This window comes from Sodalis sp. RH21 (assembly GCF_047324175.1).
GTDB lineage: Bacteria > Pseudomonadota > Gammaproteobacteria > Enterobacterales > Enterobacteriaceae > Acerihabitans.
The window spans coordinates 2,936,131-3,050,147 of the sequence record NZ_CP178732.1; the positions used below are offsets into that span (position 1 = coordinate 2,936,131).

111 protein-coding genes and 1 pseudogene (1 of these 112 running past the window's edge) are annotated in these 114,017 nt (G+C 58.6%); 40 read left to right on the plus strand and 72 right to left on the minus strand.

Translation table 11 applies throughout. The annotated features are described in order from the left end of the window. Positions 1-338, plus strand: the 3' portion of a protein-coding gene (pfkB, locus tag ACL2XP_RS13450; RefSeq protein ID WP_413738987.1) for a 6-phosphofructokinase II. Its footprint begins 604 nt before the window's first position; the window shows 338 of its 942 coding nt (coding positions 605-942); the start codon falls outside the window, past its left edge; its stop codon occupies positions 336-338. A gap of 54 nt (positions 339-392) precedes the next feature. On the opposite strand, the pseudogene ACL2XP_RS13455 reads toward pfkB, so the two are convergent. Then, a pseudogene (locus ACL2XP_RS13455) lies at positions 393-1,173 on the minus strand (ABC transporter substrate-binding protein). 400 nt (positions 1,174-1,573) lie between these two features. Between ACL2XP_RS13455 and ACL2XP_RS13460 the strand changes: the two are divergent. Further along, the gene (locus tag ACL2XP_RS13460) at positions 1,574-2,437 is read left to right on the plus strand and encodes a fructosamine kinase family protein (RefSeq protein ID WP_413738988.1); all 864 of its coding nucleotides are present in this window, start codon (positions 1,574-1,576) and stop codon (positions 2,435-2,437) included. Positions 2,438-2,495: 58 nt separating this feature from the next. Here the strand turns inward: ACL2XP_RS13460 and ACL2XP_RS13465 are convergent, their stop codons facing one another. Beyond that, entirely contained in the window at positions 2,496-3,041 is a 546-nt protein-coding gene (locus ACL2XP_RS13465; RefSeq protein ID WP_413738989.1) for a YniB family protein, read from the minus strand. 170 nt (positions 3,042-3,211) lie between these two features. On the opposite strand from ACL2XP_RS13465, the gene hxpB reads away from it, so the two are divergent. Beyond that, positions 3,212-3,877, plus strand: coding sequence for a hexitol phosphatase HxpB (gene hxpB / locus ACL2XP_RS13470; protein WP_413738990.1), 666 nt, complete (start codon positions 3,212-3,214; stop codon positions 3,875-3,877). 23 nt (positions 3,878-3,900) lie between these two features. Here the strand turns inward: hxpB and ACL2XP_RS13475 are convergent, their stop codons facing one another. After that, the gene (locus ACL2XP_RS13475) at positions 3,901-4,233 is read right to left on the minus strand and encodes a cupin domain-containing protein (protein ID WP_413738991.1); all 333 of its coding nucleotides are present in this window, start codon (positions 4,231-4,233) and stop codon (positions 3,901-3,903) included. 313 nt (positions 4,234-4,546) lie between these two features. On the opposite strand from ACL2XP_RS13475, the gene kduI reads away from it, so the two are divergent. The 4 genes from kduI (at position 4,547) to katE (ending at position 9,437) form a co-directional block, all read left to right on the plus strand. Further along, positions 4,547-5,383, plus strand: coding sequence for a 5-dehydro-4-deoxy-D-glucuronate isomerase (kduI, locus tag ACL2XP_RS13480; RefSeq protein WP_413738992.1), 837 nt, complete (start codon positions 4,547-4,549; stop codon positions 5,381-5,383). 84 nt (positions 5,384-5,467) lie between these two features. Beyond that, positions 5,468-6,229: a 2-dehydro-3-deoxy-D-gluconate 5-dehydrogenase KduD gene (kduD, locus tag ACL2XP_RS13485; RefSeq protein ID WP_413738993.1), complete on the plus strand. Its 762-nt coding sequence runs from the start codon at positions 5,468-5,470 to the stop codon at positions 6,227-6,229. Between the two features lie 167 nt (positions 6,230-6,396). Beyond that, on the plus strand, positions 6,397-6,981 hold the full coding sequence (locus ACL2XP_RS13490) for a metal-dependent hydrolase (RefSeq protein ID WP_413738994.1): 585 nt from the start codon (positions 6,397-6,399) through the stop codon (positions 6,979-6,981). A 182-nt stretch (positions 6,982-7,163) separates the two neighbouring features. Beyond that, a complete protein-coding gene (katE, locus tag ACL2XP_RS13495; protein ID WP_413738995.1) occupies positions 7,164-9,437 on the plus strand; it encodes a catalase HPII in 2,274 nt (757 codons plus the stop codon). Positions 9,438-9,587: 150 nt separating this feature from the next. Here the strand turns inward: katE and osmE are convergent, their stop codons facing one another. Next, on the minus strand, positions 9,588-9,920 hold the full coding sequence (osmE, locus tag ACL2XP_RS13500) for an osmotically-inducible lipoprotein OsmE (RefSeq protein WP_413738996.1): 333 nt from the start codon (positions 9,918-9,920) through the stop codon (positions 9,588-9,590). A 230-nt stretch (positions 9,921-10,150) separates the two neighbouring features. Here osmE and nadE point away from each other — a divergent pair, with 230 nt between their 5' ends. After that, positions 10,151-10,978, plus strand: coding sequence for an ammonia-dependent NAD(+) synthetase (nadE, locus tag ACL2XP_RS13505; protein WP_413738997.1), 828 nt, complete (start codon positions 10,151-10,153; stop codon positions 10,976-10,978). A gap of 117 nt (positions 10,979-11,095) precedes the next feature. Here nadE and spy read toward each other — a convergent pair whose 3' ends face one another. The 4 genes from spy to ACL2XP_RS13525 form a co-directional block, all read right to left on the minus strand. Further along, positions 11,096-11,569 (minus strand): ATP-independent periplasmic protein-refolding chaperone Spy, encoded by a 474-nt coding sequence (gene spy, locus ACL2XP_RS13510; protein ID WP_413738998.1) that lies wholly within the window; start codon positions 11,567-11,569, stop codon positions 11,096-11,098. A gap of 348 nt (positions 11,570-11,917) precedes the next feature. After that, complete coding sequence (gene astB, locus ACL2XP_RS13515; RefSeq protein WP_413738999.1) at positions 11,918-13,258, minus strand: N-succinylarginine dihydrolase; 1,341 nt, start codon at positions 13,256-13,258, stop codon at positions 11,918-11,920. After that, entirely contained in the window at positions 13,242-14,348 is a 1,107-nt protein-coding gene (gene astA / locus ACL2XP_RS13520; protein WP_413739000.1) for an arginine N-succinyltransferase, read from the minus strand. Before astA ends, astB begins: the two co-directional genes overlap by 17 nt. Positions 14,349-14,682: 334 nt before the next feature. Next, positions 14,683-16,044: a YchO/YchP family invasin gene (locus ACL2XP_RS13525; RefSeq protein WP_413739001.1), complete on the minus strand. Its 1,362-nt coding sequence runs from the start codon at positions 16,042-16,044 to the stop codon at positions 14,683-14,685. A 319-nt stretch (positions 16,045-16,363) separates the two neighbouring features. Here ACL2XP_RS13525 and ACL2XP_RS13530 point away from each other — a divergent pair, with 319 nt between their 5' ends. Further along, positions 16,364-17,659, plus strand: a complete 1,296-nt coding sequence (locus ACL2XP_RS13530; RefSeq protein WP_413739002.1) for an acyltransferase family protein — start codon at positions 16,364-16,366, stop codon at positions 17,657-17,659. A gap of 43 nt (positions 17,660-17,702) precedes the next feature. On the opposite strand, the gene ACL2XP_RS13535 is transcribed toward ACL2XP_RS13530, so the two are convergent. Then, positions 17,703-18,416 (minus strand): gamma-glutamylcyclotransferase, encoded by a 714-nt coding sequence (locus ACL2XP_RS13535; RefSeq protein WP_413739003.1) that lies wholly within the window; start codon positions 18,414-18,416, stop codon positions 17,703-17,705. A gap of 303 nt (positions 18,417-18,719) precedes the next feature. After that, complete coding sequence (gene chaB / locus ACL2XP_RS13540) at positions 18,720-18,950, minus strand: putative cation transport regulator ChaB (RefSeq protein ID WP_413739004.1); 231 nt, start codon at positions 18,948-18,950, stop codon at positions 18,720-18,722. Positions 18,951-19,400: 450 nt separating this feature from the next. On the opposite strand from chaB, the gene chaA reads away from it, so the two are divergent. Continuing rightward, on the plus strand, positions 19,401-20,501 hold the full coding sequence (chaA, locus tag ACL2XP_RS13545) for a sodium-potassium/proton antiporter ChaA (protein WP_413739005.1): 1,101 nt from the start codon (positions 19,401-19,403) through the stop codon (positions 20,499-20,501). Positions 20,502-20,730: 229 nt separating this feature from the next. After that, positions 20,731-22,452: a C4-dicarboxylic acid transporter DauA gene (gene dauA, locus ACL2XP_RS13550; RefSeq protein ID WP_413739006.1), complete on the plus strand. Its 1,722-nt coding sequence runs from the start codon at positions 20,731-20,733 to the stop codon at positions 22,450-22,452. A gap of 120 nt (positions 22,453-22,572) precedes the next feature. Here the strand turns inward: dauA and kdsA are convergent, their stop codons facing one another. The 6 genes from kdsA to hemA form a co-directional block, all read right to left on the minus strand. Continuing rightward, positions 22,573-23,427, minus strand: coding sequence for a 3-deoxy-8-phosphooctulonate synthase (gene kdsA, locus ACL2XP_RS13555; protein ID WP_413739007.1), 855 nt, complete (start codon positions 23,425-23,427; stop codon positions 22,573-22,575). 61 nt (positions 23,428-23,488) lie between these two features. Then, on the minus strand, positions 23,489-24,298 hold the full coding sequence (sirB1, locus tag ACL2XP_RS13560; protein WP_413739008.1) for an invasion regulator SirB1: 810 nt from the start codon (positions 24,296-24,298) through the stop codon (positions 23,489-23,491). Continuing rightward, positions 24,295-24,693 carry a SirB2 family protein gene (locus ACL2XP_RS13565; protein WP_413739009.1) on the minus strand — a complete coding sequence of 133 codons (399 nt, stop codon included), beginning with the start codon at positions 24,691-24,693 and terminating at the stop codon, positions 24,295-24,297. The genes sirB1 and ACL2XP_RS13565 overlap by 4 nt, the downstream gene beginning before the upstream one ends. A gap of 33 nt (positions 24,694-24,726) precedes the next feature. After that, on the minus strand, positions 24,727-25,563 hold the full coding sequence (gene prmC, locus ACL2XP_RS13570) for a peptide chain release factor N(5)-glutamine methyltransferase (RefSeq protein WP_413739010.1): 837 nt from the start codon (positions 25,561-25,563) through the stop codon (positions 24,727-24,729). Continuing rightward, positions 25,563-26,645: a peptide chain release factor 1 gene (gene prfA / locus ACL2XP_RS13575; protein WP_413739011.1), complete on the minus strand. Its 1,083-nt coding sequence runs from the start codon at positions 26,643-26,645 to the stop codon at positions 25,563-25,565. Before prfA ends, prmC begins: the two co-directional genes overlap by 1 nt. Before the next feature lie 32 nt (positions 26,646-26,677). Next, on the minus strand, positions 26,678-27,934 hold the full coding sequence (gene hemA / locus ACL2XP_RS13580) for a glutamyl-tRNA reductase (RefSeq protein ID WP_413739012.1): 1,257 nt from the start codon (positions 27,932-27,934) through the stop codon (positions 26,678-26,680). A gap of 234 nt (positions 27,935-28,168) precedes the next feature. Between hemA and lolB the strand changes: the two genes are divergently transcribed. The 3 genes from lolB (at position 28,169) to prs (ending at position 30,754) form a co-directional block, all read left to right on the plus strand. After that, the gene (lolB, locus tag ACL2XP_RS13585) at positions 28,169-28,792 is read left to right on the plus strand and encodes a lipoprotein insertase outer membrane protein LolB (RefSeq protein WP_413739013.1); all 624 of its coding nucleotides are present in this window, start codon (positions 28,169-28,171) and stop codon (positions 28,790-28,792) included. Beyond that, positions 28,789-29,649, plus strand: coding sequence for a 4-(cytidine 5'-diphospho)-2-C-methyl-D-erythritol kinase (ispE, locus tag ACL2XP_RS13590; RefSeq protein WP_413739014.1), 861 nt, complete (start codon positions 28,789-28,791; stop codon positions 29,647-29,649). The genes lolB and ispE overlap by 4 nt, the downstream gene beginning before the upstream one ends. 157 nt (positions 29,650-29,806) lie before the next feature. Further along, a complete protein-coding gene (gene prs / locus ACL2XP_RS13595) occupies positions 29,807-30,754 on the plus strand; it encodes a ribose-phosphate diphosphokinase (RefSeq protein ID WP_413739015.1) in 948 nt (315 codons plus the stop codon). 226 nt (positions 30,755-30,980) lie between these two features. On the opposite strand, the gene ychH is transcribed toward prs, so the two are convergent. Continuing rightward, positions 30,981-31,250 (minus strand): stress-induced protein YchH, encoded by a 270-nt coding sequence (gene ychH / locus ACL2XP_RS13600; protein WP_413739016.1) that lies wholly within the window; start codon positions 31,248-31,250, stop codon positions 30,981-30,983. 695 nt (positions 31,251-31,945) lie between these two features. On the opposite strand from ychH, the gene ACL2XP_RS13605 reads away from it, so the two are divergent. Beyond that, complete coding sequence (locus ACL2XP_RS13605; protein ID WP_413739017.1) at positions 31,946-32,668, plus strand: 3-keto-5-aminohexanoate cleavage protein; 723 nt, start codon at positions 31,946-31,948, stop codon at positions 32,666-32,668. A 215-nt stretch (positions 32,669-32,883) separates the two neighbouring features. Then, the gene (pth, locus tag ACL2XP_RS13610) at positions 32,884-33,468 is read left to right on the plus strand and encodes an aminoacyl-tRNA hydrolase (protein ID WP_413739018.1); all 585 of its coding nucleotides are present in this window, start codon (positions 32,884-32,886) and stop codon (positions 33,466-33,468) included. Positions 33,469-33,475: 7 nt separating this feature from the next. On the opposite strand, the gene ACL2XP_RS13615 is transcribed toward pth, so the two are convergent. Next, positions 33,476-34,939 carry a SulP family inorganic anion transporter gene (locus tag ACL2XP_RS13615; RefSeq protein WP_413739019.1) on the minus strand — a complete coding sequence of 488 codons (1,464 nt, stop codon included), beginning with the start codon at positions 34,937-34,939 and terminating at the stop codon, positions 33,476-33,478. Between the two features lie 393 nt (positions 34,940-35,332). Between ACL2XP_RS13615 and ychF the strand changes: the two genes are divergently transcribed. Then, entirely contained in the window at positions 35,333-36,424 is a 1,092-nt protein-coding gene (ychF, locus tag ACL2XP_RS13620; protein ID WP_413739020.1) for a redox-regulated ATPase YchF, read from the plus strand. Positions 36,425-36,592: 168 nt separating this feature from the next. On the opposite strand, the gene ACL2XP_RS13625 is transcribed toward ychF, so the two are convergent. After that, positions 36,593-37,192: a LysE family translocator gene (locus ACL2XP_RS13625; protein WP_413739021.1), complete on the minus strand. Its 600-nt coding sequence runs from the start codon at positions 37,190-37,192 to the stop codon at positions 36,593-36,595. Between the two features lie 98 nt (positions 37,193-37,290). Between ACL2XP_RS13625 and ACL2XP_RS13630 the strand changes: the two genes are divergently transcribed. Continuing rightward, the gene (locus ACL2XP_RS13630; protein ID WP_413739022.1) at positions 37,291-38,139 is read left to right on the plus strand and encodes a LysR substrate-binding domain-containing protein; all 849 of its coding nucleotides are present in this window, start codon (positions 37,291-37,293) and stop codon (positions 38,137-38,139) included. A 172-nt stretch (positions 38,140-38,311) separates the two neighbouring features. On the opposite strand, the gene ACL2XP_RS13635 is transcribed toward ACL2XP_RS13630, so the two are convergent. Together ACL2XP_RS13635 and ACL2XP_RS13640 are read right to left on the minus strand one after the other, a co-directional pair. Continuing rightward, positions 38,312-39,484, minus strand: coding sequence for an MFS transporter (locus tag ACL2XP_RS13635; RefSeq protein ID WP_413739023.1), 1,173 nt, complete (start codon positions 39,482-39,484; stop codon positions 38,312-38,314). Between the two features lie 203 nt (positions 39,485-39,687). Next, a complete protein-coding gene (locus ACL2XP_RS13640; protein WP_413739024.1) occupies positions 39,688-40,878 on the minus strand; it encodes a serine hydrolase domain-containing protein in 1,191 nt (396 codons plus the stop codon). A gap of 131 nt (positions 40,879-41,009) precedes the next feature. On the opposite strand from ACL2XP_RS13640, the gene ACL2XP_RS13645 reads away from it, so the two are divergent. Beyond that, positions 41,010-41,942: a LysR family transcriptional regulator gene (locus ACL2XP_RS13645; RefSeq protein WP_413739025.1), complete on the plus strand. Its 933-nt coding sequence runs from the start codon at positions 41,010-41,012 to the stop codon at positions 41,940-41,942. Between the two features lie 425 nt (positions 41,943-42,367). Here ACL2XP_RS13645 and ACL2XP_RS13650 read toward each other — a convergent pair whose 3' ends face one another. The 3 genes from ACL2XP_RS13650 to ACL2XP_RS13660 all read right to left on the minus strand — a co-directional run bounded on the left by ACL2XP_RS13650 (position 42,368) and on the right by ACL2XP_RS13660 (position 44,632). Next, positions 42,368-42,982: a TetR/AcrR family transcriptional regulator gene (locus ACL2XP_RS13650; protein WP_413739026.1), complete on the minus strand. Its 615-nt coding sequence runs from the start codon at positions 42,980-42,982 to the stop codon at positions 42,368-42,370. Positions 42,983-43,334: 352 nt separating this feature from the next. After that, positions 43,335-43,604: a hypothetical protein gene (locus tag ACL2XP_RS13655; RefSeq protein ID WP_413739027.1), complete on the minus strand. Its 270-nt coding sequence runs from the start codon at positions 43,602-43,604 to the stop codon at positions 43,335-43,337. A 137-nt stretch (positions 43,605-43,741) separates the two neighbouring features. Further along, positions 43,742-44,632, minus strand: coding sequence for an AraC family transcriptional regulator N-terminal domain-containing protein (locus ACL2XP_RS13660; protein ID WP_413739028.1), 891 nt, complete (start codon positions 44,630-44,632; stop codon positions 43,742-43,744). Positions 44,633-44,781: 149 nt separating this feature from the next. Here ACL2XP_RS13660 and ACL2XP_RS13665 point away from each other — a divergent pair, with 149 nt between their 5' ends. Continuing rightward, positions 44,782-45,558, plus strand: a complete 777-nt coding sequence (locus ACL2XP_RS13665; RefSeq protein WP_413739029.1) for an SDR family NAD(P)-dependent oxidoreductase — start codon at positions 44,782-44,784, stop codon at positions 45,556-45,558. 110 nt (positions 45,559-45,668) lie between these two features. Here the strand turns inward: ACL2XP_RS13665 and hxlB are convergent, their stop codons facing one another. The 14 genes from hxlB to ACL2XP_RS13735 form a co-directional block, all read right to left on the minus strand. Continuing rightward, positions 45,669-46,232, minus strand: a complete 564-nt coding sequence (gene hxlB, locus ACL2XP_RS13670; protein WP_413739030.1) for a 6-phospho-3-hexuloisomerase — start codon at positions 46,230-46,232, stop codon at positions 45,669-45,671. An 11-nt stretch (positions 46,233-46,243) separates the two neighbouring features. Next, entirely contained in the window at positions 46,244-46,879 is a 636-nt protein-coding gene (gene hxlA, locus ACL2XP_RS13675; protein WP_413739031.1) for a 3-hexulose-6-phosphate synthase, read from the minus strand. Positions 46,880-46,893: 14 nt separating this feature from the next. Beyond that, on the minus strand, positions 46,894-47,901 hold the full coding sequence (locus ACL2XP_RS13680) for a dihydroxyacetone kinase subunit DhaK (RefSeq protein WP_413739032.1): 1,008 nt from the start codon (positions 47,899-47,901) through the stop codon (positions 46,894-46,896). 2 nt (positions 47,902-47,903) lie between these two features. Continuing rightward, the gene (dhaL, locus tag ACL2XP_RS13685) at positions 47,904-48,554 is read right to left on the minus strand and encodes a dihydroxyacetone kinase subunit DhaL (RefSeq protein ID WP_413739033.1); all 651 of its coding nucleotides are present in this window, start codon (positions 48,552-48,554) and stop codon (positions 47,904-47,906) included. 29 nt (positions 48,555-48,583) lie between these two features. Further along, on the minus strand, positions 48,584-49,756 hold the full coding sequence (locus tag ACL2XP_RS13690; RefSeq protein WP_413733337.1) for a hypothetical protein: 1,173 nt from the start codon (positions 49,754-49,756) through the stop codon (positions 48,584-48,586). 30 nt (positions 49,757-49,786) lie between these two features. Continuing rightward, positions 49,787-50,602: a PTS system mannose/fructose/sorbose family transporter subunit IID gene (locus ACL2XP_RS13695; protein ID WP_413733338.1), complete on the minus strand. Its 816-nt coding sequence runs from the start codon at positions 50,600-50,602 to the stop codon at positions 49,787-49,789. A 10-nt stretch (positions 50,603-50,612) separates the two neighbouring features. Next, positions 50,613-51,350: a PTS mannose/fructose/sorbose/N-acetylgalactosamine transporter subunit IIC gene (locus ACL2XP_RS13700; RefSeq protein ID WP_413733339.1), complete on the minus strand. Its 738-nt coding sequence runs from the start codon at positions 51,348-51,350 to the stop codon at positions 50,613-50,615. 2 nt (positions 51,351-51,352) lie between these two features. After that, positions 51,353-51,850, minus strand: coding sequence for a PTS sugar transporter subunit IIB (locus tag ACL2XP_RS13705; protein WP_413733340.1), 498 nt, complete (start codon positions 51,848-51,850; stop codon positions 51,353-51,355). A gap of 4 nt (positions 51,851-51,854) precedes the next feature. Further along, positions 51,855-52,268, minus strand: a complete 414-nt coding sequence (locus tag ACL2XP_RS13710) for a PTS sugar transporter subunit IIA (RefSeq protein ID WP_413733341.1) — start codon at positions 52,266-52,268, stop codon at positions 51,855-51,857. Between the two features lie 54 nt (positions 52,269-52,322). Further along, the gene (locus ACL2XP_RS13715) at positions 52,323-53,129 is read right to left on the minus strand and encodes a sorbitol-6-phosphate dehydrogenase subunit (protein ID WP_413733342.1); all 807 of its coding nucleotides are present in this window, start codon (positions 53,127-53,129) and stop codon (positions 52,323-52,325) included. A 156-nt stretch (positions 53,130-53,285) separates the two neighbouring features. After that, entirely contained in the window at positions 53,286-55,907 is a 2,622-nt protein-coding gene (locus ACL2XP_RS13720) for a sigma 54-interacting transcriptional regulator (protein ID WP_413733343.1), read from the minus strand. A gap of 139 nt (positions 55,908-56,046) precedes the next feature. Then, positions 56,047-56,772 carry a two-component system response regulator BtsR gene (btsR, locus tag ACL2XP_RS13725; RefSeq protein ID WP_413733344.1) on the minus strand — a complete coding sequence of 242 codons (726 nt, stop codon included), beginning with the start codon at positions 56,770-56,772 and terminating at the stop codon, positions 56,047-56,049. Further along, positions 56,766-58,457: a LytS/YhcK type 5TM receptor domain-containing protein gene (locus ACL2XP_RS13730; protein WP_413733345.1), complete on the minus strand. Its 1,692-nt coding sequence runs from the start codon at positions 58,455-58,457 to the stop codon at positions 56,766-56,768. Before ACL2XP_RS13730 ends, btsR begins: the two co-directional genes overlap by 7 nt. A 117-nt stretch (positions 58,458-58,574) precedes the next feature. Further along, entirely contained in the window at positions 58,575-59,591 is a 1,017-nt protein-coding gene (locus tag ACL2XP_RS13735; protein WP_413733346.1) for a zinc-binding alcohol dehydrogenase family protein, read from the minus strand. Between the two features lie 210 nt (positions 59,592-59,801). Between ACL2XP_RS13735 and ACL2XP_RS13740 the strand changes: the two genes are divergently transcribed. After that, positions 59,802-60,476 carry a GntR family transcriptional regulator gene (locus tag ACL2XP_RS13740; protein ID WP_413733347.1) on the plus strand — a complete coding sequence of 225 codons (675 nt, stop codon included), beginning with the start codon at positions 59,802-59,804 and terminating at the stop codon, positions 60,474-60,476. A gap of 6 nt (positions 60,477-60,482) precedes the next feature. Here the strand turns inward: ACL2XP_RS13740 and ACL2XP_RS13745 are convergent, their stop codons facing one another. The 6 genes from ACL2XP_RS13745 to ACL2XP_RS13770 all read right to left on the minus strand — a co-directional run bounded on the left by ACL2XP_RS13745 (position 60,483) and on the right by ACL2XP_RS13770 (position 67,626). After that, entirely contained in the window at positions 60,483-61,214 is a 732-nt protein-coding gene (locus ACL2XP_RS13745; protein ID WP_413733348.1) for an SDR family NAD(P)-dependent oxidoreductase, read from the minus strand. Between the two features lie 116 nt (positions 61,215-61,330). After that, a complete protein-coding gene (locus ACL2XP_RS13750; RefSeq protein WP_413739152.1) occupies positions 61,331-62,149 on the minus strand; it encodes an ABC transporter permease in 819 nt (272 codons plus the stop codon). A gap of 43 nt (positions 62,150-62,192) precedes the next feature. Then, a complete protein-coding gene (locus ACL2XP_RS13755) occupies positions 62,193-63,470 on the minus strand; it encodes an ABC transporter permease (RefSeq protein ID WP_413733349.1) in 1,278 nt (425 codons plus the stop codon). A gap of 33 nt (positions 63,471-63,503) precedes the next feature. Further along, the gene (locus tag ACL2XP_RS13760; RefSeq protein WP_413733350.1) at positions 63,504-64,532 is read right to left on the minus strand and encodes an ABC transporter substrate-binding protein; all 1,029 of its coding nucleotides are present in this window, start codon (positions 64,530-64,532) and stop codon (positions 63,504-63,506) included. Positions 64,533-64,875: 343 nt separating this feature from the next. Beyond that, positions 64,876-66,336: an NAD-dependent succinate-semialdehyde dehydrogenase gene (locus ACL2XP_RS13765; protein WP_413733351.1), complete on the minus strand. Its 1,461-nt coding sequence runs from the start codon at positions 66,334-66,336 to the stop codon at positions 64,876-64,878. Positions 66,337-66,357: 21 nt separating this feature from the next. Beyond that, on the minus strand, positions 66,358-67,626 hold the full coding sequence (locus ACL2XP_RS13770; RefSeq protein ID WP_413733352.1) for a 4-aminobutyrate--2-oxoglutarate transaminase: 1,269 nt from the start codon (positions 67,624-67,626) through the stop codon (positions 66,358-66,360). Positions 67,627-67,753: 127 nt separating this feature from the next. Between ACL2XP_RS13770 and ACL2XP_RS13775 the strand changes: the two genes are divergently transcribed. Beyond that, positions 67,754-69,238: a PLP-dependent aminotransferase family protein gene (locus ACL2XP_RS13775; protein ID WP_413733353.1), complete on the plus strand. Its 1,485-nt coding sequence runs from the start codon at positions 67,754-67,756 to the stop codon at positions 69,236-69,238. 420 nt (positions 69,239-69,658) lie between these two features. Beyond that, complete coding sequence (locus ACL2XP_RS13780) at positions 69,659-70,783, plus strand: ABC transporter ATP-binding protein (protein ID WP_413733354.1); 1,125 nt, start codon at positions 69,659-69,661, stop codon at positions 70,781-70,783. Between the two features lie 38 nt (positions 70,784-70,821). Here the strand turns inward: ACL2XP_RS13780 and ACL2XP_RS13785 are convergent, their stop codons facing one another. The 4 genes from ACL2XP_RS13785 to ACL2XP_RS13800 form a co-directional block, all read right to left on the minus strand. Beyond that, positions 70,822-73,401, minus strand: coding sequence for an inverse autotransporter beta domain-containing protein (locus ACL2XP_RS13785; RefSeq protein ID WP_413733355.1), 2,580 nt, complete (start codon positions 73,399-73,401; stop codon positions 70,822-70,824). A 908-nt stretch (positions 73,402-74,309) separates the two neighbouring features. Further along, positions 74,310-74,558, minus strand: coding sequence for a GlsB/YeaQ/YmgE family stress response membrane protein (locus tag ACL2XP_RS13790; RefSeq protein ID WP_413733356.1), 249 nt, complete (start codon positions 74,556-74,558; stop codon positions 74,310-74,312). A 2-nt stretch (positions 74,559-74,560) separates the two neighbouring features. Further along, positions 74,561-74,815 carry a DUF883 family protein gene (locus ACL2XP_RS13795; RefSeq protein WP_413733357.1) on the minus strand — a complete coding sequence of 85 codons (255 nt, stop codon included), beginning with the start codon at positions 74,813-74,815 and terminating at the stop codon, positions 74,561-74,563. Positions 74,816-74,924: 109 nt separating this feature from the next. Then, a complete protein-coding gene (locus ACL2XP_RS13800; RefSeq protein WP_413733358.1) occupies positions 74,925-75,605 on the minus strand; it encodes a metallophosphoesterase in 681 nt (226 codons plus the stop codon). Positions 75,606-75,768: 163 nt separating this feature from the next. On the opposite strand from ACL2XP_RS13800, the gene ACL2XP_RS13805 reads away from it, so the two are divergent. Next, positions 75,769-76,626 (plus strand): DMT family transporter, encoded by an 858-nt coding sequence (locus ACL2XP_RS13805; RefSeq protein ID WP_413733359.1) that lies wholly within the window; start codon positions 75,769-75,771, stop codon positions 76,624-76,626. Between the two features lie 4 nt (positions 76,627-76,630). Here ACL2XP_RS13805 and hutU read toward each other — a convergent pair whose 3' ends face one another. From hutU to ACL2XP_RS13840, 7 genes are all read right to left on the minus strand, one after another. Further along, positions 76,631-78,316 carry a urocanate hydratase gene (hutU, locus tag ACL2XP_RS13810; protein WP_413733360.1) on the minus strand — a complete coding sequence of 562 codons (1,686 nt, stop codon included), beginning with the start codon at positions 78,314-78,316 and terminating at the stop codon, positions 76,631-76,633. A gap of 17 nt (positions 78,317-78,333) precedes the next feature. Further along, on the minus strand, positions 78,334-79,893 hold the full coding sequence (gene hutH / locus ACL2XP_RS13815; protein ID WP_413733361.1) for a histidine ammonia-lyase: 1,560 nt from the start codon (positions 79,891-79,893) through the stop codon (positions 78,334-78,336). A gap of 70 nt (positions 79,894-79,963) precedes the next feature. Continuing rightward, complete coding sequence (locus tag ACL2XP_RS13820; protein ID WP_413733362.1) at positions 79,964-80,749, minus strand: ABC transporter ATP-binding protein; 786 nt, start codon at positions 80,747-80,749, stop codon at positions 79,964-79,966. Beyond that, positions 80,746-81,522, minus strand: coding sequence for an ABC transporter permease (locus tag ACL2XP_RS13825; RefSeq protein ID WP_413739153.1), 777 nt, complete (start codon positions 81,520-81,522; stop codon positions 80,746-80,748). Before ACL2XP_RS13825 ends, ACL2XP_RS13820 begins: the two co-directional genes overlap by 4 nt. Positions 81,523-81,619: 97 nt before the next feature. Further along, on the minus strand, positions 81,620-82,597 hold the full coding sequence (locus tag ACL2XP_RS13830) for an ABC transporter substrate-binding protein (RefSeq protein WP_413733363.1): 978 nt from the start codon (positions 82,595-82,597) through the stop codon (positions 81,620-81,622). Positions 82,598-82,894: 297 nt separating this feature from the next. After that, on the minus strand, positions 82,895-83,488 hold the full coding sequence (locus ACL2XP_RS13835) for a HutD family protein (protein WP_413733364.1): 594 nt from the start codon (positions 83,486-83,488) through the stop codon (positions 82,895-82,897). Beyond that, positions 83,485-84,858, minus strand: coding sequence for a formimidoylglutamate deiminase (locus ACL2XP_RS13840; protein WP_413733365.1), 1,374 nt, complete (start codon positions 84,856-84,858; stop codon positions 83,485-83,487). Before ACL2XP_RS13840 ends, ACL2XP_RS13835 begins: the two co-directional genes overlap by 4 nt. Before the next feature lie 154 nt (positions 84,859-85,012). On the opposite strand from ACL2XP_RS13840, the gene hutC reads away from it, so the two are divergent. Genes hutC through hutG form a run of 3 tightly spaced genes read left to right on the plus strand, consistent with a single transcriptional unit; the run spans position 85,013 to position 87,831 of the window. Next, positions 85,013-85,753, plus strand: a complete 741-nt coding sequence (gene hutC, locus ACL2XP_RS13845; protein WP_413739154.1) for a histidine utilization repressor — start codon at positions 85,013-85,015, stop codon at positions 85,751-85,753. Positions 85,754-85,782: 29 nt separating this feature from the next. After that, positions 85,783-86,997 carry an imidazolonepropionase gene (hutI, locus tag ACL2XP_RS13850; protein WP_413733366.1) on the plus strand — a complete coding sequence of 405 codons (1,215 nt, stop codon included), beginning with the start codon at positions 85,783-85,785 and terminating at the stop codon, positions 86,995-86,997. A 33-nt stretch (positions 86,998-87,030) separates the two neighbouring features. Further along, positions 87,031-87,831, plus strand: coding sequence for an N-formylglutamate deformylase (gene hutG, locus ACL2XP_RS13855; RefSeq protein ID WP_413733367.1), 801 nt, complete (start codon positions 87,031-87,033; stop codon positions 87,829-87,831). Here hutG and ACL2XP_RS13860 read toward each other — a convergent pair. Both ACL2XP_RS13860 and nifB read right to left on the minus strand, forming a co-directional pair. Next, positions 87,828-88,373 carry a nitrogen fixation protein NifQ gene (locus ACL2XP_RS13860; protein ID WP_413733368.1) on the minus strand — a complete coding sequence of 182 codons (546 nt, stop codon included), beginning with the start codon at positions 88,371-88,373 and terminating at the stop codon, positions 87,828-87,830. The two genes, hutG and ACL2XP_RS13860, sit on opposite strands and share 4 nt — an antisense overlap. Further along, complete coding sequence (gene nifB / locus ACL2XP_RS13865) at positions 88,373-89,803, minus strand: nitrogenase cofactor biosynthesis protein NifB (RefSeq protein WP_413733369.1); 1,431 nt, start codon at positions 89,801-89,803, stop codon at positions 88,373-88,375. Before nifB ends, ACL2XP_RS13860 begins: the two co-directional genes overlap by 1 nt. A gap of 316 nt (positions 89,804-90,119) precedes the next feature. On the opposite strand from nifB, the gene rlmF reads away from it, so the two are divergent. Further along, positions 90,120-91,085, plus strand: a complete 966-nt coding sequence (gene rlmF / locus ACL2XP_RS13870; RefSeq protein WP_413739155.1) for a 23S rRNA (adenine(1618)-N(6))-methyltransferase RlmF — start codon at positions 90,120-90,122, stop codon at positions 91,083-91,085. 69 nt (positions 91,086-91,154) lie between these two features. Here the strand turns inward: rlmF and nifA are convergent, their stop codons facing one another. Then, on the minus strand, positions 91,155-92,729 hold the full coding sequence (gene nifA, locus ACL2XP_RS13875; protein WP_413733370.1) for a nif-specific transcriptional activator NifA: 1,575 nt from the start codon (positions 92,727-92,729) through the stop codon (positions 91,155-91,157). Then, complete coding sequence (gene nifL / locus ACL2XP_RS13880; protein ID WP_413733371.1) at positions 92,726-94,237, minus strand: nitrogen fixation negative regulator NifL; 1,512 nt, start codon at positions 94,235-94,237, stop codon at positions 92,726-92,728. The genes nifA and nifL overlap by 4 nt, the downstream gene beginning before the upstream one ends. 341 nt (positions 94,238-94,578) lie before the next feature. Between nifL and rsxA the strand changes: the two genes are divergently transcribed. The 12 genes from rsxA to ACL2XP_RS13940 all read left to right on the plus strand — a co-directional run bounded on the left by rsxA (position 94,579) and on the right by ACL2XP_RS13940 (position 103,609). Next, positions 94,579-95,157 (plus strand): electron transport complex subunit RsxA, encoded by a 579-nt coding sequence (gene rsxA / locus ACL2XP_RS13885; RefSeq protein ID WP_413733372.1) that lies wholly within the window; start codon positions 94,579-94,581, stop codon positions 95,155-95,157. A gap of 10 nt (positions 95,158-95,167) precedes the next feature. Then, positions 95,168-95,710, plus strand: coding sequence for an RnfABCDGE type electron transport complex subunit B (locus tag ACL2XP_RS13890; RefSeq protein WP_413733373.1), 543 nt, complete (start codon positions 95,168-95,170; stop codon positions 95,708-95,710). Next, a complete protein-coding gene (rsxC, locus tag ACL2XP_RS13895) occupies positions 95,703-97,157 on the plus strand; it encodes an electron transport complex subunit RsxC (protein WP_413733374.1) in 1,455 nt (484 codons plus the stop codon). The genes ACL2XP_RS13890 and rsxC overlap by 8 nt, the downstream gene beginning before the upstream one ends. After that, positions 97,151-98,128 carry an RnfABCDGE type electron transport complex subunit D gene (locus ACL2XP_RS13900; protein WP_413733375.1) on the plus strand — a complete coding sequence of 326 codons (978 nt, stop codon included), beginning with the start codon at positions 97,151-97,153 and terminating at the stop codon, positions 98,126-98,128. The genes rsxC and ACL2XP_RS13900 overlap by 7 nt, the downstream gene beginning before the upstream one ends. Positions 98,129-98,176: 48 nt before the next feature. Continuing rightward, positions 98,177-98,809, plus strand: a complete 633-nt coding sequence (rsxG, locus tag ACL2XP_RS13905; protein WP_413733376.1) for an electron transport complex subunit RsxG — start codon at positions 98,177-98,179, stop codon at positions 98,807-98,809. Positions 98,810-98,851: 42 nt separating this feature from the next. Continuing rightward, entirely contained in the window at positions 98,852-99,550 is a 699-nt protein-coding gene (locus tag ACL2XP_RS13910; RefSeq protein WP_413733377.1) for an electron transport complex subunit E, read from the plus strand. Next, positions 99,550-99,807: an RnfH family protein gene (locus ACL2XP_RS13915; RefSeq protein ID WP_413733378.1), complete on the plus strand. Its 258-nt coding sequence runs from the start codon at positions 99,550-99,552 to the stop codon at positions 99,805-99,807. The genes ACL2XP_RS13910 and ACL2XP_RS13915 overlap by 1 nt, the downstream gene beginning before the upstream one ends. Before the next feature lie 92 nt (positions 99,808-99,899). Next, positions 99,900-100,427 carry a flavodoxin gene (locus tag ACL2XP_RS13920; protein ID WP_413733379.1) on the plus strand — a complete coding sequence of 176 codons (528 nt, stop codon included), beginning with the start codon at positions 99,900-99,902 and terminating at the stop codon, positions 100,425-100,427. A gap of 335 nt (positions 100,428-100,762) precedes the next feature. After that, positions 100,763-101,572 carry a class I SAM-dependent methyltransferase gene (locus ACL2XP_RS13925; protein ID WP_413733380.1) on the plus strand — a complete coding sequence of 270 codons (810 nt, stop codon included), beginning with the start codon at positions 100,763-100,765 and terminating at the stop codon, positions 101,570-101,572. Next, a complete protein-coding gene (locus ACL2XP_RS13930) occupies positions 101,572-102,723 on the plus strand; it encodes a hypothetical protein (RefSeq protein WP_413733381.1) in 1,152 nt (383 codons plus the stop codon). Before ACL2XP_RS13925 ends, ACL2XP_RS13930 begins: the two co-directional genes overlap by 1 nt. Before the next feature lie 11 nt (positions 102,724-102,734). Next, positions 102,735-103,070 (plus strand): hypothetical protein, encoded by a 336-nt coding sequence (locus tag ACL2XP_RS13935; RefSeq protein ID WP_413733382.1) that lies wholly within the window; start codon positions 102,735-102,737, stop codon positions 103,068-103,070. Positions 103,071-103,072: 2 nt separating this feature from the next. Beyond that, positions 103,073-103,609: a pyridoxamine 5'-phosphate oxidase family protein gene (locus tag ACL2XP_RS13940; RefSeq protein ID WP_413733383.1), complete on the plus strand. Its 537-nt coding sequence runs from the start codon at positions 103,073-103,075 to the stop codon at positions 103,607-103,609. On the opposite strand, the gene ACL2XP_RS13945 is transcribed toward ACL2XP_RS13940, so the two are convergent. The 13 genes from ACL2XP_RS13945 to nifT form a co-directional block, all read right to left on the minus strand. Further along, positions 103,604-104,506, minus strand: coding sequence for a peptidylprolyl isomerase (locus ACL2XP_RS13945; RefSeq protein ID WP_413733384.1), 903 nt, complete (start codon positions 104,504-104,506; stop codon positions 103,604-103,606). The genes ACL2XP_RS13940 and ACL2XP_RS13945 overlap by 6 nt on opposite strands. Before the next feature lie 9 nt (positions 104,507-104,515). Continuing rightward, positions 104,516-104,959: a nitrogen fixation protein NifZ gene (locus ACL2XP_RS13950; RefSeq protein ID WP_413733385.1), complete on the minus strand. Its 444-nt coding sequence runs from the start codon at positions 104,957-104,959 to the stop codon at positions 104,516-104,518. After that, entirely contained in the window at positions 104,956-105,315 is a 360-nt protein-coding gene (locus ACL2XP_RS13955) for a nitrogenase-stabilizing/protective protein NifW (protein WP_413733386.1), read from the minus strand. The genes ACL2XP_RS13950 and ACL2XP_RS13955 overlap by 4 nt, the downstream gene beginning before the upstream one ends. 1 nt (position 105,316) lies before the next feature. Further along, the gene (gene nifV, locus ACL2XP_RS13960) at positions 105,317-106,477 is read right to left on the minus strand and encodes a homocitrate synthase (protein WP_413733387.1); all 1,161 of its coding nucleotides are present in this window, start codon (positions 106,475-106,477) and stop codon (positions 105,317-105,319) included. A gap of 18 nt (positions 106,478-106,495) precedes the next feature. Then, the gene (nifS, locus tag ACL2XP_RS13965) at positions 106,496-107,704 is read right to left on the minus strand and encodes a cysteine desulfurase NifS (RefSeq protein ID WP_413733388.1); all 1,209 of its coding nucleotides are present in this window, start codon (positions 107,702-107,704) and stop codon (positions 106,496-106,498) included. A 16-nt stretch (positions 107,705-107,720) separates the two neighbouring features. Next, positions 107,721-108,578, minus strand: a complete 858-nt coding sequence (gene nifU / locus ACL2XP_RS13970) for a Fe-S cluster assembly protein NifU (RefSeq protein ID WP_413733389.1) — start codon at positions 108,576-108,578, stop codon at positions 107,721-107,723. A gap of 15 nt (positions 108,579-108,593) precedes the next feature. Next, positions 108,594-108,932, minus strand: coding sequence for a hypothetical protein (locus ACL2XP_RS13975; RefSeq protein WP_413733390.1), 339 nt, complete (start codon positions 108,930-108,932; stop codon positions 108,594-108,596). Positions 108,933-109,084: 152 nt separating this feature from the next. Next, positions 109,085-109,546, minus strand: coding sequence for a NifB/NifX family molybdenum-iron cluster-binding protein (locus ACL2XP_RS13980; RefSeq protein WP_413733391.1), 462 nt, complete (start codon positions 109,544-109,546; stop codon positions 109,085-109,087). Continuing rightward, positions 109,543-110,922, minus strand: a complete 1,380-nt coding sequence (nifN, locus tag ACL2XP_RS13985; protein ID WP_413733392.1) for a nitrogenase iron-molybdenum cofactor biosynthesis protein NifN — start codon at positions 110,920-110,922, stop codon at positions 109,543-109,545. The genes ACL2XP_RS13980 and nifN overlap by 4 nt, the downstream gene beginning before the upstream one ends. A gap of 10 nt (positions 110,923-110,932) precedes the next feature. Beyond that, positions 110,933-112,315 carry a nitrogenase iron-molybdenum cofactor biosynthesis protein NifE gene (nifE, locus tag ACL2XP_RS13990; RefSeq protein WP_413733393.1) on the minus strand — a complete coding sequence of 461 codons (1,383 nt, stop codon included), beginning with the start codon at positions 112,313-112,315 and terminating at the stop codon, positions 110,933-110,935. A gap of 328 nt (positions 112,316-112,643) precedes the next feature. Next, positions 112,644-112,928 carry a hypothetical protein gene (locus ACL2XP_RS13995; RefSeq protein ID WP_413733394.1) on the minus strand — a complete coding sequence of 95 codons (285 nt, stop codon included), beginning with the start codon at positions 112,926-112,928 and terminating at the stop codon, positions 112,644-112,646. Positions 112,929-113,087: 159 nt separating this feature from the next. Beyond that, on the minus strand, positions 113,088-113,765 hold the full coding sequence (locus ACL2XP_RS14000; RefSeq protein ID WP_413733395.1) for a NifB/NifX family molybdenum-iron cluster-binding protein: 678 nt from the start codon (positions 113,763-113,765) through the stop codon (positions 113,088-113,090). Positions 113,766-113,783: 18 nt separating this feature from the next. Then, positions 113,784-114,005: a putative nitrogen fixation protein NifT gene (nifT, locus tag ACL2XP_RS14005; protein WP_413733396.1), complete on the minus strand. Its 222-nt coding sequence runs from the start codon at positions 114,003-114,005 to the stop codon at positions 113,784-113,786. Between the last annotated feature and the right edge of the window lie 12 nt (positions 114,006-114,017).

Sequence of the window (114,017 nt, forward strand, 5' to 3'; positions counted from 1 at the left end):
CTGACGCCGTGCGGCAAGCCGCCATGGAGATTATCGCCCAGGGCAAGACCGAGCGCGTGGTGGTGTCCCTGGGCCCCCAGGGCGCGCTGGGGGTGGATAAAGACCATGTATGCCAGGTGGTGCCGCCGCCGGTAAAAACCATGAGTACCGTAGGCGCCGGTGACAGCATGGTAGGCGCGATGACGCAAAAAATCGCCGCCGGGGCTGATTTGCTGGATATGGTGCGATATGGCGTGGCGGCGGGCAGCGCCGCGACCTTGCATAAAGGCACCCGTTTATGCACGTTCGACGACACCAAACGCATTTATGACTACTTGTGTCGGGAAACGGTGATTTGATGATGATGGCGTACCGCCTTGCCGACGGTGCGCCACGCCCGACATGGGCTGCCGTTATTGGGGCGCCTGGGAAGCGAAAATGCCCTGCCCTTGCGGAATCTGCGTGAAGCGTTGCAAAATATCGCTATAGGTTTGAGCCGGGTCCAAATCGCCGAAAGACTGCGGATAGATAAATTTCGCCAGATATTCCATTCCGACGATATTATAAGGATGGTTATAAAAATTATGGTAGATACCATAGAACCGGTGGTTTTTTATCGCCGACATGCCGGTAATGCGCCTGGTAAAAATCCACATATTCTTTCGCTTCTCCCTCGCGGTTAAGAATGGCGCCCAATAACGTCACGCTGCGCGGGGTATTTTCCACCGGCTTGAACATGGTATCGATAAACACCACCGGGATATTCAGGGCCTGCATTTTTGCCAATACGCCCCCTTGCGCCAGCGAAGGTTTGGAACGCAGCTGCGCAATCAGCAGATCGGTTTTTTTGGCGATAACGCTTTCGACATTCACCTCGCCTTTATCGCTAAAACCCATATCCAGGATGTTATCGGCCTGCGGCCATTTTTTATCCAGCAGTTGCCAGGTATGGGTATCGCTTTTTTTCAACAGATTGTTCCAGGCCACCAGCCGCGCGAACGGGTCCTGGCTATCCAACAGCGCCAGGGTCAGAATATCCCGCCCGTCCTGCAACACCACATGCCGAGGTTCCCGGGGCAAAACAATGGACTGACCGTCCACATCCGTCAGCGTTACCGGGTAGCTGGTGGCGAACGCCGCAGGGGCAGCTAAAACCGCTGCGGCCCATATAGATAAAGATAAATAAGACTTCATGGTTATTTCCGTGAGCAAAATCAGTACGGTAATGATAATCAGTTTCATTTTCATTGCAAACCGATGATTTTTGTGAGGACATTACTTTTAAGCATCGCGTGTTTTAGGCTAGCAACAATAGTAATTATCAGTTGACATAACTTACTTTCGCCCCAACACTCTCTCCATGCTTTACCAGCGCGGCCCGTGACGCGAACCTCACCGAGTCCCGGCTGGCTGGCAGGCCCTTCTCTCTTGAATCCGATACGCGCCGTTGATCTGCTTGCTGGCCGTGCTTTTTCGGGTTCGTTCCATCGGTCATCGTCGCCGCAGATGTCGGCGGGTGCGCCGATTTGACAAGATTTTGTCACCGAAGTGATTCATACCTTAACCGGCAGAGCGACTTTAGGGGGATACGACGATGTGGCATGCCATAAGCACTATGCTGGCAGAACAGTTTGGCCAGGATGAGATCCGCGAGCACCGGGAATTGCCCGGCGGTGAGCTGCATTCAGCCTGGTATATCCGCTATGGCGAGCATCAGCTGTTCGTGAAGAGCGATGCGCGCGAACTGTTGCAGAAATTCACCAACGAGGCCGATCAACTTGAGATGCTCGCACGCAGCAATACGGTGCGCATTCCCAAAGTGCACGGCGTCGGCAGTTCCCGCGACGAAAGTTTCCTGATCCTGGATTATCTGGAAGAACGCCCGTTTGACGCCCATGGCGCCTACTGCCTGGGGCAGCAATTGGCCCGTTTGCATCAATGGAGCGAACAGCCCCAGTTCGGCCTGGATTTCGATAACGACCTTTCCACCGTCACGCAGCCCAATTCGTGGCAGCGCCGCTGGTCGGTGTTTTATGCCGAGCAGCGTATCGGCTGGCAACTGCAGTTGGCGGCGGAAAAAGGGCTGCACTACGGCCCTATCGACGACGCGACTGCGGCGATTGCCGAGCGCCTGCATGACCATCAGCCCCAGCCTTCGCTGTTGCACGGCGATCTGTGGCCGGACAATTGCGCCAACAGCAGCAACGGCTGTTTTCTCTACGATCCGGCCTGCTATTGGGGCGATAGGGAATGCGATTTGGCCATGTTGCCGCTGTATGGGCAACTGCTGCCCCAAATCTATGACGGCTATCAGAGCATCTGGCCGCTGGAAAAAGGATTTATCGAACGCCAGCCGATTTATCAGCTCTACTACCTGTTAAACCGGGCGTATTTGTTTGGCGGGGAGCACATCGGCACCGCCCAGGAGGCGCTCGACCGAGTGCTGAGCGACAAATAATCCATCAGGCCGGGCCAGCCCTGCCCCGGCCTGATGGATGCCATGCCGATCAACGGATCTATAAAAAACCCAGCAGTTTAAAAACAAAATAACCGACTACCGCCAGCACCACCGGCAGAATGTAGAGCGGGAAAAATTGCAGCAGGATGGTATGACGCGGCATGATGATTTTATCCTCCAGCTGCGCCCGGCTCAGGCCGTCGGCCCCCCGGGCCTGCTCCAGCACCATTTGATCTTCCACCCCTTCGCGGATATGCCTGACCTGTCGCGACATGCGCGCGCCCGATGCCTGGAGCGCCAGACCGACAAAAATCAAAATATAGATAAGCCAAAAAAGAAGATTGGCGCTGAAGATCGATCCCGCGAACACCGGCTGCGGCGAGTTATACCAAAATATATTGAGAAATGGCGTATTAAACCGCAGCATGTCGATGATGACATGAAAAAAATCGGCCATTACCGCATTAATGCCCTTATTTTGCTCGCTATGCTGGTAAATAAATTTCAAGACGGAGATCAATGTCGAGAGTAAAGCCGGTATAAAAATAATCCATCCCGCCAGCCGTTTGATTACGGCCAGTCGGCCAGCTTGTTGATACGTCATGTGCTCCCCTTGTTAAGCGACGCCAACCAGAATGCTTAAGTTTATCTATAATTTAGGTTTTGTGCCCGGTTGTTTTTCGTGAATCGCGTTTTCCTTTCCCCATCACGTTTAAGCCGTTTGGTGTTATTCTCTGGGTCTACCTTCTTTTATCGCCGTCAGGAGCCTTATACATGCCGTTGAAACTACCTCAGGAAGCCGTAATTTTTGATATGGATGGATTACTGATTGACTCTGAGCCTTTGTGGCACCAGGCGGAACTCGATATTTTCGCCGCCATGGGCATGGATGTCGCCACCCATGACGCGATTCCGGATACGTTGGGTATGCGCATCGATCAGGTGGTAAAGAGCTGGTACCAGCTTAGCCCCTGGCAAGGCGCGTCGGTGGAAGAGGTCGCCAAGCGGATTATCATGCGCGCGGTGACGCTGATCGACGAGCAGCGTCCGCTATTACCCGGCGTGGAGCAGGCGCTGGAAACGGTTAAGGCCAGCGGGCTGAAAATCGGCATGGCGTCCGCCTCGCCGCTGTTTATGCTGGAGAATGTGCTGGAAATGTTCAACCTGCGCCACTATTTTGACCATCTGGCCTCGGCGCAAAACCTGCCCTACAGCAAACCGCATCCGGAAGTCTATTTGCAAGCGGCATCCCAGCTGGGCGCCCAACCGGAACGCTGCACGACCCTTGAGGATTCATTTAACGGCATGATCGCCACCAAAGCGGCGCGGATGCGTTCGATCGTGGTGCCGGACGCGGCTTTGCGCGCCGATCCCCGCTGGGCGGTGGCGGACGTGAAGCTGGAATCGCTGCTGGAACTCACGGCCGGGCATATTAGCTAACGCCGCCGCCCGGCCCGGGTAAATTATAAAAAGTCGTCGCGCTTAGGCGTGAAACTATCGATCAGCACGCTGCCTTCTTCCAGCGACACCACGCCGTGCATCTCATGTTTAACCGCGCGATAGGCATCGCCGGTTTTCAGCACCCGCGTTTCACCTTCGATGGTCACCTCAAAACTGCCGGCGGCGACATAAGCTATCTGATCGTGGATATCATGCTGATGCGCGGTGCCGATGGCGCCTTTGGCAAAATGCACGCAAACCATCATTAAATCATCGCTCCAGGTCATGACTTTGCGTTTTACCCCGGCGCCAACCACTTCCCAAGGCGTCTCATCATCGATAAAAAAGGTTTTCATATTTACTCCGTTTAACGGGCCGCCATAAGCGGCGGTGTGAAGACTGTCAAGTTGCTCCATTCTAGAGTGAACCGCACGGAATGAAACCGGAAAATTTGCAAAGCATGACCGTCCTCATAAAATAAATAAAACAATATTTCATTTTTATTGAATTCATGTCCCGGTAGCACTATCATTTCACCATTAGAAAGAGATTACCGGCCAATCGCCACGCATCGGGGTCACTGCCACGCCCCGATGCGTGGCGGCCGGTTTTTTCTCCTGGGGCCAGCCCCGTTACACGAACATGTTCTGAAAGAGAGGCATTACCATTATGGAAGTACGCCAAAGCATTCATAGCGATCACGCAAAACACCTGGATACCGACGGTCTGCGTAGCCAGTTCATGATCGAGAAAATCTTCGAAGCCGATGCCTATACCATGACGTATAGCCATATCGATCGGATTATCGTCGGCGGGATCAAGCCGGTAACCAAGGCGGTGTCCATCGGCGGCGAAGTCGGTAAACAGCTGGGCGTGAGCTATTTCCTGGAACGCCGGGAATTGGGCGTAATCAATATCGGCGGGCCGGGCGTCATCGTCGTTGACGGCAAAACCTATGAAATCGGCCATCAGGAAGCCCTGTATGTGGGCATGGGCGCAAAAGACGTGCAGTTCACCAGCGTGGACGCCGCCAAGCCGGCTAAATTCTATTACAACAGCGCGCCGGCGCACATGACCTACCCCAGCCGTAAAATCACCATGGCCGAAGCGTCTCCGCAGACCATTGGCGATAATGCCACCAGCAATCTGCGCACCATCAATAAATTTATCGTTCCCGATGTCTTGCCGACCTGTCAGCTGACGATGGGCCTGACCAAGCTGGCCGAAGGCAATCTGTGGAATACGATGCCTTGCCATACCCATGAACGCCGCATGGAAGTTTACTTTTATTTTGATATGGACGAAGAAACCGCGGTATTCCACATGATGGGCCAACCGCAGGAAACCCGCCATCTGCTGGTGCATAACGAACAGGCGGTCATTTCACCGAGCTGGTCGATCCATGCGGGCGTCGGCACTAAAAATTATACCTTTATCTGGGGCATGGTCGGCGAGAACCAGGTATTTGATGATATGGACCATGTAAAAGTCAGCGAAATTCGCTAATGACGTTTTCCGGCCGGCCCGTTCGGCTATTTTGTACGCAAGGTGCTGGCGGCGGCGTTGCGTCGCCAATAATGAGGTTAAGGTATGATTTTAGATTCATTTAATTTGCAGGGTAAAGTGGCGTTGATCACCGGCTGTGATACCGGCCTGGGTCAAGGCATGGCTATCGGCCTGGCCGAAGCGGGCTGCGACATCGTCGGCGTAAATATTGTCGATCCTGAAGAAACCATCGCCAAAGTTACCGCTTTGGGCCGTCGTTTCCTGAGCCTGACCGCTGATTTAACCAAAATTGACGATATCCCGGGCATCATCGAAAAATCGGTAGCCGAATATGGCCATATCGATATTCTGGTGAACAATGCCGGTATAATCCGCCGCGAAGACGCCATCGAATTCAGTGAAAAAAACTGGGACGATGTCATGAATATCAATATCAAGACCGTCTTCTTTATGTCCCAGGCGGCAGCCCGTCAGTTTATCAAGCAGGGTAAAGGCGGCAAAATCATCAATATCGCCTCCATGCTGTCCTTCCAGGGCGGGATACGCGTGCCGTCTTATACCGCCTCCAAGAGCGCGGTTATGGGCGTGACCCGCCTACTGGCCAACGAATGGGCGAAACATAATATCAATGTCAACGCTATCGCGCCGGGCTATATGGCCACCAACAATACCCAGCAACTGCGTGCCGATGAAGACCGCAGCAAAGAGATCCTGGAACGTATTCCGGCCGGGCGCTGGGGCCTGCCTGCCGATCTGAAAGGCCCGGCGATTTTCCTGGCCTCCACGGCATCCGATTACATCAACGGCTACACCATTGCCGTTGACGGCGGCTGGCTGGCGCGCTAGACCCTCCCCCGCACCGGTGTCAAAAGCCCCGCAGCCGCGGGGCTTTTGCTTACTGGTAACCCAGAAAGTCGCGCGCGGCAGTTATTTGTTACAAGGTAACCTATTTCAGGATACGGCGGATTGCTTTATACTGGACATATGACCAGCAATAAAGACCTTATCTTATCATGACCGCTGAAGGGCACCTCATTTTCGCTCTGGCGAGCACCATTTTAGCCAAAAAAATGGAGCTGTCCCCTGCGCTCGCCCAAGGCGACTGGTGGCATATCATCGCCGGCGGCCTGCTGACCTGCCTGCTGCCGGATATCGATCATCCCCACTCCTTTCTCGGCCAACGCTTGAAATGGCTGTCGTTGCCCATTGCCCGCATGTTCGGCCACCGCGGTTTTACCCATAGCCTGCTGGCCATTATGGGCGGCATTATGCTATTCACCCTCCAGGTCACGCCGGGGCTGGTCCCCCTGGACGCGTTTCACGGCATGATTATCGGCTATCTCAGCCATATTATCGCCGATATGCTGACCCCCGCCGGCGTGCCGCTGCTGTGGCCCTGCCGCTGGCGCTTTCGCCTGCCCATCCTGCAGTCGCAAAAAGGCAACCAGCTTGAACGCATCCTCTGCCTGGCCGTATTGGTATTCGCCATGCAGCACCCGCAGGGCGCGCCGCTAAGCGATAAGATGACCATGCCCGACTCGGTGCAGATATTATGGCATAAGGTGCGCGGCAGCCTGTTTCCCGGCCAGCGGATTTAACAATCGCCGGCGCTTATTGCGTTACTGCCGGCAATATCTTCTTTTCATTCACTCCTATCACAATTGATTAGCGCCGGCGATCCGCGGCAAAAAATCTGTTCTATAGTTGATCTAGCATCCTAATAACCACAAGCCGCAAACGGTCATTAACCTTTTCAACTTGGTAAGAGGAGCAATGTCAAATGTCGAAACCTTCAGGCCCTGCCCAGGATAAAATACCGCTGACCCATCAGGCCCCGGCGCCGGACGGAAGCTCAGCACAGCCCGGCCTCGGGCATCTGGCCCCCGATGATAATAGCCATCTGCCCCAACCCGGTGCGTCGGAACCGGGCAAACAGCCGCTCGCCCCCGGCTCGGTGAAAAGCCCGCAAAACGGCAACGCCAAACTCGACGCATTGGAACCCCACCGCAAGTCCGGCGATCAACAGCCATTGACCACCAATCAGGGACTAAAAATCGCCAATGACCAGAATTCGCTGCGCGCCGGTAAACGGGGGCCCACGCTGCTGGAAGATTTTATCCTGCGCGAAAAAATCACCCATTTTGACCATGAGCGCATCCCGGAGCGGATTGTCCATGCCCGCGGTTCCGCCGCGCATGGGGTATTTGAGGTCTACCGCCCGTTAACGGAGATCACTCAAGCCGGCTTCCTACAAGACCCGTCGGTCAAGACGCCGGTTTATGTGCGATTCTCTACCGTGCAGGGCTCCCGTGGTTCGGCGGATACCGTGCGCGATATCCGCGGCTTCGCCACTAAGTTTTATACCCAGGAAGGAAATTTTGATCTGGTGGGCAACAATACCCCGGTGTTTTTTATCCAGGATGCGGTGAAATTCCCTGATTTCGTCCACGCGGTCAAACCCGAACCCCATCACGAAATGCCCCAGGGCGGTTCGGCCCACGATACCTTCTGGGATTATGTTTCGCTGCAGCCCGAAACGTTGCATAACGTGTTCTGGGCCATGTCCGATCGCGGCATCCCGCGCAGTTATCGCACCATGGAAGGGTTCGGCATTCATACCTTCCGCCTGATTAACGGCAAAGGCAAAGCCACCTTTGTGCGTTTCCATTGGAAACCCGTGGCCGGCAAAGCATCCCTGGTATGGGATGAAGCGCAAAAACTGGCGGGCAAAGACGCCGATTTCCACCGGCGCGACCTGTGGGAAGCCATTGAAGCCGGTGATTACCCGGAATATGAGCTGGGCCTACAATTAATTGCGGAAGAAGACGAGCACAAATTTGATTTTGACCTGCTCGACCCCACCAAACTGATACCCGAAGCGCTGGTCCCGGTGGAAATCGTCGGCAAGATGACCCTTAACCGTAATCCGGATAATTTTTTCGCCGAGACCGAGCAGGTCGCTTTCCATCCCGGCCATATCGTGCCCGGCATCGATTTCTCCAATGACCCGTTGCTGCAGGGCCGCTTATTTTCTTATACCGATACCCAGATCAGCCGGCTTGGCGGGCCGAATTTCCATGAAATTCCCATTAACCGCCCGGTCTGCCCTTACCACAATTTCCAGCGCGACGGCATGCATCGCCAGGATATCGATACCAATCCGGCGGCCCATGGCCCTAATTCCATTAATGACAACTGGCCGCGCGAAACCCCCGCGGCGGAGGAAGGCGGCGGTTTCGAGTCCTATCAGGAACGGGTGGACGGCCAGAAGATCCGCGAACGCAGCGACTCTTTCCTGGAATATTTTTCCCATCCCCGCCTGTTCTGGCTAAGCCAGACCCCGGCCGAGCAAGAGCATATCGTGGATGCGTTCAGCTTTGAATTGGGCAAAGTGGCCCGGCCCTATATCCGCGAGCGGGTGATCGATTTATTGACCCGAGTGGACGTGGCGCTTGCCCAAAAAGTGGCGGCCAAGCTGGGCCTTACGCTGTCGGAAGATGCGCTGAACACCCCGCCGCCCAAGGCGGTCAACGGGATAACCCAGGACCCGACCCTGAGCCTGTACGCCACCGGCAGCGGCGCGTTAAAAGGCAAACAGGTGGCGTTGCTGGTCAGCGACGGCGTGGACGCCGCCGACGTGCTCGATGCGCTGCAGGCGTTGAAAGCGGCAGGAGTGCATGCCAAGATTCTGGCCGGACACGGCGGCAATGTGGTTGCCAGCGATGGGTCAAGCCTACCCATAGACGCCACTTTTGACGGTTCGCCCTCGATAACCGTGGACGGCGTCATCGTACCTGACGGCAATCTCGATGCCCTGCTGCTTGATGGCGCGGCGCGGCACTATATCCTGGAGGCTTACAAGCATCTTAAAGTGATTGGCCTGAGCGGCGACGCCAATCGCTTTAAGCAGCAATTAGGCCTGACGGACCAGGCGGAAGACGGGATTAGCGAAGGCGCCGGCACGCAGGGGGCGTTAATGCAGAACTTCCTTGATTCGTTGAAGCTGCATCGCGTCTGGTCAAGAATCGGTAAAATTGCGGGGGTTCCCGCCTGACAAAGGCGTAATCATAACGAAATGGGCGATAAGTGAAACCATTCACTTATCGCCCATCACTTACATTATCTACATTATCTGGACGTCCGTTATCGGGACGTCCGTTATCGGAAATGCCACCCGATAACGTCAGACAAAAACCACCCCTCGTTATTTCTGCGGGTTGGTGTCATATTCCTGGCAGCTCTGGAAGCCCTTGTTCAGGACAATATTGTTCTGGTCATAGCTGACAAAATAGTTAATGGGTTTGCCGTCACGTGTGCCCAACACATAGGAATCACAGGTGCCGCGGGCATTGATCATGGTAGCCGAAGTCGACGGGATGCCGCCGATGGCGCGGGCCTGTTGTTTAGTCATGCCTTTTTTCACATCGCTCACGACGGGTTTTTTCATGTAGCTATCGGCGCGATCGTATACGGTACAGCCGGAAAGAATGGTAAGAGCGGTAGCGGCGGTAAAAGCGATCAGTATCTTCTTATTCATAAATGTCACCTCATTTGGGTATGTATAGTTAAGTGTAGAAGACGAAAGGCTTTTTCACAAATTTAAGCGCAGCGGTAAGTCACTTTTTTTCATCAGCGGGGTTTATGGCCTGTTAATGCGCCGGCTAACGGTTGCACTTTCGCTTGGCGCCGTTTCACTTTACACTCTGGATAATACGTCTACCTTTCGCTGCGATATCACATTGCCATTCTGATGAGGAGAATATACGCATGGCCCAGCAACAAGACATTATTGAGGCACTAGGGGTAAAACCGAATATCGACCCGGCCGCCGAGTTTCGCGTGAGCGTCGACTTCCTGAAAAAATATCTGAAAAGATATACTTTCGTGCGCACGCTGGTATTGGGAATCAGCGGCGGCCAGGACTCTACCCTCACCGGCATCGTCAGCCAAACGGCTATTCGGGAACTTCGCCAGGAAACCGGAGATGACAATTATCAGTTTATCGCCGTGCGTTTGCCGTATGGCGAACAGAAGGACGAAGCCGACTGCCAGGATGCCATCGCCTTTATCCAGCCGGATCGGGTACTGACGATCAATATCAAGAATGCCATTCTGGCCAGCGAAGCCACGCTGCGCGATGCCGGGATTGTCCTGAGCGACTTTATCAAGGGCAATGAAAAGGCCCGGGAACGGATGAAAGCGCAATATAGCATCGCCGGCATGACCTCCGGCCTGGTGGTGGGAACCGATCATGCCGCCGAGGCGGTAACCGGTTTTTTCACCAAATATGGCGACGGCGGCACCGATATCAATCCGCTTTTCCGGCTCAATAAACGCCAGGGCCGCGCGGTATTGAAACATCTGGGCTGTCCCGAACATTTATACCTTAAAGCCCCCACCGCCGATCTGGAAGAAGACCGGCCCGCTTTGCCGGATGAATCGGCGCTTGGCGTGACCTACGAATTGATCGATGATTACCTGGAAGGGAAAACCGTCGCGCCGGAAGTCGCCAGGATCATCGAAGACTGGTATGTGCGTACCGAACATAAGCGCCACCCGCCGGTCACGGTATTCGATGATTTTTGGCAAAAATAGCAGGAATATCGCCCGGCGCAAGGAATTAATCCGGGCCTGGGACCCGGTATGGGATAAGCATAAAAAAACGCGTCCGGTGGGCCGCGTTTTTTATTAACCAATCATGACCGGTAATTTTTATTTACCGTCTTTCTGGGCCATTTTTTCGGCGCGTTGCTGGAATTGTTTATTAAATTCCTGCTTTTGTTCCGCGGTTAACACATTGTACATTTTGTTCTGCGTTTCCAAATGGGCCAGCATGCGTTGATTCTGCTCTTGCGCCATGGAATTTACCAGGGCCTGGGCCTTGGCGGAATCAAAGGTATCGGCGGCGATGACGTCATGCATTTGCTGATGCTCGGCGGCGGAAGGACGCTTCATGTCTTTCATGGAATCACGGGCAATCGTTTTCATTTGCTCACGCTGCTGGTCGGTCAGCTTCAGGCCTTTGAACATATGGTCCATCATCGGGCCATGCATGCCGCCGTGCATCGGACGGTGCTGCATCTCGCCGCTGGCCGGCGCGGTCGCGGCGGTATCCGCAGCGCTGGCTAATTGAACCGAACCTAACACCAGGGTAGTAGCCATGAATAAAGCGGTTAATTTGCGCATAATTTCCTCATATCTGTTTATAGTCTGCCGCGATTAATATTGCCGGCAGCGTTCGTGACAAATATAAGTGTACGCTGCTTATCTTCAAGTAACGCGAGTATGAGTAAATAACTTAAAGCCTAAAACTCATTTTTATACCAATCATGGAGAAACCGTGAATTTTATGTCTGGAAAGAGTTATTTTCCATGGCGATATACATTTATTCTAAAACGATTATGGCCCTCCGCACCATTAAGATAACTCTGAATGCCCGTCCTGCAAAATGTTTATTCCCTATAATACCGCTCACTCCCTGGCGCGGATATTAACGCGACGGCGCCAGGGAGAAAGCCGACTATATACCCGCGCTAGCGCTGAAAAGGATAAATCGAACCCAGATTCAGCAAGCGGGTTAACTCATCCAGGCCCACGCGCACTTCGTCCAGCAACGCGGGATCGGCCAAATCGCCCTGGCGCAGGCGATCGCGATAATGGCGATCGACCCAGGCGTTAAGCTGCGCAAACAGGTCATCGTTCATCAATACGCGCGGGTTCACCGCCTGGTACTCGCCGTCATTCAGGATCACCCGTAACCGCAGGCAGGCAGGCCCGCCGCCATTACGCATGCTCTCACGCAGGTCAAACACCCTGATGGCATCAATGGCGCGCCCGTCGGCCGCCAGTTCGCCAAGATAGTCCCAGACCTGGGGATTATCGCGCACCTCCTGGGGCACCACTATGGTCATTTTGCCATCCTGGCGGCTTAATAACTGGCTATTGAACAGATAAGTGCTTACCGCGTCGGCCACCGACACCCGCCGCTCAGGCACCTCGATGGGCATAAACTCTTGCCCCAGCCGGGCCAGGCGGCGTTGCAGCTGGTCGCGTACCGACCGGGTGTCCACAAACGCCTGCTGATGATAAAACAGCACCTGCTCGTTGCTGACCGCGATGACGTCATTATGGAATACTCCCCGGTCGATGACCTCGGGGTTTTGCTGCACCAGCAAACAGCCATCCGGCGACAGCTGATGCAGGCGGGCCACGGCTTCGCTGGCCTCCCGGGTCTGCCTGGCGGGATAGCGCGCCGGCGCGGGATCAACGCCGAAACCGCTCTTGCCATACACGAACATTTGCACGCCCGGGCCGGCATAGGCTCCCAGCCGGCTGTGATTGGCCGCCCCTTCGTCGCCGAACAGCGCCGATTGCGGCAGCGCGGCGTGATGGTGGAAATAGCGCGGGTCGGGGAAGACCGCGCGCAAAACGGCGGCGGTGGTCTCGGCTTCGATCGCGCGATGGAATTTATTATTTAAGTTGGCGGGCGTGAAATGCACCTTGCCGTCGGCGCTGTCCGCCGAGGGACTGACGGTGGCGGCATTGGCCACCCACATGGCCGACGCCGAACCCAGCGCCGATAACAGTTTGGGATGATGCGCGGCGACCCGGGCCAGAATTTGTCCATCGCTGCCGCTGAACCCCAATTGGCGCAAAGAGGGAATGTGCGGGCGCTCGTGCGGGGGCAGCACGCCCTGCGCAAAGCCCGCATCCGCCAGCGCTTTCATTTTCTCCAGGCCCTGGCGGGCGGCCAGCCACGGGTTGGCATCTTGCAGGCTGTGGCGGGTGGAGGCTTCGTTGCCGAACGACAGCCCGGCATAATGATGGGTCGCGCCGACCAGCCCGTCAAAATTGACTTCAACACATTGCGGCATAGGCATCTCCCGTTTGCCGATCCTGGGGGTGGGTTCCGGTTCGGGCGGCGCCGTGGCCATGACCGGCGGCGTACAGCTCCACCACGCGCACGCTGTCCCCGTCGGCTATCCCGAGCGCCAGGGCCGTATCCTCGCCGATCGCCAGCGGCTCGCTGCCCGGCGCGCATTGGCCGACCACGGCGCGGAATTGCTGATAACGATCGTTGGCCAGCAGGCACCAGGCCGCGTCAGGCGCCGGGGCCGGAACGGCTATAACCCGCGCGGTTACCGACCGGCTGTCGCGCACCGTGCGCAGTTGATCGATTTCCGCCTCCAGCGTCGGGCCGCCGTCGAAGATATCAACGTAGCCCTGGTAGCGCAGGCCTTCGGCTTCGAGCACCGCTTTGGCGGGTTCGGTTTGCGGATGCACCTTACCGATGATGGCGCGCGCTTCCGGCGCCAGAAAATCCACATAGAGCGGATGTTTCGGCATCAGTTCGGCGATAAAGGATTTATTGCCGGTGCCGCTCAGGTAATCCGCATGGGCAAAGTCAATGGAGAAAAAGCGCTGGCCCAGATTGGCCCAGAACGGCGAATGGCCCTGTTCGTCGCAGTAGCCGCGCATCTCGGCGAGCACCCGCTGGCCGAAATACCGGCGAAACGCCGCCATAAACATCAGCCGCGACTTCATCAGCAATTGGCCATTTTTACCGTGGCGATAATCGGGATCGAGAAACAGGGTGCAGAGTTCGCTTTGGCCGGTATGATCGTTACTCAGAAACAGGGTCGGCACCGCGTTGTAAACATTCAGGGCGCGGGAGGCGTGCACCAATGTGCCGACGCGAAAGTTATACCAGGGTTCGCTCAGGCCAACCGCCACTTCAATCGCGCTGACCCCCACCACCTTGCGGCAGTCGCTATCCTCCAGCACAAATAAATAGCCCTGCTCCGCGTGGGCCGCGCTGCCTTGCCAGGTGCGCACCGAACGATCGATCCGGGCCGACAGGACATCTTCATTGGACGGCAACGAGGTGAGCCCGGCGCCGGTCTTACCCGCCAGCGCAAGGATATCCGGTAAATCGCGGTATTCGACCGGTCGGATGATCATCATAGTCAAGACTCCTCAGTACGCTTGAGATAAGTATAGATAGCACACTTCATGCCAGCCACCTCGGCCAAAAATGAATAAAATTGACGCGGCGCTTAAAAATCAAAGGGTTAAAAATTTATATTATTCACTTTATGTGAATAAAAAATGAATATTATGCAATCAGCAGGCGATTGTTCCAGAATAAGAGAGGATTTATGCAAGCGGCAGACTATTTTATTCCCGCCGCCGCGCGGGCGGCGGCCATACGCCCCGCCGCCTTTTTTCGGTCGCCGGCAATGGATGAAAAGAGGGCAATTGCACCACAATGGTGCATAGCGCGTCCTAAAGGGGAGCGTTAATACGGGATGGGGGCAGTTTGCGCGGTCAACGGCGGCTCGACTTTAAGCGCGATCCAGTTGGACGTGACCCGCTGCTGCTTGTCATCTTCCACGGTGACCGACAGTGAATAAGCGTTGGTCGCCCCCGGCGCGGCGTCCCAGGGCGGCATGATGATACTCCAGCCGTTGGGCTGGTTGCCGTGCGCGGGCGGCGTCAGGCTCAGCGCATGGGTATCGCCTTGCCAGCTTACGGCATTGATTTTATTGCGCGCCTCCACCTGAACTTTCAATTGCACGGTATCGCCGCTGTGCAATAACCAAGGGGGCGTGGCGAGAAACACCGACAGGGTTTTACGCTGCCGGAATGAGAGCACCGGGGTATTATTGCGTTGCACCAAATCATAGCGGCTGCCCCTTAGCGAGTGCGCTTCGGCCACGTTTTGGGCGGATATTTGCTGTTCAAACGGCACCCCGAGCCGATAATTCACCGTCAGGGAGTATTGGTCCTGGGTTTCGCCGCTGTCGCCCGCTTTATGCCTGGCGGACAGGGTCATCAGGGGAACCGGGGTATAATCGACCCCAAACTCCAGCGCCGAGGGATCGTTGCGATAATTGCCGCTATCAAACAGATCGACGTTATCGCCGTAATAGCGCTCGTATTTAACCGACGCGCCCACCTGACGATAAAACGGGAGATACCCCTGGGTGGTGATATCGTAGCCCGCGGCGCTTTGGCGCAGGAACGTATCGGCCCCCCGGCCGGCCCGCATAGCGGAAAGAGGATAATAATAATTGGAAGATAAACTCAGGTAATCCCCGCGGGCTTCGGCACCGATGGCCCCGCGCCGCAGGGCATCGCGTTGCAAATACCGATCGTAAAATACGTTATACCCCAGTTGCCATCCCCCGGTCAGCCAGCGTTGCCCCAGCCCCACGTTGCCTACCGCGCCCTGCGGCGTTCCCTGTACACCCACCTGGCTGTAGGTGAGCGCGCCATGGGCCGTGTCGCGCAGGGGCAGCAGCAATTGCCCGTAGCTGCCGGTAAATTTACCGGCGGAATTCACATCGAGGGAGACGCTGGAATACCCCAGCGGAGAGAGCAGCGCTTCGCTCTGCTGTTGTAATTGGGTGAGGATTTTGCCTTTTGCCTGTTCCAGCAAAAAGGTGCGCCAGGAGAGATCGCTGGCGTCATTGTTGGCCTCAGCCAATTGTTTGGCGAGGGATGCCAGCTTTTGTTCTGCGTCGCTTTGGTTTAAACTCTCGCCCCCGAGCGTCGGCAGGTCGGACTGGGTTTCCGCTGCCAAAACGCCGGCGTCGGGGATATTCGCGCTTAGCGTATCCGTGGCCAGCGCCGCTGCGCTTAACGGCAACAGGACCATGATTACGCCGCATAACGCCGGCGGTAAAAAAAACTGACCGGCTCGATTTGGCCGCTTATTCTGGCCGCATAGGGGGAATAAGTGCAATACATACCTCTCAGTTCGCGTCTGCTCATCGGCGTGACGCGTTGCTTTGATGACCGGCCTATTGCCGGACTGCTCATAAAGTAACCCGAGGCAGTAACTATAACATAATCCGAGGGGGAGAATCCCTTAGCTTGATTAACATTTTAAACTACAATTATTATGCTGTTATATTACAAATGGCACCTGCCCGCCACCAGGATGTCTTAGACGACATCGGCCCGGAGATAATGGTATGAAACCTCTCGAAAAGGAACGATTCATAGGCCTTGAGTGGCTGCGCTTTTTACTGGGATGTTATGTGATGCTGTACCATACCGCCCATACGTACCCGCAGATCCAAAACATAACCGGCGTGGGCGAACTGACCAGCATGGGTTTTTTCGCCACCAGCTCGTTTTTCGTATTGTCCGGTTTTTTACTGGCCCATGTGTATGTCAGGGGGGACCGGCTGCGCGATCCGGCCACCACCTTCTGGGCCAAACGGTTTTTTAATCTTTATCCTATCCATATCGTGGCGCTGGTTTCATCGATCCTGGTCATTACGCTGATGCAATGGTTGGCCATTGCGCCGGAAGGCCCGGGAGCCAGCGTGCGTTTCGTGGTTTACGACACCAATGAAATTTTGGGGCAAACCAACCCCGAGCTGTTTCGCCATTATATGGACAATGTCCAGTTGGCTTTTAACAGCGTATTGCAGGTGTTTATGCTACAGGCCTGGAATCCGTACTTCCTGACCTTTAACGCCCCGCTGTGGTCCCTTTCCACCTTGTTTTTCTTTTACGTATTGTTCCCCTACTGCGCGCCAAAATTAATGAGCGCCCGCCGCACCTGGTTATGGCTGGCGATTATTTGGGCGCTTTACCTGCTGCCGCCGGTATTGATTATCTGGAAAAATCTGTACGGCGTGCCCTACACCGGACTGCTTCAGCGAGTGCCCATTTTCCGCGTGCCCGAATTTTTCGGCGGCATCCTGGGCTATGCCTTATTTCGCCGGGCGCGGTTAAACCAGCAGATCTTATCGCCGTGGCAGCGCCGCGGCATGGGGCTGTTTATTGCCGCGTGTTTTCTGATTGCGGCGGCATTATTCACCCATGGCCCGAAATATTGGTATTTCCTGCTGCATAACGGCCTGCTGTTGCCTTCGCAAATAGCGCTGGTTTACCTTTGCGCCCTGGCGCGCACCCCGGACAGCGCCTGGCTGCGCCACTGGTCGCCGCGCCTGGGGGCGGCGTCGCTATCCATGTTTGCCCTGCACGTTCCGCTATTTAATCTTTTCCGCACTTTGGAGCAGTTTTTCCGTGGCAATCCCACGGCCTGCTTTAGCGATTGGGAGGGATGCATTGCCGCGGCGGGCGAGGTGCAGCTGTCATTGGGCGGGTATGCGATGTATTTGCTGCTGACTATTGCGGTATGCGTGCTGTTCCAGGAACAGTTCGTGGTGCGGGTGCGTAAACGCCTGGTGGCGCAATTCCTGAGCAAGGACCGGGAAGACCGCCGCTTGGATGCGCCGGACCGGTCGCGCTCCTGATCGCTTATCTTTCATCCCCGGCCATGGCCATGGCCGGGCAATTCTAATCGGAATACGCCAGCGGCGGCCCGTCGAACGGGTTGCGATTCACCGCCGAACGGGCTTGCAGCAATTGGCGCACATGATTGACCAACTCCACCATGCACTCGTCATGCATGCCATGATTGTTCAGTTCTTGTTCCAGGGCGAACAGGTATTGCGCATTGGTGCCCAGCGGGCCGCTGGCGCAGGCAATCAGCGGCGCGATAACCTGCGAACGGGTATCGGCCTCGAAAAACGGATGCTGCGGGTCCATGACGAACGCCAGCGCCGTGACCTTCTGGTTTTCTTCCAGGGTAAGTTCGGTCCAGGTGGGAATATAGCAGCCGGTAACCATTTCGCGTTTCCAGAGCAGCGCCAGTTCATCGTACAGCTGCTCTTCCGGCAGCCTGAATGCCAGGCCGGTGGTTTGCCCGCCCTCTTTTAACGCCAGCATCCGGCCCGGCTGGGCCGCCGTGCCGCGTCCGGCGGTCAGGCGCAGGCAAAATGCGCGATGCCAGCCCGTAAGCGTGGCGGGGCTCACCTTATCCGCTTCAAAGATGGGATTCCACATTAACGACCCGTAGCCGAATATCCATACCGGACTATTATCCGGCCGGCGCGACAACGTACATTGCAAAGAAGCATGGCGTTGTTCCGGAGTTAACAACAGTGCCTCGTCAATAATGCCAAAGGCGGTTTTACAGTCAGCTTTTTGCAAAAAATCGCGTGTTAACACTTGCTCACTCTCTCCCGACCACGTTTGCCACAGACTAGGTACAGCCGTACAGCAGATACCTACAACATTAATTATGTAAGAGTCAATTATTTTCAAAGGAATACTATGACACTATTCGTTTATGCCCGATCTGGCAAGTTTGATCTCAATCACAAAACCAAAAAATGATGTTTCAACACGCTTCAGGGTGGGTGCGGGGGTCATGTCGGCGCCTGCGCGCGTTGGAGAGAATGGCCCCGGGCGGGGCCGGCCTGGGGAAGAGCAAGGCGTGCGGTAAGGGGTAATAAGTTGAAAAAGGTAGCGTTATTTTTTGGGATGCCAGCGGTCGTCGTCGCCTTTCTGGTAGCCATGTTTGACCGCCGCCCAGGCGACTTTATGCGCCGTTTCTTCGCGGGATTCGTCACCCCGGCGTTCTGATTTATCCTCATACTGATCCCATGCGTGATTAAAAGCTTCGCGATAAATATCCTGCGCATGTTTTGGCAGTACATTAGTTACACTGTCGGGTAATGATGAATTAGATTTATAGGGCATGGCGCAATTCTCCGCGGTTCCGGCTGTTTAATGGAGTCGGCTGTAGGGTTATAACCGGTATGCTTTACTATTAATAAGTGTAGGCAAGGTTGGACAAATCGCCAAAGCGGCGCTGGGGGCCGCAGAAAGAGTGATAATGCTATTATGCGACATTTTCAAAAATATGGCGGCTAACCACTGAAAGCTGCCATTTAGGACGGAAAGATGTCTACTTACGGGCATCCATACCATAATAACATTTTATGATTAACGTATTTATCCGATAAATACCGCTAACAAACCTCCGTTTTACCCGCCTTTACAGGTATTTTTTTCCAAGCGGCGGTTTATACACAAATTGACATTTATTAGCCGCTTTTCTGGTAAGCTTGTCTCCGGATATTTCATAGCTGGTGCCCGATAACTATAACGTCTGGTAACAAGCCTTACTATGCAAGGAGATTACCTATCATGAAGTCTTCCGTTCCAGGGATTAAAACCCGTCATAAAGAATATACCCTGCTCTTTCCCATCGCGGCGCTGGTGATATTGATAGTCTGGGGCTCCGCCGCTCCGCTATCATTTGCGCTGGCGGTGGCGATCAATCTGCTGGCCCTGGCCGCTATCCTGGTCAGCGCCTTTAACGTGGTGCGCCACGCCGATGTCCTGGCGCATCGCCTGGGCGAGCCCTTCGGTTCCCTGATCCTGAGCCTGTCGGTGGTCATCCTTGAGGTGAGCCTGATATCCGCATTAATGGCCACCGGCAACGCGTCGCCCGGGCTGATGCGCGATACCCTGTTCTCCGTCATCATGATCGTCACCACCGGATTGGTGGGGTTTTCGCTGCTGCTCGGCGGCCGTAAATTCGCCACCCAGTCCGTGAACCTGGCGGGCATCAAACAATATCTGATGGCCATAATTCCCCTGGCGGTGATCGTACTGGTACTGCCGGCTTCCCTGCCCGACGGTAACTTCAGTACCGCCCAGGCGCTGATTGCCGCCGCCATCTCCGCCGCCATGTACGGCGTGTTTTTGCTGATACAAACCACCACCCACCAGAAATGGTTCATTTACGAGCACGAAGACGGCGACGACGACGACCCCCACGGCAAACCGTCCGCCCACAGCTCGACCTGGCACAGCATCTGGTTAATCCTGCATCTGATCGCGGTGGTGGCGGTGACCAAGTTCAACGCCGTGCCGCTGGAACAACTGCTCAGCGATTTAAACGCCCCGCAGCAAATCACCGGTTTTCTGGTCGCGCTGCTGATCCTGTCGCCGGAAGGCCTGGGCGCCATCAAAGCCGTACTGAAAAATCAGGTGCAGCGCGCCATGAATCTATTCTTCGGTTCGGTACTGGCCACTATTTCCCTGACCGTGCCTACCGTCACCATCATCGCCATATTAACCGGCCATCCCCTGGCGTTTGGCCTGGAGCTGCCGCAGGTGGTGGTGATGCTCACCGCGATGATCTTGTGCCAGATATCCTTTTCCACCGGGCGCACCAATGTCCTGAACGGCACCGCGCATCTGGCGCTGTTTGGCGCTTATCTTATGACGCTGATGCTATAAGCGGACAGGCAAAGATTATATTCCACCGGGAGCGCCCTGCTTCCGGTGATGCCTGGGCCTAAAAGCGTGACCAACGGTGAAAAAAAAGTGCAATGACAAAGATACTGATTCTTTTTCGCCTCTCCCATGATTTAACGCTGGTTTTTACTTTCCAATACCGTGTATTTTAGTCATTCTTTATGACGGACCCCTGGCCCGCCTTGGTTAACGTTTTGGTTCGTTTGTATTCATGAAAAATCGTCTCTTCGCTGGAATCCGCCCTTTTAGCGCGTTTATCGACGCCTGCTGGAAAGAACCTTACACTACGCAGCGTTTTATCAAAGATATTATCGCCGGTATTACCGTCGGCATCATCGCCATCCCCCTGGCCATGGCGCTGGCCATCGGCAGCGGCGTGGCGCCGCAATACGGCTTATATACCTCCGCCGTTGCCGGTATCGTCATCGCCCTGTGCGGCGGGTCGCGCTTTAGCGTTTCCGGGCCGACCGCGGCCTTTGTGGTCATCCTTTATCCGGTTTCCCAGCAATTTGGCCTGGCGGGGTTATTAATCGCCACCCTGCTCTCGGGGCTGATATTGGTGGTAATGGGGTTTGCCCGCTTAGGCAAGCTGATCGAGTTTATCCCGCTGTCGGTAACGCTGGGATTCACTTCGGGCATCGCCATCACGATCGCCACCATGCAAATCAAGGATTTTTTCGGCCTGACGCTTGAGCAGGTGCCGGAACAATATGTCGGCAAAGTCGCGGCGCTGGTGGGCGCGCTGCCGACCATCAACCTCGCCGATACGCTTATCGGCGTGGGAACCATGGCGGTTCTGGTCTATTGGCCGCGGTTGGGCATCCGCTTTCCCGCCCATTTGCCGGCGCTGATCGTCGGGTCCGGCATTATGTGGGTCTTATGGCTGTTGGATATGCCGGTGGCCACCATCGGCACCCGGTTCGGCTATATACTGGCGGACGGCACCCACGGCCAGGGCATCCCCCCCATCCTGCCGCAGTGGCTGCTACCCTGGAATTTACCCGATGCCCGCGGCGTGCCCATGGGCTTCAATTGGCACACCGTTTCGGCGCTGCTGCCCGCCGCGTTTTCCATGGCCATGCTGGGCGCCATTGAATCCCTGCTGTGCGCCGTGGTGCTCGACGGCATGACCGGCAAAAAACACCAGTCCAATAATGAGCTGATTGGCCAGGGACTGGGCAATATCATCGCGCCTTTCTTCGGCGGGATTACCGCCACCGCGGCCATCGCCCGCTCGGCGGCCAACGTCCGCGCCGGCGCCACCTCTCCGGTTTCATCGCTGGTGCATGCGGGGCTGGTATTGCTGGCATTACTGGTGCTGGCGCCGGCATTATCCTACCTGCCGCTGTCGGCCATGGCGGCGTTATTGCTGCTGGTCGCCTGGAATATGAGCGAGGCGCGTAAAGTCGTCTACCTGCTGCGCCGCGCCCCGAAAGACGACATCATAGTGATGCTGATATGCATGTCGCTGACGGTGCTGTTTGATATGGTGATTGCCATCACCGTCGGGATAGTGCTGGCATCGCTGCTGTTTATGCGGCGCATCGCCAGCATGACCCGGATCAATGAACTGCCGCAAAGCATCGCCGGGCAGCGGCGGGTCATCAGGGTGAACGGCCCGCTGTTTTTCGCCGCCGCCGAACGGATATTCGAAGAAATCGCCGAGCTGACGGCGCAGGACCCGGTAATTATTTTGCAGTGGGATGCGGTACCGGTATTGGATGCCGGCGGTCTGCAGGCATTCAGAAACTTCAGCGAGCATCTGCCGGCGGGCGCCAGGCTTATCGTCACCGATATCCCGTTCCAGCCGTTAAAAACCCTGGCGCGGGCCAATATCCATCCCATCCCCGGCCGGCTGGAATTTTACAGCACCCTGCCGCAGGCGCTGCAAGCGCAAGACCAGATCCTGCCGGCCACGGCCAACGGCAATTAACCCGCGCCGCCCGGCCGACAGAAAATAAAAACGGGGGACATGGATATGTCCCCCGTTTTTTTATTGCTCATGCAACGCCATGCCCGCGAACCCGTGTCATGTTAACGGGAGCACCCGCCCTTAGCGGCTGGTGTCGAGCTCCGCAAAACTCTTGACCACTTCATCAATCGCCTTCATCTGCGCCAGAAAAGGCTCCAGCTTATCCAGCGGCAGCGCCGACGGACCGTCGCACTTGGCATGATCCGGGTCCGGATGCGCCTCGATAAACAACCCGGCAATCCCTACCGCCATGCCGGCGCGGGCCAGTTCGCCGACCTGCGCGCGGCGTCCGCCCGAGGCGGCGCCAAACGGATCGCGGGTCTGTAACGCATGGGTAACGTCGAAAATCACCGGACAGCCCCCAGAAACCCGGTTCATGATATTAAATCCCAACATATCGACCACCAGATTATCGTAGCCGAAATTACTGCCGCGATCGCACAGGATAACCTGTTCATTACCGGCTTCACGGAACTTATCAACGATATTGCCCACCTGGGACGGGCTGATAAACTGCGGTTTTTTCACGTTGATTACCGCGCCGGTGCGGGCCATGGCCTCCACCAAATCGGTCTGGCGCGCCAGGAAAGCCGGCAACTGGATCACATCCACCACATCCGCCGCGATCTGCGCCTGGGAGGCTTCATGCACATCGGTAATCACCTTCACGCCGAACTGCGCTTTCAGCTCCTGGAAGATTTTCATCCCCTCCTCCAGTCCCGGCCCGCGGTAGGAATGGATCGACGAACGATTGGCTTTATCGAAGGAGGCCTTAAACACATACGGAATGCCCAATTTCTGCGTGACCGTGACGTAATGTTCACAAATACGCATCGCCAGATCCCGCGACTCCAGCACATTCATGCCGCCGAACAGCACAAACGGCAGATTGTTCGCCACCGGGATATCGCCAATATTAACCACGAGTTGTTTCATACCTATACCTTATAATCTTTAATCGAAACGCCAGACAGGTTCTTGTTGAGCGCGGGTCGGATTAGTGTAGGGTCACCGATTTCTGCTCGATAGAGTGTATTTGTACTTTAATCATTTCGCTGATCGGGTCTTCAGGGCACTGCTCGACAAAATAATTAAGATCCGACAAAGCCACATGATCGCATTCTAATTGCGCATAAATCAAACCCCGATCGCGTATTTCATAGGGATCGTCCGGATCGAATTCAATCATGGCCTCGCTGGCGCCCAGCGCCAGCACCATTTGTTTTTCGTCCATCAGCGCGGACTTCAGGGTGTCGAGCAATTTGCGCACCACGGTATTATTATCCGCCTCTTCCAGATCGTCATCCGTCAGCTCGATGCCCAAACCGATATTCCCGCGCAGCCAGATATCCAGGGTATGTTCGTCAAGGGTATCGCCGTTAATCGGGTTTATCAGCCACATTTCGCCGTCAAGCCAGCCGGCGCGCAGAATCATCTGCGTCGGGAAGATCACCGGCGCGAGCGGAATGTTCAACGCCTGCGCCACGTGCAGCAAAATGATGCCCAGCGAGGCCGGCAAGCCCTGCCGGCGCTCCAGTACATTATCCAGCCACAGGGCATCCGACAGCCGGTATACTCCGCCGACGCCGCCAAATCCCCAGGTATGGTAAAACAATTTCAACAGCAGTCCGAGCTGCTCATCCTGATTTAATTCCACCGGAATATGTTTCCGGGCATCCGCGGTTAGCGAGCGCAATTGTTGGCGGACGCTTTCAGCTGGGAAATCCTCGCGAACGGCGAGCGAAATACGAATCACGCCCTCGCTGAGCGGTGAAAGGTTATATTCAAAATCCGCGATATTACTCATAAAAATCCTGTCAGCAGGGGAAGCTTACTGCTAGCCAGCCGGTAAATAGTGTACAGACACGCCAGCCCGCAAATAAATGCCAGCCAGCGAATTTTTTCCCGCCGCGTATGTTTACCCAGGGCAATGGAACCCAGCAGGATATAAATAATGACCAGCACTATTTTATCCAGCAGCCAGCGGCCGTCGGGGCTGAAAGGAGAAATTCCGGAAAGGAAAATCAGCGCGATGCCGAACGCCAATAACAGCGTATCGTTGACGTGCGGCGCAATGCGCACCCACCGCCGCGCCAGCAAGGGGGACTCCCGCCAGCGCCAATAAAAGCGAATGATAAACAGCGTAATGGTGATCCATACCGTCGTTAAATGTAAGTACTTGATTGCCGTATAAGCACTCATCACTGCTCCATCACCATTATTGTGGGACAGACCTTATGCCGCCGGCCATTGTCCCATTGATACACGTTCATTGCCGCCATAGTCTTTGCGGGTGTCGACTCGCGCGAAACCCGCGAGGGACAACAAGGCGCGCACCGGTTCTCCCTGGCGCCACCCGTGTTCCACCACCAGCCAGCCGCCGGCTTGCAAATGCCCGGCGGCTTCGCCGATGATAGTGGTTAAATCAGCCAGCCCCGCCGCCGGCGCCACCAGCGCGCTGCGCGGCTCGAAGCGCACATCGCCCTGACCTAAATGAGGGTCATCGACATCAATATAGGGCGGGTTACTCACAATAAGGGTATAGCGCTCCCCCTGCAATGATTTAAACCAATTTCCGGCGTCGAACCCGGCGTTGGTTAAACCTAGGCAGCGGGCGTTTTCCCGCGCCAGGGCCACCGCTTCCGGCTGCACATCGACGCCGGTGACCCGCCACTGCGGCCGCTCGCTGGCCAGCGCCAGGGCGATGGCGCCGGTGCCGGTACCTAAATCCAGCACCTCGGCCGGCCCCGCGCCGACCAATGCCAGCGCCTGCTCCACCAGGCACTCGGTATCGGGGCGGGGAATCAGCGTAGCCGGCGACACCTTCAGCCGCAGGGACCAAAATTCGCGTTCGCCCACCAGATAAGCGATCGGCTCGCCCGCGGCCCGGCGATCCAGCAGCGCCGCCAACCGGCTCAACTGCCCGGCGGTAAGCGGGGTTTCGCCGAAAGCCAACAGCCAGGTGCGCGGCCGGCCGGTCACGAAACCCAGCAGGATTTCGGCGTCCCGCTTGGGACTTTCGCTCGCTGACAGGCGCCGGCTGGCGCCGTCAAGCCACTGGCGGATCTCCATCAGGACTGTTCTGCCAGCGCCGCCAGCTGATCGGCCTGGTACTCCTGCATAATCGGCTGAATCAGCATATCGATCTTGCCTTCGATCACCTCATCCAGGCGATACAGCGTCAGGCCGATGCGGTGATCCGTAACCCGGCCCTGGGGGAAATTATAGGTCCGGATGCGATCGGAACGATCGCCGCTGCCGAGCAGATTACGCCGGGTCGAGGCCTCTTCCAACTGGCGCCTGCGCACTTCCGCGGCGCGCAGCCGGGCGCCCAGCACCGCCAGCGCCTTGGCTTTGTTTTTATGTTGTGAACGCTCATCCTGGCACTCCACCACCAGCCCCGAAGGGATATGGGTGATGCGAATGGCGGAATCGGTGGTATTAACGTGCTGGCCGCCCGCGCCGGACGAGCGGAACGTATCGATGCGCAAATCGCCGGGATTAATCACCGGCAGTTCTTCTTCCGGAATGGCCGGCATTACCGCCACCGTACAGGCGGAGGTATGGATACGGCCCTGTGATTCGGTTTCCGGCACCCGCTGCACGCGATGGCCGCCCGATTCGAACTTGAGCAGGCCGTAAGCGCCGTCGTTATCGATTTTGGCGATAACTTCTTTGTAGCCGCCATGCTCGCCGTCGCTGGCGCTGACAATCTCCACCCGCCAGCGCCGCGCTTCGGCAAAACGGCTGTACATGCGGAACAAATCGCCGGCGAAGATGGCGGCTTCGTCGCCGCCGGTGCCGGCCCGCACTTCCAGGAAGCACCCCCGCTCATCGTCGGGATCTTTGGGCAGCAGCAGCAATTGCAATTGCTGTTCAAGCTCTTCTTGCTGCGCCCTGGCGTCCTTGAGTTCTTCCTGCGCCAGATCGCGCATTTCGGGATCGTCGAGCATCAATTCCGCGGCCTGGATATCCGACTGCACTTGCTGCCAGCGCTGGAAGGACGCCGTAACATCGGTCAGTTGCGCATACTCCTTCGACAGCGCGCGAAAACGATCCTGATCGGTAATAATGCCGGCGTCGCCGAGCAACACCTCGACTTCTTCCTGGCGCTCTTGCAACGCTTCCAGTTTGGCAACAATAGAAGGCTTCATGGGTGGTGGTTTTACCTTATTAGTATAATGCGCTAGTCCAGTCCAAGACTGTCCCGCAGGATTTGCAGCCGCTCGACGTCACCGTCGCGGGCGGCCTGTTGCAGCGATTTGGTGGGGGCGTGGATAAGACGGTTGGTCAGCCGGTGGGCCATTTCCCTGACGACCTGTTCAGGGTCGGCGCCTAGCCGTAGCGCGGCCACGGCGCGTTCTTCCATATCGGCGCGCAGGGTATCGGCCTGGGCGCGGAAATCGCGAATGGTCTCCACGGCGTTTTGCGCCCGCAGCCAGCCCATAAAATCCAGGCACTCCTGCTCAACGATGGTTTCCGCCTGGACGGCGGCGGATTTGCGCTGGGCCAGGTTTTTCTCGATGATGGCCTGAAGATCGTCCACGGTGTACAGGTAGGCATTGGCGACTTTACCCACCTCCGCCTCGATATCCCGGGGCACCGCGATATCCACCAGCAGCATGGGCTGGTTGCGGCGCAGCTTCATGGCCCGTTCCACCATGCCCTTGCCGATAACCGGCAGGGTGCTGGCGGTGGAGCTGATAATGATATCGGCCTGGGCCAGCCGGCTATCGATATCGGCCAGGCCGATCACCTCCGCGCCCACCTGGTCGGCCAGAATTTGCGCCCGCTCGCGGGTGCGGTTGGCGATAATCAGCCGTTTAACGTTATGCTCGCGCAGATGGCGCGACACCAGTTCAATGGTCTCGCCGGCGCCCACCAGCAGCACCGTCACGTCGGCCAGGGATTCAAATATCTGCCGGGCCAGGGTACAGGCGGCGAACGCCACCGACACGGCGTTAGAGCCGATTTCGGTTTCGGTGCGCACCCGTTTGGCCACGGAAAACGATTTTTGGAACAGCCGCTCCAGCTCGCCGGACAGGTTATGCCCGCGCTGGGACTCGGCGAAGGCTTTTTTTACCTGCCCCAGAATCTGCGGTTCGCCCAGCACCAGCGAATCAAGCCCGCTGGCGACCCGCATCAAATGGCTTACCGCTTCGTCGCCCAAATGCCAGTAGAGGCTTTGCCGCACGTCTTCCGGGCGCAGGTGGTGATAATCGCATAACCAGCGTATCAGTGATTCCTTGAAATCATCCTGCTGCCCGACGCTTAAATATAATTCGGTCCGGTTACAGGTAGACAGCACGACGCCACCCTGCACCAGCGGTTGCTGAAGCAGACTGATCAGCGCCTGGTCGAGCGTTTCGGGCGAGAATGTCACCCGTTCGCGCAGCGCGACCGGTGCTGTTTTATGGTTGATACCTAACGCAAGGAGAGTCATGGAATACGGCTATTAAATAATACGAGTGTTAGTATGGTTATCGTTTCACTGCATTCTACTTGATGCGCGTGATCAAGAAAAGTCACACCGCATTTTAGACCCATCCGGTGGTGGATACCGGGGTGGCCGCGCAGCGAAATAAATGCCGCTTAGCGCGGAAATTGACGCTATCATGGTTTTGTTGGTCCGAATGAAAGCCGTATCTCAAAAGAAAAAATAAGGAAGCCGTTTTTTATGCCGAAGCGTATTTTAGCCTTCTACCGCGTGCTGCCGCTGGCCAGCCTGATCCTGGCCGCCTGTAGCGTCCATACTCCTACCGGCCCGGCGAAAAGCCAGACGTCCCCCGAATGGCGCCAACACGAGCAGTCCGTGGCGCAGTTGACCCATTACCAGACCCGCGGTTCGTTCGCCTATATCTCCGGCTCGCAAAAAGTCTATGCCCGCTTTAACTGGCAGCAAACCGGCCCCGACCGCTATCGCCTGCTGCTTACCAATCCGCTGGGCAGTACCGAATTGGACCTTAACGTGCAGCCCGGCATGGCGCAGGTGACCAATAATCAGGGTAAGAAGTATATCAGCGACAATCCCCAAGAGATGATTACCAAACTCACCGGCATGAATATCCCGCTGGAGAATCTGCGTAAATGGATGCTCGGCCTGCCGGGCGACGCCAGCGATTTCACCCTCGACGATCGCGGCCTGCTCAAACAGGTAAACTATGACCAGGACGGTCATAAATGGACGGTGACCTATCTGGGCTATCGCGACGACACGCAACCGGCGCTGCCGGCCAATCTGGAATTGCATCAGGGCGAACAGCGGATCAAACTTAAAATGGATAACTGGAATCTGAAATGATTTATCAGTGGCCCGCCCCGGCCAAACTTAATTTATTCTTATATATCACCGGCCGCCGCGCTGACGGCTATCATCTGCTGCAAACGCTATTCCAGTTTCTGGATTATGGCGATACCCTGACATTCGAACCGCGCAATACCCCCGAAATCAGGCTGAGAACCCCGCTGGCCGGCGTTAACGACGACGATAACCTGATTATCAGGGCGGCTCGGCTGCTGCAAAGCCATCCGCAGGTGCAAAAAAATAATTTCACCCCGCCCGGCGCCGATATTTGGCTGGAGAAACGTCTGCCGATGGGCGGCGGATTGGGCGGCGGATCGTCTAACGCCGCCACGGCTCTGGTAGCGCTGAATCATTTGTGGCAATGTGGTCTTGCAAGCGACGAATTGGCCCGGATGGGGCTACGTCTCGGCGCCGATGTTCCGGTGTTCATCCGCGGCCACGCGGCGTTTGCCGAAGGAATCGGCGAAATATTGACCCCCGCCGCCCCGCCGGAGAAATGGTACCTGGTAGCCGTGCCGGAAGTGAGTATATCCACCCCGGTCATTTTCGCCGATCCGGACTTAAAAAGAGACTCGCCGGTCCGCTCGCTGGACGCGTTATTGGCGCTGCCATTTAGTAACGATTGTGAGCCAATCGCAAGAAAACGTTTTTGCGAGGTTGAACAGCATCTTTCATGGCTGTTAGAATACGCGCCGTCGCGACTGACTGGCACCGGTGCTTGTGTATTTGCCCAATTCGATACCGAAACCGCCGCCCGTCAGGTGCTTGAGCAGGCCCCGGCATGGATGCGTGGTTTTGTAGCGCGCGGCGCCAACGTCTCTGCGCTGCAGGAAACGTTGGCCGGGGCTGATTAATTAAGATAGCCGGACCGTTACGCCGCCGAAAGACGACGGTTCTGCCAGGTTGTTTTAAAAAGATATACCCGTATGGAATTGTCCTGTATGGCGCTCCGGTCTCGAGTGTTATGCTGTCGGCAATACCTTCTCTGGACGCAAGCCTGAGGTTCTTCTCGTGCCTGATATGAAGCTTTTTGCTGGTAACGCCACCCCGGAACTAGCACAACGTATTGCCAACCGTTTATATACCAGCCTTGGTGACGCCGCTGTAGGTCGCTTTAGCGATGGCGAAGTCAGCGTGCAAATCAATGAAAATGTACGCGGTGGTGATATTTTCATCATCCAGTCCACCTGTGCGCCGACCAACGATAACCTGATGGAACTGGTTGTCATGGTCGACGCGTTGCGCCGGGCATCCGCCGGGCGTATCACCGCCGTAATCCCCTACTTCGGTTATGCCCGCCAGGACCGTCGCGTACGTTCCGCCCGCGTTCCCATCACCGCCAAAGTGGTCGCCGACTTTCTGTCAAGCGTAGGCGTTGACCGGGTGCTGACGGTGGACTTGCACGCGGAACAGATCCAGGGCTTCTTCGACGTCCCGGTTGATAACGTATTCGGCAGCCCGATTCTGCTGGAAGATATGTTGCAGCAGGACCTGGAAAACCCGATTGTGGTTTCGCCGGATATCGGCGGCGTGGTCCGCGCCCGCGCCATCGCCAAGCTGCTCAACGATACCGATATGGCCATCATCGACAAACGCCGTCCACGGGCCAACGTCTCGCAGGTGATGCACATCATCGGCGACGTGGCGGGTCGTGACTGCGTGCTGGTGGATGATATGATCGATACCGGCGGCACTTTGTGCAAAGCGGCTGAAGCGCTTAAAGACCGCGGCGCCAAGCGCGTTTTTGCTTATGCCACCCATCCGATTTTTTCCGGTAATGCCTACGAAAATATCCAGAATTCGGTTATCGATGAAGTGATTGTTTGCGATACCATTCCCCTGGACCCGAAAATTAAAGCCTTACCGAATGTCCGCACCCTGACCTTGTCGGGCATGCTGGCCGAAGCCATTCGTCGCATCAGCAACGAAGAATCCATTTCCGCCATGTTCGAGCATTAATCTTTACCGCCGCCGCCGAGGCGGCGCGCCAGGCGCGCGATCCCCGGCAGGACGCTTAAGGATGGCTCTGCCATGATGTTGCCAGCCATCTCTCCGGATACGGGCCGCCAGGCCCGCCCGTAAAAAAAAATCCCGAACCAGCAGTGCGGGTCCAGGATTGGGAGAATAAAAAATGCTCGGTATTGTTATTTTTCTGGAAGACAATTAACCCGCTGAGCCAGGGTGATTAATGGTGTCCGCTACGACGGCAGCGATCGTCGAACCGGCGGTGCCACCAGTAGCGATCGGATATGCGTTCATGGCCGCCCATACGTGCGCCGGCAACCCACAGCAGCGCGCCGATAAAAATGCCCATAATCGCGGCATGCGCAACCAGCGGGGTGAAGTGCAGCTGGGGCAGCTGATTTAATACCGAGCATCCCAACCCGACAATCATCATGACCATGCCCACACCCATCAGACCGTTACCACACAAGAGTGCTGATTTACGTTTCATCGTTCACCTCCGGGTTAATCAATGAAATCGAGAACTTTTTTCTCTTAGTCATTATCTGGTTAAAGTATAGTCACCGGATGGCTGAGAGCATCGTGCCCGCGATCACAGAGTCGCAAATTAATCACACAAATCGTTAAACAATTTCTTTTTTCATATCAGCATGCTTAATGGGATTGGCGGCGACTTATCTTGCCGGCGGAAGCTTGTTGTCACATTCAGTCCGACTTTTTTACTTAATTGAACACCGGATCACAATCAGGTGCGGCGGGCGGCGTCATGATCGTGCAGGAGACAGGAGGTGACTATGTACACTGACGATCTGGAAGTCATGTCCACCATGGCGATAGCCCTGACGATTATCGCGCTGTTTTGCGCGTTGCTTTGATGGCCCGCGCGCGCAAACGAGGCGGTTTGCAGGCTCGCGCCGCAGAGCGGGCGGCGCCGTTATAAGGCGAGAAACATAGCAAAGCGGGGTAAATACCGTTGCGCCGATAATATGCGATGCACATCCCCTGCTCTGATAATCAGGCAGGATGAAGATGGCTGACGCAGTGCAATATGCGCGCGCCTTAATTTCATCGCCGAATCCCTTTTATCCACCGGCGTTCCCCCCAGCCATCGTGTCCGATATTATCAGCCCATGCCCGCTTACGAAAACGATAATAATAACGCCTTGACTAACGTGGGGTTAACTGATGATCATCCAAGCCTGTATTAATGGTGCCCGTTCAGCAGAATATCACCCGCAGCTGCCCCTGACGCCGGTGGCCATGGCCGCGGCGGCGCGCGGGTGCGTCCTGGCCGGCGCGGCGGAAATCCATCTGCATATCCGCGATCGCCAGGGCAAGGAATCGCTGGCCGCCGCCGATGTGGCGGCAACCGTCCAGGAAATCAGGCGCGCCTGCCCCGGCACGCTGCTGGGCATATCCACCGGGGAATGGATTGAAAACGCTATGGAACGGACGCTGTCTTGCATCCGGCAATGGCGCGTCGGCCCCGACTACGCCTCGGTGAACCTGGGCGAATCCGGCGCCCTGCCGGTGATGCGGCAGCTACGGGCCGCAGGCGTAGGCATAGAAGCCGGCCTGGGTTCGCTGGCGGATGCGGAAAAATTGCTGGCGTCGGGCTTCCTGCCGCAGGTATTGCGGATTTTAATTGAATTAGAGCGGCAGGATGTCGTCCAGGCCATGGCGCAGGCCCATGGCATCATGGGATTGCTGGCCGGCCAGCGAGTACGGCGCCCGTGGCTGCTGCACGGCTTTGACGCCACGGTCTGGCCCCTGGCCGCCCTGGCCCTGGGCCAGGGAATATCGACCCGGGTGGGACTGGAGGATAGCCGCTATCTCCCCTATGGACAGCTGGCCGCCGACAACGCGGCGCTGGTCGCGGCGGCCATGGCGATAAAGCACCCTGGCTAACAACCTGGTTAAAAAAACGGCTGGCTGCCTGCGCCGCGCAGCCATGGCGTACCGAAGAAACCCGCCCCGTTTTGCGCCGTCCGGGTATAAATCTGCTAACATGGCCGCCTGATTGCGATATGCCGGGCGCGCGCGCAAGTTTATCGGACCTCCCCGGCGCGACCTATCAAAAACTGATTAATTAATTTATTGAAATAATTGAGAATTATAGCGTAATGACTATCAAATTGATTGTGGGTCTGGCCAATCCCGGCGCCGAATACGCCGCCACCAGACACAACGCCGGCGCCTGGTATGTCGATTTGCTGGCGCGGCAGTTTCGCCAGTCCCTCAAGGAAGAAAGCAAATTCTATGGCTATACCGGCCGTTTAACCCTCGCCGACCAGGATGTGCGCCTGCTGGTGCCCACCACCTTTATGAACTTGAGCGGCAAGGCCGTGGCGGCCATGGCCGCTTTTTACCGGGTATTGCCCGAAGAGATCCTGGTGGCCCACGATGAGCTGGATTTATTGCCGGGCAACGCCCGGTTAAAGCTGGGCGGCGGCCACGGCGGCCATAACGGCCTGAAGGATATTATCAGCCGGCTGGGCAACAACCCCAATTTCCACCGGTTGCGCATCGGCATCGGCCACCCGGGGGATAAAACCAAAGTGGTGGGGTTTGTGCTGGGCAAACCCCCGGCCGGCGAGCTGGCGCTAATCGATCAGGCGATTAACGAAGCGGTGAGCTGTACCGGCCTTTTACTGCAGGACGGCCCGGTAAAAGCCATGAACCGCCTGCACAGCTTTAAAGCGGTTTAAATACCGATTAAGCGGCCGGTTCGTCCAGTTCATGGCTGCAAAACGGTCCGGCCCGCCGCAACAGCGCAATACACTCCGCGCTAAGATGGCGTAAGCGGATCTGTTTGCCGGCCGCCAAATATCGCGCGGTCAGTTTATCTACCGCCTCGACGCCGCTGGCATCAATCACTCGCGTACGGGCAAAATCCAGCACCACGCATGCCGGATCGTTGGCGGGCGCAAACAACTCGGCAAAGGCGGTCGCCGACCCAAAAAACAGCGGCCCGTCCAGATGATAGACCACTTCATCCGCTAGGCGCCGTTCGCAGTGGCTGATACGGATACGCGCCTGTTGCCAGGCAAACACCAGCGCCGAGATAATGACGCCTGATATCACCGCCACCGCCAGATCGGTAAAGAGGGTAATCACCGTCACCGCCACCAGGACCAGCGCGTCCGCGCGCGGCATACGGCGAATGCGCTTCAGAGAACTCCATTCGAAGGTATTGATGCAAACCATAAACATAATGCCCGCCAGCGCCGCTACCGGCAGAACGGCGATATAATCCGACAGGCTGACCACAAAAATAATCAGTAACAGCGCGGCCACCGTACCCGAGATGCGGCTGCGTCCCCCGGAAGTGAAATTGATGATTGACTGACCTATCATCGCACAGCCGGCAAAACTGCCGAACAGGCCGCACAGCACATTGCCCGCGCCCTGGGCCAGGCATTCCCGGTTGCCGGAGCCTTTTTTACCGCCCATTTCATCCAGCACCGTGAGGGTGAGCAGCGATTCAATCAAACCGACAAAAGCGATAATCACCGCATAGGGCAATACGACTTTCAGCGTCGCCAGGTTCAATGGCACATCCGGCCAGGTAAACGCCGGCAGGCTACCGGAAATATCCGCCAGGTCGCCGACCCGTTTGGTATCGATATCCAGACCTATCACTACCGCGCTGACGATCAGCAGCGCCGCCAGCGAGCCGGGGATAGCCCGGCTGATTTTAGGAAACCCCCAGATTATCAGCATCGCCAGGGCCACCAGCGCATACATGACCGGCCCCTGCCCGCGTATCATCGGCCACTGCGCCATCATAATGACAATAGCCAGGCCGTTGACAAAACCATAAATCGCCGGCAGCGGCACCAGGCGGATAAATTTCCCCAGCCTGAGCAGGCCGATAAGCAGTTGTATCGCCCCGGCCAGCAGCGTCGCCCACAGGACATAATCCAGGCCGTACCGGGCGGCCAGGCTGGCCAACACTACGACGATGGCGCCGGTGGCGCCGGATATCATGCCCGGCTTGCCGCCGAATAAGGCGGTGACCAGCCCCAGGATAAAAGCGGTATGCAGGCCGATTATCGGCGATAATCCCGCCACCAGGGAAAAGGCGACCGCCTCGGGAATCAGCGCTACCGCCACTACCGAGCCTGACAGTACGTCGTTTTTAACGTCGGCCAGGGGCAAAGACTTCAGATGAAACATGGTAATATTCCAGCAGCCAGACCGGAATACCAAGGTATGCCGGGAAGGTAAACAGCACAGCGAGTGATGACACCGCTAAACCAGGAGAAGGCGCGGCAGAATAGCCGTCGTCGGACGGCGGGCCATGCTGCTGGCAACCTATTTATAACATCGCTAAGTATCCCGGTTAACCGGCCGCAACTCAAGCTTAACATCCCACCGGCGCCGCCTTGAAGGATGATTCGGACTTAACGGAGCGGCAAGCGGCGGCGCGGGTCACGGCGTCCGCATGATCCGGGCCGCCGCCAATCGAGTTATGGCCGTTTTATGTGTATAATAATGGCTTGCGTTGTCGATTGTCCCGTCAGCCAAACTTAACCGTCTGATAATAAAGCTATTTAAGGTGATATAACCATGGGTTTCAAATGCGGCATCGTGGGTCTGCCCAACGTGGGTAAGTCCACGCTATTCAATGCATTGACCAAAGCGGGAATCGAAGCAGCCAATTTCCCGTTTTGCACTATCGAACCGAATACCGGTATCGTACCGATGCCCGATCCGCGCATGGATCAACTGGCCGCCATCGTCAAGCCGCAGCGTATCGTACCCACCACCATGGAATTTGTTGATATCGCCGGCCTGGTTAAAGGGGCGTCGAAAGGCGAAGGCCTGGGCAACCAGTTCCTGACCAATATTCGCGAAACCGAGGCCATCGGCCACGTGGTGCGCTGCTTTGAGAACGACAACATCATCCATGTCGCCGGTAAAGTCGATCCCGTGGACGATATCGATGTCATCAACACCGAACTGGCGCTGTCCGACCTGGATGCCTGCGAACGCGCCATCTTCCGGGTGCAAAAACGCGCCAAGGGCGGTGATAAAGACGCCAGGATTGAGCTGTCCGCCCTGGAAAAATGCCTGCCGCACCTGAGCGAAGCCGGCATGCTGCGCACGCTTGATCTGAGTGATGAAGAAAAGGCGGCCATCCGCTATTTAAGCTTCCTGACCCTTAAACCCACCATGTATATCGCCAACGTCAACGAAGACGGCTACGAGAATAATCCGTACCTGGATAAAGTCCGCGCCATCGCCGACGCCGAAGGGTCGGTCGTGGTGGCGGTATGCGCGGCGGTTGAGTCGGATATCGCCGAGCTGGAAGAAGAAGAGCGCGCCGAGTTCATGGCCGAACTGGGCCTGGAAGAGCCGGGGCTGAACCGGGTGATCCGCGCCGGTTATGAATTGCTGAACCTGCAAACCTACTTCACCGCCGGGGTAAAAGAAGTGCGCGCCTGGACCATTCCGGTGGGCGCCACCGCGCCGCAGGCGGCGGGCAAAATCCATACCGACTTCGAGAAAGGTTTTATCCGCGCCCAGACCATCGCTTTTGACGACTTTATCACCTATAAGGGTGAACAAGGCGCCAAGGAAGCCGGCAAGATGCGCTCCGAAGGCAAAGAGTATGTGGTCAAGGACGGCGACGTAATGAACTTCCTGTTCAACGTCTAAATGGCTTTGGTTGTCTCATGACATCCCGGGATGTTTCATAAAGACGGATCAATATTATAAAATCCACGCAATTGCGTGGATTTTTGTTTATAAATCGAGGACGTAAGCGGAACAAATGCCAGAAACAGTGGCGGTTGCCGGCAGGGCCGCTCAACGCGTCGAGGCCGTTCATTCCAGCCACATCGGAATAATTGAAATAGCGAGCAGCATGCCCAAGATGGCGTTGAGCGCATGCCATTGCGTATCTGTCTGAAGAAGGCGGGCAAGTAGCAAGCCGGCGATGCACCAGAGGGACAGTGAAAAGACTGCCGCGAGCCCGAACGAACATCCGAGGATGAACGCGAGACGTGATGGTTCGGCCGCAAGCGAGGCGAAAGAGGCGGCGGCTCCCAAGGTCATCGCCCACCCTTTCGGGTTGTGCCAAACTAGCCAAACCGCACCGAAGAATCTCGCGGGCCTGGCGATGTTGGAATGCAAATGTGGTGGGCCGCTGCGCGCCATTTTCCATGAGAGCCATAATAGGTAGAGTGTGCCGACGAGCTTCATGGCAAGCTGGAGGGATGGAAACGCCAAAACAGCGCCCCCCAATCCAGCGGCAGCCCCAGCGGCCATGGAAGCAAGACCCACCGCGATCCCCCCCATGAATGGCAAGGAACGGCGATAGCCAAAATGGGCGCCGGACGCGGTGGCTAACGTCGTAGCGCCGCCTGGTGTAATCGTGGACACAATGACAAACAGAACAAGCGGCAGAACTTCAGCGACTGACATTCAATCCTCCAAACGTGTTGGGGAAAGTCTATCGTGGCACCATGTATAACTGAATCTCATATTGTGCATGCCATGCATTACGAGTCATAATACAAGGCATGGCTCGCAATCTTGACGTCACCCTACTTCGCACCTTCGTCGCCGTCGCCGATCGCGCCAGCATGACGGCGGCCGGAAACGCCCTGCATCTTACGCAGAGCGCGGTCAGCCAGCAGATTGCCCGGCTGGAGGACTTGTCCGGCGCATTATTTATTCGTGAGAAGAGGACTCTCCGTCTGACATCAAACGGAGAGCGGTTCCTGGTAAAGGCCAGGCGCCTGGTTACTCTTAATGACGAGTTGTGGGCCGATATGGCGGAAGGACCAATAGATGGACTGGTCCGCCTTGGCGCCCCTTATGATTTAGTAGGGACCTGGCTGCCCCCGATTCTCAAGATCTTTTCACAAGCGCACCCTAATGTGGATATCAAGCTTGTTTGTCTTGCGTCCCCTGAACTTTTGACCGCCATTACCGATGGCGCGCTGGATCTCGCCCTAATCGAGGAGCCGGTTGGGAAGTCAGATGGTGAATGCTTGGCGGTTGATCGTCTGGTCTGGGTCGGCGCTAAGGGAGGCGCGGCGTATCTGAAGACCCCGCTTCCGGTTTCTATGGTTGCGGAAACCTGCGCTTTCCGTCCCGTTGTTTTGCAGGCTCTCGGTGAATGCGATCTTGCCTGGCGCACAATGTTCGAGAGTGGCAGCATTGATGCGACACGCGCCACGGTTCGGGCCGATCTTGCCGTAACGGTGTGGCTGGCTTCGACCGTTCCGGACGATCTCAATATTCTCCCCTTTGGTGAGAACTTGCCTAAACTTCCCTCGTTCGCAATTAATCTTTACCACGCGAAAGGGCTGCTTCCGCGCGCAGTCGGTGAACTCAGACGGCAAATACGGCATAGTGTCGCGTAGCGTAGCGCCGCTCGATGAGAATGTCGCAATTACAGGCTCTGGCAATGCGCCTGGACGAACCCAAGCGCGTCCAGAACCCGCAATAAAGAACAATAGCCCCCGCCGAAGGGCGGGGCTTGAAGAGCGGATAGCGCCGGCTGACGCGGCCCAGGCCGGTAAGATCTACGTGGTTTTATTTCATCAACGATGGAAAACCATGCCGCCTGGCCGCCCATACCACGATTAGCGTCGCCGCCAGCAGCGCGAGCAAGGCGGGGGCGAATGCGCCGACGCCCAGCCGTCCGAGCAACGCGCCCCCGAGAATGCCGCCGCCGGCAATCGCCGTGTTCCAGGCGGTCACCAGCATGGACTGCGCGACATCCGCCGCGTCGCCGGCCGTCTTGGCCAGCGCGGTCTGGAATAACGTCGCCGCGCCGCCGAAGGCCACGCCCCAGACGCCGACCATAGCGTAGACGACGGCGGGCGCCTGGCCGGCCACACCCAGCGCCAGCGCCGCCAGTCCGAACGACGCGGTGCTGGCCAGGGTCAGCATCCGCAGATGGCGGTCGATCAGCGCGCCGACGACCCAGATTCCCAGCAAGGACGCGGCGCCAAACACCAGCAGTACCCGATCCGTGCGCTCGGCCATGCCGGCCGATGACAGGAAAGGAGCGATGTAGGTGTAAAGAATGTTGTGCGCCAGCACGAAGGCCAGCACCACGAACAGCACCGGCCGCACGCCGGGCAAAAGGAATACCAGCCGCAGCGGCTGTCGCCGGTCCTGGGCCTGCCCGGCGAAATCAGGCACCCGCAGGCGCACCCAAACCATCAGGATCAGCGCCAGGCCGCTCATGATGCCGAAGCAGATGCGCCAGCCCACCAGCGTGCCGAGGAAGGTGCCCACCGGCACCCCCACCGACAGCGCCAGCGGCGTGCCCACCATCGCCACCGCGATCGCGCGGCCCTGCTGGTGCGCGGGCACCAAACGCGCAGCATAACCGGCCAGCAGCGCCCACAGCAGGCCCGCCGACACGCCCGCCAGGAAGCGCGCCGCCATGGTTAGCGCATAGCTGGAGGACAGCGTGGTCACCGTGTTGGCGACCACGAAGCCGGCGATTGCCGCCAGCAGCAGCGGGCGCCGCCGAAAGCCCTGCGTAGCGGTGGTCAGCGGAATCGCCGCCGCCAGCGAACCGATGGCATAAATCGTCACGGTCTGGCCGACCCAGGCTTCGGATACCGCCAGTCCTTGCGCCATCTGCAGCAGCAGGCCGGCCGGCAGCGCCTCGGTCAGGATGGTGATGAAAGCCGCCATGGCCAGCGCCAGCAGCGACGCCAGCGGCAGGCGGTCACTGGCGGCGGCGCTCATCGTCCGGGTTCCCGCGCTTGCCGTGCAGTCTCTTCCAGACAAGGCGCCACGGCCACCTTGCCGGCGCCGCCACCGCCTTCCACCCGCCTGTGGGCCTCGATCATGCGGGCCGCATCGAGCGGATGCAACACGCGAGGGACAATCTGGCCCAGCGCGCCGGAGTCCGCCGGCGCCGCCACTTCGCCGAGGCGGAGATATCATCATCACCGCACCTCCGGCACGTCATAAACCGCGTCGCGCAGGTCGGTGACGAAACGGCCGGACATGCCTTCGTACAGCGTGTTGGTGAAAGCGACCACGCTCAGGCCCTGCGCCCGGTCCACGAACCAGGAATGGCCGTAGGCGCCGCCCCAGCGCCAGGTGCCCGCCGATTCCGGCGAAGCGGCGAGCCGGGGGTCACGCAGCACCGAGAAGCCCAGGCCGAAACCGAAGCCCGGGGCGGCGGGCAGCTCCATCCCGCCAGTCTGATCCCGCGCCATTTCCGTGATTAGCTCGTCGGGCAGGAGAGCGCCGCCCCCCTGACGCAGGGTTTCCAGCAGGCGCAGGAAATCCCCGGCCGTGCCCGCCATGCCCGCGCCGCCCGAAGGGAAGGCCCGTGCATCAAAAATACGGGCCGGGCTGTAGGCGACCCCGACCACATCTTCGAAGGCCGAGACCGTCTCGTCCTCCGCCAGCCGGTGCGGCTGAGGCGTGTCGTTTACATAGGCGGCGGCCACGCGCTGCGGATCGCACGCGACGAAGCCGGTATCGGCCATGCCCAGCGGGCCGGTGACCAGTTGGCGCACCGCCTCGTCCAGCGACGTGCCCCGGATACGCTCGATCAGCGCGCCCAGTACATCGGTCGCCAGCGAGTAGCCCCAGGCGGTTCCCGGTTCGTACAGCAGCGGCACGCCGGCGAGGCGCCGCAGGTTCTCCTGCAAACTGATGCCGGACGCATCCATGCCGTCCGACACGCCCGCCCGCGCGTAAGGGCCATGGGCATCGGTTTCGAAGAAGCGATAGCCGAGACCAGCCGTGTGGCTGAGCAACTGCCGGGCGGTGATGCGCGCCGGGCGACCATCGGCCAGCCGGGGACGGAACTCGGGCAGCCAGCGTCCGATGTCCTCGTCCAGGCCGAGCCGGCCTTGCGCCGCCAGGACCAGCGCCGCGGTAGAGACGATGGGCTTGCTTACCGAAGCCAGGCGGAAGACTGTTTCCAGGACCATCGGTTGCGCGCTTTCGCGGTCGGCAAAACCGGCCGCTTGCTGGTGGATCGGCTGGCCATCGCGGGCAACCAAAACAACGGCGCCAACCAGCCGCCGATCGTCGAGCGCCTGCTGGACAACGCTCTGGATGCGGGCGGATAGCTGCGCGGGCGGAACGCCCCGGTGCAAGGGATGGGTGAAATTTGTCATGGCACGCTCCTCAATAAACCGGCTAAATCGGCCGTGCCCTTACGATAGAAACTTCGTGATTAAAGAAAAAGTAGGCTACAGTTCCTTGATGCACGGAACGTTATGTCCGCAATTGAGCTATGGGATAAGGAATGGACAGTCTAAATGGCTTTGTGGTATTCGTTCAGGTGGCCGAGACGCGCAGCTTCGTCGCCGCGGGCCGGCTGCTGGGCGTGTCGGCCTCGGCCGTCGGCAAAAGCGTGGTGCGATTGGAAGAGAAGCTGGGCGTACGCCTCTTCCACCGCAGCACGCGCAGCGTGACATTAACGGCTGAAGGCTCGCTGTTCCTGGAGCGTAGCCGTCGCATCCTGGCCGAGATCGAGGCGGCGGAATTGGAGCTATCGCAGGTCAGCGCCGCTCCGCGCGGCCGCCTGCGCGTGAGCCTGCCGCTGGTCGGCTCGCTGCTGCTGCCGGTACTCGGCGAGTTTATGCGCGCCTACCCCGAGATCGAGCTGGACCTGGATTTCACCGACCGACTGGTCGATGTGATTGAGGAAGGCTTTGATGCCGTCGTGCGCACGGGCGAACCGGCCGACTCGCGCCTGTCGGCCCGATGCCTGGGCACCTTCCCGATGCGGGTGGTTGCTTCGCCCGACTACCTTGCGCGGCGGGGCACGCCCCAGGCGCCGGCCGATCTACTCAAGCACGCCTGCCTGCACTATCGCTGGCCCAACAGCGGCAAGCTGGTGACCTGGGCGCTGCGCCAAGAGCCCGGCGAGCCCGAATTGCAACTGCCCACGTCGATGATCTGCAACAACATCGAGACGCGGGTGTGTTTTGCGTTGCAAGGTCTGGGAATTGCCTACCTGCCGGACTTCGCTATTCGTGAGCCATTGGCGGATGGACGTTTGCGGCCGATCCTGGCTGACTATGTAGCGTGCACCGGCGTGTTCCATGTGCTGTGGCCGGCGAGCAAGCATCCCTCGCCCAAGGTGCGGGCGCTGGTGGATTTCCTGTACGCGCGGGTATTCCCCACCAACGAGTCGACGCCAGCGCCAAATCGGCGTCCCTCTGCCGGCCGATAGCCAAGCTGCTGCTTGCCTGGCCGGCTTGCCTGCCCAGATAATTAGCTGGCCAGTATCGGTCTGGCAGCGGGTAATAACATCTGTTGATAAGTTTTCCCATGGCCAGCACCTGATAACGGTGAGGTGCAGCGCAGGTGTTCACTTTGTATAAAAGCATAAACAGATACGGTGACCTCGGTTGCGAGCGCCACCGCTTAAAAATCAATGGCGGCGGCCCAAATCGGGATCTCACTGCCGTCCTACCACTCCGGCCAGCTCTTAAGCTGCCCGATCTGCGCCACCATTGATATTACAAACGAGGGTTAGCCCGCCGTGCAATGATTATTTAGAAAACGACATAATACAACCTGCATCTTATGCCGTTGGTAGAAAGCGACGGGCGCCAGCCGGCACGCGGCCCCGCCTGCCGGCGTCGAAGGCGCGTATTAGCCGGGTGCGCGCAAACCGCCCTCGATCAGCGCGGCGAAGGTTTCGGCCGCTTCAGACTCGCGGTGGCTGCCGCGCACCATCGCCGCCGAAAGCGCCTCGCCCGCGCCCACCAATCCTATGCAGCGCCGCTCCAGCTCGCCGGGCGGCAAGGTGACGTACGGCTTTAACACCGACGCGAACAGCTGGACATAGCCGTCGATCAGTTCCTGGTACACCGCCTCCATCTCCCCGCTTCCCGCCAGCGCGGCGCCTACCGCATGCCACTCGCCGCTGGTATTGGCGGCGCAATGGATATAGGCGGCGGCAAGGACGGCGGCCATGTCCTCCATGCTCCGCTCGCCGCTGGTCAAGGCAGCGCGGAGCGCATTGGCCTGTTCTATGTCGATTGATTTGTAGAGTTCGATCAGCAGCCCCGATCGGGTGCCGAAGTGATCGTAGGCGACCGGTTTAGAGACGCCGGCGCGTGCGGCCAGATGTCCCAGGGTCAGGCGGTCCGCCCCCTCCTCGCGCACGATCGCCAGCGCCGTATCGAGCAACTGGCGCTTGCGCTGCGCCTTCGAAAGCCTGCGCGAGACCGACCTCCCGGTCGTGCTCCCCTGCTCGCTTGTCATGATTGCCATTTTCTCCTCGTAAATCCACTGCTTTAAAACCTACCGATAGTAGCTTATTGTTAGATGTCTACTTATAGTAGGTTTTTAACACAAGACCCGGAGGCATAGCAATGTTAGCCAATCCCATTCTCCTTATCGGCGGTTCCGGCATTATCGGCCGCTGGACGGCGCGATTTCTGCGCGCAGCCCATCCAGGCGCACCGCCGCTGATCGGCGGCCGCGACCTCGCCAAAGCCGAGGCTGCCGCGCGCCGGTGGACGAACTGGATACCGGCGGTCCGGCGGCGGCCGTCGACGTCGCGCGCCCGATCAAGACCATGCCCGCGGCGCTGGTGCTCCACGTGCCGAATATTTCATAGGGCAAAATAGATAAGCAATGGTATTGCAATAAATATAATTGACGAAAAGAGGATATCCCCGGAGAACCCTTTTAACGCGTCCATGTTTTCATTAGCCGCTTCATTTAATTTTTCTATTGCCCGCTTCTTGTTTTCAGCCATGATTTCAAGATGATATTTTTTGAAGCCATCGTTCTTTAACTTATTGATATCAAGAGTAGAAAGCGAGCTTTTGGCAAACACTTTCGTGGTCGCCCCTTTAACGTAAAATACATAGGTGTCCATGATGTTGCTCTCCTGTGGACATACAGATAAATATCCTGTGCGTCAGTTTATTAATTAATGATGTTTAACTGCCTCATATTCACTGGTGGATATCCATTTCATCGTATATTACATCGCCAAGATATCATGCAGCAACGCTACTCCGCCACAGCCCGCAATGCCGCGATATCGCGCCGCGGCGGCGCCCCGAACATGCGGGCATATTCGCGGCTGAACTGCGAGGGGCTTTCATAGCCCACCTGGAACGCGGCGGTCTCGGCGTTGGCGGCGCCGCTGACCAGCAGATGGCGGGCTTCGAGCAAGCGCAGCTGCTTTTGATATTGCAGCGGGGTCATAGCGGTCAGCGCCTTGAACTGCCGGTGGAAAGCCGAGGGGCTCAACTGCGCGATGGCCGCCAGCTCTTCAATCGGCATCGCCGCCGTAAAACGCTCCCTCAAAACATTAATGGCATGAATAATCTTCTGCGTATGGCCGTTGGCCAGCGCTATCCGGGCCACTTCGCCGCCGTGGGGGCCGGTTAACAGCCAATAACATATTTCGCGCATGATGACCGGCGCCAGCATGGCGATGGCCTCCGGCCGGTCGAGCAATTGCACCATACGCAGTACGCAGTCCGCCAGCGGGCCGTCAAAATCGCTGACGAACACCCCGCGGTCCACTTGCGCCGCGGCCTGGGGCGGCGTATCGATCCGGTGCATAACGTCGCTCATCACCGCCAGATCGAATTCGATAACCACGCCGAGATAGGGCTGTTGCGCGCTGGCCGCCACCACCCGGCTGAGCGCCGGCATTTCGACGCTGACCACCAGCGCCTGCCCCGCCCCGTAGTCAAAGCGCCGATCGCCGAAGGTGGTCCATTTGGCGCCCTGCGCCACCACGCACAGGGCGGGTTTAAAAATCACGTGGGCGGGGTGCTTCGCATGATCCGAGCGCAGCAGGGTCAAGCCCGGGATGGCGGTGGCGAATGGGCTTTCCGTGGCCTGCATGTCGGTATAGCGTTTGACCGCCTGCGCCAAAAGAGTAGGCATAATATGTTTTCCCCGTATTTTGCAACCAGACAATAAACTGTTTATAAGCCTGTGGGCAGGATTAGGCAAGAACGAGGTGAGTTCAGGCATTCAGGCCCTCCGCCCGCCGGGATAATCTTAATGCCAAGACCTATCATCAGGAGCGCGTTATGCAAACAGAAAATACGGTTTCATCAGCCAAAATCGCCATCGTCACGGGCGGAAGCCGCGGCCTGGGCCGCAACACCGTGCTAAGCCTGGCCGCGCGCGGCGTCGATTCAATCTTCACCTACCGCGCCAACCGGGCGCAGGCCGAACAGGTGGCCGGCCTGGCGGCCGCGCTGGGCCGCCAGGCCATCCCGCTACAGCTTGACACCGGCGATACCGGCACTTTCGGCGCGTTCGCGCGGGAGGTGGGCCAGGCATTGGCGGCGCTGGGCGCGGAGCGTTTTGATTATCTGGTCAACAATGCCGGCACTTCGCACCATGCCGCCTTCGACCAGATTACCGAGCAGGAGTTGGACGGTCTTTACCAAGTCCATGTCAAAGGGGTCTTCTTCCTGACGCAGCGGTTGCTGCCGCTGATTAACGACGGCGGCAGGATCGTGAACATTTCTTCCGGGCTCACCCGCATTGTCGTCCCGGGCAGTGCGGCATATGCGGCCATGAAAGCCGCCGTGGAGATGCTTACGCGCTATTTGGCCAAAGAACTGGGACCACGGCGCATTACGGTGAATACTGTCGCTCCGGGGGCCATCGCCACCGATTTCAGCGGCGGCATGGTGCGCGACAATCCCGAACTGAACCAGCGCATCGCGCAGATGACGGCCCTGGGCCGCGCCGGCCTGCCCGACGATATCGGCCCGATGATTGCGGCGCTGCTTTCCGAGGATAACCGGTGGGTCAATGCCCAGCGTATCGAAGTTTCCGGCGGCATGGCGATCTGACGAAGCATTGCCGGCGCCGGGTGAAGGTTCTGCCCGGGGAATCCCGGCCGCCCTCACCGGCGGGTGGTTCACCGCCGGTGATAAAGCTTGGGCCAGGGTAACCGCAGTTTCTATTCCAGATTAGCGTGGCGATAGTACATCTGCTCGTCGGTTTGCTGTTTGATCGCTTTTAAGCGGATGATGATACTGTCGTAAATCAGCCAGCTAAGCTGCTCGAATGACGATCCGGAGGGCTGGATCGACGCCGCTTTGGCGGACGTTTCGCTGCTTTTTTGCGTGACGCCGGGGATCACGATGCGCGCCGCGGACAATCCGCCGATGGTATGCTGCGGGAAAATGGTCAGCGTGGCCAGCGTTGCGCCCTGTTTAACGGCCTTGTTGGCCATGGTCACCAGGCTGGCGGTCTCTCCCGATCCCGAGCCAATCACCAGCAGATCGCCGCGCTGGATGGACGGCGTGGTCGGCTCGCCAACAAAATACACGGTAAAGCCCAGGTGCATCAGGCGATTGGCAAAGGCCCTGGCCGCAAAACCCGAGCGCCCCGCTCCGGCGATAAAAATCCGCTGGCTGTTAAGAATCAAATCCCCCAGTTGCTCCACCGCCACGCCATCCACCTGGCGGGCATCCTGGGCCAGTTCGTCGATAATGGCGATAAGATTTTGACATACTGCCATGGTCTCTCCTCCTAGGATAAAGCTGTCATCGCCTGCTTGATCAAGCGGGCTTCTTCCACCGGGTCGGCGGCGTGGGTGATAGCCGACCCCACAATGATAATGTCGGGTTTCAGCGCCACATATTTATCGATGGTTTGGCTGTTAATCCCCCCGGCCACCGAGATCTGCGCGGTTTTGGCGTGCTGCACCATGACTTTTAAATCCTCAATCGGCTGCCGCCCCGCCGCCTGTTGGTCCGCGCCGGTATGCACCGCGAGCACATGGGCGCCGATCGCCTCCATTTCCCGAATGCGCGTGGGCAGGTCGTCAACGCATATCATATCGACCACCACCTGCTTGCCGTAATCGGCGGCGGCGCGTACGCAGGCCTGGGCGGTGAGGATATCGGTGACGCCCAGCACCGTGACATATTCCGCCCCGGCCTCAAACGCCAATTGGGATTCCAGATAGCCGCCATCCATGATTTTTTCATCCGACAAAATTTCTTTATCCGGGAACCTGGCCTTGAATTCCCGCACGGCGTTCATGCCCGCATCAATGACAAAAGGCGTGCCGATTTCGATAATGTCCACATATTCGATGACGCGTTCCGCCAGCGTCAGCGCGTCCGCTAATTTCAATTCATCAAGTGCCAACTGAAGTTTCATAGTGCTTATCCTCATTATTTTGAGATAGCGATCCCCGCGCTCCGCGCCGGGAAATCGAGGGCTTGCAAGATGTCGCGGTCAAGACGCAGCAGCGTCAGGCACACACCGTTCATATCCAGCGACGTAACATAATCGCCAACCAGCGCGCGCGCGATGCGATGGCCCCGCGCCGCCAGGCTTTCGCTCACCTGGTCAAACAGGATGTAAAGCTCCATCAGCGGCGTGCAGCCCAGCCCGGACAACAGCACGGCGAACTCGGCATCGGGCGCCAGGTCATCGAAATCGGCCAGCAGCGCCGCGGTCATCTCCCGGGCGATTTCGGCGGCGGATTTGATGGGTTCGACCCGGATGCCGGCCTCGCCGTGATGGCCGATGCCAAACTCCAGCGTATCCGGCGCGATGGTGAAATTGGGCTGGCCGACGGCCGGGATGGTGCAGGCCGACAGGCCGACGCATAGGCTGCGCGTGTCATCCGCCGTTTTTTGCGCCATGGCGATAACCTCATCCAGCGAGCCGCCGCCGGCCGCCACCGCCCCGGCGGTCTTCCAGATCAGCACCCCGCCGGCGATGCCGTGGCGCTGATGGCTGAGCGCCTTGGGCGCGGACGCAATGTCATCCTTGGCCTTGACGGTTTTCACCACCAGTCCGTCTTGTTCCGCCATTTGCATCGCCAGCGTGACGTTCATGGTGTCGCCGGCATAATTGCCGAACAGGCAGGCGATACCGGCGCCGCCGTCCGCGGCGCGGAAGGCGTCGGCGAAGGACTGCGCCGTGGGCGAGGAAAAAACTTCGCCCACGGCCGCGGCATCGAGCAGGTTGCGCCCGACGTAGCCCAGGAAGGCGGGTTCATGGCCGCTGCCCCCGCCCGAGACCAGCCCGACTTTGCCGGACAGCGGCGCCTCCCGCAGTTTCAGCACCCGCGGATTGGCATCGGACAGCGCCACCGCATCGCCATGGGCCTTGACATAACCGCGCAACATGTCCTCGACTACGCAATCCGCATCATTGATAAATCGTTGCATTATCATTGCTCCTGAGCGTCGGCCAGCCGTATCGCTCCATCGGCCAGCGTGGTGAGAATCAAATGGCAGGACGCCGCGCCGGCGTCCAGGTGGCCTAAGGTGCGTTCGCCCAGCCGGCTGGCCCGTCCTACTTTCGCGACCAGGTTCCTGGTGGAATCCAGCCCCGCGGCGCCGGCTTGGGTCATGGCACGCAGGCAGGCGGCAAAATCCTCGCCGCTACCGGCGGCGCGGCGGTACGCGGCGACCGCCGGTTCCAGGACGTCAATCAGCGTTTTGTCGCCCACCGCCGCCGTGGTGAGCCGCCGCACGTTTTCCTGCGCCTGTTGCAGCATGGCGCCCATGACCCGTTTATCAATGGTATCCGCCCGCTGCGACGCGCTGCCCAGCCCGCTAAAAAATCCGCCGTATAATGGCCCCATCGATCCGCCGATTTTATTCATCAACGTTTGGCCGATAATGAGCAGCGCATCGCTCATGGTCATGGTTTGCGGATTAAATTCGGCTGACGCCAGGGTAAAACCCTTGCTCATATTAATCCCATGGTCGCCATCGCCGGCCGCGCCGTCTAATCGGCTAAAATCGTCCTTATGGGTTTGGATGGCATCCACCAGATTTACGGCAATAGCAAACCCTTCTTTATTTGAAAAAGACATATCACTCCCGTTAATCCGGATATATAAATTTAGTTACGTAGCGTTGCTTTTATTTTTTTCAATTCGGAGTATTCCCCCATAATAATATTGTACATTCGTGAATCAGCGGTGATGCCGGTATAGCGGGTAAGGGCCACGCCAATACCCTGCTCTTTAATTGCTTGCTGTAATTCCCGGCACTGCCCATCGTCCGGGTTGTCAAATAACAAAGCCGCGGCGATACCGGTTAATAATTTTTCATTATTCAAGCCGGCGTTTTCACATTGCACGCAGGGCGCCGTCAAACGATCGTCCGGCGCTAATTTGCGGATCGGCGAACGGCAAACCCTGGCAATGGTATCTTTTATCCCGGGGGTTTTAAAACGCCCGATGGCGAAATCGATATAATCCGTCAACTCATCCAGGGGGAAATCATATTTTTCATGCAGCAAATTCGCGGTTTCCAGCATGGCGCTTTTCACTTCAGCAACCAGTTCGCCATTATTGAATACATCCTGGATGATATCATAGCCGCGCACGTAGCCGATATAACCCGCCCAAGCGTGGCCGCCGTTGATAATATAGAGTTTACGCTCCAGGTACTTTTGCAAATTATCCGTATAAATTGCGCCGCTGATGGGTCTGCCGGCGGGGTCCGCCAGGCCGGTGCGATCGATGACCAGCTCATGCTCGATGCCGATATCCACGGTATCTTTACCGGCGCGCCGGGAGTTGAGCACCAGACGATCCACGGCGGTATTGGGAAAGCGGGCCATCGCATCCAGTTCGTCCGCAGTCAATTGCGGATCGAGCTTCAGTATTTCACGGCGCAGAATAGCGCCGTTAAACCAGGCATTTTCGCACACAATCACGTTGATGGTATCCAGGGATCGGCGCCGCCGTTCTTTTAGCCCGGCCAAGATCAATGGCGCAATCCTAGGTAAATTATCCGCCCATACCGAAGTGGTAATCACGTCGGCCAGCGGAAAAAGCGCAATAATGTCGTCTTTATCGGTCACCGGCGACCGGGCGGAAACGTTACCGATAAATTTTCGGTTGAAATTTTCTTCGATGATATATAAATCATAACCGCTGTCTTGATTAATCTGGGCGTTCAGTTGTTCATTGACGTCCACAAACGTAATGGCGTAACCCGCCTCATTGAGCAAGTCGCCGATGAATCCCCGGCCGATGCTCCCCGCACCAAAGTGAATGGCTTTCATGTTGCCTCCTGTATCAGGTTGGAGCGCAAATCAAAACAGGCCCAAAAATGCCCCGCCGATGGAAATAAATACAATCAGTATCATGATAACGGTGAAGTTCTGATTCTTTTTCAGCAGCCACCAATAAATGCCAAATACAGCCAGCAAAGGTAATATGCCGGGCACAATATTATCGATGACGCTTTGCAGGACAAACGGCTTATTCTGACTGCCAAAGCTGAATTCAATCGGCGTACTTAATTTGACGTAAGTCGAAGAAAGCGCGCCCATCATAAACAACCCCAGCGTGCTGGCGCCGATGATCAGATTTTTAATATGTCCGGATTGCAGGATTTCCCGGATGGACGCTTGCCCGGCGCGGTAACCGTAAGCCGCCAGTTTGCGCCCCACCACGATTTGGATAATCGGCAGCAGCAGCAGGAAAAACGCGCCCAAAATGCTGCCGTTGGCGGACAGCGTCACCGCCAGGCCGAAAATAATCGGTTTCAGGGTCGCCCAGTCGATGGAATCGCCGATCCCGGCCATCGGTCCCATCAGCCCGGTTTTGATGCCGGTGATGGTGTCGTCTTCAATGTCGGCGCCATTGGCTTTCTGTTCTTCCATGGCGATCACGATGCCATTAATCGGCGCGCCGTAAACCGCTTCGGTGTTATAGAACACCAGATGGCGTTTAAGCGCCTGCTTGAGATCCTCCTGATTGGGATAGAGTTTTTTCAGGATCGGGATCATGCCGGCCGTAAAGCCCAGGGCCTGGAGGCGTTCGTAAGAAATCCCCATCTCCGCGACCAGATAGTAATAGAGCCAGCTATTTTTGACGTCTTTTTCACTAATTAATTTCTTTTCCATGAGTTTCCCCTCACGCTTCTTTTTTATTCTGGTAGTAAGAAATCAACAGCACCGCGCTGAGGCCGAAGATCGCGGCGCCAAATATCGGAATACCGCTGAATTGCACCAGAAAGTACCCAATGAAGAACCACGGCAGCAGTTGTTTTTTGCCGATGACGAAAATCGTCAGGGCAAACCCCAGCGCCGGCAATAAACCGCCCGCCACGCTGAATCCGTGAATCAGCCATTGCGGTACGCTGTTAAGGAACACATTGACGCTATCCTTGCCGTACATATTGGCCAGGAACGGTATCGGGAAGCGCAGGAAAAATCCCAGGATGGTTGGGTAGACTATCGCGCAAAAGGTAATTTGCCGCGTATTGCCTTCCTCGGCGTATTTATCCGCCATATGCACAAATACCGCGTTGATGGTTTTGCGAAACTGATCGATAAATACGCCCATTACCCCTACCGGCACCGCGATGGCAATGGCCAGCTGGGGGCTTAGGCCGGTATTAAGCGCCAGGGGAATGGCAATCAATCCTGCCAGGCAATCATCAGCGGGCAGATTGGAACCCGCCGCCACCAGGCCGATATACAAGATCTGGATAGCCGCGCCGATAATGATGGCATTGGTGACGTCGTTCATCAGGATACCGATGATTAATGCCGAAAAAAGAGGCTGGCGAATGGCATGGGTGATCGCATAGCCAATATCCGTTTTACATATCCAATACCAGAGACCGGTGAATATCGCCACTTCAAACATGATTATCCTCCTAATTTAGCGATCGCTTTTTCCAGCGGCAGCTTGACTTCTTCAGGCGTGACCTGGAAATAAATACAGATATCTTTGTTTTGGATATATTTAAGATCATCCAAATCCTGGTTATCGATAGAGATGCCATTGACCACGCTGCGCCGGTTTACGCCGCCGCCCAACCCGCCAATCTGGATCTCCGGGAAATGAATTCCCCGTTCTATCATGTTGCGAACGTTGGCAATGGATTTAAACAATATCAAGACATTTTCTTTGCCGTCCGCATATACGCCCTGATTTGCTTTATTAAAAAAATCATCTTCGGACAGGACATGCACCGTAATGCCCGGGGGCGCAGCCATAACGTAAATGTCAGATAAAAAATGGTCTTTCGACAATTTATCGTCGACGATGATGATTTCGGTAGCGGAGATAATATTGCGCCACTTAGTAATGACTTGGCCATGAATTAATCGGAAATCAACACGTACGAGTTTAATGTTTTGCATATCGTTACCTTTTATTTGCTATTTTGGTAATGTTTTTTATGCTTTGGTTGCCCGCTTCTAAAATTTTCTCCGCTAATGCTTCCCCCTCTACCTCGGAACGAGACATTTCCGCTTCGATTAACATCGGTAAGTTAACGCCGCAAATCACCGGGCATTTTATTTTTTTAGAAAACACCGCCCCCACATTTGATGGCGTTCCCGCATAGATATCAGTAAAAATAATGCTATTTACCGGCGCCTGTTCCAATACCTTATTGACGTCCTCGATCAACTGTTCCGGCGGCATTCCCACCAACAACGAAAAACAATAAACTTGCTCCATTTTCCCCAAGACCATTTCACAACTCTTGACTAATTCCTCGCCAAATAGTCCATGGGTAATGATTAAAATCCAAGGTCGCGTTTCTGCACTATTCATCTGTTACACCTGTCGCTAGCAATATTATTATCAGCATGCATATCCAGCCGCCTTTCAGCCTTTCGATTTGCCGCCGGTGATATTAATGGTTGTACCGGTGATATAACTGGAATGGTCAGAAACCAGATAAGAAACCAAATCAGCGATCTCCTCCAGCCTGCCGCAACGTCCCAGGGGCAGCTTGCCGCTGTAGTCGCCGTCAATATCGGATGATTCAATGCCGCGGGTATAAGCCAGCTCTTTACGGTGCTGGGCATTGCCCATCGGCGTAGGTTCATTAATTCCGGGCGCGACCCCTACCACCCGAATGCCGAATTGTCCGAGTTCTTTGGCCCAGGACAGGGTGAAACCCTGTACGGCGGCCTTGGTGGCGGCATAACAGCTTTGCCCTCTGGAACCTTCAATGCCGGCTTCGGAAAGAATATTTACGATAACGCCGTTTTTTTGCTGGATCATCTTGCGCGCCGCCGTTTGCGCACAAACAAATACGCCTTTCTGATTCACTTTCACCATAAAGTCGAAGTCATCATCCGTCAGTTCGTGTCCCGGCTCTTTTTGATAATAATCCACCAGCAGCCGCGCACGATTCACCCCGGCATTATTAATAATACCGTCGATGCGGCCGAATTTTTCCCACACCGAATTAACCATGGCCTCCACATCCTGCCGGGAGGCAATATCGCAGGTGAAATAAACCACCTGCGCGTCGCGTTCCGCCGCGTTGATTTGATTAATATCGGCCACCACCACATGCGCCTGGTTATCGCGCAGATTCTCGACAATTTTTTTGCCGATGCCGGAGTTGCCGCCGGTAACAATCACCACCTTGCCTTGCAAATCAAGCCATTGGTTATTTTGCATCTATTTTTCTCCCGGTTTTGGTTTGGCTTATCAACGCTGGAAGAATAAAAGCAAGGTGCGTGCCAGGTTTTTTAATATGTTTATATTCAATTAATTACACGATTATTTAACAAAAATTAGACACAATAATGCCTATTTAGATACTAACCTGGCTGGCTATTTCGACAGATCCTCGGCCAGGGTGCCGGCAGTAATCCAGGGTTCCATCAGTTCGTATACCATCAGCGATTCGGTCAGCGGCAGGGTAATACGATACTTGCGGATAAGCTGCTGGAATATTTCCGGCTGCTGGTCGATAAAGGCGCGTTGCAGCGCCGAGAGGGGGGTGTCGTCGCGGTGGCGTAATCCGTCATTAACCATTAATCGCTCAATCATCGCGGCGATATGCATAAACAGATTGATGCGCAGATAACTTTCAAAATGGACTTTGTAGCTGGCTTCATATTGTTTGATGACGCTTTCCACCTCCTCAATAATGACGGTGGGATTGAGAAAACTCAGATGGCTGGCCACGCCTTCCACGGTAAATAGCTTCACGACCTCATCGATCATGCCATCCAGGCTTTCCTGCGCCGCCAGCCCGAAAAAATAGTTGTGCCAAAGCTGGGTAGATTTTTCTTTCAGCAATTGCCGTACGTTAATCAGCGGAATATAACCCGCATCCAGATCGGTAGTGGTAATGATCAATTTGGTCCCATGCAGCGCGGAATCCGCTTTACTCAATTTCCATTTAAGATCGTCATATTCCATCGTGACGATATCGATGCGATCGTTAAGCAGGTAGCGCCCGACGATATCCTTGAGCTTGCGCGAGACTCCCGCGCCGGAAATACAGGAAATGATAATTTTATTGCCCTGCACGATGCCGGCGTAATAACGCGCCTCAACTTCATAAGCGCCTTTAATACTGTCGACGATCTCCTTCATGGTCAGCCGGTGATGTATTTTGTCGGCGATATCCAGCGCCATGGCGGTAGTGACATTATTCATCACCAGCAAATCCCCTTGCAGATGAAGTTTTATTTCTTCATAGATCTCTTTAAGCGACCCCATATCCACCAGGATAATCATCCCGTTGCCGCTTTTGATACTGTCGAGATGTTGGATCAGCATGTCGATAATACCGCGGGTATTGACCGAAAAAGGCATGTCGAACGCTTTCAGATAATAACCGCCGATCAGCTTATTCGCGGTACCGGCGATACTTGAGGCCGTCGCCTTGCCGTGAGAAACAATAACCCCCTGCATCAGTTCTTCTTTTTCCACCGAATTGTGAAAGGCCGCGTTAAGCAAGGGTTTCATCAGCCCCAGCCGTTCGGCGGCGAAATGGCGGGCAAACAGGGTCAGGCACTCTTCCGTCAGCATTTTCGCTTTCTGCGCCGTATATTCGGTGGCTTTGAGTAACGTGGCGAGACGTTGTCCGGAGCAGTCTTGGTTCAAACTGTACAGCAGGCAAAAATAGATCAGTTTGTGCAGCGCCGGGCCGATAGCGATGCCTGTCATCTCTTCCAGATCGTGCAATACCTGCACATTGTGCTGCCAAATCACCCCTTCAAATACGCCTCCCGACGGCAACAGTCCGCTGATGCCGGACAGGCGCTGTTCAAGCCGGCGGGAAAATACCGGCGCATTGGCGCTATGGCAAAATTCCAGCAGCAGCGTGTCGTCGTCCAATATCTGCGACAGTAGCCCCGCCAGCAGGGTATGGCGATCGCGCTGGTGGCGGTGGCTAATCGTCATACTGTGGCGCGGCCCGCCCAACGGGAGCGCCGTGGGGAATAACACCAACCCGCCCGCGTCATGCCGCCGGCTGTACGCTTCGGCGCACAGCACTTTAATCTGATTTTTAAGCGCGCCGATATTACCCCGCGCGTGGGTGTCCACCAGTTGAGTGATTAACGCATTGTCGACGGTGATATCCTGTCCCATGCGGCGGGCTTCCTGATGCAGGAAGGTTTCGATCAGCGATATACGCTCGGTGATCGGGCGCGAGGCAAAACTGGGTAATTTCACCGTGATGGGAATACGCCGCTGAAAGGTGGTGAGCAAGACGTGATCGGCATTTTCGGTAGTGGCGAAAAGGAAACGCACCTCGGCCTTGCGCGGCGTGCGGCTGTCGCCCAACCGGTAGCTGTAGCCTTTGTCCATGAACAAAAATAGCTTTTCCTGATTTTCCGCCGACAGGCGATGTACTTCATCCAGGAACAGGAAGCTGCCGTCGGCATCGTCCAGCAAGCCCGCCTTGTCGCGCTCGGCGCCGGTAAATGCGCCTTTGACATAACCGAACAAAGTGCCCGACAGCAATTCGGGATTATTGGCGTAGTCAGCGCAATTGAGCTCGATCAACGGCTTGTCCGCGGCGATAACGCCGGTTTCCACCGCATAGCGGTGAATCAGCGTCGCCAGGAAACTTTTGCCCACTCCGCTCTCGCCCACCAATAGCATCGGCAGTCCACCCGTAGGGTAATTTACCGCCGCGCGGCACAGATCGACCGGCTGTCGCAGGCTTCCCCCGGCGCCGATGAAATCATCAAAAGCATCCGACGTCCTGGGTCCCTGCCCCGGCGCATCCGCGCCGGCGGCGGCCACCACATGAAAGCGCACCGGCCTGGTGATTTCCTTGGTGAGCTTACCGTCATCGCACAGGCGGTTCAGGTAATGGCTGATCACGCTGCGGTTCAGGGAGAGAAATGCTTCGCAATCCTGCGCGGTAAAACCTCGCGGCGTATCGCCGTACAACGCGATGACTTTTTCGAACAGTTGCTCTTTAGCGGACATTAGGCTCACCCTTTCGACACCAGACACTAGACGGTCGCGTTAGACACTACCGCTAGATTCCCGATCGGCGGCTAAAATGCAAGCGCCTGAATATCTAGAGAAGATCTGGGTCACATCCTTGATGCGCCGCGGGCGGTGTTTATCCTTTCAGGCCGAGCGTTTGCTTGAGGGACTTGAGATAACGGCGGCTGACCGGCACCGACTGGCCGTTGTTAAGCACAATTTCCGCCTGGCCGGACTCTTCAAGGCGGATTTCGCGCAAATGGGCCATATTCACCAGGAATTGCCGGTGGCAGCGCACCAGCGGAGTACGGCTTTCCAGGGTTTTCAGCGTCAGTTCGGTAAAACACTCCACGCCCTCGACGCCGGTTACATACACGCCGCTCAGGCGCGAATTGGCAAACAACACTTCGTCGGTTTTCAGTAAATAAATCCGGCTGTGGCCGGTGCAGGGAATATAGTTCAGTCCGTCCTCTTGCCCCGCCAGCGTGGCGATGTCCTGTTCCGGGCGTTCTTCGTGCAGGCGGCTGAGGGTTTTGGCCAGGCGCCGGGACTCGATGGGTTTAAGCAGATAATCGAACGCGCGCTCCTCGAAAGCCATAATCGCATACTCGTCATAGGCGGTGAGAAAAACGATATAAGGCATGCAGGCCGGATCGATCATACCGACCATTTCCAGCCCGCTGATGCGCGGCATCTGGATATCGAGAAAAATCACGTCGGGGTGCAGGCGGTGCACCGCGCCGATGGCTTCCAGCGCATTGGCGCATTCGCCGATGATATTGATGTGCGGGTCCTGCTGGAGCAGGCAGCGCAGGTTTTCACGGGCCAGCGGCTCGTCATCCACGATTAACACGGTTAGCATACCGCCATTTCCTCCAGGGGCAGGCTCAGGGTGATGCGGGTAAACAGCTCGGGCTGGAACTCGACGCTGACGCCGAAGGTATCGCCATAACGGACCCGGATACGTTTATCCACCAGGTTCATCCCCAGCCCGGTATTACCGGCGATAAAATGGTATAGCCCGGCATTATCCTCGATACTCAGCAATAAGCGTTCGTCGCGGCGCTGGGCGCGCACGGTGATAATCCCCTGGCCGAGCAATTGGGACGTGCCGTGTTTAATGGCGTTTTCCACCAGGGGCTGGAGCGAAAAAGCCGGCAAATGCATGCCCAGCAGCTCGGACGGCAGCTCAAAGCGGATTTGCAGCCGATCCTGGAAGCGGGCTTTTTCAATTTGCAAATAAGCGTTAACATGCTCGATTTCATCGGCCAGCGTCACCACTTCCGCCGACCGCTTGAGATTTTTACGGAAAAAAGTCGACAAATTTTGCACCAGCTCGCTGGCCTGGTCGCTGTCGCGGCGGATCACCGCCACCAGCGTATTAAGCGCGTTGAACAAAAAGTGGGGATTGACCTGGGCGTGCAGCAATTTGATTTCCGACTGGGTCAGCAACAGCTTGTGGCGTTCATATTGCCCGGCCAGGATTTGGGCCGATAACAGGCTGGCAATCCCTTCGCCCAATGTGCGGTTGATCGAGCCGAACAGCCGGTTTTTGGCCTCGTAGAGTTTAATGGTGCCGATCACTTTGTCGTTTTCGCCGCGCAGCGGTATCACCAGGGTCGATCCCAGCTTGCAGTTCCGCTGCAACGAGCATTGATAAGGCGTTTCATTGCCGTCGGCGTAGACCACCTCGTTATTATCGATGGCCCGGCGCGAATGGGATGACGAAATGGGCGTGCCCGGCAAATGGTGATCGTCGCCAATGCCGATAAAGGCCAGCAGCTTGTCCCGATCGGTAATGGCCACCGCGCCGATATCCAGTTCCTGATAAATAACCTCGGCCACCTTCATACTGTTTTCCTGGTTAAAACCCTGGCGCAGGAAACCTTCGGTGCATACGGCTATTTTCAGCGCCCGGGCGGAAAACGCCGAGGTATACTTCTCGAACATCGCCCGGCGGTCCAGCAGGATGCGGGTAAACATCGCCGCGCCGACGCTGTTGGTGACAATCATCGGCAAGGCGATATTTTTCACCAGCCGCAGCGCCTCGTCGTAGGGGCGGGCCACCGACAGGATAATCGCCATCTGCACGATTTCCGCCACCAGCGTCACGCCCGCGGCGGTGAAGGGGTTGAATAACCGATCGATGCGCCCGCGCCTGATTAACAGCCGGTGCGCCAGCCCGCCCAGCAGCCCTTCCACCACGGTGGAAATCATGCAGCTCACGGCGGTCATGCCCCCGAGGGAATAGCGGTGTATCCCGCCGGTCAACCCCACCAGCACCCCCACCACCGGACCGCCGAGCAGCCCGCCCAGCACCGCGCCGATCGCGCGGGTATTGGCGATGGAATCCTGGATATGCAAACCGAAGTAGGTGCCCATGATACAGAACATGGAAAACATGACATAGCACAGCAGCTTGTGGGGCAACCGGACGGTGACTTGCATCAGGGGAATAAAAAGAGGCGTTTTACTCAGCAGGTAGGCAATAACCAAATAGACGCACATCTGTTGAAGCAGCAGCAAAACCAAATTAAATTCGTGCATATACAGCGGCTCTGAATTAGCTCCCGGGGTGGCGTGGAACGCACCCCGGGCAGAATGCCGCTAAACTACCGAAAAAAGCCGCCGCTGTCTTTGACGGCTCTCACTAATTTCATTATTTTACTGCGCGGGGAATCCTTCAAGCACCACTTTACCCCGCGATTTCCCGCTTTCGATCAATGCGTGGGCGCGGCGGATATTGGCCGCGGTGATCTGGCCGAAATGCTGGCCCAGCGTGGTTTTAAGCACGCCTTGATCGATTAATGCCGCTACGCGTTCCAACGATAAATGCTGGTTTATCATATCCGCGGTTTCGTATTTGGAACGGGTGAACATTAATTCCCAATGCAGGGCCAGGGATTTGGCTTTCAACGGCAGCGCGTCGAGGGAGGCCGGATCGTCAATCAGGCCCAGATGTCCCTGCGGCGCCAATATGTCCACCAACTGCGTATAATAGCTATCGGTATGGGTCAGGCTGGCGACATGGGTCACCTCGCTGATGCCCAAATCGCTTAACTGCGCGGCGAAAGGACGGCTGTGATCGATCACATGGTGCGCCCCCAGATCGGCGACCCACTGCTGCGTTTCGGGACGCGAAGCGGTGCCGATCACCGTCAGGTGGGTTAATCGGCGCGCCAGCTGCGTGAGAATGGAGCCCACCCCGCCGCCGGCGCCGACAATCAGCAATGCCTCCTCTTCGCCGCCGTTTTCCGGCACGCCCAGGCGATCGAACAGCAGCTCCCAGGCGGTGATGGAGGTCAGCGGCAGCGCGGCCGCATGGGCAAAATCCAGCGACGCCGGTTTATGGCCGACGATACGTTCATCCACCACATGCAATTCGCTATAGCAGCCGGGACGGGTAATGGACCCGGCGTAAAACACCGCATCGCCCGGTTTGAACAGCGTTACCGCCGCGCCTACCGCCACCACCTCGCCGGCCACGTCCCAACCCAGCACTTTGGGCTCGGCTGACTCAGCGCGGGCGCGGACTTTGGTATCGACGGGATTGATGGAAATCGCCTTGACCGCCACTAATAAATCACGGGGACCGGGGGTCGGTTCGGGCAGGTCGAGATCAAACAGCGACCGCGGGTCTTCAATGGGTAATCCATGCTGGGTATAAGCGATGGCTTTCATAGGGTAACTCCTGGCTAAAGGGTGATTATTGGCAAGCTTAAGCTTTTTTCCCTGCCGAGGTTACCCATCAAATGGAATAACACTTGTTCTGGCAGGATGAAAATGGGCATAAGCGCCGGCGGCGCGCATGGGCATTTGACGCATCATGTTGTATATTTGATGCAGTATATTTGCTTTGCCGCCCTGGCGGCCATTTAGGCGGGTGAGCCGGTGAGTTACCAACCAGATCCTATCGAGCACTCTTTTCTCGGTTCCAGCGTGTATGCCAATTTGCGCCAGGCGTTAATCACCGGACAGCTTAAACCCAACGACCGCCTGCGCATTCGCGAGCTGGCCGCCCAGGTCGGCACCAGCGTCACGCCGGTCAGGGATGCCGTATTGCAATTGGCCAAAGAGCAGGCGCTGGAAATGCGCACCCCGAAGGATATCCGCGTTCCGTCGCTCAACCGCGAGCAATATCTGGAAATCCGCACCCTGCGCCTGGAACTGGAAGGCATCGGCGCCCAGCGGGCGGCGCAGCTGATTACCCCGGCAGCCCTGCAGCTCTTGACCGTGAATATCCGGCGCAATATCCGCGCCATTACCGAAGAAGACTTGGTGGCGGCGCTGCGGCTTAACAGCGAGTTTCATTTGCAGGTGGCGCACAGCGCCGGCATGCCGGTATTAAGCAGCTTTATCGACCGGCTATGGATGCGCATCGGGCCGCTGATCGCCCAGGCCTACACCCAATTGACCCAGCAGATGACCATCGGCCATCACCAGGCATTGCTGGCCGCGCTACGCCGCAATGACGGCGAAGCCGCCGCCGAAGCCATTCGCCTCGATATCATGGACAGCCACCAAATCCTACTGGAATATACCGCGTTGAATCAGCCAGGGCGGTGAGCGGCCTCAGACGTGCTGCCCGCCGTTTACCGGAATTTCCGCGCCGTTGACATACGCGGCGCCGCCGGTGCACAGGAAATAAATCAACGACGCCACTTCTTCCGGCTTGCCGAGACGCTGCATGGGCACCTGCCGTTCGATGAGCTCCTGCGTGCCGGGAGATAAAATGGCGGTATCGATTTCACCCGGCGCGATGGCGTTGACCCGGATGCCGTGGCGGCCGAAATCGTAGGCCATTTCCCGGGTCAGGGCGGATAGCGCCGCTTTCGAGGCGGCGTACGCTACGCCGGCGAATGGATGCACCCGGGTGCCGGCAATGGACGTGACGTTGATAATGCTGCCCTGCGCCGCGTTAAGTTCCTCGAACAGGCCGGTGGCCAGCAAGGCGGTGGAAAACAGATTGACGTTAAAGACCCTGATCCAGGTGTCATAGCCGGTTTCGCGCACTCCCAGCCGGCCGCCGCCGTCGGCCTTGGGGGAAATACCGGCGTTATTCACCAGGGCGTCGAGGCGTCCGCCCAGCTTTGCCTTGATCAGCGGCAGCGCGGCTTCAACCGCGGCCATATCCTCCAAATCCAGGTGAATATGATTCAGCATTTTTTCCGCCCAGGGGCATTCTTCCACCCAACTCTGGCGCGAGGCGGTAAAAATGCGCCAGCCCGCCGCATGGAAATGCTTGACCGTGGCATGACCGATACCGCGGCTGGCGCCGGTCAGCAATAATGTTTTCTCAACCATGACGTTCACCCCCCTGTGATCCGTGATGCAGCAAAATGTACGCTAAAAAAAAGGCCGGGCACCAGCCTTTTTTTGCTATCCGCGCCGCGGGTTACGCGTGGAGTTCAGCGCGGGCTTCAACTCGTGCCGCGAATATGCGCGCTGCGCCGGCGCAGCAATTCCATCACCAGCAGTAATATCAGCGAGGCGCCGACCATCAGCGACGCGGCGGCGGCGATGGTCGGGTCCAGGTTTTCGCGGATGCCGGCGAACATCTGGATCGGCAATGTGCGCTGCGAAGGACTGGCCAGAAACAGGGTCACCACCACTTCATCAAAAGAGGCGGCAAAAGCGAACAGCGCCCCGGAAAAAACCCCGGGGGCGATCAGCGGCAAGGTGACTTTGACAAACGCCAGCCAGGGCGGCGCCCCGAGGCTGGCGGCGGCGCGCGACAGATTGCGGTCGTAGTTTTTTAATACCGCGGTCACGGTGATCACCACAAACGGCACCCCCAGCATGGCGTGCGCCAGCACCAGTCCCAAATAGGTATTGAGCAGCGACAGGCGGGCGAAAAAGAAGAACATGCCCACCGCGACAATCACCACCGGCGCAATCATCGGCGAAACGATAATCGCCATCACCAGGGTCTTGCCGCGAAACTCGCCGCGCACCAGCCCCACGGAGGCCAGCACCCCCAGCGCCGTCGCCAGCAGCGTGGCCAGGGGCGCTATCAGCAAGCTGTTGCCCAGCGCGGTGAGCCACTCCCTGGAATGGAAAAAAGCCTGATACCAGCGCAGGGAAAAACCGTTCAGGGGGTAGCTGAGAAACGAACCGGCGTTAAATGACAGCGGTACGATAATCAGTACGGGCACCACCAAAAACAGCAGCATCGCCGCGCCGTACAAATTAAACAGGCCGTGCCACAGGCGCATTACCGTCATACCTTGTTGTCTTATCATCTTTCTCTCCCGGATACACTGTGCGGATCTGGATTGGGACTTAACGGGCGGCTAATTCAGCCTGCGTCCGGGTCACCCGGATATAAACCACATACAGCAAGATCACAATCACCAGCAGCTGGCTGCCCAGCGCCGCCGCCATGCCCCAATTCATGGTGGTATTGGTGAAGAAGGCGACAAAGTAGCTCAGCATCTGATCGCCGGGGCCGCCGAGCAGCGCGGGGGTGATGTAATAGCCGATGGCCATCATAAACACCAGCAGCGCCCCCGCCGCCACGCCGGCGTAGGTCTGCGGGACATAGATCCGCCAGAAGGCGACGAAGGGGTGCGCGCCCAGGGAAATGGCCGCGCGCATATAATTCGGCGATATGCCTTTCATCACCGCATACAGCGGCAGCACGATAAACGGCAGCAGAATATGGGTCATCGAGATATAAACCCCGGTGCGGTTGAACACCAGCACCAGGGGTTGGTCGATAATCCCGGCATGCAATAACGCGCTGTTGATCAATCCGCCGGACTGCAATAACACGATCCAGCTGGCGGTGCGCACGATAAGCGACGTCCAGAACGGCAGCAGCACCATGATCATCAGTAAATTGGCCCGGCCGGCCGGCTGTTTCGCCAGCCAATAGGCCAGGGGATAACCCAGCGCCACGCATAACAAGGTGACCACCGCCGCCATCAGCAGCGTGCGCGCCAGCACATCCACATACAGCGCCTGTTCGGCGGGCAGCGGGGTAATATGTTCGGTATGGATATCCACCTTGCGGTCAAACACCGCCAGCAGGTAATAACTGGTCAAGGGCCGCGAGGCTCGCTGCAGGGAGCGCCAGGTGGTGACGTCCCCCCATAGCGGCAAAGCGCCGATCAGCGTCGTGCGGGCGGCGCCCGGCGCGCCGTCGTCCGCGACGGCCACGCGCAGCGTATGCATAATCAAAGCGCGGTAGGCGGGGTTTTCATAGCTCAGGCGTTTGGCCACGGCGGCGATCTGCCCCCCGGCGCGCGCCTGGCGCAGATCGCTGACCAATGCCTTGAACGTTGCGTCGTCCGGCAGGTCGTTGCCGTCCCAGCGGATCAGCGCCGCCGTGACGGCGGGCATGGCCGCGCGGACTTCGGGGTTCGCCACGCTTTTCACCAGCACTGACGCAATGGGCACCACAAAACTGATGGCGATAAACAGCAGCAGCGGCGACACCAGCAGCCAGGTGCGGCGCTTATGGATCTTCTGCGACTGCTGCAACTGCCGGCGAAGCGTGGTGCTCGCTTGGGCGCCGGCGGCGATGCCGCCGGCCGGTATCATGTCGATGGGTGTCATTGCTTCTTCTCCGGTAGGCATGGCGCGACCCGCTTACTTAGCGGCCCAGGCGTTAAAACGTTGTTCGAGATCTTCGCCATGCTCAATCCAGAACTGCGTATCCACCGGCAGGGCGTTAACCAGGTTTTCCGGCGCGGTCGGCAGATTGGCGGCGATGGCCGGGTCGATCAGCGAGATAGCCTGCTTATTGGTGGGGCCGTAAGGAATGTTTTCGGCGAAAACCTTCTGGTTTTCAGGCTGATTGGCAAACGCGATAAATTGTTCCGCCAGCGCTTTGTGTTTGGACCCTTTAACAATGGCCCAGCTATCAAGGTCATACAGGCTGTTATCCCAAACCATTTTAAACTCATGCCCTTCTTTGGCGGCCGCGCCCACCCGTCCGTTATAGGCCGAGGTCATCACCACGTCGCCGGAAACCAGCCATTGCAATGGCTGCGCGCCGGATTCCCACCATTGGATTTGCGGTTTGATTTCATCGAGTTTCCTGAATGCGCGATCGACGCCGACCGGGGTCGCCAGTTGCGAATAGACATCCTCGCGCCTTACGCCGTCGGCCAACAGGGCGATTTCCAGGGTGAACTTGGCGCTTTTACGCAGGGCGCGCTTACCGGGGAAATCCTTCAGATTCCAGAAATCGGCCCAGCTGGTGGGCGCGGTCTTGAGTTTTTGCGCGTCGTAGGTCAGCACCGTCGACCAGAGGAAAATACCGGCGCCGCACTCGGTGGCCGAACCGGTCACATAACCGCTTTTATCACCCAGCTTCGACCAATCCAACGGCTCAAACAATCCCTCCTCGCAGCCGCGGCGCAGTTCCGGCCCCTCGACTTCCACCACGTCCCAGCCCACCTGGCCGGTTTCGACCATGGCGCGGATTTTGGCCATTTCGCCGTTATACTCCCCCGCCTCGATCACGCCCTTGCCCGCCGCCTTGAACGGCTGATAGAACGCTTTATCCTGCGCGTCTTTATTTTGCCCGCCGAACGAAACGACGGTGAGCGATTCCGCCTGGGCCTGGAATGCCAGCCCGATGAGAAGCGTGGATACCGCTAATTTTTTCAACATACCCTAACCCCTTAAAATTTCGCCAACCAATAAGCCATCATCGATGCGGCGCGGAGATGCGGCCGCGATTACCGGCCAAGCTCCGCGCGCTGTGTGTAGTCGTTGTCATCATCGGGAGCGCGCCGAAGGCGAGCAAAATGATGCATCATACATCAAGCATCTTTCGTGCCACTTTGACGAAAAGGGGAAAAAGGCGGCAGGAGCGCAAAGTCGTGGTTAAAACTGGCGGGGCGGGCAAAATACTGCGTTATTGTTGTGCAATTTTTGCCGGGGTTGCACCTGTGGGATGCAACCCGGCCGGTGCGGCGGCCGGCGAAACGAAACCGGCCGCAGCGCCGCGTATTTACTGCGTTGCGCCGAGATCGACGCAGAGGTATTTCATCTCCAGATATTCGTCGATGCCAAAGCGCGATCCTTCCCGTCCCAGGCCGGATTGCTTAACGCCGCCAAACGGCGCCACTTCGTTGGAAATCAGGCCGGTATTGATGCCGACCATGCCATAGTCCAGGGCTTCGGGCACCCGCCACTGGCGGGCGGCGTCCCGCGTAAAGACGTAGGCCGCCAGTCCGAATTCGGTGTCGTTGGCCATGGCGATGACCTGCGCTTCATCAGCAAAGGGAAACAGCGGCGCCACCGGGCCGAACGTTTCTTCCCTGGCGAAACGCATGGCCGCGGTCACGCCGCCGATAACGGTGGGCTGAAAAAACGTGCCCCCCAGCGCATGCGGCTTGCCGCCGGTAAGCAGGGTTGCGCCCTGGCTTAGCGCATCGGCAATATGCGCTTTGACCTTGCCGATGGCCTCGGCGTCGATCAACGGGCCTTGAGTGGCGCCGGGTTGCGCGCCGTTGCCCACCCGCAGGGCTTGCACGGCGGTGACCAGCCGATCGGCCAGCGCCGGGTAAATGCCCTGCTGCACATAAATCCGGTTGGCGCAGACGCAGGTTTGCCCGCTATTGCGGAATTTCGAAGCCATGATGCCGGCCACCGCGCTGTCCAGATCGGCATCGTCAAACACGATAACCGGCGCATTGCCGCCCAGTTCGAGGGAGAGTTTTTTAACCGTCGGGGCGCACTGCGCCATCAATAGCCGGCCGATTTCAGTGGAACCGGTAAAACTGAGCTTACGCACCACCGGGCTGTCGCACAGCACTTTGCCCACATCCACCGCCGGGCCGGTCACCACTTGCAGCACGCCGCGGGGCACGCCGGCCAACCGGGCCAACTCCGCCAGGGCCAGCGCGGTCAGCGGCGTTTGTTCTGCCGGCTTGACAATCATGGTGCAACCCGCCGCCAGGGCCGGTGCAACCTTGCGGGTAATCATGGCCGCCGGGAAGTTCCACGGCGTGATGGCCGCGGTCACGCCGATAGGCTGTTTGATAACCAACAAGCGCTGATTGGCCTGGGGAGATTGCAAGACGTTGCCCTCTACCCGCTTCGCTTCTTCGGCGAACCAGTGGATAAAACTATTGGCATAGGTGATTTCGCCGCGCGCTTCGGCCAGGGATTTGCCCTGCTCCGCGGTCAGCAACTGCGCGAGGTCTTCTTGATGTTGTTCAATCAGCCCCGCCCAATTTTGTAATACGGCCGCGCGCTGTTTGCCGGTCAATGCGCGCCAGGAAATCAGCGCGGCGGCGGCGGCGGCAATGGCGGCGGTGGTCTGGGCGGCGCTGACCTGCGCCACTTCAGCCAGGATTTCGCCGGTGGCCGGGTTGGTCACCGCCTCGTGCGCGCCGGTTTCGCCGTCGCACCAGGCGCCGTCGATAAACGCCTGGCGACGCAGCAATTGCGGGTTATTGAGCTGCATATCTTACAATCCTTGCTTATTTTATGACTTCAGTAGCCGGCTCAGCAGATCCAGGGCCGCGGTGAATTGATCGTCGGGAATAGTGAGCGGATAGAGAAACCGAATAACGTTGCCATGCACGCCGCAGGTAAGCAGTAGCAATCCGTTCTCCAGCGCTTGTTGCTGAATTTTTTTGGCGTATTGCGCATCCGGCTTGCCGGTCGCCGGCTCGGCGAACTCCACCGCCACCATGGAACCCTGGCCGCGGATCGCGGCAATGGCGGGACAGGACGCGCGGGCCTGTTGCAGCACTTCCACCAGGTGACCGCCCAAGCGCTGGGCGCGGGCGCACAGCTGTTCTTCGTCGATCACTTCCAGCACCGCCAGGGCCGAGGCCACCGCCAGAGGATTGCCGGCATAGGTTCCCCCCAGACCGCCGGGGGCCGGCGCATCCATCACGTCGGCGCGGCCGGCCACGGCGGAGATGGGAATGCCGCCGCCCAGGCTTTTGGCCATGGTGATCAGATCGACTTTCACCTGCGGGCAGTGATCCATGGCGAACATTTTGCCGGTGCGGGCAAAGCCGCTCTGGACTTCATCGGCGATCAATAAAATGCCGTGCCGATCGCACAATTGACGCAGCGCGACGATAAATTCATTAGGGGCGATATTAAATCCGCCCTCGCCCTGGATCGGCTCGAACAAAATCGCAGCCACTTGATCCGGGCTGATATCGGTATGAAACAGGCTGTCGATGCTGGCCAAGGCCTGCGCGACGGAAACGCCGTGCAGCGCATTAGGATAGGACGCATGGAAGATCTGGCCGGGCAGCGGGCCGAACCCCAATTTATAAGGGGCCACTTTGCCGGTGAGCGCCAGGGTCAACAGGGTGCGGCCGTGGAACGCGCCGCCAAAGGTGATGATGCCGGGGCGTTTGGTGTATGCGCGGGCGATTTTAACCGCGTTTTCCACCGCTTCGGCACCGGTGCTGAACAAGGTGCTTTTTACCGTGCCGGCCACGGGCACCCTGGCGTTGAGCTTTTCCGCCAGGGTAACATAATTGCCGTAAGGGACAATTTGATAGGCGGTATGGGTAAACAGTTCCAGCTGCGCTTTAATGGCGGCGACGATTTTCGGGTGACGGTGGCCGGTATTGAGTACGGCGATCCCGGCGGCAAAATCGGTAAACGCCCGATCTTCGACGTCCCACAGCGTGGCATTTTCCGCGCGGGCGGCATAAAAATCACACATGACCCCGACGCCCCGCGGCGTGGCGGACAAACGACGTTGATTTAATTCGCTATTGTTCATGCTGCTTTCTCCCGAATACATGCGGCATAAAATGCGGTACGACTCACCCATACTTAACTCCCATTGCTATTTATCCGCTTTGTGGCTCTATAATCCAGTGCCAGTTTTAAAAAAATGAAGGTGCCAATTGCGTTCACTATTAACCGATATGCTGCTGCAACATCTTTGCGCCCGGACCGAAGGCCCGCTGCACCGGCGTTTATATGACTGTATCCGCCTGGCGATCCTTGGCGGCAGCATTGGCCCCGGCAGCCGTTTACCGCCGACGCGCGACCTGGCGGAAGAGCTGTCGCTGTCGCGCAATACCGTCAGCGCCGCCTATGAACAACTGCTGGCCGAAGGGTACCTGTTTACCCGCGCCGGCAGCGGAACCTTTGTCACCGACCATATGCCCGACGGCGCCATGGCGCCGGTACAGGACCAGCAGCCGGCCAGCCGCCGCCTGGCGGCGGATGAGCTGTCGGACCGGGGCGCGCATCTGCTGGGCCGGGCCGGCGTCTCCCCCCACCAGTGGGGCGCATTTGCGCCGGGGGTACCGGATGTTTCCAGTTTTCCCCATAGCCTGTGGCGGCGGATTCATTCGCGGCTGATACGCCGCATCAAGCCTGACTATTTAACTTATTCGCGCATGGGCGGCAGTCCGGAATTACAACAAGCCCTGGTGGATTACCTGCGGGTGGCGCGGTCGGTTAACTGTACGCCGGCGCAAATTATCATTACCGAGGGCACCCATCAGGCCATCGACCTGCTGGCCAAAATGCTGTGCAATCCCGGCGATCGCGCCTGGATCGAGGAACCCAGTTACTGGGGAATGCGCAATGTGCTGACCATTAACGGCGTCGAAGTGGTGCCCATCAGCGTCGACGGCCAAGGCCTGAACCCGCCGGAAACGGTGATAAGCGGCGCCGGGCCGCGCTTGATATGCGTGACGCCGTCACATCAATATCCCACCGGCGCGGTCATGAGCCTGCAGCGGCGCCAGCGCCTGCTGGCCCAGGCACAGGAACATGACGCCTGGGTGATCGAAGATGATTACGACAGTGAATTCCGTTTTTCCGGCAATCCGATTCCGGCCCTGCAAAGTTTAATCCCCCATGCGCCGGTGATTTACATCGGCACCTTTAGCAAGACGCTGTATCCGGGATTGCGCATCAGTTATATGGTGCTGCCCGATACGCTGGCCGCCGAAATGCGGCTGGCCCATGCGGAGCTGTACCGCGGGGGGCATTGGATTACCCAGCTGGCCCTGGCGCAGTTTATCGCCGAAGGCCATTATGCGTCCCATATCCGGCGCATGCGGCTGCTGTATGGCAAGCGGCGATTGATACTTAGCCGCCTGATTTTGCAGTATCTGGGAGCGGACGCCCTGCGCGACGATAGCAACGCCGGACTGCACCTGGTGATGTCGCTGCCCGATGAAACCGACGATGTGCAGGTGGCCCTGGCGGCGGACGCCGCGGGGGTATATGTGCGTCCGCTGTCCACCTATTATCTGACCGCCCATCATAAAAAGGGGCTGTTGCTGGGGTATGCCTGCGTGGAGGAGAGCCTGATCGAACCGGCGTTTATGACCTTGCTGGCCTGCCTGCGGGCGCAGGGGCCGTCCCGCTAGCCGGGAAAGGTTTGCCTGGTTTTGGTGCGTGGCGGTGTAGGAAACATCACTCCGCCGCCTGCGGGCCGGGATATGCCCCGCCGCCGCCTCGGCATAAATATTTGTCGGTAAAAACACAATAGAATTCATTGAGTTGACAAGAATTTATCAACTCCAAAAAAATGCCTGATTGACGCTGAAATCCCTTGTCCCCTCGCACCGGAAGTGCTAAAGATAGAAACTTCAGGGGCGGAAAACAGACCGTCCTATCAGGCACTGCATAATCCGTGCCATAACCTCGTCGGCAAACATCTGCGCCTGCTTAACTCCCATTAACAGGATCTTGTTTCCGTAACGGTCTTTTATCCACAGGCAGACGGCCAGGTCATCCCATGCCCTGCAGCCTTGTTCCTGGATGCCGCGAAGAGGTGAAGTTTTACGATGAAAAGCTATGTCAGTTTCAAGAATATTCAGAAAACCTACGATGGCGACAAACTGGTCGTTAAAAACCTGAATCTGGATATAGCCGAAGGAGAATTTCTGACGCTCCTGGGCCCGTCCGGCTCGGGAAAAACCACCAGCCTGATGATGCTGGCAGGCTTTGAAACCCCGACCCAGGGGGAAATTTACCTGCACGGCCAACCGCTGCACCATCTGCCGCCCCACCAGCGGGATATCGGCATGGTGTTCCAGAACTATGCGCTGTTTCCCCATATGACCGTGGCGGAAAACCTGGCGTTTCCTTTATCCATCCGCCGCATGAACCGCAGCGATATCAAAGAAAAAGTCGACCGGGTGCTGGACCGGGTCAAACTGACCGAACTGGCGAACCGGTATCCCGCCCAGATGTCCGGCGGGCAGCAGCAGCGCGTGGCGCTGGCGCGGGCATTGGTATTCGAACCGAAGCTGGTCTTGATGGATGAGCCGCTGGGCGCGCTGGATAAACAGCTGCGCGAGCATATGCAGATGGAAATCAAAGCGTTGCATCAAGCGCTGGAATTAACCATTGTATATGTAACCCACGACCAAAGCGAAGCCATGACCATGTCGGATCGGGTGGCGGTGTTCAACGACGGCATTATCCAGCAGATCAACAGCCCCAGTAAGCTGTATGAAGAACCGCAAAATACGTTTGTCGCGCAGTTTATCGGCGAGAACAACAGCCTGTCGGCCACCCAGTCCGGCAGCGAAGGCGATTATTATCGGGCCACGCTCGATGACGGTACCGTGTTACGGGCGCTGAAAGTGCGGCCCAGTTCGCCGGGCCGCAGGATTATGTTATGTATCCGCCCCGAACGCGTACGGGTGGATGTCCCACCGGCCGAGCTGCCGCCCGGATCGGGGCAAATCAGCGCGCGCATCGCGCAGTTTATTTATTTGGGCGACCATATCCGCATGATCGCTGAAGTGGCGGGACAGCCCGATTTCATGGTGAAGCTGAGCGCCGCCGACATGAACCCCGATTGGCGGGCGGGCAGCGCGGTAACATTGTCCTGGCAGGAACGCCACCTGCGGGCCCTGGATAATGTCGTCCTTGATAACACTGCACTTGATACGACCCCCTGACCGGCGCGTTATCCCGGCCAGGGAACGGCGCCGCGGCGTCATTCCTCCCCTGGGTCACTGCTCGGGACACTGAATATCATGGCAGGGCTGACTATGCTGAAATCGCCCGCCTGCGCGGTAACATGGGCGATGCCCGGCGTCAGCGAGCTTACAAATATGGTGTCGCCCCCGGCCTGGGTAATTATCGGACTATTGGAGACCACGGCGCCATTGTCAGCGATCAAGGACACCGACAATCCCTGTATCGGATTACGGTAAGCATCGCGCACCACCAACCGGAAACTGTGGAAATTCTTACCCGTGGCGGGGATAGGGTTTGGGTTCAGCAAGACAAATTCCGACGCGGCTTCATCCGGCGGCCCGGCGACAAACTGCATGGCCCCGGTGGTTTTACTGAATCCGGCCACGGCGGCCCGCGCGATAACCGTCGAGGCCAGCGTCGTGGTCACCTCGCTTACCAGCGTACCGTCCGCGCCGGTAGCAGCGGCGGCAGGCGTCAACCGCGCGCCGTTATCGGCGCTGAAGGCCACCTCCTGTCCCGCAACCGGGTTATTGAAGCGGTCGCGTAGCGTAATCCTCACCCGATGGGCGTCGCTGCCGTTGGCAATTTTATCCCCCGCGGTTAACAGCTCAAGGGCGCTATTGGCTGACGATGCTTCGCCGGCAACGAAATTCAGCGCCGGGCTGGTTTTGTCCACCCCATCCACCGCGGCGGTGACGATAACCGTCCCGGCCATAGTATTGGTCACCCGCGCGATAAGCGCGCCCTGCGCGTCGGTCTTGCCGGCGGCCGGCGTAACCTGCCCCTGATTATCCGCAGTCAGGGTCACTTCCTGTCCGGCCGCGGGGTTGCCCGCACCGTCGCGTACCGTAATTTTGATCTGATGCGCGTCCTGGCCGTCGGCGGTTTTGGCGCCGGTGGTCAATAGTTCGACGGCGGTGGTAAAACCCTGGGCATCCGGGGCCAGGAACCGGGTATACGCTTGCCGCGTTTCGCCGCCCACCCTGGCCGTGACCGTAATCGTGCCCGCGGCGGTATGGGTCAGCGCGGCTTGCGCCAGACCCTGCTGGTCGGTGCTCACGCTGGGCGTCAAAATCCTGGCGCCGTTGCTGGCGGTAAATATTACCTCCTGGCCGGGCAGCGGATTGCCGCCTCCGTCAACCACTTTAACCTGAACGCGATTGGCGGAGACGCCATCGGCCCGCGCATCATTGTCCAGCACGCTGAAGTCGGCGATGGCGACGATATGCGGCGCGGTCACGGTAATCACGGTAGCGGCCCGATTCGACGCATTGCCCCGGCTGTCATAGGCGACCGCGCTTAGGGTATAGCTATTATCCGCCGCGCGCGTATAGCGATAAGGCGGTAAAATCACCGCCAGGCTCCCTGCGGCCGTTTGCGACACCGTCCCGCCGGCGGCCAACAGCTCGGCGCTGTCCCACGCTAGCCGGTCGAATCCGTGGCTGGACGTAACCTGTGCCGCGATTGTCAAGGTCTGCCCCGGGGCGCCGGTAAGCTGCCCCGGCAGGCTTAGGCGAATAGTCTCCTGCCGGCGGTAATCCAGCACGATATTATTATTGCGTTCCACCAGGTCCAGCCGGCTGCCCGCCAAGGTGCGGGCAAGGGCTACCTGGCCGGGGTCGATCTGCGCGTCCCATGAGGCGCCGAGGCGATAATTCAGCTGAAAAATAATGCTGGTATCGTTAACGCTGCCTTTGCCCAGCCGGTGTTCACCCGCCAGCGTCAACAGCGGAATCGGCGTGTAGCCGATCCCAACGGTTAGCGCATAGGGATCTTTTTGGCGATCATCTTTACCGAATAGCGCCACGTTATCTCCGCGGTATTGCTCAAACATGAGTTTGCCGCCCAATTGCGGGTAGGAAGGTAGCCAGGCCTCGGCGCGCAGATCGTAACCGTTGGCCGGCCGCTCGTCATAGTCGGCGAAATCACGGGACTGATGCCAGTCGGTCAGGCCAAAATAGCCGTTGGCCGATAATTTGAGATTATCCGTCCAGGCCTCCGCCCCCGCTCCCAGGCGGCGGTTATGGCCGGTCATATCATAATCGTAAAAGGTATTGACGCCGTACAGCCAGTTGCCCAGTTGCGTGCGCACCCCGCCCCCCGCATTCACCGTGTTCCGGCTGTCTTTGTTGCGTATTCCCAACTGGGTAAACAGGGTGAATGCGGGACGGTCATACAGCGGCGCCAACAGATCCACCGCGCTATTATCCAACTTAAAATCCTTATCCAGATTCAGTTGCACCCTGGCGGTGCCGAACTGGCTGAGCCATTGCTGGCCGGCTTGGCCCGCCGCGCCAAGGGCGCTGGAGCGGGCCATATCCGAGGCGCTTCCCTGGCCCGTGTCAGCCGGATATGTCGCCGCGTCGGGGATGGATAAGGTATTGCCGCCATATTGTAATTGCGGTGCGGGCTGAGAAAATGGCGATCTGCCGACCGCCAGCGCGGGGGTAAACGCCAGGCTTAGCGGCAGGGCCAATTGAACCGCGATAATAGCCCAGGCGACGCAGCGGCGGAACACCGGCAATGTGTGGTTACGTCCGGTAATATAGGCATACCTACGCCGGGCGGCAATAAACGCAATACGGTTTGTTGTCATAGACGCAATCCTCATAATAATTCATGACGAATGTTATACCCCCGGGCCGGCACGGGGTTGATCCGGGCCGCCGATAAATAACGAATAAAATGGTTATGGAGTTGATTTATTATTAGCATTACAAACACTCATCATGACTAATTAGCAATCAAAGTAATCTTTGGATAAACTATAACGACGCCAGAAGCTTAATGATTAATGTAAAATGAAAGCTATGGTTTCATTAATAAACTTCTACCGTAAGAGATCATTATTTTTAACCTGAACAGAACCCGATCGTTTTTTTATAAAAGGCCTTTTAGGAAATGGCTTTTATGCCGTGGCATTCGGCCATAGTCACCTATAGCGGCGCCCCGGTCGCCGGCCAGTTCAAGACAGTATTACGCAAGCAGTATCTTGGATCACCATAGCAAAGATCATGATGAAAATATCACGAACCAGGCATAAACAAAAAAATATTTATAAAGCAAAAATTCAGCGGGAGGAAAACATAAAAAATATTCATTATTTTACGACATAGCTGGAGGGATAAATAATAAGGCTTTAGTTAGTGAATAGCATTACACCAATCGCTACTACTATACTTTGTACGCCCGGCGCCTACCCGCCATTAACGGATATCGCACCGAGTGCAAGGCTATGATATAAGCCACCCGCGCCGGCATGGCGATAAACCGATACGGTGTTTATGGCTATTACGTAATATCAATTGCTTAATTTAAATCGCTTAATTTAAATTAACCATGGGAGCGTCATCGGCGGCCGCCAACGCGTGATATCATGCAATATAATTTATATACCGAGGCTTGGTTGAAAGCATCCCGATGGTAGCCCGAGGGCCAATCATGCGGGATGCGCTGCGCTACCCTGAACAGAATTCAGGACAGCATCAAAGTATCAGGGAGAGCTTATCTGCGTACCAGACGATAGATCCACAGCACCACAATGGCGCCGATCACCGCCACCACAAAGCTGCCGAAGTTGAACCCATCCACCCGGCCATAACCGAAGAACGTACTGATATAGCCGCCGACCACCGCACCGATGACACCCAGGATGATAGTGATGATAAAACCACCGCCGTCCCTGCCGGGCATGAGCCATTTGGCAATGATGCCGGCGATTAGCCCAAAGATAATCCAGGATAAAATGCCCATCGTTAATCTCCTTTTTTGCCGGTTAAATAGATACCCGCTAATAAGCCAACTAAAGAACCTACGCCAATCGCCACCCAAGGATTATTTTTCGCCCAGGTACAGGATTGCCCGGCTGCCTGCCGTACGCCACTATACATATCCTCACCCAGTTGCTGGACCGTCTCTTGCACATCTTCGGCCCGATCGCGCGCCTTCTTACTGGAGAACATAGGATATCCTTTTATCGCTTCATTTATCTCAACATTACCCATTGGCATGGGTAAAACCAAAAACCAGTATAATTATAGACACTGAGCGGCATAACGCGGAAAAATCACGGAAAAAAGCCGGCGGCGGGTAAAAAAAGGAACCAAAGCGCCTGTTGCGTTATACCGGCAGCGTATTGAGTTCGATGACGCTCAGCGATCCGCCGAACACCGCGCCGGTATCAATATAAAATTGATTAAAATAATGCCTGATCCGATCGAGGGGCGTATGGCCAAAGAAGAAATGCGTCGCGCCCTTGATGGGGGCGCCCCGTCCCCGCTGGTTGCGGTTGATGCGCTGACGGCTCCATAACAGATCCTCTTGCGCCACCGCCCGGTCAAAGCCATAACTGTCCAGCGGATAATCCGCATGGGCCACCACGATATGCCGGTCGGCCATGGGAATATCGATCACCAGCGGTAAATCCGCGCATTCGGCAATCAGCGCCCGCGCGCGCCGCTGTTCGTCGTCGTCCAGGCGTAGAAACCAGCGGCCGCCGTTGGCCAGCCATAAGCCGCCGTCGCCCGATTGCAGCGCATCGATGGCCATTTGTTCGTGATTGCCGCGCACGGCGCAGAACCAGGGTTGCCGCAGCAATTCCAGACATTGCAGATTTTTGGGCCCGCGGTCGATTAAATCACCGACGGAAACCAGCAGGTCCTGCTGCGTATCAAATGCGTGCTGGGCCAGCTTGTCCTGGAGTAAATCGTAACAACCGTGCAGGTCACCCACCACCAATATCCGCCGCCACGCATTGGGATCAATTTTGCGATAAACCGCGGCAGGAATATGCGTATTCATAACTCATCCCCGTAAAAGCATCTTATCGCCCTTAAGCATAGCAGCCGCCTCCCGCCCGGTGGCCGACCGGTGGGAAATAGATTAAAAAAACCTGTTAAAACAGCTCGCTGACAGGCAGCATAGCCATACCCCGTGGTTAAAATCGGATTATCCGGCCAGCTTAATGAATAAACGACACGCGTTAATCGCGCTGAATATCGCCGCGTTTTTTTTTGGACTCTCCGGTATTCTCGGCAAGGTGATCGCCACCTCCCCCACATTTATCGTATTCGGCCGCTCGCTGTTTGCCTTGCTGGCCCTGGCATTGTTAATGCTGAGCAGCAAAAATTTTCGCTGGGAGCGCCTGCATGCCAAAGGTCTGAGGCTGATTGTCATTGCCGGCCTTATTTTGGCGGGACATTGGCTGACGTTTTTTATTTCCGTCAAAGCGGCGGGCGTGGCCATCGCCACCCTGGGTTTCGCCAGTTTCCCGGCTTTTACCACCCTGTTTGAGAGCCTGGGATTTAAAGAGCGCATCACCGCGCGCGAAATCGGCTTAATCAGCGTCATTTGCCTGGGGCTGGTATTGGTTTGTCCGTCATTTGATTTTGGCAGCGCAAACACCCGCGGTTTTTTATGGGGCATTCTTTCCGGCGCGCTGCTGGCGCTATTGATCGTATGCAACCGGATTACCGCCGTAAACATCCGGCCGGTGCAGGTGGCCTTATTGCAAAATGGTTTTATCTGCCTGCTGATGTTGCCTTTCGCCCTGGGCGAGATAAGGTCCGCTACGCTTGCCGACTGGTTTTACCTGGCCCTGCTGGGAATATTTTGCACCGGGGTGGCCCACAGCCTGATGGTGACCAGCCTGCGGTTCGTGAAGGCCAGGGCCGCGGCGGTTTTTTTCGCCCTGGAACCGGTATACGCCATCGCCTTTGCCTGGTGGTGGTTCAACGAGCAGCCGACGCTCAGAATGATGGCCGGCGCTGCGTTGATTATTTTATCGGTCGTGCTGTTTACCCGTAAAAAAGCCGGGGGATGAAGCCTTAGAGGATCATCGGGAGTTTAAGCCCATATTTTTCCGCACAGGCGATAGCTTCGGGATAACCGGCATCCGCATGACGCATAACGCCGGTGGCCGGATCGTTCCACAGCACCCGCGCCAGGCGTTCGTCGGCTTTTTCGCTGCCGTCGCAGACAATGACCATGCCAGCATGCTGTGAAAAGCCCATGCCGACCCCGCCGCCGTGATGCAGGCTGACCCAGGTGGCGCCGCCCGCGGTGCTGAGCAGCGCATTAAGCAGCGGCCAGTCGGAAACCGCGTCCGAACCGTCCTTCATCGCTTCGGTTTCACGGTTCGGCGAGGCCACCGAACCGCAGTCCAAATGATCGCGGCCGATCACGATGGGCGCTTTCAGCTCGCCGGTGCGCACCATTTCGTTAAACGCCAGGCCGGCGAGATGCCGTTCACCCAGGCCCAGCCAGCATATACGCGCCGGCAGCCCCTGGAAGGCGATGCGTTCCCGGGCCATATCCAGCCAGTTATGCAACAACGTATTGTCCGGAAACAGCTCTTTGAGTTTAGCATCGGTTTTGTAGATATCTTCCGGGTCGCCGGAGAGCGCTACCCAGCGAAACGGCCCTTTGCCTTCGCAAAACAGCGGTCGGATATAGGCCGGAACAAAACCGGGGAAATCAAAGGCGTTGGCCACCCCTTCGTCAAACGCCACCTGGCGGATATTATTACCGTAATCCACGGTCGGCACGCCCATTTCATGGAATGCCAGCATGGCCTCGACATGTACGGCCATGGATTGCCGTGCGGCGGCGATCACGCTTTGCGGGTCCGCCAGCTTGGCGGCATTCCATTTATCCAGGCTCCAGCCGGCCGGCAGATAACCGTTGAGCGGGTCATGGGCCGAGGTCTGGTCGGTGACGATATGCGGACGGGCCCCGCCCGCGGCGGCGCGTTTGGCCAATTCAGGCATGATTTCGGCCGCATTGCCCAGCAGCCCGACGGATATCGCCTCGCCTTTGGCGCCGGCTTCTTCAATCATCGCCAGCGCTTCATCGATGGCATAGGCCTTGCGATCGAGATAGCGGGTGCGTAAACGGAAATCGATGCGCGACTCCTGGCATTCGATGGCCAGCACGCTGGCCCCGGCCAACACCCCGGCCAGCGGCTGCGCCCCGCCCATGCCGCCCAGGCCGGCGGTAAGTATCCATTTGCCGCGCAAATCGTTGCCATAATGCTGGCGCCCGGCTTCGGCGAAGGTTTCAAAGGTGCCCTGGACTATGCCCTGGGCGCCGATATAGATCCATGAGCCGGCGGTCATCTGGCCGTACATCATCAATCCGGCACGATCCAACTCGTGGAAATGCTCCCAGGTGGCCCAATGGGGCACCAGGTTGGAATTGGCGATCATCACGCGCGGCGCGTCCACATGCGTGCGGAATACCCCTACCGGTTTACCCGACTGCACCAGCAGGGTTTCATCTTCGTTCAGTTCCCGCAGGCTGGCGAGGATCGCTTCAAAACAGGGCCAGTTGCGGGCCGCTTTGCCGATGCCGCCGTACACCACCAGATCGTCGGGACGTTCGGCCACGTCCGGATCGAGGTTGTTCTGGATCATGCGATAAGGCGCTTCGATCAGCCAGTTCTTGCAGGTCAGCTCGGTGCCGCGCGGTGCGCTGACCGGCCGGGCGACGGCATTGCTAAAATCATTTTTCATTACGGATTCCTCTCTCATCAGAGCGTGAGCGCGTGGCTGGGTAACAAGGTTTGCACTGCGTTTGGCAGGCTGAATTCGGCGACCCAAAGACGCATCGCTTCAATATCCGGCGCCAGCAGCCGATCGCTGGGCAAAAAAGCCACCCGGCGGCGGATGTCGGCCAACTGCTGTTCCAGCAGATCCGAGCTGCGCAGCGGCCGATTGAAATCAATGCCTTGCGCCGCGGCCATGGCTTCGATCCCCACCACCACCGAGGTGTTAAAACACATATCCCCCAGCCGGCGGGCGGCGAACGTGGCCATCGACACATGATCTTCCTGGTTGGCCGAGGTGGGCAGGCTATCCACGCTGGCGGGATGGGCCAGGGATTTATTTTCTGACGCCAGGGCGGCCGCGGTCACCTGGGCGATCATAAATCCTGAATTGACGCCCCCTTCGTTAATCAGAAACGGCGGCAGCCCCGACAGGCCGGTATCGAGCAGCAATGCCAGGCGGCGCTCCGAGATGGCGCCGATTTCGGCGATGGCCAGCGCGATAATATCCGCGGCGAAGGCCACCGGTTCGGCATGGAAATTACCGCCCGAAATCACTTCCCCGCTATCGGTGAATACCAGCGGATTATCGGACGCGGCGTTGGCCTCGATTTGCAGGGTGCGCGCCGCGAATCGCAAATTATCCAGGCACGCCCCCATCACCTGCGGCACGCAGCGGATGGAATACGGGTCCTGCACCCGGCCGCAATCGGCATGGGAAACGACGATCTGGCTGCCGGCCAGCAGCGCGGACACCGATGCCGCCACCGCGATTTGCCCGGCCTGCCCGCGCGCCTGGTGGATACGGGCATCAAAGGGTTTGACCGAGCCTTTGATGGCTTCCAGGGTTAGCGCCCCGGCCACCAGCCCGGCGGCGAAAGAACGCTCGGCTTCAAACAGGCCCACCAGCGCCAGCGAGGTGGAAACCTGGGTGCCGTTCAACAGGGCCAGCCCCTCTTTCGGCGCCAGTTCAACCGGGGCCAGCCCGGCCAGCGCCAGCCCCTCGGGCGCGCTCATCAACCGCCCGTTGACCCGTACCTGGCCTTCGCCTATCAGCATCAGCGACAAATGCGCCAGCGGGGCCAAATCGCCGGAGGCGCCCACCGAACCTTTGGCCGGGATGCAGGGCATCACGCCCGCGTTATATAACGCCAGCAGGGCTTGCACCACGGACAAGCGAATGCCCGAATGGCCGCGCGCCAGGCTGATGATTTTGCAGGCCATGACCAGGCGCACCACATTGTCGTCCAGCAGTTGGCCGGTGCCGACGCTGTGCGACAGCACCAGATTACGCTGCAACTCCGCCAGGCGCTCGGCGGGAATCCGGGTTTGCGCCAGCTTACCAAAACCGGTGTTGATGCCATAGACCACTTCGCCGGTGGCGAGGATCTGCTCTACGGTTTGCTGGGCGGCGTTAATCGCGTCGCAGGCGCCGTCATCCAGCGATAATTCCACCTCGCCGTGGTAAATCGCCTTCAGCGTCGCCAGGCCCACTTCGCCCGGCACTAAACGGCAGGGGCGCAAAAATGTTGCAGAAGATGACATAATCTATTCCTGTCTATACAAGTAAAAAGAGTCCAATATTCCACCTGGTTTGGTGTTATCCGCTCCGTCATTAATCATCCATGCCTCGCAGCGTTTCGCTGCGGATCTCCTCGGTGACGCGCGCCTTTAGCGCCATGAATTCCGGCGTAGTCTTTAAGGTATAATCCCGCGGATGCGGAAAGTTTACCGCGACTTCGGTTTTAATTCTGCCCGGCCGGGCGCTGAAAATAGCCACCTTGTTGGCCATGAAAATGGCTTCGTCGATATCATGCGTGACAAACAGCACCGTTTTACGTGACGACTCCCAGATTTTCAGCAGTAATTCCTGCATCAGCACCCGGGTTTGATTGTCCAGCGCGCCGAAAGGTTCATCCATCAGCAGCACTTTGGGATCGTTGGCCAGCGCGCGGGCGATGGCGGTGCGCTGCTGCATCCCGCCGGACAATTGGCGCGGGAAATGCTGTTCGAACCCGCGCAGGCCCACCTGGTGGATAAAATAGTCGCAGCGTTCGCGCTGCGCGGCTTTAGCCAGCCCCCGTTCGCGCAGGCCAAAGCAGATATTCTGTTCTACCGTCAGCCAGGGAAACAGGGTATAGCTCTGAAACACCATGCCGCGGTCCGCCCCCGGCCCGTCGATCAGGCCGCCGTCGAGCCAGACTTCGCCGCCGCTGGGCTGATCCAGGCCGGCGATAATGCGCAGCAGGGTGGACTTACCGCAGCCCGAAGGACCGAGGATAGTGATAAAATCATTTTCTTCCACCCGATAATCGATGGGCAGCAACGCTTGCGTCTGCTGCCCCTTGGGGCCGCTGAAAATGCGTGAAACCTGCCGGATAGCCAATTTGCCGTGGTTCATAAGGCATTACTCCAGGCAAACAGACGACGGTTTACCGCTTTAAAAATAAAATCCGATATCAGCCCGATGCAGCCGATAACGATAATGCCGAAAATAATCTGCCCGGTATTGAGCAGCGCCTGGCTATCAACGATCATATGGCCGATGCCGCTCGACGAACCGATAAGTTCGGCGACGATCACATAGGTCCAGGCCCAGCCGAGCACCAGGCGCAGCAGTTCGGCGATTTCCGGCGCCGCGCCGGGAATCAGCACCCGGCGCACGATAGTGTGATTGGAGGCGCCCAGGGTATAAGCGGCCTCCACCAAATCGCGGCGCGCGGCGCCGACGGTGACGGCGATCATCAGCACAATCTGGAAAAACGAACCGATAAAAATCACCAGGATTTTCTGCATTTCACCAATGCCGGCCCATAAAATCAGCAGCGGGATAAACGCCGAAGCCGGTAGATAACGGCAAAAAGAGACAAAGGGTTCGAGAAAAGCTTCCACTAATTTGTAAGAGCCCATCATGATGCCCAGCGGCACCGCCAGCACCGCCGCCAGGATAAAGCCCCCCAGCACCCGCATCACCGTCATGGCGATATCCAGCGAAAAGTTGTATTCGGTAAACAGCAGGTACCCTTCGTGTACCATGGTGACGGGGTCGGCCAAAAACGTCGGCGACACCCAGCCGCCGAACGTCGCCAGCGCCCAGAACGCGAAAAACAGGACAAAAAATCCGATGCCGAGAAACCACCGCTGGCCGGTTGATACCCCGCGCAGGGGCACCATCAGCGGGTTATGCATCACTTTTTTCGCCGCCGGCAGCGGTGCGGGTACCTTGATTCCGCCGCCGTGGACATCTTTTCCGACCGACATCACGCTGTCCTTATTGATTAACGTAGCTGGCGTCATACAGGGTCTTGATATCCGGTATCTTGCGGATAACCTTCATTTGCAGCAGCAATTTGGCCGCCTCGTCGCTGAAGGTTTCAATTTCGCCGCTGAAGAATTTGCGGTTTTGTTCACGATCCTGCCAGCGCAGATAGCTGGCCGATTCGGCAAATTCCTTGCCGGAGGATTTCACCGCCGCGCCCATGATTTCATTGGATTTATCCGGCTGCCGCCTAATCATGTCCAGCGCATCGAAGTAGCTGTCCACCAGCGCCTTGGCGGCCTGGGGATGTTCCTTGAGAAACGCGGGCGTGCAGCCCAGGGTATCCATGACCATCGGATAATCCAGGGTGGTGGCCAGGATTTTCCCTTTGGCCGGATTCTGGCGCACGCTGGACAGATAAGGTTCATAGGTCATGGCGGCATCGTTGCTGCCGGCAATAAATGACTGGGCGGCGGCTTCCGGCGAAAGGGTGGTGGTTTTGACGTCCTTCAGGCTCATGCCGTTTTTATCCAGCATCCAGGCGAGCGCGAAATAGGGCGACGTGCCCGGCGCGTCAACCCCGATGGTCTTGCCTTTCAGCGCTTTGATGCTGTCGATATTATTGCGCACCACCAAACCGTCGGCGCCGAAGGATTTATCCAGCTGGACAATCTGGGTAATGGGCACCCCGTTGGCATTCCAGGAGATATAGGTTTCCACCGTGGTGGCGGCGCACTGGACATCACCGGAGGCGATGGCCAGATGGCGATCTTTTTGCGGAATCATTTTCATGGAGACGTCGAGTCCATGACGTTTAAAGATGCCCGCTTTGTCCGCCAGGGTCAGCGGGGCGAAACCGGTCCAGCCGGAGATCCCGATGGCCACCGGCGTATCCGCCGCCATGGCGGGAGCGGCGAAGACTAAACCCAACGCCAGGGTAACGGGATAAACGCGGCTGAAAACTGACGAACTGGCACGGACCTTACTCATATCCCACTCCTGAGTGAATTGCAGGAAAAAATAAACGGTGAAAGGCGACTTGGGCGCACTGTATATTCTTGTCTATACAAGACACTTTACAGAAGCAAAGCCTGTGCCACTTTATTACCCCGGCCGTATTAACCCGGCCGGGGCGCGCTCGTCCCGGCGGGCGCCTTTCTCCGTCCCGCCCCTGCGCCGCTTAGGATCGGTGCCGCAGATACCGTATGCGCTTTACCCGGCGGGGGGCCCATATCGGCTCCCCCGCTCCGCCCAAGTCCCGTGCCGCCAATGACCCATAATGGCGCGTCACGCACCACCAGCTCGCATTGGCCCGCGGATATCGGCCCAGAGCGCAATCCCCCGCGCGTCCGCCGGTTGCAGGCGCAGCGGCCGCGCACGGTCGTGCCACCAGATGCCCTGGCGCGCCTCCAGCGGCGCGTCCCCGTCAATAAGCCACTGCCCGGCCAGCACATAGACCACCCCGCTGTTCCCGGCGGGCAGGATCTGCTCCCCGGCGATACGCGTCATTCCGGCCAGATAATCCCCCCGGCGGGTCATGATATTGAAATCCCGGCTCGGCCCGCCCAACAGCGTGGCGCTTACGGCGTCTTCACCGGCAAAAGCGTAGGGCCGGCCGGGATTGACCAGTGCGTGGGTCGCGCCGCGGCCGTTATGCAGTTCCACACCGCGCCCCTCCAGCAGGGTAATAATGCGATCGATACCGGGAAACGCCGAAAAATCGCCGTCCCGATCGAGGGTGGCGATACTGGCCCGCCAGCCAAATTCCCCGGCGGCTTGTTCCGCCGGCGGCCAACTGATGATTTCCCGGGTTTCTCCGCCCCCGTTCCGCCACCGGCTCACGGGCAGGGTGTCGTACGCAAACCGCCCCGCCCGGCTCATGACGCGTCCTGGCGCAGGTCGCGCAATACGGCGGCAAAATCCCGGGCGCTTTGCTGTTCCAAAGGATGATGCCCCGCGTTGATAAGCTGGCGGCCGGCGACAAACACATCGCGGATTTGCCCCCGGCCGCCCGCGAACAGCCAGCGATTGAGCAATGCTTCGTCGGCGGTGGCCTGGATATAAGGGTCCTGGCCGTCGAGCACCAGCCAGTCCGCGCGGTGCCCCGCGGCCAATTGGCCGAGCGCCGCGCCGCAGGCCTGGGCGCCCCCTTGCAGCGCCCCCAGGTACAGGTTATCCCCCACCGAGGGCTGGCGCGCATCGGCCAGCCGGTTGCGGCGCCGGTCGCGCAGGCGCTGGCCATACTCCAGCCAGCGCAGTTCTTCCACCACGTTTAGCGACACGTGGCTATCCGACCCGATGCCCCAGCGTCCGCCCTGGCGCAGATAGTCGTCGGCCGGGAAAATGCCGTCCCCCAGATTGGCCTCGGTGGTGGGGCACAGCCCGGCCACCGCGCCGCTTTGCGCCAGCGCGCTGATTTCACCGTCATCGAGATGGGTGGCGTGGATCAGGCACCAGCGCCTATCCACCGGCGCGTGATCCAGCAGCCACCGCACCGGTCTGGCCCCCGACCAGCTGACGCAGTCCGCCACCTCCTTTAGCTGCTCCGCCACGTGGATATGCACCGGCGCGTCCGCGTCGGACGCCGCCAGCACCGCCTGGATTTGCTGGCCGGTGACCGCCCGCAGGGAGTGGAAGCACAGCCCCAGTCGCTGATGTTCAACCTTGGCCATATGGGCGCCCAGCGCCTGCTGCTGGCGTAAATAGCCCTCGGTATCCTGGATAAAGCGGCGCTGTCCCGGCTGAGCCGCCTGCGCGCCAAACCCGCTGTAGCTGTATAGCACCGGCAATAACGTCAGGCCGATGCCGCTTTGCGCCGCCGCTTCGCTGATGTGCAACGCCATTTCCGCCGGGTTGGCGTAAGCCTGCCCCTGCGGCCCGTGATGCAAATAATGGAACTCCGCCACCTGGGTATAGCCCCCTTTCAGCATTTCGATATAGAGCTGGCGGGCGATAATACCGACCTGATCCGGCGACAGGCGCTGCACCATGCGATACATCACATCGCGCCAGGTCCAGAAGCTGTCCTGCGGGTCGCCGAAGGTTTCGGTCAGCCCGGCCATGGCGCGCTGGAAGGCGTGGGAATGCAAATTGGGCATGGCGGGCACCGCCGGCCCCGCCAGGACCGTGGCCCCGCGCGGGTCGGCATGGGGTTCCACGGCGGTGAGATGACCTTGTTGATTCACATGCAGCAGGACGTTATCGGTCCAACCCTGCGCCAACAGCGCTCGGGGGGCAAAATAGACGGGCATGGCGGTTTCCGGTTAATGTTATGGAAAAGAGGGTAATGCGGGTCCATCCAGATGAAATGCTTATCCACTTGTCTATACATATACATACGCTGAATTGAACAGTAAACTATTTTATTATTATCTCCCGTTCATCGAGGTTGGAAACGTGACTGAAATGCAGTCCGCGGCGCAGCTCTCCGCCATCATGAGTGACACTCCCGCCCCGATTTACCAGCGGGTTAAACAAGCTATCATACAGCAGATACGTTCCGGCGCCTGGGAACCCCATCAGCGCATTCCGTCGGAAAGCGAACTGGTGGCCGAACTGGGCGTCAGCCGCATGACCATTAACCGGGCGCTGCGCGAGCTGACCGGCGAAGGGTATTTGCTGCGGATGCAGGGGGTCGGCACCTTTGTCGCCGAGCTAAAACCGCAAACCGCCCTGCTCGAAGTGCGCAATATCGCCGACGAGATTGCCGCCAGGGGACACCGGCACAGCAGCAAGCTGCTGACCCTGGAGGCGCGCCAGTCCACGGGGGAGGAGGCATTGTCCCTGGGCATCCAGCCCGGCCAGCAGCTGTTTCACTCGATGATTGTGCATTACGAAAACGATATCGCGGTGCAATTGGAAGATCGCTGCGTCAATCCCCTGACCGCGCCCGATTATTTGCAGCAGGATTTTAACCGTATCACCCCCTATTTTTACCTGACCCAGGCCGCCCCGCTCACCGCCGGCGAGCATCGGGTCGAAGCGATTAACGCCAGTGCCCGGGAACGCGAACTGCTGCAACTGGGGGAAAACGAACCCTGTTTATTGATTCACCGCCGCACCTGGTTCGGCAAATTGGTGGTGACCTCGGCGCGCCTGTTGTACCCCGGCACGCGCTATCAGCTTTTTGGCAGCTTTATTGCTTAACCATACGGACGGGAGAGGGAGGATTATCGATGTCGGTTGTATTTGATAGCGTTTGGCTGGGCGCCGATGTGGCGACCCTGCGCGAGGGCCGCTACGCCCTGATAACGGACGGCGCCATTGCCGTGAGCGGCGATCGCATCGCCTGGGTGGGACCGCGCGGCGCGCTGCCGCCCTGCGACGGGACGCCCATCCATGATTTCGGCGGCGGTATCATTACCCCCGGCCTGATTGACTGCCATACCCATCTGGTGTTCGGCGGCAATCGCAGCCGTGAATTCGAGCAGCGGCTCAACGGGGCGAGCTATGCGGAAATCGCCGCCGCCGGCGGCGGCATTCTGTCGACGGTCAACGCCACCCGCGCGGCCAGCGAAGATGAGCTATTGTCCCTGGCCGAAGGCCGGCTGGCGATGCTGATGGCCGACGGCGTCACCTGTATCGAAATCAAATCCGGTTACGGGCTGACCCTGGAGAGCGAAATCAAGATGCTGCGGGTCGCCCGGCGCATCGCGCAAAAATACCGGGTGCAGGTTAAAACCACCCTGCTGGCGGCCCATGCGGTTCCGCCGGAATATCAGGGCCGGTCCGATGAGTACGTGACGCTGATCTGCGAGCGCTGGATACCCGAAGTGGCCGCCCTCGGCCTGGCCGATGCGGTGGACGGATTTTGCGAGCATCTGGCCTTTTCCCCCGCCCAAATCGCCCGGGTGTTCGACGCCGCCCGCCTGGCCGGATTACCGGTGAAATTGCACGCGGAGCAGCTCTCTTCCCTGGGCGGCGGCACGCTGGCGGCGCGGTATGGGGCCCTGTCGGCGGATCATCTGGAATACGCCACCGACGGGGATGCCCGGGCCATGGCGCAATCCGGCACCGTGGCGGTATTGCTGCCCGGCGCCTGTTATATGCTGCGCGAAACCCAGCTGCCGCCGGTGGCGCTGTTTCGCGAGCACGGCGTGCCGATGGCATTGGCCAGCGATATCAATCCAGGCACCTCGCCCGCCTGTTCGCTGCGGCTGATGCTCAATATGGGCTGTACGCTATTTCGCATGACGCCGGAAGAAGCGCTGGCGGGCGTCACCCGCAACGCGGCGCGGGCGCTGGGACTGGCGGAGACCCACGGCACGCTGGAACCCGGGAAAATGGCCGATTTCGTGCATTGGCCGGTATCGCACCCCGCAGAACTGGCCTATTGGCTGGGCGGACAGCTCGCCGGCAGCGTTATTTATCGCGGCGTACGCCGCTCATAATTATTATTGCAGCTAACCAGGAGGGCACTGTTAGTGAACATTACCGAACCTTATACGTATGAACCCGGTACCATTCCTTTGTTATTAAGCATTCCCCATGCCGGTACCCGGCTGACCCCGGCGGTGGAAGACGGCCTCAGCGACGCCGCCCGGCCGTTGCCGGACACTGATTGGCATATTCCCAGGCTTTATGATTTCGCCCGCGACCTGGGCGCGCATATTCTGATCGGTAATTATTCGCGCATGGTCATCGATTTAAACCGGCCGCCGGACGATCGGCCGCTCTACGCCACCGCTACCACCGGCCTGTATCCGCAAACCCTGTTTGACGGTACGCCGACCTTCAAGCCCGGCTCGGCGCCGGATAGCGATGAGCGTAAAAGCTACCTTGACCAGATCTGGCACCCTTATCACCGGAAATTGCAGGACTGCCTGAGCGAAATCAAAGCCCGCCACGAGTATGCGTTGCTGTTTGATGCCCACTCCATTGCCTCGGTAATTCCACGGCTGTTCGACGGCAGGTTGCCGGATTTGAATCTCGGCACCAACGATGGACTGAGCTGCGCGCCGTCCCTGGGCGACGCGCTGGTTGAATTTTGCGGGCAACAGCCGTTCAGTTCGGTGATCAACGGCCGCTTCAAAGGGGGCTATATTACCCGGGCCTACGGTCAGCCCCATGCGCGGCAACACGCGGTGCAGCTTGAATTGGCGCAGTGCAATTATATGCAGGAACAGCCGCCGTTCGATTACGTGGCGGAGCGCGCCGGCCAATTGCAGCAGGTGCTGCGCGCGCTGCTGGCGACGCTGGTGTCCTGGGGGCAGCAGCCCCGCTAATCGTCGGCGGTAAAACAGATCTCCCGCTCGCAGCAGCTATCGCAGCTGGGCGAGCGGCAGTTGATTTCGCCGGTTTGCGCCAGGCACAGTTGGCGGTAGAAAAACTTCTTCCAGCGCATATTTTGCGCATTCATGGCAATAAGCGCCGGGAAACAGGCGCCCATTAATTGGCGCAATTCCCCGCGCGACGCCAGGCCCAAATCCTGCCAAAGATGGTTAAAGCCCATGGCCGCGGCGGCGATCGGCAGATGCAGCGGCGCGCCGTCCGCAATCAAATACTGCCGCAGCCATTGCGCCAGCGCCTCGCGCTCTTGCCGGCGCGGGCGTTGCAGCGCCGACAGCAATTGATCCTGCCGGCGCAAAAGTTCCGGCCGGGGACGCAGGCCAGGCAGCAACCGCCGCGCCAGGCGCCGGTATTCTTCCTCCGGCAGCCCCATAGCCAGCGGGAAGCGCGCCCGCCCTTCGTTATGATTGATCATTAACCGGCGCAGCCAAAGCTCCGCCGGCTCATGGCGCAGGGTGTCGGCAGGGGGATTACGCATCAGGCGACACCCTGTATGTCCGGGCCGTGCATGGCGCGGGCGCGGTCGCGCTGCCGACGCCACTCCTCCACCACTTCCTTCACCGGCCGCCAGGCGCCCTTGATATTCGGCTCGATGCCGGCCTGCTCCAGGCGCTGCCACGGCCCCAGGCCGATGCGGGCGCAAAACACCGCCGACACGTCCGCCAGCAGCGCCGCTACCGCTTCCAGCCGTTGTTCATGCTGGCGTTCATTGTCTTCTTCGCACGCGGTTTTATCGGTGCAAAACCGCGGTGTGAAACGCTCGCCGATAGGCAGCACGCCGGCGGCGGAAACGCTATAAATCTGGAAACGCCGTACATGGCCGAAGTGCTCGTCGATAAGCACTCCCTCCCGGGTCGCCACCGCCACCAGGCAGGCGTCGGCGGATTCCGATTCCCCCTGGCTGGCGATCGCGGCATGAATTTGCGTGCGCCGGCGCATGACCGGCAGGTAGGGCGCGGGGGCAGCGGGAATGGACGACAATGGAAAACTTTGGCTGCGATCTTCGCCCAGCATGCCGATGGCATCCGCCCTGCACTGCTGGCAATGGGCCATTTGCGGCATCGATGCGCCGCAGCGGCGGCGCACATCATCCACTTCCAGGGAGGTGGGCTCGCGCTGCCCGCCCAGGCCAAATACCGTGCCATGCTCCGGCTGGGAAATCAGCGGCATGACGTTGTGCAAAAATGCGCCCCATTCCCGGGCTTTTTCGCTGACCGCGGGCAGATGATGGTCGTTGATGCCGGGGATCAGCACCGAGTTTATTTTTACCAGCACGCCCCTGGCGGTCAAGCGGCGAATACCCTCCTGCTGGCGCGCCAATAATAGGGCGGCGGCCTCGCGCCCGGCCAGGCGCTCGCCGTCAAACCATAACCACGGGTAAATTTGCGTGGCGATATCCACATCCAGGGCATTGACCGTCACGGTAACGTGATCGACGCCGATATCCACCAGCCGATCGACGACTTCCGGCAAGGCCAGGCCGTTGGTGGAAAGACAAAGTTTCATATCCGGCAGGGCCAGGCGCAGCCCTTCCAGGGTGTTAAAGGTACGGGCGATATTCGCCAGCGGGTCCCCGGGGCCGGCGATGCCGATCACCGCCAGCTGGGGCAGCGCCGCCGCCACGTGGCGGGCCTTGGCTATGGCCTGGGCGGGAGAAAGCACTTCCGAGACCACGCCGGGGCGGGATTCGTTGCTACAGTCATATTTGCGGTTGCAGTAATGGCATTGCAAATTACACGCCGGCGCCACCGCCAGATGCATACGGGCGTAGCGGTGATGGGCCGTGCGCGAGTAGCACGGATGCTGCGCCGCTTTGTCCGCCTGCAGCGGGGTTAGCACCGAACCGGCGTCGGGCGCGCCGCAACCCCGGGCAGCGGCAGGAGTTGAAGAAGAATGACAGGATGCCATGTAAACCGCCTTAATCAGGACAACGTTATCCTGGTTATTGCAATCGCCATGCCCGCCGGACCACAGAGTTAACCTTATGCTTTAACAGCAATTAGATCATTTACCTGCCCCATGATGTTGTGTTTAATCCCGCGCGGCGGTGACATTGTCTTAAAACCGACAATCCCGCCGCCCGCGGGTTCAGGCCATACCGCGCCAAGACGTTATCGTCGGCGGTTTGCCGCGCGTTGTGCTATCGTATGCGCCGAAATGGCCTGTTACTGCATCACTCCGGGTCGGTGGAACATTGTCGGTGGAAAAATTGATGGAAAATCCGGTGGAAAAAAAGAAAAGCTTCCCGCAGCAGAAAAATCACCTGCATCCGCGTAACCGTCACCGCGAGCGTTACGACTTTCCCGCGCTGATCGCCAGTTGCCCGGCCCTTGAGCCGTTCGTCAAGCCCAATGCCTGGGGCGACATTTCGGTGGATTTCGCCGACCCGGCCGCGGTAAAAATGATTAACCGCGCGCTGTTGCAACATTTTTACGGTATCGAACATTGGGATATCCCGGCCAACTATCTCTGTCCGCCGATCCCGGGGCGCGCGGATTATCTGCATTATCTCGCGGATCTGCTGGCCGCCAGCAACGGCGGCGCGATCCCGCGCGGCCGCGGCGTGGCGATATTGGATATCGGTATTGGCGCCAACTGCATTTATCCCATCATCGGCCAGCATGATTACGGCTGGCGTTTTACCGGCACGGAAACCGACCCGGTGGCGCTGAATTCCGCCAAAATGATCGTGGCGATGAACCCGACGCTGAAAAACAGCGTGCGCCTGCGCCAGCAAAAACAAACCGATGCCATGTTTAACGGCATTATCGGCATCGCCGAACGTTACGACGCCACGATGTGCAACCCGCCGTTCCACGGGTCGGCGGAAGAAGCCACCGCCAGCACCCGGCGCAAACTGCATAAGCTGGGTAAAGGCGAGGTGCCCGCCGTGCCGGTGCAAAATTTCGGCGGCAAGCATAACGAGCTGTGGTGCGAAGGCGGGGAACTGGCATTTGTCGGTAAAATGGTCGAAGAGAGCGTCGGCAAAAGCAAAAACTGCCTGTGGTTTACCTCGCTGATTTCCAAGCACACGACCCTGGAACCGCTGTATGCCGCCATAAAGCGGGCCGGGGCCAGCGACGTGCGTACCGTCGACATGGCGCAGGGGCAAAAAATCAGCCGGTTTATCGCCTGGACGTTCCATAATACCGAACAGCAGGCGCTGTGGGCCGCAGAACGCTGGCGGTAATCGCCAGGCCCGCCCTGCCGGCAACGGCGCCCCCCTGGCGCCCCGCGGTTAACCGCGGGGCAATGCAGGTTATAACCGGTGCATATTGATATTTAAAATCTGTATGCGATAAGCCACCTGGCGCGGCGTCATGCCCAGCAGCCGGGCGGCCTTGGCCTGTACCCAGCCGGATTTCTCCAGCGCGGCGATCAGTTTTTGCCGATCGTCCATATCTTCTTCCCCCTGCGCCTCGCCGTGGATGGGCGGCAGCGCGCCGCGCGGCGGCGCCATGGCCGACGTCTCGCTGTGATTAAATAAAATCACGTCGCGATCGATCAGGCCCTCTTCCGACATCACCGACGCGCGCTCCAGGCAGTTCTCCAGTTCACGGACGTTGCCCGGCCAGCTATAGCTCATCAATAAGCGCAATGCGCCGTCGCTGATGCGCAACTCGCGTCCCTGTTTGGCCGCCAGCTTGGCGATCAGGAACTGCGCCAGCCCGACAATATCGTCCTGGCGCTCGCGCAGGGCCGGCAAGTTGATGGGCATTACGTTAAGCCGGTAGTACAGGTCTTCGCGGAAATGGCCGTTGCGCACTTCCTCTTCCAGATTGCGGTTGGTGGCGGCGATAATGCGCACATTGACTTTAATGGTGGTATCGCCGCCCACGCGCTCCATTTCCCCCTCCTGCAAAATGCGCAGTAATTTGGCCTGGAAGGAGGCGCTGCTTTCGCCGATCTCATCAAGAAACAAGGTACCGCCGTCGGCCAGTTCGAAGCGCCCTTTGCGCTGGCGCACCGCGCCGGTAAACGCCCCCTTCTCGTGGCCGAATAATTCGCTTTCCAGCAGGTTATCCGGCAGCGCCGCGCAGTTGAACTTCACAAACGGCTCCAGGGTGCGCGGCGAATTATAGTGAATGGCGTTGGCGATAAGCTCCTTGCCGGTGCCGCTTTCCCCGCGCACCAGCACGGTGGTATCCCATTTGGCCACCTGGCGGATCACGTCGAAAATTTGCCGCATCGGCTGACTGTTGCCCACCATATTATCAAAACCGTACTGATGCTTGACTTTGCGCCGCAGGGTATCGCGCTCCTGGCGCAGGGCTTCGGTTTCCTGGCTCATATACCCCACCAGCCGCACCGTCTGGCAAATTAAATTGGCCACCATTTCCAGGAACCGGGTGCTGGCCGGCAGCCGGTCTTCATGCAGTTCCATCGGCTGCGCCGCCAGCACGCCCAGCGGCACGCCGTCGGGGCCGGGGATGGGCACGCAAATAAACGGCAGGCCGTAATCGTACAAATTCAGCCGGTCCAAAAAGCGGGGATCGTCGGAGACGCGCGGCAGCACCAGCGAGCGCTGCTGGCTCATTACCGTGCCCAATATCCCTTCGCCGATGCGGTAGCGAACATTTTTGCATCCCTTTACCACTTCGGTGTCCGCGCCGTACAAAGCCTCGATAAATAATGCGCTGCGCGATTTATCAAACAGGCACACCATGCCGTACTGCATATAAGCATGCTCGTATAACGCCTGGATCATGGCCTCCAGGGTCTGCCCCAAATCCAGCGAACGGCTGAGCGCCACGCTGATTTTATGCAAGGCGGTAAATTGTTGTGATAAATCAAAACGCCGTGATGTCTGGGTAGAAGTAGGAAACTGGTTCATTCTGCTGCTCCTATCATCGCCGGGTGTCTGAACGGCTTGGCCGGCAGGGGTAAACGCAAGGTCAAGAGCGTCCCGTCCTCTTCCTGGGTATGGATATCGATCATGCCCTGATGATTGCCGATCAGGGTTTGTATCAAGCGCAGCTCCATGCCGTGTCCGGGCATGGTGAAGGTTTGCGGCGGCGTCGCGCTATATACCGGCTGCAACGACAAATTGTCGCGCAGGTCGAAAAAGAACGCATTGTCGCGCCCGTAGGCGCGCAGCTGGATAATCAGCGCCGCCGCCGGCCGTTCGCCGGCCAGGATCAGGCAGCGATCCAGCCACAGGCTCAGCGACGCCAAAATTTGATGGCGCTGCCCCCAGCCCAGTAAAACGTCCGGCTCGCATCGCCAATGCAATTCGCCCAGGCAGCCCAGGCGCGGCCGGTAGAGATCGGCTAAATCTTTCAGCAGATCGCCTATCGACCAGAAGTCCTTTTCCTCTTGCTCCAGCGACGGCCGGCAGAGCTGCAAGCGCGCCAGCGCCTGCTGTCCTTCCTGCCAGGCGGCGTCCAGGCCGGGATGCACCGCGCCGTCGGGATTAAGCCGCCGGGCGGCCGCCAGCATATTGAGCGGGCCGCTGAGCTGCACCATGGCCGCATCCAGGGATTCACGGATCGCCGCCAGCAATTTGCCGGAGACCAATTTATGTTTTAGCTGTTCAAGCCGCTGTTGCGCGCGCTGTCGCTGCTGTTCGCTGTCATCGATAAGCGTAATTAACGTGCGCGGCGGCGCCACGTCCGAGAAATAGCGGCTTACCTCTTCATTTACTTCCGATAGCGGCCAAATGCTCAGGCCGAATACCCGTTCGCTGCCGCCGATATGCAAGGTGACGCGCTCGCCGGCCGCCAGTCGGGTTTTATTGTCCGGATAACCCAGCCCGGCCAGCAGTTCGCGGCCGCCATAATCGGCGCACAGGGTTTTATAGGCCAGATTATCCATCACGATCCGGTCGTGCTCGTCGAGCACGATAACCGGCGCCGGCACGTTATTGAGTACGGCGGCGATCAGCGACATTTGATTGCGCAGGCGCTGCATCAGGGCGTAGCTGTCGGAGATATCCTTATGCATGCCGAGGTAATGCTCGATCTGGCCTTCCGCACTGAATATGGGGGAAATGCTCACCTCCGCCAAATAGAGGCTGCCGTTTTTGCGCTGGTTAATCAGTTGCCCGACCCAGGGACGTCCTTGGGTTATGGTCCGCCACATGTCCTGATAATGTGTATTGGGCGTCTGGCGGCTGGCCAGCACGTTGTGATTTACCCCGGCCAGCTCGGGTTCGCTGTAGCCGGTAAGCTGACGGAATGCCTGATTGGTATAGACGATACGCGCATGAGGGTCGGTGATGGAAATGGCCACCGACGATTGTTCCACTGCGGTATAAAACAGTCCGGGACGCAAAACGGACAGCGCCGGCGTACCTGCGCAACTGTCCAAAAGCGCGGCATCATCGAGCATAGGTAGACGCATAAAAACTCCTGCGGGTCGGGATAAAAATCAGGTAGTGGTGCGTTTCACGACAATTTGTCAGATCTGCCGACAGGATGGCGCGAAGCGATAATGACCTTAAAAATTGTGCAAGTTTGATACCGAAAGTTGCACAACCGCAGAAAACCTTGATCTAAACAGGGGTTTTTGGCCCCAAAGCGCATTTGAGCTCCGGTTCCGGACAGCGCTGTCCGCCCGCCCGGCGCTAACGCGCGCCATCGTGGCGCGTTTTGCGCACCAACATTGCGCATTTTTTGTCCAGCGCAGATTGGCACAGCTTTCGCAATAACCCCCTAAGTACGCTTTTGGCTGCGGGGAATAAAATGAAGGAAATACTGCTGATTATATTGGCCAACGGCCTGGTGAATAACATCGTACTCGCCCGCTTTCTGGGTTTGTGCTCGTTTATGGGGGTGACCAATAAAGTGGATTCGGCGCTGGGCATGTCGATGGCGACCACGTTTGTGATTACGCTGTCCGCCGGCCTGGGCTGGGTTATCTATCATTGGATTCTGGTGCCGCTGGGCATGGAATATTTGCGGTTGCTGTCGCTGATTATGGTGATCGCGTCGCTGGTTCAATTATTAGAGTTGTTTATCGCCAAACAAAGCCCCGCGCTTTATCGCACGCTGGGCATCTTCCTGCCGCTTATCACCACCAACTGCGCCGTGCTGGGCGTGGCGCTATTGGTACTGGACGATAATCTGAGTTTTCTCCATAGCGTGGTGTTCGGTTTCAGCTCTTCCCTGGGATATTCATTGGTGATGGTGATTTTCTCCGGCCTGCGCGAGCGCCAGGATAACGCAACGCCCCCGCTGCTGTTTCGCGGCGCGCCGATCAATTTTATTACCGCCGGCATACTGGCGCTGGCATTCACCGGTTTTGCCGGCCTGGCGGGATAAGGAGATGACGATGAACGCTATATTGCCGGTGCTGGCGGTTCCCGCTATCGGCGCCATTATCGGTTACCTGCTCGGTTATGCCGCAATCTATTTCAAAGTGGAGAAAGATCCGCGCATCGACGCGGTGGTCGCCCTGCTGCCCAACGGCCAGTGCGGCCAATGCGGTTTTCCCGGCTGCGCCCAGGCGGCCGGCGCCATGGTGCGCGGGGAAGCCCCGGTCAGCGCCTGTACTCCCGGGGGCGCGGCGCTGGCCAAACGCATCGCCGGGCTATTGGATATGCCGCTCAACGATGCCGAAGACCGCGGGCCGCAGGTGGCGGTGATTAATGCCCAGGCCTGCGACGGCTGCGGGCGCTGCCAGAAAAAATGCAATTTTGACGCCATTGTCGGCGCGACGCGCCAGCAGCACGGTATTTTGGCGGATGACTGCACCGGCTGCGCCGCCTGTATCGCCGTGTGCGCGCATCAGGCGATTGAACTGCGCGCCGATCCCCTGCTGACCCCCACCGCCGCTAAACCCCGCTTTGACCTGAGGGAGGCTTCTTATGTTTAGCGCCAAGCTAAAACCCCACGGCGGTATCCGCCCCTATAGCCATAAGTCCCTGACGCGCGATATCGCCATCCGCCCGCTGGCCGCGCCGCGCCAGCTGATCGTCCCGCTGCGCCAGCATACCGGGCCGGCGGCGGTGCCGGTGGTGGCGCCGGGCGCTATCCTGAGCGCCGGCCAGCTGATCGCCGAGGCCCGGGAGCGCATGTCCGCGCCGGTGCATGGCGCCCTGGCCGGGGTGGTGACCGACGTCGTGTCCGGCGACCAGGGTTATATCACGATCAAGGTAAACGCGCCGGCCGACCAGCCATCGGCGCCCCGCCTGGCGGCCCCGGACGGCCTGGATGATGCGCACGCCATGCTATCGTTAATCGAACAGGCCGGCATCGTCGGCATGGGCGGCGCCATGTTCCCGGCCGCCGATAAAATCAGAATGAGCCTGCGCTACCCCATTGAGACCCTGATTGTCAACGGCGGGGAGTGCGAGCCGTATCTCACCACGGACGATCGGCTGATGCGCGAACAGGCGGAATTTATCATCGGCGGCATCCGCTATCTGCAGGCCATTACCCACGCCCGCCAGGTTTATATCGGTATCGAGGATAATAAAACCGAGGCCATCGCCCGCCTGGATGAGCTTTGCCGCCAGGAGCGCAACATCGAAGTGGTGATTTTGCCCTCGCTCTACCCCATCGGTTCGGCCAAGCAGATGATCGAAGCGGTGACCGGCCGCCAGATTCCGCAAAACCGCCGCTCCACCGAAATGGGGGTGCTGGTGCAAAACGTCGGCACCTGCATCGCCATTTTTCACGCCATCCGCTTTGGCAAACCCGTGACGCACCGGGTCATTACCGTCAGCGGACGGGCCATCGAACATCCCGGCAACCTGCTGGTGCCCATCGGTACGCCGATTAAAGAGATTATCGGCCAGTGCGGCGGACTGAAATCGCAGCCGGCGCGCATTGTACTGGGCGGGCCGATGATGGGCCGGGCCGTGGAAGATCTGGCGACCCCCATCAATAAAGGCACCAGCGGCCTGTTGCTGCTCAACGGCGACGAACTGCCGCAAACCCGCCCCAGCGCATGCCTGCGCTGCGGGCGCTGCCTGGATGCCTGCCCGATGAGCCTGGCGCCGCAGGCGATGTTCGCCGAGTTGAAAAACGACGGTTTCGCCAAAGCGCGGCATCAGGGGCTGAATGCCTGCCTGCTGTGCGGGTCCTGCGCTTATGTTTGCCCGGCGGCGCTGCCGCTGACCCAGTTTTTCGACTGGGGCCAGCAGCAACTGCGGCTGATTAAGCGCCAGGAAGATAAACTAACGCGTACCCGCCAAAACAGCGCCCGTCGCCAGGAACGCCTGGCGCGGGAAGCCGCCGAAAAAGCGGCGGCGCTGGCCGCCAAGCCCGCGCGCCGTACGCGCCGCAATGCCCCGCCTACGGAGGATACCCCATGTTAACCGCGCCGCATGCCCACCAGGGACTGACCGTTGACCGCCTGATGTACCGGGTCAATATTTCTCTGCTGCCGGTCGTCATCCTGGCGTTTTTGCAGTTTGGCGCCCAATCGATTTTGCTGATTTTTTGCTGCCTGCTGAGCGCGCTGGCCTGCGAGGCCCTGTGCCTCAAGCTCAACCCCGCCGCCCAGGGCCATACCTTTGACGGCGCGGCATTCCTCACCGCGCTGATCCTGGCGCTGAGCCTGCCGCCGCACGCGCCCCTGTGGCTTGGGATATTTGGCGGCGCGGTGGCGATTATTTTCGGCAAGCATATCTATGGCGGCCTGGGGCAGAACCTGTTCAACCCGGCCATGCTGGCGCGGGTGGTGCTGCTGATCGCATTTCCGGTGGAAATGACCCGCTGGGTGGAACCCGCCGCCTTTTATGACGGCGCTTTTTATCGCCTGGGCGTGGACGGGATGACCGGCGCCACCTTGCTGGGCGGCTTTAAAGAAAGCGGCCGGCAGCATTTGGAACTGCTGGCCAACCTGTTTGGCAACCGCAGCGGCAGCCTGGGGGAAACCTCGTCGCTGTTGCTGGCGCTGGGCGGCGGCTGGCTGATGCAGCAGCGGGTCTTCAGCTGGCATATTCCGCTGGCGACGGTGCTGGGCTGCCTGCTGCCCGGCACCGTCCATTGGCTTATCGCCCCCGGCGGCATCGTGCCGCCGCTGGCGCAGTTGACCAGCGGCGGACTATTGCTCGGGGCGTTTTATATCCTCACCGACCCGGTTACCGGCCCCGGCAGCGTGCGCGGACGGCTGATCTACGGCGCGCTGGCCGGTTTTATCACCTATTGCATCCGCGCGTTCGGCAACTTCCCCGAGGGCATGGCGTTCGCGGTGCTGCTGGTTAACGCCCTCACCCCGCTGATTGACAATTATACCCAGCCAAGGGCCTACGGTTACGTGGGCGGCAAGGAGAAATCATCATGAAACCGCAACGCCGCCCAGGAAAATCCGGCCGCCGAACGGGAGGCCGATATGCTTAACCGCGGGATGTCGCAGTATTTCCCCACCCGGGAAAGTCCGCTGACCCAGGGTTTCTTGCTCGGCTCGTTTACGCTTATCGTTTGCCTGCTGGTCGCCGGCTGCTGGTGGCTGACCCATGAACACATCATCCTGCGCGAGAAAGAGGATACCCAGAATATGCTGTCGCAGGTGTTTCCCGCCGGACGTTACGATAATGCGCTGGCGGATGCGCAGCAATCCCTGACGGTGGGCGGCCGGGAAGTGCGTTTTTACCGCGCCAGCCTGAAGGGTAAACCCAGCGGCATAATCCTGGCCAGCGAGACCCAGGGTTATGGCGGCCCGATTCAACTCCTGACCGGCATCGACGCCGGCGGCGTGATTACCGGGGTGCGGGTGATAAGCCATAAAGAGACACCGGGGCTGGGGGACGCCATCGAGCTGGAGCGCAGTCCCTGGATTCGCAGTTTCGACGGCCAATCCCTCGATAACCTGACGGAACAACAGTGGCATGTCAAAAAAGACGGCGGCCGGTTCGACGCATTCACCGGCGCCACCATCACTCCGCGCGCGGTGGTGAAAGGGGTACATGACAACCTGCTGGAGTTCAGGCAACGGCGGGCGCAGTTCCTGGGTGAACACCCTTGATGACGTTGATAATGCAGTATTTAACCTCGATGGGAGGCGCTTATGAGTGATAATAGCCAGCCGCGGCTGCGGGAGATTATGGTCAGCGGGGTCTGGACCAATAATGTCACCTTTGTGCAAATTCTTGGCCTGTGCCCGCTGATGGCCATTACCACTACCGCCACCAACGGCCTGGGACTGGGCTTGATGACCGCCATGGTGCTGGCCTGCTCCAATTTTCTCGTCTCGGCGCTGCGCAAGGTGACGCCCAGCCAGATCCGCATTCCGGTGTATATCTCGATTATCGCCTCGCTGGTGACGATTCTGGATTTAACCATGAACGCCTGGATGCACGATTTGCACAAAGTCATGGGGCTGTTTATCCCATTGATCGTGGCCAACTGCGCCCTGCTGGGTCGGGCGGAGGCTTTTGCCGCCCATAACCGGATTTTCCCCGCGGCGCTCGACGGCTTGGCCACCGGACTGGGGTTTACCCTCGGCTTGACCAGCGTGGGCGCAGTGCGTGAAATTCTCGGCAGCGGCACGCTATTTAGCGGCGCGGCCCTGCTGCTCGGCCCGCATTTCCACTTTCTGGAACTGCATCTGCTACCGGGGTACCGGGGCTTTTTGCTGATGTTATTACCGCCGGGCGGCTTTGTGGTGATGGGCATGCTGCTCAGCGGCATCCGCCTGGTAAAACGCCTGACCAGCCGCGCCAGCGCCGCGCAGCCCAGCAGCGAACCCGCCGGAGGCTGCCACTGATGAAATTTTCAGTCGCCCACGTCAACGGCATCCGGGGACGTTGCATTCAGATGCAGCTCGATGCCCCGGTGACGGTACGCCAGGCCATCCTGGCATCCCCGCTGCCGCAATTATTTCCTTATCTCGATCTGGCGATCCACCGCACCGGCATCTATGGCCGCTTATGCCCCGCGGATACGCCGGTCGGCGAAGGCGATCGGGTGGAAATTTATTTACCGGCCACCAGAACCGGCGCGGACGAGGACGACGATGATTGATGCCGCCGCCGGGCCGCCCGATGGCACGCCCGCCGTGCGCTATTGCGGCGAAATTTTTTTCATTGGCATTGTTAACATTTTTGGAGCTTATCATGGCTAATATCGGCATTTTTTTTGGTACCGACACCGGCAAGACCCGTAAAATCGCCAAACTGATCCACCAGCATTTCGCCGGCGAAGCGGACGAGCCGAAAAACATTAACCGCGTCACCATTGACGATCTGCTGGCCTACCCGGTACTGATCCTCGGCACCCCGACCCTGGCCGACGGTCAGTTGCCCGGGCTGGACGCGGAGTGCCAGAGCGAATCCTGGGCGGAATTCGCCGATACCCTGGCGCAGGCCGATCTGAGCGGCAAAACCGTGGCGCTGTTCGGGCTGGGGGATCAGGAAGCTTATCCGGATAATTTCGTCAGCGCCATGGGCGAACTCTACGATATCGTGACGCAAGCCGGCGCGACTATCGTCGGCGCCTGGCCGCGGGACGGGTATGTATTCACGTCTTCCGCCGCGCTGGAAGGGGATGAGTTTGTGGGTCTGGCCCTCGATCAGGACAATCAGGCGGATCTCAGCGCCGAGCGGGTTGAGTCCTGGATTACGTTGGTGAAGGCGGCGCTGTAATATTCCGGCGCCCCTATTCGTTAAAACATGCCGGTTTAACCGCGTCGATATGCGGGCTGATGGCCCGCTGTTGTCAATATTATTGCCCATAACGCAACAGAGGGTGTTAAAAAAGGCCATTGACTTATTGATCAGATAATCATGTTATATATTTTGAAGTTTTTTATTTTTATGCCAGCCATGGATTGGATATTTTATAAAATTAATATCCAGGTGAATCACTTTCGCTGGTCACCACATATTAATTTCAATAACGCTTTGTCGGATTAATTAATACCAATCTGGCAGTAGACAGTCAATTTATTCACTTCCCTCTGGCGGCAGGAGAATCTATTGTGAAGCAAAAAAAAGCATCCGTTGTATTATCCGGCCACAACGCCGGCGAAACCAATCCCCCGACTTTTGATAATACAACTTTTGATGAGTATGCCGGGCTGTACGAGCAATTAGCCCAATGGCCCTACCGTAAATATCTGGAAATACCGGCGCTTGCCGCATGCCTGGGCGATTTAACCGGTCAAACCGTATTGGACTTCGGCTGTGGCCCCGGTTTTTTTTCACGCTGGCTGAAACAGCTCGGGGCGCAAGCGGTGGTCGGCCACGATATATCCGCCGGCATGCTCAATTATGCGCGGCGCCGGGAAGAAAAAGAGCGCCAAGGCATTATCTATCTGGCGGAGCTGGATGAAACATACACCGCCGCCTTTGATATCGTCCTGGCTATTTATGTCCTGCCTTACGCGCCGGACCACGGGGCATTACGCGCATTATGCCGCTCCATGGCCCGAGCGCTCAAACCCGGCGGACGGTTGATAACCCTCCCCCTGCATCCCGATTTTCATCCCGACGCGGAATATTACCGCGCCTATGGTTTCAGGCTCATAGAACCCGCTCCCAGGCGCGATGGGGGCAAGGTGCGCTTGCATCTTTGCCAACCCCCTTATGATATTAACCTGGATGCCTATTACTGGTCAGCGGAAACCCTGGCCGCCGCCCTGGCCGATGCGGGGTTTATCAATTTGCGCTGGCCCGGATTAACCTTGCCAGCGGGGCCAGCGCCTACCCCGCAGGGCGGGATCGAATTCTTGCTGCCCTATTTCCGCCGGCCGCATGTAGCCATCATCGAGTGCGTCAAGGAGGGATAATGACCATTGGCGCGGTTCACCGCCCCCATGACCCGGTACCCCAGATGAGCGCTATCGCCGGCGTGGATCGGCACGAATGGGATGGTTTGGTAAACGACAGTGATTTTTACCATTGCCACGGCTGGCTGGGCAGCCTGGATTATGCCCTGGGCGCCGGGGAAATTCTGACGTTGCGCGGATGCGCCGGACTGCTGGGCGGATGCGCGCTGTGGAACGGCGAAAACCAACCCGGCCTGTTTTACCTACCGGAGTATTTTCCAGGACTTCCCGGGCCATGGCATACCCCGTTTTTATGGGGCGGGGCCAGGCGCTCCACTCATAATGAAATCCCGTGTATCAGCGGCCCGCACCGGGGCGAGGCGTTGGCCGCCATTGCGGCTGCGCTGGCGGCGCAAGCGCAGCTACGCGGCAAAACCGCCACCGTCATCCCTTATATGCCCCTAAGCCGGGCCATGGAAATCGCGCGCCATTATCCTTACGCCAGGGTAGTCATGCACGGCGCCGAAGCAACGATCCCCGTGCTACCGGGTGGATTGAACGCCCAGTTGACGCGCTGGCATGCACACCATCGCAACCGGACCAAAGCCGAACTGCGCGCCTTTGAGCGTTTGGGTAACCATGTTGAATGGCTGCCGTTAACTGAAAACCTCTTTACCGTCGCGGCCAGGCTGATTGCCGATAACAGGGAAAAATACGGCAGCCATCAGGGCAGCGAATGGATGCAGAATATATTTAACGGACAACGCCATTCGGCGATCATCGATACGGCTATCGCCGCCGTCGCCAAAAAAAATAACTGCATTTCTGCGATAACTATTTTTTATCATTTTGGCCAAACGCTGCATGCCCGTTATTACGGCTCGGATTACCAGGATATCGCCAATGATTTCAGGTATTTTGCGTTAACATATTATCATTCACTTGATTATGCTGATGAACATAATATTACCCAATGCCGGCTGTCTGTTTCCGCTTTGCATGCCAAAACGTTCCGTGGAGCACAGTTAGAGCCATTGGCCGCATTGCTGTTATTCACCGACCGACCGGACCTGGCGCGGACATCTTGTGAAAATTACAACCGCCGCTTTCATCGGTATTATCAGCGGCATTTCTCCAAGCATCTCACCGCCGAGTGGTTACAACTGGAATAAGGAGAATCGGCATGCTGCATCTTATGTATTTATTAAAACCCACCGGGCAGGCGCAACGGGATATGGCGGCTTTCTGGCGGTGGGTGAGCGAACGCGACCGCTGGTTTTACCACACCCTGGTCATGGCCGGCGATCGCCGCTGGTACATACGCACCGTGGGTAATCATGTCCATTGCCTGGAGCACTATGTTTCATTCGCGGACGAAGCGGCCTGGGGCGAGTATCGCCGGGCGGTATCCGCACTGGGCAAAGATCCCGTCTGGGAAAAAAAACGCATCGAACAGGACGACTGGTGGGAAATTATCGATGCCCGTTTATTAAACGATGCGCCGTTAATCAGGAGCTGATCATGTCCGATATCTTCCACGACAATGCAAGCCGCAGTGAATATTTGCTGGATAATGCCCGTTTTTTTAACCTGGCCACCTCGTCGGCGGTGGGCGAACCATGGATCGCGACGCTGAATTATGTCGTCAAACGGTCGCCGCTGCGGCTGTTCTGGTATTCGATGGCACAGTCGTTACATTCACAAAATATCCGGCGGCGGGCCGCGGTAAGCGGGGCAATCTATCTGACCGCCATCCCCGATTCGCCGCTGCCCGGCCTCGACGGCGCACAGTTTACCGGCACGGCGCGGGAAATAGAGCGGAACGAATGCGCCGACGTGCATGACTATTATTATCTGCACAATTTTCCGGATAGCCGCATAAGAGCGCAATGGATGCTGCCGTTAAGCGAGTTTGCCGGCGCTGGCAAACGGCGCTTTTATGAATTGCGCCTGGAGCAATGGTGGTTATTGGATCTCGAAGGCTGGCGGCAGAATAAAGAGGATTGCCGCATCCCCGTGCCGCTAGCATCCCTTTATGTCCCGAGCCGGCCGTTATAATGCATCCAGCCATTGGCGCTGATAGCGTTGCCGTTCCCGCGTCTGCAACTGCCGGCGCACCGTCGCCAGCGCTTGTTCCCGCGGGATGGGCGCGGCGGGACGAATCGCGCGGCACAATAACAGATGCAGGCCCATGGGACTGGTGACAATGTCACTTACCTGCCCTGCCGGCAGGGCAAACAGCACCCGCTCCAGGGATTCATACAATAACCCGCGGCTAATCCAGCCCAGATTGCCCCCGTCCAGGGCGGTGGGGCATTCCGAATGGCGCTGCGCCAAGCGGGCAAAATCGGCGGCGGGGTTTTCTATAATTGAATGCGCAACAATTGAATGCGCGACGACGGAATGTTCCCCGGCGGAATCCTTGCCGGAGGAAGGGTGCAAAAGCCGGTGCAGCGCCTCGATGCGTGGGCGCGCCTGTTCCAGCCGGCAGCCGGGCTGCTCATCATCTACGGTAAGCAGGATATGGCTGCATTCGCGCTGTTCGGGACGCAGGAATTTAGCCTGGTGTTCCAGATACCATTGGACGACCTGGGCGTCGTCCGGCGTCGGCGCCTGGGCCGCCACCCGCGCCAGCATTTTATCCAGCAGGACCTCGTGGGTCATGGCCTGATACAGGCCGCGCGCGTCCAGGCCCAGTCGCGCCAGCTGCCGCGGTTCCACCGCAGCGGTATCCAGGCGCTGGTCGAGAGCGGCCACCGCGGCCTGGATATCGCTTTCGGCGGCGCTCAGACCCTGCGCCAGGGCCTGCTGCTCTATCCGGCTTTCCAAAGTCAGTTGCCGGGCATAGCGCGGTTCAAACTCGGTGAGCTGCTCGGCGGTTAATTGCCAGGGCGGGATCTTATAAAGCGCAAGGGATAATTTCAGCCGGCTGTAAATGCGCCATATTTCCATCATCCATTCTCCTCAGGATTCGATCAGCCGCGCCGCCAGCGCCGCTTCCGGCACGCGAAACAACCGTCCCTCGAACAGCACCACATACGACATCGGCTGGCGATCGCGGATTTCATCCATGATCTGGCCCACCTGCCCTTCGCTGACCACCGGTTCCCCGCCGACGGCCAAAGGCAGCGCGGCGCTGACCCAGTCGCCGTACTGGAACTCGCCGGCAATCCACGGCGCGCTGCCGGAAATCAGCTCTTGTTCGCGGCACCCCACGATACAGTCCTCTTCCACAAAGTGGACCTGGTAAATCAGGTTATCCTGCAGGAACGTGCCCCATTCGCGCACATATCCGACGCTGCCTTTACGCACCAGCATCGCCCCGCGGGGCTTGCCGGGGAATGTGCCGTCATTGCGCAGCGAGCGAATGACCCGCACCCGGTCGCCAAATTCATAGCTGGGTTTCATGGTAATACCTCCATTAATGCGCTCCAGGGGATAAAACTGGCTTTATGGCGTTGATAAATGGCCATTGCCGAGGTCGCCGCCAGTTCCCCTTGCAGAAAATGCCGATAGCTTTGGTCAAGCAGGTGCCGCGCCATCGACCAGCGGGCTTTGTTGCGGGCCAGTTCCCCCGCATCCCCCGAGGCCAGGCCGGCGAGCGGCACGCTGATGACCTGCGCCAGCCGGCGGTGGAATTCATGCATGATATGCAGCCGTTTGGCGCGAATCACCGCCGGATCGGCAGGCAGTTCGAAATAATCGAAAAACGCCTCGGCGGTATCCAGCCCATCGATGCCGGGCAGTGACGTAAACCATTCCATCTTAGCCTCCCGAACAAAGCGCCAGACCGATATCCGGCCCGGCGACGCCGTAGAATTCGGCATAGAGATCGTGCAACTGGCGCTCCGAGGGGCTGTGCTTCCAGATCTCGGCGCGGCTGCGCAGCGCCAGCAGCAGTTGTTCCGCCTGGGCGGCGGCCAGGGTATATCCCAGATCGCCAAAAATGCGATGCACCGCATGACGGCCGGAATGTTTGCCCAATACCAGCGTATGGCGGCGGCCAAGCAGCGCCGGGTCGATACTCTGGTAGCAGGCGGGATTTTTTAATAACCCCGCCACATGAATGCCCGACTCATGGGTAAATACCTGCTCGCCCATCAGCGGCAGCTGCGCGTCTATCGGCCGCCGCGCGGCGTCGGATACCTGCCGGCAGAGATCGGGCAGCCGGTCGAACACAATGCCGGTATCCCGGCCCAGGCAGGCGGTGATGGCCATGGCCACGCTTTCCAGCGCCGCATTGCCGGCGCGTTCGCCCAGCCCCATCACGGTGGTATTGACATGGGTTGCCCCTGCCCGCACCGCCGCCAGGGTATTGGCGGTGGCCATGCCCAGATCGTTATGGGCGTGCATCTCGATCTCGCCCTGCCAGTGACACCGTAACGCAGCGATGCGCTCGAAGGTGGCAAACGGATCGAGCACGCCCAAGGTGTCGGCAAAACGCAGCCGCAGGGCGCCGGTATCGCCGGCCACGGCGGCAATGCGCCGCAGTTCCTCATCGCTGGCGCGGGAGGCGTCCTCGCATCCGATGCTGACCCGCAGCCCGCATTGCCGGGCAAAGGCCACCTGCCGGGCCAATTCCTGCGCCAGCTGCGGCCAGGATAGCTGCAATTTGTAATCGCGCAGGCGGGCCGATGCCGGCAGCGAAATATCCACCCAGTCCATGCCCGCATCGGCCGCCAGCCGGATTTCCCGGCGGTTTAACCGGCACCAGGCCATCAGGGTATGGTCCGGCAAGGCTTGGCGCACCTGGGCGATGCGCCGGCACTCCTCATCCCCCATCGCCGGGGTGCCGACTTCCAGCTCCCCCACCCCGGCCCGGGCCAGCGCGCGGGCGACAGCCACCTTTTCCCCGGCGCTGAACGCCACGCCCGGACTTTGCTCGCCGTCGCGCAGCGTAGTGTCATTAATCACGATCGCGCTCATAGATCGGGTTTCCCGTGGTTAACCATAGGTCGGCACAAAGCCATTGTTGGCCGCATTCAGCGGCCGGTCGCCCTGCCAGTAAGGGGACAGCGCGCGCAGGCGGGCGATCAGCGGCGGCAGTTGCTCGATGACGTAATCGATCTCTTTTTCGCGCGTATAGCGGGATAAGGAGAACCGGATGGTGCCGTGGGCGGCGGTATAGGGAATGCCCATGGCCCGCATCACGTGCGAGGGCTCCAGCGAGCCGGAGGTGCAGGCGCTGCCGCTGGAGGCGGCGATCCGGCAGTGGTTGAGCAGCAGCAGAATGGCTTCGCCTTCGATATATTCGAACGCGATATTTACCGTGTTGGGGGTGCGCGGCTGGCCGCCGCCCATCACCAGGGTATGGGGAATGGCGGCCAGCACGGCCTGCTGCAGGCGATCGCGCATCGGCGCGATTTGCCGGGTCATCATGGGCAGATGGATATCCGCCAGCTCCGCCGCCGCGCCCATACCGACGATGCCGACGATATTTTCCGTACCGGCGCGCCGGCCGCGTTCCTGGTGGCCGCCGCGCAGCAGGGGCCGGAAGCGGGTGCCGCGCCGCAGATAAAGGCAGCCGATGCCTTTGGGACCGTGAAATTTATGCCCGGAGCAGGAAAGCATATCGATGGCGGTGGCGCCCACCGCCACCGGAATTTTGCCTACCGCCTGCACGCCGTCGCAGTGAAACAGGACCCCGTGCTGATGGGCCAGTTCGGCCATGGCGGCCACCGGATACACCACGCCGGTCTCATTGTTGGCCCACATAATGGACACCACCGCCACCCGATCGCTTAACGCCGCGCGATAAGCCGCCATATCCAGCGCGCCGTCGCCGTCCACCGGTATGCGGTGAATCAGGTATCCCTGGCGTTCCAGGTGCTCGCAGACCTGCAGCGTGGCGGGATGCTCCACGATGCTGGTGACGATTTCCCGGCGCTCGGGATAGGCCTCTACCGCCGACAGGATGGCGGTGGAGGTGGCTTCGGTGGCGCAGGAGGTGAAAATAATTTCGCTATCAAAGCGCGCTCCCAGTAGGCTGGCCACCTGTTCACGGGCCTTGATCAGGGCGATGCCGGCGGGCTGGCCGAAATCATGAATGGAAGAAGGATTGCCGTAATGCTCGCTCAGGAACGGCATCATGGCTTCCAGTACCATGGGGTCCAGGCGGGTGGTGGCGTTATTATCCAGATAGATCGCTTTCATCGGCTTACCTCATTGCTTATTCAATGTTACTGGTGGGCAGCGCGGCGCCATCGGCCACCACATGCATAAACCGGCCGAGCCGTTCAATCAATTTCTGTTGCAGCCAGGCCAGGGTCATATCGGTCATCATGCAGCCGCTGCAACTGCCGGACAGCGCAACGGTCACCTGCTTGTCGCCGACGCCCAGCAAGCGCATATCGCCGCCGTCCGCCTGGATGTGCGGGCGCAGGCCGGCGATCACCTCTTCCACCGCCAGCCAGTTTTCATCGCGCGCCACCGGCGCCGCGGCGGCCGCGGCCACCGGCTGCCGGCTGAGGATTTCGCCCAGGGTCTGCTCTATTTTTTCATGGCAGGAAGTGCAGCCGCCGCCGGCCTTGGTGTAATTAATCACGTCCTCCAGGGTAGTGAGGCCGTTTTCCGTCACCGCCCGGCGAATATGGCCCTCGTCGACGCCAAAACATTTGCAAATCAGCGCCCCTTCGTCGTGGTCGGCTTCGGGGGCTTCGCCGCGAAACTGGGCGATTGCGGCGCGCAGCGCTTCCTGGCCCATCACCGAACAGTGCATTTTTTCCGGCGGCAGGCCGTCGAGATAATCGGCAATCTGCTTATTGGTGAGCAATGCGGCTTCGGTCAGGGTGCGGCCGATAATCAGTTCGGTCAGCGCGGAGGACGACGCGATGGCGCTGCCGCAGCCAAACGTCTGAAACCCCGCCTCCTCGATCACTTCCGTTACCGGATCGACGCGCAGCATCAGACGCAGCGCGTCACCGCAGCTCAGCGAGCCGACGTCCCCGATAGCGTTCGCCTGTTCGACGACTTTGGCATTACGCGGGTGAAAAAAATGATCTTTAACTTTTTCTGAATAGTTCCACATAAATTTTTCTCCGGCTCACAGGCTCATAGCCTGCGGTGATGCGCAAACCTGATTGTCGCAGTGACAGGCTGTCGCCTGTAATTCAACCCATAAACCCCGTTGCCCGTCCTGCTCGCCCACGCGGATCGCCGCGCCCTGCAGGTAAGGCCAGTGGGCGATGGCGGCCAGCAATGTCAGTCCCTGATAGTCAACCGCATAATCCTCCGCCCTTGGCTGCCGGCTCCAGGCCAGGCCGATCTGCCAGCCGCGGCAGGTATCGCCGTCCAGCGCAATCCGTAAACCGGCGCAGGGTTCCGCCAGCTGCCGGCGCAAAACAAGCAGTTGTTGCAAGGCTTCCGCTTCGATCTGAATCATGATGTCGCTCCGCAATGGGGTTAATATCTATTGAGCAAATGTGATGCCAGTCACATCTTTATCGATAATTCAACGAGATAGGCCTGCGCACTTAATAAAAACCCCGAACATGTCGGGGCGGGTTGTCGGTTTTGTCAGGGAAATGACACAAATCAGCGTTCGTCTTCCTCCCAGCGGCTCTCCTGCTGGTAACGTTCGAACCGGCGGGGATCGCGTTTGTCCTGGTGGCGCTGCACGGTCGGCGCGTCCCAGTTTTGCTGGAGCTCCGTCAGCAGGCCGGCGATGGAGGTGGCGGCGGGCACGCTCACCGCCCGCACGCCGACGCGCAGCAATTGCCGGAACACGCTCTCGCCGACCGCCACGCAGTAGAGCGACAGGCAACCGTCCAGCGCGGCGATACGGCTGCTTAATTTATCGAGATCGTGTCCCGGCTGGACGATAAAATCCGTCACCTGCAATAACGTTACCCGATCGGGTTTTACCCCGTAGATCGCCAGCCGGGGCGTCGAGCCGAAATGCTGATTCACCACGTGCAGATCGGAACTGGCGAAAGCGACCCGCAGGGCCCAGTCGGCGGCGGTGGTCACCGTGAGATTGCGCTGGAAGTTATTCATAAGCCGGCGTCCTGTGCGAGTGAGACGGCGGAAAAATCCTGTTTGAGCGGCGAAAGATAGACCGGGGAGTGCTGATGGCGCAGGCGCATGACATTGCCCAGCTCAAACAGCGTATCCCGGATACCGGCATACCCCTGGCGGGTACGGCGGAACTCCCCCAGCCGGTCGTAAATGGGAAAACCGGTGCGCACCAGCGGCAGATGCAGCCGCTGCGCCAGGCCGGCGGCGTGGGAGTTGGCCAGGATCATATCGGCGGGACGCTGCGCCAGCAGATCGGCGAGATCTTCCAAATCGCCGATGGTCACGGTGTCCACCGACAGCTCCGCCAGGCCGGGCTGGTTGACCGGGGCCACCGCATGCGCCACGTCGATGCCCTGGCTCAAGGCGAAATCGGTCCAGCCGCGCAGCAGATCCGCTTCGGCGGCGATGGCCATGCGGCCGCCCTGCAGGTCGCCGTGGCAATCGATCATCGCATCGAGCAACTGGCCGCGCTGGCGATCGATCCAGGCGGGCACCTCGCGCCCGGAGATCTGGCGCAGCCGCAAAATAAACTCATCCATCTGGGACAGCGTCATCAGGTGCGGCAAGCGCACGCAGATGCCGCGCCCGCGGGGTTCAATCAGCGCGGCCACCCGTTGCAGGGAGACGCCGATAACAAAACTGGCCGCACTTTGTCCCAACTGCTCCATCAGCCGCAGCGCCGTGCCGCCCTGGGTCAGGGAACTGTAATCCCCCGCCGCGAGATGGCCGTCCATGGATTGCGTCAGATCCGGCACTATGACCGCCTGCAGCCCAAAGGCTTCGACATAACTGCGCAGCAGTTCCTGATCGCCGGGAGTAAACATATGGCTCAGGAAAATATTCACCCGCTTGGTGCGGATGCCGGGCGGCGGTTCGGGCGGCACCCATTGCTGCACCACGCTTTCCAGCAGAGCCGCATAGCCGTTTTCCATGGAACCGTAAAAGTCCGGCGTGCTGACGGTAAGAATGCCCACCTGCCGGTGTTTGGGATGGCTCTCGCGAAACAGCGTCACCGCCCGGCCCAAATCGCTGCCCTGGGCTTCCGACAGCCCGGTGCTCAGCAGGACGATAATGCGCGGCGTATTACGCTCGCACAGGGTTTCCAGGGCGGCGAGGATATTATCGTCCGCGCCCATGATGGTGGTAATCGGCTCCATGGCGGTGGATTGCAGCGGCACCGGCTCATGGAAGTGCTGGATAAAAAATACCTTGGCAAAGGCGCTGCATCCCTGCGCGCCGTGCACCAGGGGAATACAATGTTCCAGCCCCATGGCGGCCAGGATGGCTCCCAGCGGCTGGCCGCTTTTGATGGGGCTGGTGGCCAGCGGTTTGACCGAACGGACAACATGCGTCATAAGTTTCTCCTCAGCCTTTCGGCTGCCAGGGCGCAGGCTGGTTGACCTGGGCCCACACCGGACTTTCCAGCGTGCGGCAAACTTCCCGCGCCAGATTCACCATGCCGGTATATCCGGCGAACGCCTCTTCGCGCTCCTGGTTGATATCCAAAAACGGCAGCCTGGCTTTATAGGCGGTATACATATTGCGGCCGCCGGCAATCATCATGTCGGCGCGGTAGCGATAGACGGTATCGAGCAGCAGGCGCGGATTGCCTTCATCAAGCATCAGCGCGTCCTCGCCCATCAGGGCGCGAATCCGCGCTTTGTCCTCTTCGGTGGATTTACGGGTGCCGGTGGCCACCACGTCGAGGCCCAGATCCTGCAGCGCCGATACCACCGACCAGGACTTCACCCCGCCGGTGTACAACAATACCCGCTTGCCGGCCAGGCGGGCGCGCAGCGGCGCCAGCGCCCGTTGGGCGGCCGCCTCCTCGCGGGCGATCAGCGCCTCGGTGCGCGCGGTCAAGTCCCCGTCGCCGAGCAGCGCCGCCAACTGGCGCAGCGAGGCCGACATTTCCCGCATGCCGTAAAAGCTGCCCTCGAACCAGGGGGTGTCATAGCGCTCTTCCAATTTGCGCGCGACGTTAATCAGCGCGCGGGAACACACCAGCATATTGACGTCGGAACGGTGCATGGTCTGGATTTCGGCGAACCGGGCGTCTCCGGAGAGCGTACAAAGCACCCGCACCCCCAGTTCATCGAGCAGCGGCAGCACCTGCCAAAACTCGCCGGCAATGTTATATTCGCCGATCAGGCCGATATTATGGCCGCGGTTTTCCGGTATCGGATAGCCGGCCGGCCAGGGCGCGGGCTCGCGCTGTCCCACCACCTGGCGCAGCATAACGTCGCCGGCGATGCGATTACCGAGATTTTTACTGCCGTAAAATCCCGCCGAATCCACCGCAATCACCGGAATGCCCGCCGCCGCCGACGCCGAACGGCATACCGCGTCGATATCATCGCCCTCCATGGCGGGCACGCAGGTGTTGTAAATAAAGACGGCGGCCGGATGATAACGTTCGGCGATATGCCTGACGGCGTGAAACAGCCGCCGTTCCCCCCGCCCCATAATCACATCCTGTTCGCTTAAGTCGGTGGTAAAGCCAAGCCGGTTGAGCGTCGGACCCGAGCTGCGGCTGCCCCGGTTATCCCAGGAACTGCCGGCGCAGCCGATGGGGCCATGCACCAGATGCGCCACATCGGCTACCGGCAACAAAGCGATCTGCGCGCCGTCGAACGCGCAGCCGCCCGCGGTGGAGCCGGGTTTCGGCGGCTTGCAGCCGGTTTTATGCTTGCCGTTATGTTCGCAGGCGGGCTCCACGAACAGGGCGGCGATTTCATTATTCTTCATGGCATTCCCTCTGTGTTGCGGCGTTAATCCCCATACCTCTCAATAGGTGCAATTCATGGGCCAGCCCTTAGCAGCTGTTTTTAAAAAGATTTTAATTGTCGGGAACGCGACAAAGCAGACAACGGCCAATGGCCGGCCGCGTTGCTGCCGCCGCGCGATAGCGATCTTTAGCAACGGCGCCCGTTCGATTTCCTCGGTTTTGCGCTGATTTCGCCGGGACCGTCCGCGCTGATTCACGGGCTGCAAAATGCGTCGCGCCCGCAAGGACAGTGGTTGCTGCAGGCGGGCGGGGGTCGGGATGATGCGCTCGTTTCCACTCTTGGGATGGTTAACCGAAAAATATGGCTGCCGCGCGGTGTCCGCCGGGGGGGGTGCTGCCGGATTTTCTGAGCGCGGCCGCATTCCTTTGGATGATCGGGCATCCGTTCTCCGCTACATGGGTTGCGGCCAGCCTTTTGCTGTCCGGGGCGGGGCAAGGCTCGATTAGTATTCCATCCATTGCGGCGGCGTATTCGCCAATACCCAAGGCGAGACTTGCCGTGGCCAACACCGCGTTGAATATCGTCCAACGGGCCGGCGCGCCGGTGGCGACGACGCTTTTGGCCGTGGTCATTTCATTGACGATACGCCACCCGGCGCATGCGTCGCCACGGCAATTCTTGCGGGCCTTCGCGGTGCTATCAGTTCTTCATTTGCTGGCTTTCGGGGTGGCCATGCGCCTTCCGCTGCGGATATCTCGCGCATCCGGCGCCTGGCGGTTCAAACCCCGGCGTCACAGCGAAAACTGATGCTGCGCCAGCGGATGGGATTTGCCCAGGCGTTTCGCCAGCCAGGGCGGTACGCGCCCGGCCAGCATGGCCGCCAGCGCGTCCAACTGCTGCGCGATGGCCATTGGCGGTTTAATCTTTATGGGATGGATATTATTGCGGATCACCCGGGCCGCGGCGGGGCCGCCAATCGCCTCGCAAAACAGCAGATGGCAGTCGCTTAACAACCGCGCCCGCGCTTCATTGCCCTCCTCCAGCGCGCCGGGCTCATCGCGGTAGCGGCGCACCTGCTGCAAAAATGCCCCTTGTTCATCAAAGGCGTAAATAAAGAACAGCCTGCTCTGGCCGAAATGGCCGTCGATGGTCAGCCCGTCGCTGGAGGCAAAGGCCGCCCGCAGCTGCAAGGCCTCGCCCCGCTGCGGATGGGTGGTCAGGTGTATGGGAAGCTGTCCATCCAGGCAGGCCATCACCTGCTGCCATTGCGCCACCGTCGGCGGCGGACAGTCGGCGGGCCACCGCGCCGCCAGCCGTTCGAGGCTCAATAGCGGCAGCCGGTCTGCGGCCAGCGGTTGGCCGGCGGCCTGCTCCAGCCAGAGAATCAGCGCGCGCGGCGGCAGTTGCGACAACATCTGCGCCAGTGCGAACAGACGCCAGAATAAGGGATCGTCGGTTGCGACATTCATCGTTACACTCCTCTTTCCTTAGGGTTGTCCGGCATTTTTGCTGGCGCGCATGCGCACCGGAAACGGCGGTTTCCCGGGCTGCGGAAAAATATAATAGGACTTGCCGCCTTCCAGTTCGAAGGTCCCGCCCCAGCAGGCCGCGTCATCGAACTCGATTCGCACCACCCTCGCTTCCAAATCCTGCTTGGCGATATAGCAGTAGAGATCGTCGCCTTTTTTACTGAATAACACACTCGGCATAGCGGCTTACTC

Bases quoted from the DNA above. Each gene is read 5' to 3' on its own strand.
- btsR (WP_413733344.1), bottom strand. From the start codon at position 56,772: ATGCTAACCGTGTTAATCGTGGATGACGAGCCGCTGGCCCGTGAAAAC.
- prfA (WP_413739011.1), bottom strand. From the start codon at position 26,645: ATGAAGCCTTCTATTGTTGCCAAACTGGAAGCGTTGCAAGAGCGCCAG.
- kduD (WP_413738993.1), top strand. From the start codon at position 5,468: ATGATTTTAGATTCATTTAATTTGCAGGGTAAAGTGGCGTTGATCACC.
- katE (WP_413738995.1), top strand. From the start codon at position 7,164: ATGTCGAAACCTTCAGGCCCTGCCCAGGATAAAATACCGCTGACCCAT.
- ychH (WP_413739016.1), bottom strand. From the start codon at position 31,250: ATGAAACGTAAATCAGCACTCTTGTGTGGTAACGGTCTGATGGGTGTG.
- hutI (WP_413733366.1), top strand. From the start codon at position 85,783: ATGTCGGTTGTATTTGATAGCGTTTGGCTGGGCGCCGATGTGGCGACC.
- ACL2XP_RS13755 (WP_413733349.1), bottom strand. From the start codon at position 63,470: ATGACACCCATCGACATGATACCGGCCGGCGGCATCGCCGCCGGCGCC.
- sirB1 (WP_413739008.1), bottom strand. From the start codon at position 24,298: ATGAGTAATATCGCGGATTTTGAATATAACCTTTCACCGCTCAGCGAG.
- ACL2XP_RS13785 (WP_413733355.1), bottom strand. From the start codon at position 73,401: ATGACAACAAACCGTATTGCGTTTATTGCCGCCCGGCGTAGGTATGCC.
- ACL2XP_RS13805 (WP_413733359.1), top strand. From the start codon at position 75,769: ATGAATAAACGACACGCGTTAATCGCGCTGAATATCGCCGCGTTTTTT.
- ACL2XP_RS13840 (WP_413733365.1), bottom strand. From the start codon at position 84,858: ATGCCCGTCTATTTTGCCCCCCGAGCGCTGTTGGCGCAGGGTTGGACC.
- osmE (WP_413738996.1), bottom strand. From the start codon at position 9,920: ATGAATAAGAAGATACTGATCGCTTTTACCGCCGCTACCGCTCTTACC.
- dhaL (WP_413739033.1), bottom strand. From the start codon at position 48,554: ATGTCTTTTTCAAATAAAGAAGGGTTTGCTATTGCCGTAAATCTGGTG.
- ACL2XP_RS13930 (WP_413733381.1), top strand. From the start codon at position 101,572: ATGACCATTGGCGCGGTTCACCGCCCCCATGACCCGGTACCCCAGATG.
- ACL2XP_RS13735 (WP_413733346.1), bottom strand. From the start codon at position 59,591: ATGAAAGCCATCGCTTATACCCAGCATGGATTACCCATTGAAGACCCG.
- hxlA (WP_413739031.1), bottom strand. From the start codon at position 46,879: ATGAAACTTCAGTTGGCACTTGATGAATTGAAATTAGCGGACGCGCTG.
- nifV (WP_413733387.1), bottom strand. From the start codon at position 106,477: ATGAGCGCGATCGTGATTAATGACACTACGCTGCGCGACGGCGAGCAA.
- nifB (WP_413733369.1), bottom strand. From the start codon at position 89,803: ATGGCATCCTGTCATTCTTCTTCAACTCCTGCCGCTGCCCGGGGTTGC.
- rsxG (WP_413733376.1), top strand. From the start codon at position 98,177: ATGCTTAACCGCGGGATGTCGCAGTATTTCCCCACCCGGGAAAGTCCG.
- ACL2XP_RS13715 (WP_413733342.1), bottom strand. From the start codon at position 53,129: ATGCAAAATAACCAATGGCTTGATTTGCAAGGCAAGGTGGTGATTGTT.
- ACL2XP_RS13490 (WP_413738994.1), top strand. From the start codon at position 6,397: ATGACCGCTGAAGGGCACCTCATTTTCGCTCTGGCGAGCACCATTTTA.
- nifL (WP_413733371.1), bottom strand. From the start codon at position 94,237: ATGCGTCTACCTATGCTCGATGATGCCGCGCTTTTGGACAGTTGCGCA.
- ACL2XP_RS13860 (WP_413733368.1), bottom strand. From the start codon at position 88,373: ATGCGTAATCCCCCTGCCGACACCCTGCGCCATGAGCCGGCGGAGCTT.
- nifE (WP_413733393.1), bottom strand. From the start codon at position 112,315: ATGAAGAATAATGAAATCGCCGCCCTGTTCGTGGAGCCCGCCTGCGAA.
- ACL2XP_RS13525 (WP_413739001.1), bottom strand. From the start codon at position 16,044: ATGGTCCTGTTGCCGTTAAGCGCAGCGGCGCTGGCCACGGATACGCTA.
- hxlB (WP_413739030.1), bottom strand. From the start codon at position 46,232: ATGGCAGTATGTCAAAATCTTATCGCCATTATCGACGAACTGGCCCAG.
- nifT (WP_413733396.1), bottom strand. From the start codon at position 114,005: ATGCCGAGTGTGTTATTCAGTAAAAAAGGCGACGATCTCTACTGCTAT.
- rsxC (WP_413733374.1), top strand. From the start codon at position 95,703: ATGTTTAGCGCCAAGCTAAAACCCCACGGCGGTATCCGCCCCTATAGC.
- ACL2XP_RS13765 (WP_413733351.1), bottom strand. From the start codon at position 66,336: ATGCAGCTCAATAACCCGCAATTGCTGCGTCGCCAGGCGTTTATCGAC.
- ACL2XP_RS13935 (WP_413733382.1), top strand. From the start codon at position 102,735: ATGCTGCATCTTATGTATTTATTAAAACCCACCGGGCAGGCGCAACGG.
- ACL2XP_RS13890 (WP_413733373.1), top strand. From the start codon at position 95,168: ATGAACGCTATATTGCCGGTGCTGGCGGTTCCCGCTATCGGCGCCATT.
- ACL2XP_RS13995 (WP_413733394.1), bottom strand. From the start codon at position 112,928: ATGACCACGGCCAAAAGCGTCGTCGCCACCGGCGCGCCGGCCCGTTGG.
- ACL2XP_RS14000 (WP_413733395.1), bottom strand. From the start codon at position 113,765: ATGAATGTCGCAACCGACGATCCCTTATTCTGGCGTCTGTTCGCACTG.
- ACL2XP_RS13720 (WP_413733343.1), bottom strand. From the start codon at position 55,907: ATGTCCGCTAAAGAGCAACTGTTCGAAAAAGTCATCGCGTTGTACGGC.
- ACL2XP_RS13770 (WP_413733352.1), bottom strand. From the start codon at position 67,626: ATGAACAATAGCGAATTAAATCAACGTCGTTTGTCCGCCACGCCGCGG.
- hutC (WP_413739154.1), top strand. From the start codon at position 85,013: ATGCAGTCCGCGGCGCAGCTCTCCGCCATCATGAGTGACACTCCCGCC.
- ACL2XP_RS13650 (WP_413739026.1), bottom strand. From the start codon at position 42,982: ATGACAAGCGAGCAGGGGAGCACGACCGGGAGGTCGGTCTCGCGCAGG.
- ACL2XP_RS13460 (WP_413738988.1), top strand. From the start codon at position 1,574: ATGTGGCATGCCATAAGCACTATGCTGGCAGAACAGTTTGGCCAGGAT.
- pth (WP_413739018.1), top strand. From the start codon at position 32,884: ATGACTATCAAATTGATTGTGGGTCTGGCCAATCCCGGCGCCGAATAC.
- hemA (WP_413739012.1), bottom strand. From the start codon at position 27,934: ATGACTCTCCTTGCGTTAGGTATCAACCATAAAACAGCACCGGTCGCG.
- spy (WP_413738998.1), bottom strand. From the start codon at position 11,569: ATGCGCAAATTAACCGCTTTATTCATGGCTACTACCCTGGTGTTAGGT.
- hxpB (WP_413738990.1), top strand. From the start codon at position 3,212: ATGCCGTTGAAACTACCTCAGGAAGCCGTAATTTTTGATATGGATGGA.
- ACL2XP_RS13825 (WP_413739153.1), bottom strand. From the start codon at position 81,522: ATGGTGCCCCTGCGCGGGGTATCAACCGGCCAGCGGTGGTTTCTCGGC.
- ACL2XP_RS13955 (WP_413733386.1), bottom strand. From the start codon at position 105,315: ATGGAATGGTTTACGTCACTGCCCGGCATCGATGGGCTGGATACCGCC.
- ACL2XP_RS13820 (WP_413733362.1), bottom strand. From the start codon at position 80,749: ATGAACCACGGCAAATTGGCTATCCGGCAGGTTTCACGCATTTTCAGC.
- astA (WP_413739000.1), bottom strand. From the start codon at position 14,348: ATGATGATCATCCGACCGGTCGAATACCGCGATTTACCGGATATCCTT.
- ACL2XP_RS13680 (WP_413739032.1), bottom strand. From the start codon at position 47,901: ATGCAACGATTTATCAATGATGCGGATTGCGTAGTCGAGGACATGTTG.
- nadE (WP_413738997.1), top strand. From the start codon at position 10,151: ATGGCCCAGCAACAAGACATTATTGAGGCACTAGGGGTAAAACCGAAT.
- ACL2XP_RS13615 (WP_413739019.1), bottom strand. From the start codon at position 34,939: ATGTTTCATCTGAAGTCTTTGCCCCTGGCCGACGTTAAAAACGACGTA.
- ACL2XP_RS13690 (WP_413733337.1), bottom strand. From the start codon at position 49,756: ATGAAAGCCATTCACTTTGGTGCGGGGAGCATCGGCCGGGGATTCATC.
- rsxA (WP_413733372.1), top strand. From the start codon at position 94,579: ATGAAGGAAATACTGCTGATTATATTGGCCAACGGCCTGGTGAATAAC.
- ACL2XP_RS13900 (WP_413733375.1), top strand. From the start codon at position 97,151: ATGTTAACCGCGCCGCATGCCCACCAGGGACTGACCGTTGACCGCCTG.
- ACL2XP_RS13915 (WP_413733378.1), top strand. From the start codon at position 99,550: ATGAAATTTTCAGTCGCCCACGTCAACGGCATCCGGGGACGTTGCATT.
- kduI (WP_413738992.1), top strand. From the start codon at position 4,547: ATGGAAGTACGCCAAAGCATTCATAGCGATCACGCAAAACACCTGGAT.
- ACL2XP_RS13975 (WP_413733390.1), bottom strand. From the start codon at position 108,932: ATGATTCAGATCGAAGCGGAAGCCTTGCAACAACTGCTTGTTTTGCGC.
- ACL2XP_RS13920 (WP_413733379.1), top strand. From the start codon at position 99,900: ATGGCTAATATCGGCATTTTTTTTGGTACCGACACCGGCAAGACCCGT.
- kdsA (WP_413739007.1), bottom strand. From the start codon at position 23,427: ATGAAACAACTCGTGGTTAATATTGGCGATATCCCGGTGGCGAACAAT.
- ACL2XP_RS13940 (WP_413733383.1), top strand. From the start codon at position 103,073: ATGTCCGATATCTTCCACGACAATGCAAGCCGCAGTGAATATTTGCTG.
- prmC (WP_413739010.1), bottom strand. From the start codon at position 25,563: ATGGAGATCCGCCAGTGGCTTGACGGCGCCAGCCGGCGCCTGTCAGCG.
- ACL2XP_RS13745 (WP_413733348.1), bottom strand. From the start codon at position 61,214: ATGGTTGAGAAAACATTATTGCTGACCGGCGCCAGCCGCGGTATCGGT.
- lolB (WP_413739013.1), top strand. From the start codon at position 28,169: ATGCCGAAGCGTATTTTAGCCTTCTACCGCGTGCTGCCGCTGGCCAGC.
- ACL2XP_RS13475 (WP_413738991.1), bottom strand. From the start codon at position 4,233: ATGAAAACCTTTTTTATCGATGATGAGACGCCTTGGGAAGTGGTTGGC.
- ychF (WP_413739020.1), top strand. From the start codon at position 35,333: ATGGGTTTCAAATGCGGCATCGTGGGTCTGCCCAACGTGGGTAAGTCC.
- ACL2XP_RS13635 (WP_413739023.1), bottom strand. From the start codon at position 39,484: ATGAGCGCCGCCGCCAGTGACCGCCTGCCGCTGGCGTCGCTGCTGGCG.
- ACL2XP_RS13700 (WP_413733339.1), bottom strand. From the start codon at position 51,350: ATGTTTGAAGTGGCGATATTCACCGGTCTCTGGTATTGGATATGTAAA.
- hutH (WP_413733361.1), bottom strand. From the start codon at position 79,893: ATGTCATCTTCTGCAACATTTTTGCGCCCCTGCCGTTTAGTGCCGGGC.
- ACL2XP_RS13630 (WP_413739022.1), top strand. From the start codon at position 37,291: ATGGCTCGCAATCTTGACGTCACCCTACTTCGCACCTTCGTCGCCGTC.
- ACL2XP_RS13565 (WP_413739009.1), bottom strand. From the start codon at position 24,693: ATGAGTGCTTATACGGCAATCAAGTACTTACATTTAACGACGGTATGG.
- ACL2XP_RS13780 (WP_413733354.1), top strand. From the start codon at position 69,659: ATGAAAAGCTATGTCAGTTTCAAGAATATTCAGAAAACCTACGATGGC.
- ACL2XP_RS13945 (WP_413733384.1), bottom strand. From the start codon at position 104,506: ATGATGGAAATATGGCGCATTTACAGCCGGCTGAAATTATCCCTTGCG.
- hutU (WP_413733360.1), bottom strand. From the start codon at position 78,316: ATGAAAAATGATTTTAGCAATGCCGTCGCCCGGCCGGTCAGCGCACCG.
- ACL2XP_RS13790 (WP_413733356.1), bottom strand. From the start codon at position 74,558: ATGGGCATTTTATCCTGGATTATCTTTGGGCTAATCGCCGGCATCATT.
- ACL2XP_RS13760 (WP_413733350.1), bottom strand. From the start codon at position 64,532: ATGTTGAAAAAATTAGCGGTATCCACGCTTCTCATCGGGCTGGCATTC.
- ACL2XP_RS13625 (WP_413739021.1), bottom strand. From the start codon at position 37,192: ATGTCAGTCGCTGAAGTTCTGCCGCTTGTTCTGTTTGTCATTGTGTCC.
- dauA (WP_413739006.1), top strand. From the start codon at position 20,731: ATGAAAAATCGTCTCTTCGCTGGAATCCGCCCTTTTAGCGCGTTTATC.
- chaA (WP_413739005.1), top strand. From the start codon at position 19,401: ATGAAGTCTTCCGTTCCAGGGATTAAAACCCGTCATAAAGAATATACC.
- ACL2XP_RS13605 (WP_413739017.1), top strand. From the start codon at position 31,946: ATGATCATCCAAGCCTGTATTAATGGTGCCCGTTCAGCAGAATATCAC.
- ACL2XP_RS13835 (WP_413733364.1), bottom strand. From the start codon at position 83,488: ATGAGCCGGGCGGGGCGGTTTGCGTACGACACCCTGCCCGTGAGCCGG.
- nifN (WP_413733392.1), bottom strand. From the start codon at position 110,922: ATGACGCATGTTGTCCGTTCGGTCAAACCGCTGGCCACCAGCCCCATC.
- ACL2XP_RS13730 (WP_413733345.1), bottom strand. From the start codon at position 58,457: ATGCACGAATTTAATTTGGTTTTGCTGCTGCTTCAACAGATGTGCGTC.
- ACL2XP_RS13710 (WP_413733341.1), bottom strand. From the start codon at position 52,268: ATGAATAGTGCAGAAACGCGACCTTGGATTTTAATCATTACCCATGGA.
- ACL2XP_RS13800 (WP_413733358.1), bottom strand. From the start codon at position 75,605: ATGAATACGCATATTCCTGCCGCGGTTTATCGCAAAATTGATCCCAAT.
- ACL2XP_RS13665 (WP_413739029.1), top strand. From the start codon at position 44,782: ATGCAAACAGAAAATACGGTTTCATCAGCCAAAATCGCCATCGTCACG.
- chaB (WP_413739004.1), bottom strand. From the start codon at position 18,950: ATGCCCTATAAATCTAATTCATCATTACCCGACAGTGTAACTAATGTA.
- ACL2XP_RS13980 (WP_413733391.1), bottom strand. From the start codon at position 109,546: ATGAATAACTTCCAGCGCAATCTCACGGTGACCACCGCCGCCGACTGG.
- ACL2XP_RS13645 (WP_413739025.1), top strand. From the start codon at position 41,010: ATGGACAGTCTAAATGGCTTTGTGGTATTCGTTCAGGTGGCCGAGACG.
- ACL2XP_RS13795 (WP_413733357.1), bottom strand. From the start codon at position 74,815: ATGCCAATGGGTAATGTTGAGATAAATGAAGCGATAAAAGGATATCCT.
- ACL2XP_RS13640 (WP_413739024.1), bottom strand. From the start codon at position 40,878: ATGACAAATTTCACCCATCCCTTGCACCGGGGCGTTCCGCCCGCGCAG.
- ACL2XP_RS13530 (WP_413739002.1), top strand. From the start codon at position 16,364: ATGAAACCTCTCGAAAAGGAACGATTCATAGGCCTTGAGTGGCTGCGC.
- nifA (WP_413733370.1), bottom strand. From the start codon at position 92,729: ATGAACCAGTTTCCTACTTCTACCCAGACATCACGGCGTTTTGATTTA.
- nifU (WP_413733389.1), bottom strand. From the start codon at position 108,578: ATGTGGAACTATTCAGAAAAAGTTAAAGATCATTTTTTTCACCCGCGT.
- astB (WP_413738999.1), bottom strand. From the start codon at position 13,258: ATGCCGCAATGTGTTGAAGTCAATTTTGACGGGCTGGTCGGCGCGACC.
- ACL2XP_RS13465 (WP_413738989.1), bottom strand. From the start codon at position 3,041: ATGACGTATCAACAAGCTGGCCGACTGGCCGTAATCAAACGGCTGGCG.
- ACL2XP_RS13695 (WP_413733338.1), bottom strand. From the start codon at position 50,602: ATGGAAAAGAAATTAATTAGTGAAAAAGACGTCAAAAATAGCTGGCTC.
- ACL2XP_RS13660 (WP_413739028.1), bottom strand. From the start codon at position 44,632: ATGCCTACTCTTTTGGCGCAGGCGGTCAAACGCTATACCGACATGCAG.
- nifS (WP_413733388.1), bottom strand. From the start codon at position 107,704: ATGAAAGCGATCTATCTGGATAATAACGCCACCACCCGCCTGGACCCC.
- ispE (WP_413739014.1), top strand. From the start codon at position 28,789: ATGATTTATCAGTGGCCCGCCCCGGCCAAACTTAATTTATTCTTATAT.
- ACL2XP_RS13705 (WP_413733340.1), bottom strand. From the start codon at position 51,850: ATGCAAAACATTAAACTCGTACGTGTTGATTTCCGATTAATTCATGGC.
- ACL2XP_RS13830 (WP_413733363.1), bottom strand. From the start codon at position 82,597: ATGAGTAAGGTCCGTGCCAGTTCGTCAGTTTTCAGCCGCGTTTATCCC.
- ACL2XP_RS13910 (WP_413733377.1), top strand. From the start codon at position 98,852: ATGAGTGATAATAGCCAGCCGCGGCTGCGGGAGATTATGGTCAGCGGG.
- ACL2XP_RS13655 (WP_413739027.1), bottom strand. From the start codon at position 43,604: ATGGACACCTATGTATTTTACGTTAAAGGGGCGACCACGAAAGTGTTT.
- ACL2XP_RS13950 (WP_413733385.1), bottom strand. From the start codon at position 104,959: ATGAAACCCAGCTATGAATTTGGCGACCGGGTGCGGGTCATTCGCTCG.